This is a genomic window from Rubrobacter marinus, from assembly GCF_011492965.1.
In the GTDB taxonomy this organism is placed as follows: domain Bacteria; phylum Actinomycetota; class Rubrobacteria; order Rubrobacterales; family Rubrobacteraceae; genus Rubrobacter_F; species Rubrobacter_F marinus.
The window spans coordinates 788,260-903,083 of sequence record NZ_CP045121.1; the positions used below are offsets into that span (position 1 = coordinate 788,260).

General features: G+C 69.0%; 103 protein-coding genes, 2 tRNA genes and 7 pseudogenes (2 of these 112 only partly in view). 71 read left to right on the top strand and 41 right to left on the bottom strand.

All coding sequences use genetic code 11. The features are described from left to right. On the bottom strand, window positions 1–1,693 hold the 5' portion of the coding sequence (locus tag GBA65_RS03965) for a PAS domain S-box protein (RefSeq protein WP_166395475.1). The gene continues 1,268 nt to the left of window position 1, outside the view; 1,693 of the gene's 2,961 nt are visible here — the first part of the coding sequence; the start codon lies at window positions 1,691–1,693; its stop codon lies beyond the left edge, outside the window. 531 nt (window positions 1,694–2,224) lie between these two features. Here GBA65_RS03965 and GBA65_RS03970 point away from each other — a divergent pair. The 3 genes from GBA65_RS03970 to GBA65_RS03980 all read left to right on the top strand — a co-directional run bounded on the left by GBA65_RS03970 (window position 2,225) and on the right by GBA65_RS03980 (window position 3,348). Then, on the top strand, window positions 2,225–2,524 hold the full coding sequence (locus GBA65_RS03970) for a hypothetical protein (RefSeq protein ID WP_166395476.1): 300 nt from the start codon (window positions 2,225–2,227) through the stop codon (window positions 2,522–2,524). Between the two features lie 106 nt (window positions 2,525–2,630). Continuing rightward, window positions 2,631–3,080, top strand: a complete 450-nt coding sequence (locus GBA65_RS03975) for a hypothetical protein (protein ID WP_166395477.1) — start codon at window positions 2,631–2,633, stop codon at window positions 3,078–3,080. Window positions 3,081–3,096: 16 nt separating this feature from the next. Beyond that, the gene (locus GBA65_RS03980; protein WP_166395478.1) at window positions 3,097–3,348 is read left to right on the top strand and encodes a PRC-barrel domain-containing protein; all 252 of its coding nucleotides are present in this window, start codon (window positions 3,097–3,099) and stop codon (window positions 3,346–3,348) included. An 89-nt stretch (window positions 3,349–3,437) separates the two neighbouring features. Here GBA65_RS03980 and GBA65_RS26065 read toward each other — a convergent pair whose 3' ends face one another. Together GBA65_RS26065 and GBA65_RS03990 are read right to left on the bottom strand one after the other, a co-directional pair. Further along, window positions 3,438–3,980: a glutathione S-transferase family protein gene (locus tag GBA65_RS26065; RefSeq protein WP_166395479.1), complete on the bottom strand. Its 543-nt coding sequence runs from the start codon at window positions 3,978–3,980 to the stop codon at window positions 3,438–3,440. Between the two features lie 478 nt (window positions 3,981–4,458). Then, entirely contained in the window at window positions 4,459–4,839 is a 381-nt protein-coding gene (locus tag GBA65_RS03990) for an ArsR/SmtB family transcription factor (RefSeq protein ID WP_166395480.1), read from the bottom strand. Between the two features lie 254 nt (window positions 4,840–5,093). Between GBA65_RS03990 and GBA65_RS03995 the strand changes: the two genes are divergently transcribed. Both GBA65_RS03995 and pruA read left to right on the top strand, forming a co-directional pair. Further along, window positions 5,094–6,005 carry a proline dehydrogenase family protein gene (locus tag GBA65_RS03995; RefSeq protein ID WP_228281866.1) on the top strand — a complete coding sequence of 304 codons (912 nt, stop codon included), beginning with the start codon at window positions 5,094–5,096 and terminating at the stop codon, window positions 6,003–6,005. An 84-nt stretch (window positions 6,006–6,089) separates the two neighbouring features. After that, window positions 6,090–7,577, top strand: coding sequence for an L-glutamate gamma-semialdehyde dehydrogenase (gene pruA, locus GBA65_RS04000; RefSeq protein WP_407691060.1), 1,488 nt, complete (start codon window positions 6,090–6,092; stop codon window positions 7,575–7,577). 25 nt (window positions 7,578–7,602) lie between these two features. On the opposite strand, the gene GBA65_RS04005 is transcribed toward pruA, so the two are convergent. From GBA65_RS04005 to GBA65_RS04020, 4 genes are read right to left on the bottom strand one after another with little or no spacing between them, the layout of a single operon-like run. Beyond that, window positions 7,603–8,154, bottom strand: coding sequence for a Uma2 family endonuclease (locus tag GBA65_RS04005; protein WP_166395483.1), 552 nt, complete (start codon window positions 8,152–8,154; stop codon window positions 7,603–7,605). A 1-nt stretch (window position 8,155) separates the two neighbouring features. After that, complete coding sequence (locus GBA65_RS04010) at window positions 8,156–8,671, bottom strand: cyclic nucleotide-binding domain-containing protein (RefSeq protein ID WP_166395484.1); 516 nt, start codon at window positions 8,669–8,671, stop codon at window positions 8,156–8,158. Window positions 8,672–8,691: 20 nt separating this feature from the next. After that, window positions 8,692–9,222, bottom strand: coding sequence for a cyclic nucleotide-binding domain-containing protein (locus tag GBA65_RS04015; protein WP_166395485.1), 531 nt, complete (start codon window positions 9,220–9,222; stop codon window positions 8,692–8,694). 10 nt (window positions 9,223–9,232) lie between these two features. Continuing rightward, a complete protein-coding gene (locus tag GBA65_RS04020) occupies window positions 9,233–10,423 on the bottom strand; it encodes a Glu/Leu/Phe/Val family dehydrogenase (RefSeq protein WP_166398324.1) in 1,191 nt (396 codons plus the stop codon). A 249-nt stretch (window positions 10,424–10,672) separates the two neighbouring features. Here GBA65_RS04020 and GBA65_RS04025 point away from each other — a divergent pair, with 249 nt between their 5' ends. Next, window positions 10,673–10,867, top strand: coding sequence for an SHOCT domain-containing protein (locus GBA65_RS04025; protein ID WP_166395486.1), 195 nt, complete (start codon window positions 10,673–10,675; stop codon window positions 10,865–10,867). A 3-nt stretch (window positions 10,868–10,870) separates the two neighbouring features. Here the strand turns inward: GBA65_RS04025 and GBA65_RS04030 are convergent, their stop codons facing one another. Continuing rightward, window positions 10,871–11,305 (bottom strand): hypothetical protein, encoded by a 435-nt coding sequence (locus tag GBA65_RS04030; RefSeq protein ID WP_166395487.1) that lies wholly within the window; start codon window positions 11,303–11,305, stop codon window positions 10,871–10,873. A 128-nt stretch (window positions 11,306–11,433) separates the two neighbouring features. Between GBA65_RS04030 and GBA65_RS04035 the strand changes: the two genes are divergently transcribed. The 13 genes and pseudogenes from GBA65_RS04035 to GBA65_RS04095 all read left to right on the top strand — a co-directional run bounded on the left by GBA65_RS04035 (window position 11,434) and on the right by GBA65_RS04095 (window position 29,243). Next, a complete protein-coding gene (locus GBA65_RS04035; protein ID WP_407691061.1) occupies window positions 11,434–13,335 on the top strand; it encodes a propionate--CoA ligase in 1,902 nt (633 codons plus the stop codon). Between the two features lie 37 nt (window positions 13,336–13,372). After that, window positions 13,373–15,146, top strand: a pseudogene (locus tag GBA65_RS26070) (S9 family peptidase). Between the two features lie 601 nt (window positions 15,147–15,747). Continuing rightward, window positions 15,748–16,518, top strand: coding sequence for a serine hydrolase (locus GBA65_RS04045; protein ID WP_166395489.1), 771 nt, complete (start codon window positions 15,748–15,750; stop codon window positions 16,516–16,518). Window positions 16,519–16,828: 310 nt separating this feature from the next. Beyond that, window positions 16,829–17,053: pseudogene (locus tag GBA65_RS26075) on the top strand (alkaline phosphatase PhoX); the annotation flags it as partial. A 14-nt stretch (window positions 17,054–17,067) separates the two neighbouring features. After that, entirely contained in the window at window positions 17,068–18,228 is a 1,161-nt protein-coding gene (locus GBA65_RS04050) for an alkaline phosphatase PhoX (protein ID WP_166395490.1), read from the top strand. A gap of 284 nt (window positions 18,229–18,512) precedes the next feature. Beyond that, the gene (locus tag GBA65_RS04055; protein WP_166395491.1) at window positions 18,513–19,682 is read left to right on the top strand and encodes an esterase-like activity of phytase family protein; all 1,170 of its coding nucleotides are present in this window, start codon (window positions 18,513–18,515) and stop codon (window positions 19,680–19,682) included. A gap of 775 nt (window positions 19,683–20,457) precedes the next feature. After that, window positions 20,458–22,004 (top strand): annotated as a pseudogene (locus GBA65_RS04060) (bifunctional metallophosphatase/5'-nucleotidase). Window positions 22,005–22,205: 201 nt separating this feature from the next. After that, a complete protein-coding gene (locus GBA65_RS04070; protein WP_228281662.1) occupies window positions 22,206–23,063 on the top strand; it encodes a glycerophosphodiester phosphodiesterase in 858 nt (285 codons plus the stop codon). Between the two features lie 854 nt (window positions 23,064–23,917). After that, window positions 23,918–24,154, top strand: coding sequence for a hypothetical protein (locus GBA65_RS04075; RefSeq protein ID WP_166395493.1), 237 nt, complete (start codon window positions 23,918–23,920; stop codon window positions 24,152–24,154). Then, window positions 24,076–24,684 carry a hypothetical protein gene (locus GBA65_RS04080; RefSeq protein ID WP_166395494.1) on the top strand — a complete coding sequence of 203 codons (609 nt, stop codon included), beginning with the start codon at window positions 24,076–24,078 and terminating at the stop codon, window positions 24,682–24,684. The genes GBA65_RS04075 and GBA65_RS04080 overlap by 79 nt, the downstream gene beginning before the upstream one ends. A gap of 95 nt (window positions 24,685–24,779) precedes the next feature. Then, window positions 24,780–26,132, top strand: coding sequence for a TrpB-like pyridoxal phosphate-dependent enzyme (locus GBA65_RS04085; protein WP_166395495.1), 1,353 nt, complete (start codon window positions 24,780–24,782; stop codon window positions 26,130–26,132). Window positions 26,133–26,376: 244 nt separating this feature from the next. Continuing rightward, window positions 26,377–28,371 (top strand): alkaline phosphatase D family protein, encoded by a 1,995-nt coding sequence (locus GBA65_RS04090; protein WP_166395496.1) that lies wholly within the window; start codon window positions 26,377–26,379, stop codon window positions 28,369–28,371. 170 nt (window positions 28,372–28,541) lie between these two features. Then, window positions 28,542–29,243 (top strand): hypothetical protein, encoded by a 702-nt coding sequence (locus GBA65_RS04095; protein ID WP_166395497.1) that lies wholly within the window; start codon window positions 28,542–28,544, stop codon window positions 29,241–29,243. 74 nt (window positions 29,244–29,317) lie between these two features. On the opposite strand, the gene GBA65_RS04100 is transcribed toward GBA65_RS04095, so the two are convergent. Then, window positions 29,318–30,709, bottom strand: coding sequence for an FAD-dependent oxidoreductase (locus GBA65_RS04100; protein ID WP_166395498.1), 1,392 nt, complete (start codon window positions 30,707–30,709; stop codon window positions 29,318–29,320). A gap of 170 nt (window positions 30,710–30,879) precedes the next feature. Continuing rightward, on the bottom strand, window positions 30,880–31,515 hold the full coding sequence (locus GBA65_RS04105) for a superoxide dismutase (RefSeq protein ID WP_166395499.1): 636 nt from the start codon (window positions 31,513–31,515) through the stop codon (window positions 30,880–30,882). Window positions 31,516–31,614: 99 nt separating this feature from the next. Here GBA65_RS04105 and GBA65_RS04110 point away from each other — a divergent pair, with 99 nt between their 5' ends. After that, window positions 31,615–33,810 carry a SpoIIE family protein phosphatase gene (locus GBA65_RS04110; RefSeq protein WP_166395500.1) on the top strand — a complete coding sequence of 732 codons (2,196 nt, stop codon included), beginning with the start codon at window positions 31,615–31,617 and terminating at the stop codon, window positions 33,808–33,810. Between the two features lie 12 nt (window positions 33,811–33,822). Here GBA65_RS04110 and GBA65_RS04115 read toward each other — a convergent pair whose 3' ends face one another. Beyond that, window positions 33,823–35,169: an MFS transporter gene (locus GBA65_RS04115; RefSeq protein ID WP_166395501.1), complete on the bottom strand. Its 1,347-nt coding sequence runs from the start codon at window positions 35,167–35,169 to the stop codon at window positions 33,823–33,825. 51 nt (window positions 35,170–35,220) lie between these two features. Here GBA65_RS04115 and GBA65_RS04120 point away from each other — a divergent pair, with 51 nt between their 5' ends. Further along, on the top strand, window positions 35,221–36,627 hold the full coding sequence (locus GBA65_RS04120; protein ID WP_166395502.1) for an amidase: 1,407 nt from the start codon (window positions 35,221–35,223) through the stop codon (window positions 36,625–36,627). 295 nt (window positions 36,628–36,922) lie between these two features. Here GBA65_RS04120 and GBA65_RS04125 read toward each other — a convergent pair whose 3' ends face one another. The 3 genes from GBA65_RS04125 to GBA65_RS24985 are packed head-to-tail and all read right to left on the bottom strand — an operon-like array spanning window position 36,923 to window position 38,672. After that, window positions 36,923–37,918 (bottom strand): CPBP family intramembrane glutamic endopeptidase, encoded by a 996-nt coding sequence (locus tag GBA65_RS04125; protein WP_166395503.1) that lies wholly within the window; start codon window positions 37,916–37,918, stop codon window positions 36,923–36,925. Between the two features lie 53 nt (window positions 37,919–37,971). Beyond that, window positions 37,972–38,379 carry an MBL fold metallo-hydrolase gene (locus GBA65_RS24980; RefSeq protein WP_166395504.1) on the bottom strand — a complete coding sequence of 136 codons (408 nt, stop codon included), beginning with the start codon at window positions 38,377–38,379 and terminating at the stop codon, window positions 37,972–37,974. Beyond that, a complete protein-coding gene (locus GBA65_RS24985) occupies window positions 38,376–38,672 on the bottom strand; it encodes an MBL fold metallo-hydrolase (RefSeq protein ID WP_207956131.1) in 297 nt (98 codons plus the stop codon). The genes GBA65_RS24980 and GBA65_RS24985 overlap by 4 nt, the downstream gene beginning before the upstream one ends. Before the next feature lie 141 nt (window positions 38,673–38,813). On the opposite strand from GBA65_RS24985, the gene GBA65_RS26080 reads away from it, so the two are divergent. From GBA65_RS26080 to gabT, 7 genes are all read left to right on the top strand, one after another. Continuing rightward, window positions 38,814–38,918 carry a hypothetical protein gene (locus GBA65_RS26080; protein ID WP_407691062.1) on the top strand — a complete coding sequence of 35 codons (105 nt, stop codon included), beginning with the start codon at window positions 38,814–38,816 and terminating at the stop codon, window positions 38,916–38,918. 38 nt (window positions 38,919–38,956) lie between these two features. Beyond that, a complete protein-coding gene (ald, locus tag GBA65_RS04140; protein WP_166395506.1) occupies window positions 38,957–40,078 on the top strand; it encodes an alanine dehydrogenase in 1,122 nt (373 codons plus the stop codon). A gap of 90 nt (window positions 40,079–40,168) precedes the next feature. Then, complete coding sequence (locus GBA65_RS04145) at window positions 40,169–41,470, top strand: aspartate aminotransferase family protein (protein WP_407691063.1); 1,302 nt, start codon at window positions 40,169–40,171, stop codon at window positions 41,468–41,470. A 42-nt stretch (window positions 41,471–41,512) separates the two neighbouring features. Next, window positions 41,513–42,922, top strand: coding sequence for an amino acid permease (locus GBA65_RS04150; RefSeq protein ID WP_166395508.1), 1,410 nt, complete (start codon window positions 41,513–41,515; stop codon window positions 42,920–42,922). A gap of 73 nt (window positions 42,923–42,995) precedes the next feature. Further along, window positions 42,996–43,949, top strand: a complete 954-nt coding sequence (gene speB, locus GBA65_RS04155) for an agmatinase (RefSeq protein WP_207956132.1) — start codon at window positions 42,996–42,998, stop codon at window positions 43,947–43,949. Between the two features lie 199 nt (window positions 43,950–44,148). Next, window positions 44,149–45,618, top strand: a complete 1,470-nt coding sequence (locus GBA65_RS04160; protein WP_166395509.1) for an NAD-dependent succinate-semialdehyde dehydrogenase — start codon at window positions 44,149–44,151, stop codon at window positions 45,616–45,618. A gap of 21 nt (window positions 45,619–45,639) precedes the next feature. Next, a complete protein-coding gene (gene gabT / locus GBA65_RS04165; RefSeq protein WP_166395510.1) occupies window positions 45,640–47,028 on the top strand; it encodes a 4-aminobutyrate--2-oxoglutarate transaminase in 1,389 nt (462 codons plus the stop codon). 76 nt (window positions 47,029–47,104) lie between these two features. Here gabT and GBA65_RS04170 read toward each other — a convergent pair whose 3' ends face one another. The 4 genes from GBA65_RS04170 to GBA65_RS04185 all read right to left on the bottom strand — a co-directional run bounded on the left by GBA65_RS04170 (window position 47,105) and on the right by GBA65_RS04185 (window position 48,473). Further along, entirely contained in the window at window positions 47,105–47,593 is a 489-nt protein-coding gene (locus GBA65_RS04170; protein ID WP_166395511.1) for a hypothetical protein, read from the bottom strand. 283 nt (window positions 47,594–47,876) lie between these two features. Further along, on the bottom strand, window positions 47,877–48,071 hold the full coding sequence (locus GBA65_RS04175; protein ID WP_166395512.1) for a hypothetical protein: 195 nt from the start codon (window positions 48,069–48,071) through the stop codon (window positions 47,877–47,879). A gap of 1 nt (window position 48,072) precedes the next feature. After that, complete coding sequence (locus tag GBA65_RS04180) at window positions 48,073–48,243, bottom strand: hypothetical protein (protein WP_166395513.1); 171 nt, start codon at window positions 48,241–48,243, stop codon at window positions 48,073–48,075. A gap of 38 nt (window positions 48,244–48,281) precedes the next feature. Next, a complete protein-coding gene (locus GBA65_RS04185) occupies window positions 48,282–48,473 on the bottom strand; it encodes a hypothetical protein (RefSeq protein WP_166395514.1) in 192 nt (63 codons plus the stop codon). Window positions 48,474–48,703: 230 nt separating this feature from the next. On the opposite strand from GBA65_RS04185, the gene GBA65_RS04190 reads away from it, so the two are divergent. The 6 genes from GBA65_RS04190 to GBA65_RS04215 all read left to right on the top strand — a co-directional run bounded on the left by GBA65_RS04190 (window position 48,704) and on the right by GBA65_RS04215 (window position 54,245). Next, on the top strand, window positions 48,704–49,504 hold the full coding sequence (locus GBA65_RS04190) for a DUF5343 domain-containing protein (RefSeq protein WP_166395515.1): 801 nt from the start codon (window positions 48,704–48,706) through the stop codon (window positions 49,502–49,504). A gap of 51 nt (window positions 49,505–49,555) precedes the next feature. Then, window positions 49,556–49,627: transfer RNA gene (locus GBA65_RS04195), tRNA-Ala, on the top strand. A 103-nt stretch (window positions 49,628–49,730) separates the two neighbouring features. Beyond that, window positions 49,731–50,027 (top strand): hypothetical protein, encoded by a 297-nt coding sequence (locus tag GBA65_RS04200; protein ID WP_166395516.1) that lies wholly within the window; start codon window positions 49,731–49,733, stop codon window positions 50,025–50,027. A 78-nt stretch (window positions 50,028–50,105) separates the two neighbouring features. Continuing rightward, window positions 50,106–50,432: a hypothetical protein gene (locus tag GBA65_RS04205; RefSeq protein WP_166395517.1), complete on the top strand. Its 327-nt coding sequence runs from the start codon at window positions 50,106–50,108 to the stop codon at window positions 50,430–50,432. A 175-nt stretch (window positions 50,433–50,607) separates the two neighbouring features. Then, window positions 50,608–52,254, top strand: coding sequence for a VanW family protein (locus tag GBA65_RS04210; protein WP_166395518.1), 1,647 nt, complete (start codon window positions 50,608–50,610; stop codon window positions 52,252–52,254). Window positions 52,255–53,036: 782 nt separating this feature from the next. Beyond that, window positions 53,037–54,245 (top strand): ATP-dependent nuclease, encoded by a 1,209-nt coding sequence (locus tag GBA65_RS04215; RefSeq protein ID WP_228281870.1) that lies wholly within the window; start codon window positions 53,037–53,039, stop codon window positions 54,243–54,245. A 104-nt stretch (window positions 54,246–54,349) separates the two neighbouring features. Here the strand turns inward: GBA65_RS04215 and GBA65_RS04220 are convergent, their stop codons facing one another. The 4 genes from GBA65_RS04220 to GBA65_RS04235 are packed head-to-tail and all read right to left on the bottom strand — an operon-like array spanning window position 54,350 to window position 58,754. After that, window positions 54,350–55,678 carry an alanine racemase gene (locus GBA65_RS04220; protein ID WP_166395520.1) on the bottom strand — a complete coding sequence of 443 codons (1,329 nt, stop codon included), beginning with the start codon at window positions 55,676–55,678 and terminating at the stop codon, window positions 54,350–54,352. Continuing rightward, window positions 55,659–57,236, bottom strand: coding sequence for an AMP-binding protein (locus GBA65_RS04225; RefSeq protein ID WP_166395521.1), 1,578 nt, complete (start codon window positions 57,234–57,236; stop codon window positions 55,659–55,661). Before GBA65_RS04225 ends, GBA65_RS04220 begins: the two co-directional genes overlap by 20 nt. A 14-nt stretch (window positions 57,237–57,250) precedes the next feature. After that, entirely contained in the window at window positions 57,251–57,502 is a 252-nt protein-coding gene (locus tag GBA65_RS04230) for a phosphopantetheine-binding protein (RefSeq protein ID WP_166395522.1), read from the bottom strand. Between the two features lie 58 nt (window positions 57,503–57,560). After that, window positions 57,561–58,754 carry a GNAT family protein gene (locus tag GBA65_RS04235; RefSeq protein ID WP_166395523.1) on the bottom strand — a complete coding sequence of 398 codons (1,194 nt, stop codon included), beginning with the start codon at window positions 58,752–58,754 and terminating at the stop codon, window positions 57,561–57,563. Window positions 58,755–59,082: 328 nt separating this feature from the next. On the opposite strand from GBA65_RS04235, the gene GBA65_RS04240 reads away from it, so the two are divergent. Together GBA65_RS04240 and GBA65_RS04245 are read left to right on the top strand one after the other, a co-directional pair. After that, on the top strand, window positions 59,083–60,501 hold the full coding sequence (locus GBA65_RS04240) for a VanW family protein (protein ID WP_166395524.1): 1,419 nt from the start codon (window positions 59,083–59,085) through the stop codon (window positions 60,499–60,501). A 61-nt stretch (window positions 60,502–60,562) separates the two neighbouring features. After that, the gene (locus GBA65_RS04245; protein ID WP_166395525.1) at window positions 60,563–62,071 is read left to right on the top strand and encodes a serine hydrolase; all 1,509 of its coding nucleotides are present in this window, start codon (window positions 60,563–60,565) and stop codon (window positions 62,069–62,071) included. A gap of 116 nt (window positions 62,072–62,187) precedes the next feature. On the opposite strand, the gene murJ is transcribed toward GBA65_RS04245, so the two are convergent. The 3 genes from murJ to GBA65_RS04260 are packed head-to-tail and all read right to left on the bottom strand — an operon-like array spanning window position 62,188 to window position 65,492. Next, on the bottom strand, window positions 62,188–63,750 hold the full coding sequence (murJ, locus tag GBA65_RS04250; protein ID WP_166395526.1) for a murein biosynthesis integral membrane protein MurJ: 1,563 nt from the start codon (window positions 63,748–63,750) through the stop codon (window positions 62,188–62,190). Window positions 63,751–63,799: 49 nt separating this feature from the next. Beyond that, window positions 63,800–64,903 carry a peptidase C39 family protein gene (locus GBA65_RS04255; RefSeq protein ID WP_166395527.1) on the bottom strand — a complete coding sequence of 368 codons (1,104 nt, stop codon included), beginning with the start codon at window positions 64,901–64,903 and terminating at the stop codon, window positions 63,800–63,802. 46 nt (window positions 64,904–64,949) lie between these two features. Next, window positions 64,950–65,492, bottom strand: coding sequence for an inorganic diphosphatase (locus GBA65_RS04260; protein WP_166395528.1), 543 nt, complete (start codon window positions 65,490–65,492; stop codon window positions 64,950–64,952). A gap of 563 nt (window positions 65,493–66,055) precedes the next feature. Between GBA65_RS04260 and GBA65_RS04265 the strand changes: the two genes are divergently transcribed. The 6 genes and pseudogenes from GBA65_RS04265 to GBA65_RS04280 all read left to right on the top strand — a co-directional run bounded on the left by GBA65_RS04265 (window position 66,056) and on the right by GBA65_RS04280 (window position 70,185). Next, a complete protein-coding gene (locus tag GBA65_RS04265; RefSeq protein ID WP_228281664.1) occupies window positions 66,056–66,667 on the top strand; it encodes a class E sortase in 612 nt (203 codons plus the stop codon). Window positions 66,668–66,809: 142 nt separating this feature from the next. Further along, a complete protein-coding gene (locus GBA65_RS04270; RefSeq protein ID WP_166395529.1) occupies window positions 66,810–67,784 on the top strand; it encodes an aldo/keto reductase in 975 nt (324 codons plus the stop codon). A gap of 92 nt (window positions 67,785–67,876) precedes the next feature. Continuing rightward, window positions 67,877–68,128: pseudogene (locus tag GBA65_RS26085) on the top strand (FGGY family carbohydrate kinase); the annotation flags it as partial. Between the two features lie 122 nt (window positions 68,129–68,250). Then, window positions 68,251–68,481: pseudogene (locus GBA65_RS26090) on the top strand (FGGY family carbohydrate kinase); the annotation flags it as partial. Window positions 68,482–68,980: 499 nt separating this feature from the next. Further along, window positions 68,981–69,340 (top strand): hypothetical protein, encoded by a 360-nt coding sequence (locus GBA65_RS25765; protein ID WP_323127073.1) that lies wholly within the window; start codon window positions 68,981–68,983, stop codon window positions 69,338–69,340. A gap of 44 nt (window positions 69,341–69,384) precedes the next feature. Beyond that, window positions 69,385–70,185 (top strand): LOG family protein, encoded by an 801-nt coding sequence (locus GBA65_RS04280; protein WP_166395530.1) that lies wholly within the window; start codon window positions 69,385–69,387, stop codon window positions 70,183–70,185. A gap of 19 nt (window positions 70,186–70,204) precedes the next feature. Here GBA65_RS04280 and GBA65_RS04285 read toward each other — a convergent pair whose 3' ends face one another. After that, window positions 70,205–70,483 (bottom strand): hypothetical protein, encoded by a 279-nt coding sequence (locus GBA65_RS04285; RefSeq protein WP_166395531.1) that lies wholly within the window; start codon window positions 70,481–70,483, stop codon window positions 70,205–70,207. A gap of 136 nt (window positions 70,484–70,619) precedes the next feature. Beyond that, window positions 70,620–71,957 carry an NAD-dependent malic enzyme gene (locus GBA65_RS04290; RefSeq protein WP_166395532.1) on the bottom strand — a complete coding sequence of 446 codons (1,338 nt, stop codon included), beginning with the start codon at window positions 71,955–71,957 and terminating at the stop codon, window positions 70,620–70,622. 192 nt (window positions 71,958–72,149) lie between these two features. On the opposite strand from GBA65_RS04290, the gene GBA65_RS04295 reads away from it, so the two are divergent. Beyond that, the gene (locus GBA65_RS04295; RefSeq protein WP_166395533.1) at window positions 72,150–72,353 is read left to right on the top strand and encodes a cold-shock protein; all 204 of its coding nucleotides are present in this window, start codon (window positions 72,150–72,152) and stop codon (window positions 72,351–72,353) included. 124 nt (window positions 72,354–72,477) lie between these two features. Next, window positions 72,478–73,290: a fatty acid desaturase gene (locus GBA65_RS04300; protein ID WP_166395534.1), complete on the top strand. Its 813-nt coding sequence runs from the start codon at window positions 72,478–72,480 to the stop codon at window positions 73,288–73,290. Window positions 73,291–73,353: 63 nt separating this feature from the next. On the opposite strand, the gene GBA65_RS04305 is transcribed toward GBA65_RS04300, so the two are convergent. From GBA65_RS04305 to argJ, 7 genes and pseudogenes are all read right to left on the bottom strand, one after another. After that, on the bottom strand, window positions 73,354–74,508 hold the full coding sequence (locus GBA65_RS04305; protein WP_166395535.1) for an iron-containing alcohol dehydrogenase: 1,155 nt from the start codon (window positions 74,506–74,508) through the stop codon (window positions 73,354–73,356). Window positions 74,509–74,664: 156 nt separating this feature from the next. After that, the gene (locus tag GBA65_RS04310; RefSeq protein WP_207956134.1) at window positions 74,665–75,075 is read right to left on the bottom strand and encodes a PIN domain-containing protein; all 411 of its coding nucleotides are present in this window, start codon (window positions 75,073–75,075) and stop codon (window positions 74,665–74,667) included. Continuing rightward, complete coding sequence (locus tag GBA65_RS04315) at window positions 75,065–75,331, bottom strand: AbrB/MazE/SpoVT family DNA-binding domain-containing protein (RefSeq protein WP_166395536.1); 267 nt, start codon at window positions 75,329–75,331, stop codon at window positions 75,065–75,067. The genes GBA65_RS04310 and GBA65_RS04315 overlap by 11 nt, the downstream gene beginning before the upstream one ends. 287 nt (window positions 75,332–75,618) lie before the next feature. Continuing rightward, the gene (gene argF / locus GBA65_RS26095; protein WP_166398330.1) at window positions 75,619–76,545 is read right to left on the bottom strand and encodes an ornithine carbamoyltransferase; all 927 of its coding nucleotides are present in this window, start codon (window positions 76,543–76,545) and stop codon (window positions 75,619–75,621) included. A 192-nt stretch (window positions 76,546–76,737) separates the two neighbouring features. Continuing rightward, window positions 76,738–77,826, bottom strand: a pseudogene (locus GBA65_RS26100) (aspartate aminotransferase family protein); the annotation flags it as partial. Further along, entirely contained in the window at window positions 77,823–78,605 is a 783-nt protein-coding gene (gene argB, locus GBA65_RS04330; RefSeq protein WP_166395537.1) for an acetylglutamate kinase, read from the bottom strand. The pseudogene GBA65_RS26100 and the gene argB, both read right to left, overlap by 4 nt. Further along, window positions 78,602–79,798, bottom strand: a complete 1,197-nt coding sequence (argJ, locus tag GBA65_RS04335) for a bifunctional glutamate N-acetyltransferase/amino-acid acetyltransferase ArgJ (protein ID WP_228281671.1) — start codon at window positions 79,796–79,798, stop codon at window positions 78,602–78,604. Before argJ ends, argB begins: the two co-directional genes overlap by 4 nt. A 117-nt stretch (window positions 79,799–79,915) precedes the next feature. On the opposite strand from argJ, the gene argC reads away from it, so the two are divergent. The 5 genes from argC to GBA65_RS04365 are packed head-to-tail and all read left to right on the top strand — an operon-like array spanning window position 79,916 to window position 84,231. Continuing rightward, window positions 79,916–80,956 carry an N-acetyl-gamma-glutamyl-phosphate reductase gene (gene argC / locus GBA65_RS04340; protein WP_166395538.1) on the top strand — a complete coding sequence of 347 codons (1,041 nt, stop codon included), beginning with the start codon at window positions 79,916–79,918 and terminating at the stop codon, window positions 80,954–80,956. 14 nt (window positions 80,957–80,970) lie between these two features. Further along, window positions 80,971–81,450 (top strand): arginine repressor, encoded by a 480-nt coding sequence (locus tag GBA65_RS04345; RefSeq protein ID WP_166395539.1) that lies wholly within the window; start codon window positions 80,971–80,973, stop codon window positions 81,448–81,450. A gap of 36 nt (window positions 81,451–81,486) precedes the next feature. Next, window positions 81,487–82,350 carry a GNAT family N-acetyltransferase gene (locus GBA65_RS22765; protein ID WP_207956135.1) on the top strand — a complete coding sequence of 288 codons (864 nt, stop codon included), beginning with the start codon at window positions 81,487–81,489 and terminating at the stop codon, window positions 82,348–82,350. Window positions 82,351–82,381: 31 nt separating this feature from the next. After that, window positions 82,382–83,602, top strand: a complete 1,221-nt coding sequence (locus GBA65_RS04360; RefSeq protein ID WP_228281673.1) for an argininosuccinate synthase — start codon at window positions 82,382–82,384, stop codon at window positions 83,600–83,602. Window positions 83,603–83,640: 38 nt separating this feature from the next. Then, window positions 83,641–84,231 carry an O-acetyl-ADP-ribose deacetylase gene (locus GBA65_RS04365; RefSeq protein WP_166395540.1) on the top strand — a complete coding sequence of 197 codons (591 nt, stop codon included), beginning with the start codon at window positions 83,641–83,643 and terminating at the stop codon, window positions 84,229–84,231. 113 nt (window positions 84,232–84,344) lie between these two features. Here GBA65_RS04365 and GBA65_RS04370 read toward each other — a convergent pair whose 3' ends face one another. Further along, entirely contained in the window at window positions 84,345–85,748 is a 1,404-nt protein-coding gene (locus GBA65_RS04370; protein WP_166395541.1) for a M23 family metallopeptidase, read from the bottom strand. Between the two features lie 735 nt (window positions 85,749–86,483). Between GBA65_RS04370 and GBA65_RS04375 the strand changes: the two genes are divergently transcribed. The 4 genes from GBA65_RS04375 to GBA65_RS04390 all read left to right on the top strand — a co-directional run bounded on the left by GBA65_RS04375 (window position 86,484) and on the right by GBA65_RS04390 (window position 90,131). Then, window positions 86,484–86,909 carry a hypothetical protein gene (locus GBA65_RS04375; RefSeq protein ID WP_166395542.1) on the top strand — a complete coding sequence of 142 codons (426 nt, stop codon included), beginning with the start codon at window positions 86,484–86,486 and terminating at the stop codon, window positions 86,907–86,909. Between the two features lie 63 nt (window positions 86,910–86,972). After that, window positions 86,973–87,698, top strand: coding sequence for a hypothetical protein (locus tag GBA65_RS04380; RefSeq protein WP_207956136.1), 726 nt, complete (start codon window positions 86,973–86,975; stop codon window positions 87,696–87,698). A gap of 82 nt (window positions 87,699–87,780) precedes the next feature. Continuing rightward, window positions 87,781–88,506, top strand: a complete 726-nt coding sequence (locus tag GBA65_RS04385; RefSeq protein WP_166395544.1) for an LPXTG cell wall anchor domain-containing protein — start codon at window positions 87,781–87,783, stop codon at window positions 88,504–88,506. Window positions 88,507–88,724: 218 nt separating this feature from the next. Then, a complete protein-coding gene (locus tag GBA65_RS04390; RefSeq protein ID WP_166395545.1) occupies window positions 88,725–90,131 on the top strand; it encodes a M23 family metallopeptidase in 1,407 nt (468 codons plus the stop codon). 276 nt (window positions 90,132–90,407) lie between these two features. Here the strand turns inward: GBA65_RS04390 and GBA65_RS04395 are convergent, their stop codons facing one another. The 3 genes from GBA65_RS04395 to GBA65_RS04405 form a co-directional block, all read right to left on the bottom strand. Then, on the bottom strand, window positions 90,408–92,606 hold the full coding sequence (locus tag GBA65_RS04395) for a transglutaminase TgpA family protein (protein WP_166395546.1): 2,199 nt from the start codon (window positions 92,604–92,606) through the stop codon (window positions 90,408–90,410). 145 nt (window positions 92,607–92,751) lie between these two features. Beyond that, window positions 92,752–93,759, bottom strand: coding sequence for a DUF58 domain-containing protein (locus tag GBA65_RS04400; protein ID WP_166395547.1), 1,008 nt, complete (start codon window positions 93,757–93,759; stop codon window positions 92,752–92,754). A gap of 23 nt (window positions 93,760–93,782) precedes the next feature. Continuing rightward, on the bottom strand, window positions 93,783–94,736 hold the full coding sequence (locus GBA65_RS04405) for an AAA family ATPase (RefSeq protein WP_228281676.1): 954 nt from the start codon (window positions 94,734–94,736) through the stop codon (window positions 93,783–93,785). A gap of 111 nt (window positions 94,737–94,847) precedes the next feature. On the opposite strand from GBA65_RS04405, the gene tadA reads away from it, so the two are divergent. The 7 genes and pseudogenes from tadA (at window position 94,848) to GBA65_RS04445 (ending at window position 102,352) form a co-directional block, all read left to right on the top strand. Next, window positions 94,848–95,387, top strand: a complete 540-nt coding sequence (gene tadA, locus GBA65_RS04410) for a tRNA adenosine(34) deaminase TadA (RefSeq protein WP_166395548.1) — start codon at window positions 94,848–94,850, stop codon at window positions 95,385–95,387. A 318-nt stretch (window positions 95,388–95,705) separates the two neighbouring features. Further along, window positions 95,706–96,164: a transcriptional regulator NrdR gene (nrdR, locus tag GBA65_RS04415; RefSeq protein ID WP_166395549.1), complete on the top strand. Its 459-nt coding sequence runs from the start codon at window positions 95,706–95,708 to the stop codon at window positions 96,162–96,164. Between the two features lie 138 nt (window positions 96,165–96,302). Beyond that, entirely contained in the window at window positions 96,303–98,579 is a 2,277-nt protein-coding gene (locus tag GBA65_RS04420; RefSeq protein WP_166395550.1) for a vitamin B12-dependent ribonucleotide reductase, read from the top strand. Window positions 98,580–98,734: 155 nt separating this feature from the next. After that, a tRNA-Ser gene (locus GBA65_RS04425) sits at window positions 98,735–98,823 on the top strand. A gap of 239 nt (window positions 98,824–99,062) precedes the next feature. Next, window positions 99,063–100,228 (top strand): annotated as a pseudogene (locus tag GBA65_RS26105) (glycosyltransferase family 87 protein). 45 nt (window positions 100,229–100,273) lie between these two features. Continuing rightward, window positions 100,274–101,182, top strand: a complete 909-nt coding sequence (locus GBA65_RS04440) for a Rieske 2Fe-2S domain-containing protein (protein ID WP_166395553.1) — start codon at window positions 100,274–100,276, stop codon at window positions 101,180–101,182. Between the two features lie 201 nt (window positions 101,183–101,383). Next, the gene (locus tag GBA65_RS04445; protein WP_166395554.1) at window positions 101,384–102,352 is read left to right on the top strand and encodes a TIGR03557 family F420-dependent LLM class oxidoreductase; all 969 of its coding nucleotides are present in this window, start codon (window positions 101,384–101,386) and stop codon (window positions 102,350–102,352) included. A 3-nt stretch (window positions 102,353–102,355) separates the two neighbouring features. On the opposite strand, the gene GBA65_RS04450 is transcribed toward GBA65_RS04445, so the two are convergent. Genes GBA65_RS04450 through GBA65_RS04460 form a run of 3 tightly spaced genes read right to left on the bottom strand, consistent with a single transcriptional unit; the run spans window position 102,356 to window position 104,178 of the window. Then, entirely contained in the window at window positions 102,356–102,970 is a 615-nt protein-coding gene (locus tag GBA65_RS04450) for a tetratricopeptide repeat protein (RefSeq protein WP_166395555.1), read from the bottom strand. Beyond that, window positions 102,967–103,572 (bottom strand): tetratricopeptide repeat protein, encoded by a 606-nt coding sequence (locus GBA65_RS04455; RefSeq protein ID WP_166395556.1) that lies wholly within the window; start codon window positions 103,570–103,572, stop codon window positions 102,967–102,969. Before GBA65_RS04455 ends, GBA65_RS04450 begins: the two co-directional genes overlap by 4 nt. Window positions 103,573–103,584: 12 nt before the next feature. Continuing rightward, window positions 103,585–104,178 (bottom strand): DUF1802 family protein, encoded by a 594-nt coding sequence (locus tag GBA65_RS04460; protein WP_166395557.1) that lies wholly within the window; start codon window positions 104,176–104,178, stop codon window positions 103,585–103,587. An 83-nt stretch (window positions 104,179–104,261) separates the two neighbouring features. Between GBA65_RS04460 and GBA65_RS04465 the strand changes: the two genes are divergently transcribed. From GBA65_RS04465 to GBA65_RS04515, 11 genes are all read left to right on the top strand, one after another. Next, on the top strand, window positions 104,262–105,659 hold the full coding sequence (locus tag GBA65_RS04465; protein WP_166395558.1) for a class II fumarate hydratase: 1,398 nt from the start codon (window positions 104,262–104,264) through the stop codon (window positions 105,657–105,659). A gap of 998 nt (window positions 105,660–106,657) precedes the next feature. Further along, window positions 106,658–106,882 carry a DUF433 domain-containing protein gene (locus GBA65_RS04470; protein ID WP_166395559.1) on the top strand — a complete coding sequence of 75 codons (225 nt, stop codon included), beginning with the start codon at window positions 106,658–106,660 and terminating at the stop codon, window positions 106,880–106,882. After that, the gene (locus GBA65_RS04475) at window positions 106,879–107,232 is read left to right on the top strand and encodes a DUF5615 family PIN-like protein (RefSeq protein ID WP_166395560.1); all 354 of its coding nucleotides are present in this window, start codon (window positions 106,879–106,881) and stop codon (window positions 107,230–107,232) included. Before GBA65_RS04470 ends, GBA65_RS04475 begins: the two co-directional genes overlap by 4 nt. Window positions 107,233–107,443: 211 nt before the next feature. Further along, window positions 107,444–107,845, top strand: coding sequence for a hypothetical protein (locus GBA65_RS04480; RefSeq protein WP_166395561.1), 402 nt, complete (start codon window positions 107,444–107,446; stop codon window positions 107,843–107,845). 4 nt (window positions 107,846–107,849) lie between these two features. Further along, entirely contained in the window at window positions 107,850–110,405 is a 2,556-nt protein-coding gene (locus GBA65_RS04485) for a DUF4132 domain-containing protein (protein WP_207956137.1), read from the top strand. Between the two features lie 68 nt (window positions 110,406–110,473). After that, window positions 110,474–110,866, top strand: a complete 393-nt coding sequence (locus tag GBA65_RS04490) for a DoxX family protein (protein WP_166395562.1) — start codon at window positions 110,474–110,476, stop codon at window positions 110,864–110,866. Between the two features lie 145 nt (window positions 110,867–111,011). After that, window positions 111,012–111,563, top strand: coding sequence for a peptide-methionine (S)-S-oxide reductase MsrA (msrA, locus tag GBA65_RS04495; RefSeq protein ID WP_166395563.1), 552 nt, complete (start codon window positions 111,012–111,014; stop codon window positions 111,561–111,563). Between the two features lie 117 nt (window positions 111,564–111,680). Continuing rightward, window positions 111,681–112,058: a PH domain-containing protein gene (locus GBA65_RS04500; protein WP_166395564.1), complete on the top strand. Its 378-nt coding sequence runs from the start codon at window positions 111,681–111,683 to the stop codon at window positions 112,056–112,058. A gap of 219 nt (window positions 112,059–112,277) precedes the next feature. Then, on the top strand, window positions 112,278–112,973 hold the full coding sequence (locus tag GBA65_RS04505; RefSeq protein WP_207956138.1) for a bacteriorhodopsin: 696 nt from the start codon (window positions 112,278–112,280) through the stop codon (window positions 112,971–112,973). A gap of 134 nt (window positions 112,974–113,107) precedes the next feature. Beyond that, window positions 113,108–114,406, top strand: coding sequence for a lycopene cyclase family protein (locus GBA65_RS04510; RefSeq protein WP_166395566.1), 1,299 nt, complete (start codon window positions 113,108–113,110; stop codon window positions 114,404–114,406). Window positions 114,407–114,412: 6 nt separating this feature from the next. Then, on the top strand, window positions 114,413–114,824 hold the start of the coding sequence (locus GBA65_RS04515) for a Brp/Blh family beta-carotene 15,15'-dioxygenase (RefSeq protein ID WP_207956139.1). 644 nt of this gene lie beyond the right edge of the window; only the first 412 of its 1,056 coding nucleotides appear in the window; the start codon lies at window positions 114,413–114,415; its stop codon lies off the right edge, out of view.

Below are 114,824 nucleotides of genomic sequence, written 5' to 3' on the forward strand. Positions count from 1 at the left end.
CCTCGCGCAGCGCCTCCTCGGCCCGCTTGCGCTCGGTGATGTCCTCGCAGACGACGAGGACGATGCGGCCGCCCCCGGCGGTCCGTACCGCGTTGGCCCGCTCCTCGACCCACAGTACGCTCCCGTCCTTGCGCATCTTGCGCGCCTCCCAGACGCAGAGGGAGTTCGGGTTCTTGAGGCACGCGCTGAGGTTGCGCGTCAGGATCTCCTCGTCGTCCTCGTGGAACAGATCCTGCATCCGTCGTCCCACGAGCTCGTCGGGCTCGTAGCCGAGCTGCTCGGCGCCGAAGCGGTTGACCGAGAGGACCGTGCCACCCTCGTCGAGCGTGAGGTACATGGAGGGGTTGTCCTCGTAGAGCACCCTGTAGCGCTCCTCGTTCTCCCGGACGGACTCGAAGAGGCGGGCGTTGTCCATCGCCACCGCCGCCTGCGCGGCGAGCGCCGTGGCGATGCCCTCCTCGTGTTCCCCGAAGACCCCGGGCTCGGGGTGGCCGAAGAAGAGGCCGCCCAAAACCTCCCCCGAGCGCGAGACGACCGGGACCGCGAGGTAGCTCGCCACGGGGACGCCCTCGGCCGCGCCCCAGAACGCCGGGGCGTCGCCGTAGCCGCCCTCCGCCCGTACGTCGTCCGAGCGCACGACCTCCCCGCTGCTCAGCGCCGGTCCGAAGACCCGGGCGCTGCGCGCCACGTGCAGCTTCGCGAAGGCCTCGCGCGACAGGCCGGAGACGGCGTGGAGCGTGTAAGAATCCCCGCCCCCGACCACGTTCAAGAACGCGCCGAAGGAGGCGCCGGTGAGCCTCGTCGCCTCGTCCGTCACCACCTGCGCCAGCTTCTGCCCGTCAAGCTCGGACGACAGCATCTGGCCGACGCGGTTCAGCTTCTCGAGCGTCTCGGTCTGCTCGCGCAGGGCCTCCTCGGCGAGCCTGCGCTCGGTTATGTCCTCGACCGTGCCCTGGATGCCGACCATGCGCCCGCCCTCGTAGAGGGCGTGGGCGCTCGTGGAGATCCAGACCGCGCCGCCGTCCCTGCGCCGCACCCGGGTCTCGAAACCGGAGACGGAGCCCCGCTCCTCGAGGAGGCGGAGAAGCTCCCGGCGCCCGGCGGGGTCCTCGTAGAGCTGCTCGCCCACGTTCGTGACCGCCTCGATCATCTCTTCCGGGCTCTCGTAGCCGAAGATGCGGGCCATGGCCGGGTTGGCCGCCAGGATGCGCCCGTCCACCGACGTCTGGAAGATGCCCTCGACGGAGCTCTCGAAGATGGAGTGGTACCTCTCCTCGGCCTCGCGCAGCGCGTCCGCCATCTGCTTGCGCTCCGTGACGTCTTCCTGCACCCCGACAAAGAAGATCAGGCGCCCGTCCTCGTCGTGGACGGGGGAGATCGAGAGGTCGTTCCAGAACGGCGTGCCGTCCTCCTTGTAGTTGCGCAGCACCACCCGGCACTCGCGCCCCTCCCTCACGGCGGCGCGCACCGCCTCCAGGTCCGCCTGGTCCGTATCGCCGTTCTGCAGGAACCTGCAGTTTCTGCCGAGGATTTTCCCGGGCGCGTAGCCCGTGACCTTCTCGAAGGCGGGGTTCGCGTAGACGATCGGGTTGTCCGGGAGGTTCGGGTCCGTGACGAGGATGCCATGCCGGCTCGCCGAGGCCGCCAACTCCGCCAGCCGGAGCCCGGGATTTCCGCCGTTCCCGGCTACCAAGGGGAGACCCCCCCGCCCCGAGACGGACCGAGACGCCGGCACAAACCGAAAATCGCTCCTACCGAGACCTCTCCTGACTTCACGAACATCGACCCACTATTAGGTCCTATCGTCACAAAACAAGCATATCACGGGCCGGCCGTCGGGCCAGGTGTCTTTGATCTATATGCATCAGCCAAAGATGGCCCAATCGGTTCATGACGGTCTGGCCTGCCTGCGCAATGATTCGTACCCGGAAAGGGAAAGGAGGACTTGGCATGAAGCTTGCATTGAATGCTTGGTACGAGGCGTGGGATAGAACCGAGGGCGGGGACGTCCGGGCGGATCGTGGGGAGGCGGTGGGGCCTCCCCGGGACGTCCGCGACGGAGCCCTTCGAGAACCCGGGGGTGCGTACGGGAGGGAGCCCGCGGGAGACGCCGGAGCGTCTCCCTACCCCGGGTTCTAGCCCTCGCCGGCGAACGGAGGCGTCGGGGGAGATCGGCTCGCAAGGTATGCGCCGCCGCGAGACTTTTGCGGGAGAGGGAGGCTATATGGTGACCGTGATAGAGCACACCGGGGGACGCTACGATGTGCAAGCTACCGAGTTCGGCAGGTGCTACCGGTGGGTGCCGGACCGCGTCGTGGTCGACTGCGACTGCGGCGAGAGGCCGGTGCTGAGCCGGTCGGAGACCACCTGCGCGGGTTGCGGCGCGGACCACACGAGGGCGCTGCTCGAGGAGCTGGACGCGCGCCGCCGGGAGGACGAGCTCCTGCACCCCTGGCGTTACAACGGAGATTGCGAGGGCGCCGCGATAAGGGAGACGGGGTTCGCAGAGCTCGAGTTCGTTTGAACGACGGGCGCCCAACGAGTAGGACGGGCCCGACCGGTGCCGTCCTGCCCGCGATCACACGGGCGGGGCGGCACGCGCCCCGTCGACGAGATCAGGAGATCACGCTATGGCAGAGTTGGTAGAGGCAAGCACGCAGGTCGCCGTAGGTGGTGCCGGGCTGTTCGGGGCGCCGCATCCGGTGCTTCGACACCACGCGATAGCCCGGAGCGGGAGGCGCGGTCTGGAGCTGTTGCACGTCGCGCTGCCGAGCGGGGCGGAGGTGCTGCCGCTGTTCTCCTCCCCGGAGGCGGCGCGGCGCTTCCTCGCTTCCGAAGACCCGGGCGAGGCCTGGTACGCCAGGGAATGCTACGCGGGCGAGATGGTCTCGCTGCTTCTCGGGCTGTACGCGGGCGTCGACGGCGTGCTGATCGACCCCGCGCACGAGGAGCTCGTCGACGGGTACGTTCCGGAGAGCTTCGTGCACTGGGAGAGCTTCGTGGGCTACCTGCTGGGTGACGGCCGGGCCGCCCTCGGCCAGCGGACGCCCAGCGGGGTCGCCTGCGCCGGGAACCCATAGCCCGGAAGGAGAGGCCTTGTTCCATCTAGCAACGGAACGCGGTAGGCGCGAGGAGCGCGCCGAAGCGACGCGCACCTGCGCGGGGTTCGCGGCCCTCGACCCCCTCGGCCGGAAGATCGGCGAGGTAGAGCAGCTCTTCTCCGACGCCTACGGCGAGCCCAGGCACCTGAAGGTCAAGATCGGCGGGTTCTTCGCGGCGAGGTCCGTCCTGATCCCGCTCCGCCGGGTCGCGATAGACAGGGAGAAGCGCACCCTCGCGCTCCAGTAAGCAGGACGCCGACGGCGACCGAGAGGGGCGGGCCGGGACCGTATTGGTCCCGGCCCGCCCCACGCGTGGAAGGGCGCAGCAGCGGCGCTCTATCCCGCGGCTTTGAAGCTCCGGCGCCCTTCGACCCTCTCCATCCACGCGGCGACGTTCGGGTAGTCGGCGAGGGAGAGGTCCCCCGCCTCGTCGAGCTCGCGCAGCCGGACGAAGTTCCCGGCGTGGGCGATGTCCGCCAGGGAGAAGACGTCCGCCAGGTACTCGCGGCCCGCGAGCCTCTCCTCGAGGCGCGAGAGCGTACCCCTCAGCCCCTCCTTGGCCGCCGAGATCCGCTCCTCCGAGAAGCCGCGCTCGCGGCCCATCGTCGAGATGAAGACCTGCGGGTAGAAGTTGTCGTCGGCCTGGGCCATCCAGATTCTCGCGTAGGCCCTGGTCTTGGGGTCCTCCGGGAGGAGCCTCGGCTCCTCGAAGACCTCGTCCAGGTACTGGTTGACGACGTTCGACTCGTAGAGCGAGTCGCCGTCCACCAGGATCACGGGGACCTTACCGGTCGGGCTCGCCTCCAGAAACTCCTCGCTCTTGTTCTGGAGATCCACCTCGCGCGCCTCGAAATCCGTCCCCTTCTCGTGCAGGACCATCCTGGTCCGCCGGGCGTAGGGTCATCCCCTGGTGCTGTATAGCGTGAGCTTCACGATCTCTCCTCTCCCACAGAAGTCCGGCGCCTCGACGCGCCACGGGCCGGGCCGTCCCTGCAGGCGCACGGGCAACCCTCGCCGATATGCTACCGCAGAGCGCGGGACCGGAGACCATCGGGAACGGCCCGGCGGCCTCCTGGGAGGACCCCGCCACGAGAGATCGAGGCCGGAACTTGTTGCAGATGGCCGCTGTACCGGGCTTCGGCCCGGGGGCGTCGGACTTGCAACCGGCCGTGCCCGACCTTACGCGGCGCTCGTCTCCTCGGGAAGACGGATGCGGGCGCGGGAAGGACGGCGAGGGGCGCGAGCGCCCCCGCGCACGGGTTCGTTCGCAAACGGCCTCGGCCCTGGCGGCGCTCAGGGGAGCGGGCGTCCCGGGACGGCCCCGGGGTAGGGGAGCTTTACCTGCGAGTCGTGGTGGCTACCAGTTCCTCTTTTCGGCGTCGCAGGCCTCCACCTCGTCCATGTTGTCGCGGAGCAGGGCCTCGCCCAGGTTCAGGACCTGGAGCACCCTGTCGTCCGCGATGGAGTAGTAGGCGTTGCGGCCCTCGCGCCTGACCTGCACGTAGCCGCACCAGGAGAGGCAGCGCAGGTGGTCGGAGATGCGCGGCTGCGGCGCGCCTAGCTCGTGTACCAGGTCACCGACCTTTGTCTCGCCACGCCTCGCCAGTAACAACAAGATCGAGAGTCGCGTCGAGTTTGCAAAGCCGTTGAAGAAGCGTGCCAGGAGGCACATCTCTTCGCTCTCCCGGCCGACCTCGATACCGGGGAGAGCTTCTCTTTCGGCAATCTGTTGCTGCATATGTAGCTCCTTTCACGTCCCGCACACTATAACCCGGACGTGTCCCACCGTATATGATGCAAATATACTATTTTTCGTCCTCATGCCCGGTCTCCGCCACCGTTCGGGACAGGGCTCTCGTGCAAAGAGTAGCAAAAATGTCGGGGAAGAGAAGGCTAGGAGTATGCTTGTCCGGGCCGATGGCGATCGAGCGCGTCGGTTAGAATGCCCCGTAAGGGAAGCGAGGGTACGCGGAGGCTTCGAGCTTGGGCATAGTGGACAGGGTGATCGCGAACTCCGTGCCGGCCATACCGCGTCCGGTGGTGCGCAGGATCTCCCGCCGCTACATGGCCGGCGAAGACCTCGAAGAGGCGATCGGCACCGTGCGGGATCTGAACAAGCAGGGTTGCGTCGCCACGCTGGACGTGCTCGGGGAGTCCACGAAGGATCGCGCCGACGCCGCCGGCAAGCTCGAGCAGTACAAGCGGGTGATCGACGCCGTCGTGGAGAACGACCTCGCGAGCGGCGTCTCGGTGAAGCTCACGGGGCTCGGCCTCGACCTCGACGAGGGGCTGTGCAGGAGCAACCTCGAGGAGGTGATCGTCTACGCCGGGGAGAGGGGGCGGTTCGTCCGCGTGGACATGGAGGACTCCTCCTACACGGCGCGCACGATCCGGATCGTGCTGGACATGCACGAGCGGCACGGGAACACCGGCGCCGTGGTCCAGGCCTACCTCCGGAGGAGCCTCGGGGACGTGCGGCTCCTGGCCGAGGCCGGGGTCTCCGTGCGCCTTTGCAAGGGCATCTACGTCGAGCCGCGCGAGGTCGCCTACAAGGGCTTCGACACCGTCCGCCAGAACTTCGTCCTGCTCCTGGAGGAGCTCATGAAGGCGGGCTGCTACGTGGGGGTCGCCACCCACGACGAGTACCTCGTCTGGCACGCCCTGAGGGTCTCGCACGAGCTCGGGATTCCGAAGGGGGGCTACGAGTTCCAGATGCTCCTCGGGGTGGACGAGCAGTTGAGGCGCATACTCGTCGAGGGCGGGCAGAAGGTGCGGGTGTACGTGCCGTTCGGGAAGGACTGGTACGAGTACTCGACGCGCAGGCTCAAGGAGAACCCGAAGATAGCCAGGTACGTCGCCCAGGACGTCGTCGGCGGCGCCCTGGGGCTCATCAAGCGTCGCTAGAAGATCGGGAGGGCAGCCGTGGGACTCATACCCTACGAGAACGAGAAGTATCAGGACTGGTCGGACGAGGGGCCACGGGAGAAGATGCGCGCGGCGCTCGCGGGGGTCGGCGGTGCCCTGGGCCGGAGCTACCCGCTTATCGTCGGCGGCAAGAGGATCGAGACGGACGGGGAGATAGCGTCCCTGGACCCTTCGGACCCGTCGCGGGTGGTCGGGTATGCGGGGAGGGCCACCGAGCGCGAGGCCGACATGGCGCTTCAGACCGCGACCGAGGCGTTCGGTTCGTGGAGCCGGACGACGCCCGAGGCGCGGGCCAGGATCATGCTGAGGGCCGCGGGCATCATGCGCCGCAGGAAGTTCGAGCTTCTGGCCTGGGAGGTCTACGAGGGCGGCAAGCCCTGGTCCGAGGCCGACGCGCAGGTCGCCGAGGCCATCGACTTCCTCGAGTACTACGCCCGGGAGATGCTCCGGCTCAAGGACGGGGTGCCGATCTACGCCGTCCCCGGCGAGGAGAGCCGCTACTTCTACCAGCCGATGGGCGTGGGCGTGGTCATAGCGCCGTGGAACTTCCCGACGGCCATCCTCACCGGCATGGCGAGCGCGGCGCTCGTCGCGGGGAACACCGTCGTGATGAAGCCCAGCGAGTTCACCCCGATCACGGGCGCGCTCGTCGCGGAGATCTTCGAAGAGGCCGGCGTCCCCGACGGCGTGATGGGCTACCTGCCGGGGTACGGCTCCGAGATAGGGGACTACCTCGTCTCCGACGCGCGGACGCGCTTCGTCTCGTTCACCGGCTCGATGAAGACGGGGTTGAGGATCAACGAGCTCGCGGCCAGGCAGGTGGAGAGGCAGCGGTGGATCAAGCGGGTCATCGCCGAGATGGGCGGCAAGGACGCCATGATCGTAGACGACTCCGCCGACCTCGACTCCGCCGCCGCCGACATCGTCAAGAGCGCCTACGGCTACTCGGGCCAGAAGTGCAGCGCCGCGAGCCGCGCCATCCTGCACGCCGACGTCTACGACGAGGTGCTCGGCAAGGTCGTCGAGCGTGCCCGCGGGCTGAAGATCGGGGCCCCCGAGTCCGCGGACGTGAGCGTGGGGCCGGTCATAAGCGAGCCGCAGTTCGAGAAGGTCTCGGGCTACATCGACGTCGGCAAGGACGAGGGCGAGCGCGTCCTCGGCGAGGACCCCGGCGACCCGAAGAACGGCTACTTCGTCCCGCCCACGATCTACGCCGGCGTCGACCCGGGGGCGAAGATAGCGCAGGAGGAGATCTTCGGCCCCGTCCTCTCGGTGATCCGCGCCCGCGACTTCGACGACGCCCTCAAGATCGCCAACGACAACCCCTACGGCCTCACCGGCGGGGTCTACTCCAGAAACCGCGAGCACCTCGAGCGCGCCCGCCACGAGTTCAAGGCCGGCAACGTCTACTTCAACCGCGGCATCACGGGGGCTTTAGTCGGCGTCCAGCCTTTCGGCGGCCTCGGCCTCTCCGGCACCGACTCCAAGGCCGGCGGCCCCGACTACCTGCCGCTGCACATGCTCGCCCGGACGGTCGTCGAGAGGTTCTAGGGACGAGCAGGACGCCCTCCGGGTACTACTCGAAGGCCTCGGCGACGCAGAGCTCGAAGCCGGGCACCACCTCGCCTCCGTCGAGGACATCTGCGGCCGTGAGGGTGCTTATGTCCTTGAGGGATCTGTGGACCACTACGGAGCGGGTGGCGGGGTAGACGACCCACACGAGCCGGGACCCGGCCTCCAGCCACATCTGGACCTTCGCCTGTACCTCGGCGGCGGCATCGTTCGGGGAGACGACCTCGACGGCCAGGTCGGGGGCGAGGTCCCAGTACCCGTCTGGTGGTCCTCCCACGGGCACACGCTCCCGCGCCACGAAAGAGACGTCGGGGGCGCGGACCGTGTCCGGGTTTCGAGAGAGCCGGAACCCGGTCTTCGCGGCCAGCACGATGCCCAGCCGCGAGGTCCTGGCGTGTTGGCTCAGCGGGGCAGCCAGGGCCATTACCACGCTGCCATGCCTCGCGCCCGCCGGTACCATCTCCCTCAACTCCCCTCTTACGAGCTCGCGTCGCTTGCCGTCGTCGGGGAGGCGGAGCAGGTCCTCGGCGGTAGTAACCGTGCTCGTCTCGGCCACCCTAGAAGCTCCAGTCGCGCATGAGCTTGTCGCCGAAGACCTCGAAGTCCCGGTCGGAGGAGGCGTCGTCGAGGCGGGCGACGATCCTCGCGACCGCCTCGTCGGTGTCGGCCATGCGCCCGGCGATGGTGCGCCCGATCTCGTAGGCGACCTTGTGGGCCGCGACGGAGCCGGCGTCGAGCTTCTCGAGGAACGCCGCGCGCGGGAGGCGCCAGCCCGCCGTGTCACTCTTCGCGGTGACGGTCGCCGTGGCCTTCGGGGTGGTCATCAGGCCCATCTCCCCGACGACGGTCGGGGCGCGCATGGTCGCGAGGTGCTGGCGCCGGCCGGGGACCACCTCCTTGTGTACCTCCACCTCGCCGGAGGTCAGGGCGTAGAGGTGCTCCTCCGGGCCGCCCTCCGTGATGAGGTCCTCGCCTTCGGCGAAGCTCGCGGGCTCCAGGAGCGACTCCAGCTCGGAGCGCTCCTCGGGCGTGAGGGATCTGAACAGCGGCAGGGTCTCCAGGGTCGGCTGCACGTTCGCTCTCCTCCCGGGTTCTAGATCGTCCATTCGGTGACCAGCTTGTCGCGGAAGACGTCGAGGTCGGTCTCGCCGCGGCGGTCGAGCTCGCGGATGGCGCCGACGACCTCCTCGTCGAGGCGCGTGAGGCGGCGGGCGAGGAGGCGGGTTATCCGGGTGGCGAGCTTGTAGGCGGCCGGGTTGCCGGCCCGGATCATGGCCCGGAAGGCCTCCCGCGGGATCTTTATGGCCTCGACGGGCCCGCCGGAGCCGGCCCGCACCGTCGCCGAGGCGCCGCTGGAGCCCAGGAGCCCCCTTTCGCCGACGACGGTGCGACCGTCGCCCGCGTCTATCTCGGCGAGCTTTCTGGGGCCGTCGCCGGGGACGCGCTTCGTGACCTCGACGACGCCGGAGGTGAGGACGAAGAGGCTGCTCGGCTCGCCGCCCTCCTCGATGATGGTCTCGCCGGGGGCGAAGACCACGGGCTCCGAGACCCTCACGAACTCCTCGCTCTCCTCCTCGGTGAGGAAGTCGAAGATGCGCGCCGTCTTGATGTCGTTCTGGCTCATGCCCGCTCCCCTAGTAGATGCCCCGTAGGACGGTCGCCTTGCCCACGCTCCCTATCGCCAGCACGAAGGCCGCCGTGCGGAGGTCGAGGCCGCGGCGCTTCGCGAGCTTTCGGACCCTGCGGTACGCCTCCGTGATGGTGGAGTGAAGCTCGGCGTTCGCCTGCTTCTCCTTCCACGAGAAGTTCTGAAGGTTCTGGACCCACTCGAAGTAGCTGACGACCACGCCGCCCGCGTTCGCGAGGATGTCGGGGACCAGGATCACGCCGCGCTCCCTGAGGTGGTCGTCGGCCTCCGGCGTCACGGGGCCGTTCGCCGCCTCGACGATGTAGGAGGCCCGGATCTCCCGCATGTTCTCCCGATTTATGACGTCCCCGACGGCGGCCGGGACGAGGACGTCGCAGGGGAGCGTGAGGAGCTCCTCGCCCGGGAGCGCGTCGCCGCCGGCGTAGCCCTTGACGTCGCCGCCCTTCCGGACGTGCTCCAGGATCTCCCCCACGGGCAGCCCCGCCTCGTCGTAGACGGCGCCGGAGACGTCGGAGACGCCGACGATCTTGGCCCCGAGCCCGTCGAGGAAGCGGGCGGCGTAGGAGCCGACGTTGCCGAGGCCCTGGATGCAGAAGGTGGTCTCGGCGAGGTCCCGGCCCTCGTCCTTCATCAGCTCTTCGATGACGTAGACGACGCCGCGGCCGGTCGCGGACTCGCGGCCCTCGGCGCCGTAGAGGTCGACGGGTTTGCCGGTGACGACGGCGGGGTTGTGGCCGTGGAGCATGGAGTACTGGTCCATGATCCAGGCCATCGTCTGAGCGTTGGTGTTCATGTCCGGCGCCGGGATGTCGGTCTGGGGCCCGATGAAATCGTGGATGCGGTTGACGAAGCGCCGGGTGAGCCGCTCCAGCTCGCCCCGGTTGAGCTCCTTGACGTCCACCGCGATGCCGCCCTTGGCGCCGCCGTAGGGGAGGCGGGTGAGGGCGGTCTTCCAGGTCATGAGGGAGGCGAGGGAGCGTACTTCGTCGAGGTCGACGTCGGGGGCGTAGCGCAAGCCGCCCTTGAACGGGCCGCGGGCGTTGTTGTGCTGGACGCGGTAGCCCTTGAAGACCCGGATCGTGCCGTCGTCGAGCTCCAGCGGTATCTTGACGGAGATGGAGCGGTTCGCGGTGACGAGCAGGGCCTCGATGTTCTGCCCCACGTCCATCACGTCCATCGCCCGACCGAAGAAGCGGTTGGTGTCCTCGAAGCTCACGCGTCCACCGTTCCTCTCGTCATGGGTCCCGACGGGATTATATGCCCGCGCCGGGTGCCACGAAACGGACGGCACGAGTGCCGGCGGGCTCGTTCCTGGCTGTGGGGATGCGTATAGTTGATGCAGACCTGTCATCTCCTCGGGAAAGGAGAACTCTTGTCCCCTTACGTCCCCAGCTTCGCGGAGGTGCTATTCAGCTACGTAATGCCCATGTCTATCTTGGATGTGTTTGTCTTTCTCGCCGTATTCTTCGCGATCCTGCTCTCGGGGAGACGCCTCATGGCGCGGATGAAGCCCGGCTCGGGAGGCCCTTCCGCGGCCATGGGCATCGTGCGGGAGCGCTACGCGTGGGGTGAGCTCTCCCGCCAGGAGTTCGAGCAGATGCGGAGCGTCCTGGAGGGTTAGGGACTAGCTCTCCAGCATCCTCCTGTACCGTTCGGCGCGGGCCTCGAACTCGGGGAGCTTGCGGTCGGCGGAGCGCTGGGAGCCACGGGGCAGCCTGCCGCTCCGGGCGAGGCGGACGTAGGCCTCGGTGACGCGGAGGGCCTCGGCGTAGCGCCGGCGGCTCTCGTGCAGGGCGGCGAGCCGCTCGTAAGGGTGGGCGCCGACGAACTCCTCGGCCACGCTGAGTTCGTACAGGCGGATCGCCGCCTCCACGTCGCCGCGGCCCTCGGCGCGCGCCGCTTGCGTGTTCCGTTCGAGGGCGGCCTCGTAGCCCACGAGGAGGTCTTCCTCCGTCCCTATCTTCTCGGTCTCCTCCGGGGAGAGGACGCGCCGGGGGCCTCCTTCCGGCTCCCGTCCGCGCTCCCCTTCGCCGCCGAAGAGTTTCCGGATCCAACGCATCCCGCACGCTCCCTCCGCGTCTCGCCCCACGTTACAGGGACGGGGGCGGCTACGCTAGAATGCGCCCCAACGGCGTGGGGACGCCGCAAGCTAGAAACTTCGGCGGGGAAGAGGAGGCGACCTTGAGCATCGAGGAGTACAAGGCCTTTCATCGGCGTTCGATCGAGGACCGGGACGGCTTCTGGTCGGAGCAGGCCGGGAGGATCTTCTGGAACAAGCCCTTCGAGACGGTCTGCGACTTCGGCCGGCCGCCCTTCGCCCGCTGGTTTGTCGGCGGGGAGACGAACCTCTGCTACAACGCCATCGACCGCCACCTCGACGAGCGTCAGGACCAGGACGCCATAATCTACGTCTCCACGGAGACGGGCGCCGAGGAGCGCTACACTTACGGGGACCTCTACGCCGAGGTCAACGCCTTCGCCGCGACCCTCCGGGAGCTCGGGGTCGGCAGGGGGGACAGGGTCATCATCTACATGCCGATGATGGTCGAGGCGGTCTTCGCCATGCTGGCCTGCGCGCGCCTCGGGGCTATTCACTCCATGGTCTTCGGCGGCTTCGCCGCCGGCAGCCTCGCCAAGAGGATCGACGACGCGAAGCCGAGGGTGATGGTCACGACCGACGCCGGGATGCGCGGGGGCAACGTGATCCCCTACGGGCCGCTCGTCGACGAGGCTCTGGAGACCGCCGAGCACCCGCCGGAGAGCGTGCTGTTCTGCCGGCGCGGCATCGACGAGGACCTGGAGCTCGTCGATGGCCGCGACCTCGACTACGCAGAGCTGCGCGAGAAGCACGCGGGGGCCGAGGTGCCGGTGCAGTGGGTGGAGTCGAGCGAGCCGAGCTACATCCTGTACACGTCGGGGACGACGGGGACGCCGAAGGGGGTGCAGCGCGACACCGGCGGCTACGCGGTCGCGCTCGCGGCCTCCATGGAGCACGTCTTCGACTCGGCGCCGGGGGAGACGATGTTCACGGCGTCGGACGTCGGGTGGGTGGTCGGGCACTCGTACATCGTCTACGCGCCGCTCCTGTACGGGATGACCTCGATCCTCTACGAGGGGCTCCCGATCCGGCCGGACCCGGCCATCTGGTGGAAGATCGTGGAGGACTACGGCGTCCACACGATGTTCACCTCGCCGACGGCGATCCGGGCCCTGCGCAAGCAGGACCCCGAGTACATGAAGCGCCACGACACGAGCTCCCTGCGCAAGCTCTTCCTCGCCGGCGAGCCGCTGGACGAGCCGACCTCGCGGTGGGCCTCCGAATCCCTCGGCGTCTCCGTGCGCGACAACTACTGGCAGACGGAGACGGGGTGGCCGATCCTGGCCGCGATGATGCCGGGCCTGGAGGACGCGCCGGTGAAGGCGGGCTCTGCGGGCTTCCCGTGCGCGGGCTACGACGTCGAGCTGGTCCACGAGGAGACCGGCGAGCCCGTCGGGCCGAACGAGCGCGGGGTGCTCGTGATCCAGCCGCCCCTGCCGCCGGGCTGCATGTCGACGATCTGGGGGAACGACGAGCGCTTCGTCGAGACGTACTTCTCGGACTTCCCGGAGGAGCTCTACTCGACCTTCGACTGGGCCACGAAGGACGAGGAGGGCTACCACTTCATCATGGGCCGCTCGGACGACGTCATCAATGTCGCCGGGCACCGGCTGGGGACGCGCGAGATCGAGGAGGCGATAAGCGACCACCCCGAGGTCGCCGAGTCCGCCGCCGTGGGCGTGAAGGACGAGGACAAGGGGCAGGTCGTCTTCGCCTACGTCGTCGCGAAGAGCGGCGATAAGTTGGAGACGGAGGACGGGAGATCCGAGCTCGAGGGCTCCATAAAGGAGATCGTGGCGACGAAGGTCGGGGCGATAGCGCGCCCGGCCACCATCCACTTCGTCGATGCCCTGCCGAAGACGAGGAGCGGGAAGATGCTCCGGCGCAGCATCCAGGCCCTCGCCGAGAGCCGCGACCCGGGCGACCTCTCGACGCTGGAGGACCCCGCCGCCCTAGAGAGCTTGCGCTCGGGCACCTCCGGGGAAGGATAGGGGGTTACCCCGTAGGCCGTCGAGAGGAGCGCGTTTCGTGCGGTACGAGTTCGCCCGGTACCTGAAGATAAGGGGGGCCTCGGGTGCTACGTGGTCCCCCGACGGCCGCCGCGTCGCCTTTCTCACGGAGATCACCGGCGTCCCTCAGGTCTGGGAGGTGGCGGCCTCCGCGGGCGGGGCTGGCCGGAGCAGCTTACCTTTCACGGCGAGCGCGTCTCCGGCGCCCACTACTCCCCGGCGGAGAACAGGCTCGTCTACGGGATGGACTCGGGGGCAACGAGCGCTCGCAGCTCTTCCTTCTCGACCCCGCGACCGGCGAGGACCGGGACCTCACGCGCGCCCCGGGCGCCATCCACTACTTCGGCGGCTTCTCCCCGGACGGCTCCCGCATCGCCTACACCGCGACGCGCCGCAACGGCACCGACTTCGACGTCTTCACGCAGGGCCTCGCCCCCGGGGACGAGCCCGAGACGGTCTGGGAGGTCTCCGGCTACCACACGGTGCAGGCCTGGTCGCCGGACGGCTCGTTTCTCGTGGTCTCCCGCCACCACTCGAACCTGAACAACGATCTGTACCGGTTGGACCTCGCGAGCGGCGAGGCGACCCTCCTGACGCCGCACGAGGGCGACGCGCGTTTCTCGGGGCCGAGGTCGCGGCGGGCGGCGGCAGCTTGTTTCTCGCGACGGACCGGGACGGGGACTTTATGAGGCTGGCCCGGCTGGACCTGGGAGTCTGGAGATCGAGCACCTCACCCCCGACGACTGGGACGTGGAGGGCGTCGAGCTCTCGCCGGACGGCCGCTGGCTCGCCGTCTCCCGCAACGTCGAGGGTTCTCGGACTTTCTGCTCTTCAACGGCCGGGGCAGACGCGCCCCCAACCCGAGATACCGCCCGGCATCTTCGGCGGCTTCTCCTTCTCCCCGGACTCTCGCGCGCTCGCCTTCACCCTGACCGGTCCGAACCTTAACCCCGACGTGTGGGTCGTGGACGTCCCCGACGGGGAGCCCAGGCGCCTCACGCGCTCGGCGACGGCGGGCATCCCGGTCGCGACCTTCCGCAGGCCGGAGATCGTGCGCTACCCCTCGTTCGACGGACGCGAGGTGCCCGCGCTCCTGTACGAGCCCGAGGGGACGGCTGGCGCCCCGGTCGTCGTCAACGTGCACGGCGGCCCCGAGAGCCAGTCGCGGCCCTCTTCGCCCCGTGACGCAGTTTCTCCTCTCCCGGGGCTACGCGGTCTTCTCGCCGAACGTGCGCGGCTCGACGGGCTACGGCAAGGCGTACACGCACCTCGACGACGTGCGCCTGAGGATGGACTCCGTCGCCGACCTCGCGCACGCCGCCCACTGGCTGCGCGGGCGCGGGCACGAGCGGGTCGCCGTGATGGGGGGCTCCTACGGCGGGTTCATGGTGCTCGCCGCGCTCACGGAGTACCCTGAGCTCTGGACCGCGGGCGTGGACATCGTGGGGATCGCGAACTTCGTGACGTTTCTGGAGAACACCGGCTCCTACCGCCGCGCGCTGCGCGAGCCCGAGTACGGCTCGCTGGAGAACGACCGCGAGTTTCTGGAGTCCATAAGCCCGATCCACAAGGCCGAGAAGATCTCCGCCCCCCTCATGGTCGTCCACGGCAAGAACGACCCGAGGGTGCCGGTGGGGGAGGCCGAGCAGATCGTGGAGCGGGTGCAGGGGAACGGCGGAACGGTCGAGTACCTCCTCTACGAGGACGAGGGCCACGGCCTCACCAAGCTCGAGAACCGCCTCGACGCCTACCCGAAGATAGCCGCCTTCCTCGACCGCTACCTGGCCCCGTAAGCCCGCAACCGAACGGCCCGAGGCCGCCGCGCTCGCCGTCGAGAGCGCGACCTCCGGCCTCCGCTCGACCCGTACTAGCTCCGGGGACACGAGGGGGTCGCGCGCCCGCCGTGTGTGTCGGATCACATCGCAATTCTTGAAGTTTCATTAAGGGAGGCGGTAAGCTGCGCCCTGGCGTGTGCCCTGAGGGGGGCGGGTTATCTCACGCTGTCGTGGTCGGTTGTCGGAGCATGAGGTATTCGGGAGGCCCCCCTGGGCGTAGAGGCGCGGAAGATAGGCGGAGGATGGCTGGGGCATCGGGCCTCGTGGCGCCGGGGGGCACGCACCGCCGCCGGGGTCGTGTGCCTGCTGCTACTGGCGGCGCCCTCCGCCTCCGGGGCGCCGAAACCGGCGGGTGAGGTCCCCGCGGGCCCTCCGGCTCCCGAGGCCGCGCCCGCCTTCGAGCGGCAGCACGTCGAGCTGCCGTACCCCCGATCGCCCGCGCTCGAGGCGCGGCTCTCCGCCGGGGCGCCGGCCGTCGAGGATGCGCCCCCGAGGCTCCGCGGCCGGAGGTCCCTCCTCCGCCGGAGCCCGGCCCCGACCTGGAGCGGCTGCGCGGGAGTTGGAGGCGTCGGCGGGGCGTTACGCCGGGCGTTACGGGGTGGTCGTCTTCGACCCGGAATCGGGGAGCGGCGTCTCGCTCGGAGGCGGGGAGGCCTTCACCGCGGCGAGCGTCGGGAAGCTGCCCACCCTGATCTCGCTGTACCGGGCGGCGGCCCGGGGGGAGTTGAGCCTGGACGAGAAGATCTCGCTGCTCCCCGGGGACTACCAGAGCTACGGCACCGGCGTGCTGCACAACTTCGCGCCGGGGACGGAGATGACGCTCCGGGAGTGCGCCTACTTTCTCGTCAACAAGAGCGACAACACCGCGTGGGCGATGCTCGACCGCCGCCTCGGGGTGGAGAACATACAGGCCGAGATGAGGGAGATCGGGGCGAGGGGCACGGACTACGACATGGGCGTGACCACCCCCGAGGACGTCTTCCTGATGCTCCAGAAGATAAGCGACCCGGCCTTCACCGACGGGGAGCTCTCGGGGGAGATGATCTCCGCGATGACGGACACCGCCTTCGAGGACCGCATCCCCGCCCCCCTGCCCCCCGACGTGCGCGTGGCGCACAAGATCGGCTCCTACGAGGACAGCTACGGGGACGCCGGGATCGTCTTCTACAAGGACCGCGACGGGACCGAACGCCGCTACTTTATCGTGGTCCTCTCGGGCGGGACGGGCGAAGGCTCCGCGCGAGCCGCGATGCAGGAGATCTCGCGCGTCGCCTACGAGGCCCTCGCCGTCCCCCGCCGGGGGGCGCCCGAGAAGAAGCCGGAGGCCTAGAAGCCCCGCGGGCGCCCGGAGCGTCCCGTCTCGCGCCCCCATCGGGTTGCGCTGATATTTACGCAAAGTTAACCCCGCTGAAACAACGGCGCCCGGCCTGCTTGCTAGCCTTCTCCGTCGGAAGGGCACAAACCCAGGACCGGAGGGCAGCTTGAGCATGCAGGAAGAGTCGAGACAAGTCGTGCGGGGCAGGCCGGGTAGCATAAGCCGCAAGGCATTCTTGGGCATAACGGGGATGAGCGCCGCGGCGGTCATGCTCGGCGGGGGGCCGCTGCAGTCGCTCGGGGCGCGCGCGGCGCTCGGCCAGGAGATGCCCAGCGTCACGGGCTACGGGCCGCTCGTGCCCAAGGGCGACCTCAGGCTGCCGGCGGCGTTCAACTACCAGATAGTCTCCACGCAGGGCGAGCCCCAGCGCGACGGGACCATCACGCCCGGCATCTTCGACGCGATGGGCGCCTTCCCCGACGCCGGGGGCGGGGTCAACCCCCGGGGCGACACCACGATCCTCATCCGCAACCACGAGAACCGCCGCTCGCGCGGCGAGATCCCGTGGTCGTGCCGCCCGCGTTCCGCTACGACGAGGACCCGAGCTACAACGGCGGCTGCACCAAGCTCGTCGTCAGGCGCACCAAGGACGGCAGGAACGCGGACGGCCAGCAGCGCTACAGATACGAGGTCGTCGACAGCTTCAACATCCTCGGCGGCACCGACACCAACTGCGCCGGCGGCGAGATGCCGTTCAAGAAGTGGATCACCTGCGAGGAGGTCGTCAACCGCGGCGCCACCGGCAAGAAGCACGGCTACATCTTCGAGATCGACGCGATGAGCGACGGCCCGGTGGAGGCCGTGCCGATCCCGCAGGCCGGCCGCTTCGTGCACGAGGCCGCCGCGTGGAGAAGCGGCGTCCTCTACCTCACGGAGGACCGCAGGATCAGGGGCGCCGGGGGCTCCTGCTTCTACCGCTACACCCCAGACCAGAGGGTCGGGCAGTCCGGCAACCTCGCCGAGACGACCGGTCCGCTGGAGGCGCTGGCGGTGAAGGGCCGGCCGAGGTTCAACGCGGACGCCTACACCGTCGTCGGCGAGCCGCTCGAGGTCGAGTGGGTGCCGGTCCCCGAGCCCGACCACGACGACGACACGGACAACCGCCGCGACCGGGTGCCCAACTTCACCCCGACCCGCTTCCAGGCGCAGGACAACGGCGCCGCCATCTTCGACCGCGAGGAGGGGATCTGGGTCTCCGGCCAGGGCCAGGGCGCGAAGGTCTACTTCGACTGCACGGAGGGCGGCCCGCAGGAGCTCGGCCAGGTCTGGGAGTACGACCCGGGCCGCGAGACGCTGACGCTGATCTACATCTCGACGGACAGCCAGACGCTCCAGAACCCGGACAACATAACGATCGTGCCGCAGACCCAGGACATCTTCCTCTGCGAGGACGGGCCGGCCGAGCAGTTTATCCGCGGCGTGACGCAGGACGGCGAGATCTACGACTTCGCCCAGACGGTCACCAACGACTCCGAGTTCTGCGGCGCCTGCTTCGACCCGGACGGCCAGACGCTCTACGTCAACCAGCAGGGCGACCGCCTCGGCGAGAACGAGCCGCCCCAGGGCACCCCGCAGACGCGCGCGGTGACCTACGCGATCTACGGCCCGTTCGAGAAGCGCGAGGGGAGCAACAACAAGAACTTCGGCAACGGCCCGAGCAGGTAGGACGAGCCGAAAAAGCAGCATCCGAAGGGCCCGCTCCGGCGGGCCCTTCTATTCGTCCCGGGCCGACGAGCCAGGGTTTTACACGGAGTTCACGCCGGTGTAACCACCGGGCCCCGCCCGGCCGGTAAGCTCCGTACCGGTCGTCCGGAGAAGCCCGGCCCCTGTGGAGGCTTCGGGATGGACGGAGAAGCGGAGGCCCTCACCGAGCCCGCCTTTGCCGCGGCAGGCAAGCCACGCGTGGGCACGGAGAAACAGGCGAGCGATTCGACCACGAGGAGCAGAGCATGATCCCACCGAGGAGAAACCGTCCCCGCACCGCGGCAGTCCCTGCGCTCACGCTGTTCCTGTCCGCTTGCGCCGCCGCCGCGCTCCTCGTCCTGGCGACCTCCGGGATCGTCGGCGCCGCCCCGGCGCGGACCGGGGCGCCGGAGTGCGCCGCCGGGGTGGATTTCCTCGGGTTCTCGGACGCGCTGAACAAGCGAACGTACGAGGGGACGAGCGTTGGGGGGCTCTCCGCGCTGGCCTACGACGGCCGCCGGGGCGGCCTCTACTACAGCCTGGTGGACAACGGGCCGGCCCCAACCTCAGAGGCCCGGTTCTACACGCTCGGGCTCCCGACGAGGGGCGGCGCGCTCGGCACGCCGGAGATCCTGGACGTCACCACCCTGAGGGACGCGAGCGGCCGGGCGTTCACGGCCTCGGACCTCGACGGCGAGGGGCTGGCCCTCGCGCGAGACGGCGACCTGCTCGCCTCCTCCGAGACGGAGCCCTCGATCCGGCGCTTCTCGTCCGGGGGCGAGCTGCTGGAAGAACTGCCCGTACCGCAGAAGTTCCGGGTCGCGCCGGAGGGGCAGGCTCAGCGCAACCAGACCTTCGAGAGCCTCGCCTTGAGCCCGAACGGCCGCAGCCTGTTCACGGCCGTCGAGGGGCCGCTCGTCCCGGACGGGAGGACCGCGGAGGGGGAGGCTCACCTCCGCATCCTGCGCTACGAGGACAGGGGGCCGGGCGGCTTCGCGCCGGCCGGGGAGCTCTACTACCTCGCCGACCCGGGGCTGGGCGTCGTCGAGACCGTGGCGCTCTCGGAGGACGATCTGCTGGTGCTGGAGCGAGGCTTCCAATCCGGCGCGGGCAACACCGTGAGGGTCTACCGCGTCTCGCTCGACGGGGCGGAGGACGTCACCGACGAGCCGAGCCTCGCGGCGCCGGGCCTGGAGCCCCTCGAGAAGGAACTGCTCGTAGACCTCGCCGACTGCCCGTCGAGCGGCGCGACGACGCCGGGCACGCAGCCGAACCCGCTGCTGGACAACTTCGAGAGCTTGGCGCTCGGTCCGCGGCTTCCGGGTGGCAGGCAGTCCCTGCTCCTGCAGAGCGACGACAACTTCAGCGCCGGACAGGTGACGCGCGTCGTCGCGCTGGGCGTCGAGGGCGAGCGTCTCCGGACGGTCGGGAGATGAGGATGGAGACCGTCGATCGGTCTCCGTTCGGGCGGTAGCGGCCAGGCTCGACGAAGGCGTACCGGATCTTCGGCAGGACGCGACGCCGGAAGCGCGCGTTCGAAGGGCTACCGGATCGCGGTTGCGTGGGATCCGACCCGGCCGTACCTGGGGCGGAGTCGGCTGCTTCCCCGATCTCTGCCGGGGGCGGCGGCTCCCCGGGCCCGTAATACCGGGAGGTCGCCCCTGGCGACGGCGCCGTCGCAGGGGCGGAGCCGGCGGGCGACGCGGCCCTTCACCCCGTTTTAATTCACTCTTTACCCACCGGAAACAACGCACGCCGGTGCCGCTGCTAGCCTCCCTCACGTAGACGCCGTCGGCTTGGAGGGAGGTTCTCTTGAGCGTTCTTGGCACGCGGTGCACCGCGGCACGCTCCATCCGCGCGAACCGCGGGAAGAGGGGGGTATCCGGCGCGGAGGACGAGGCCCCTAGCCGGAGCCCGAGGAGACGAGGCAGATCAAGCGCATGAACTTCGAGTCCCGAGGGGCCCGCTACGGCGGGCCCCTCTCTCTTTGTCCGCCCGGAGGCCGCAGCGCCGGCCGCGAGGAGGTTGGAACACGTGGTTGAGAGCTACAGGTGGCACGTCGCCGCGGTCGTGGGCCTCGCCCTCGTCCTGCCGCCTTCCCTGATCCCGGCGGCCGCAGAGCCCGGCGGGGGACGCCACGAGATACCCGACACCGGCCCCGCTCGGGCGCAGGCGTCCGAGCGGGACACGGTCGATCTGCGCATCCTCGGCGTGAACGACCTGCACGGCAACCTGGAGCCGCTTCGGGAGGGGGATCGGGCCGTGGGGGGCGTCGCCTACCTCGACGCCCACCTCGACGGGCAGGAGCGGGCCTACCCGGGGCGCGCCATCCGGGTACACGCCGGCGACATGGTCGGCGCCTCGCCCCTGGTCTCGGGCCGCTACCGCGACGAGCCGACGGTCCGGGCCATGAACGAGATGGGCTTCGACGTCGGCACTTTGGGCAACCACGAGTTCGACGAGGGGGGCGAGGAGATGCTCCGCCTCCTGAACGGCGGAGGGGGCGAAGGCGGCGGGCCCGCGGACGGCCGCTTCCTCGGGGCCGACTTCCCCTACGTCTCGGCGAACGTCCAGTACAGGGGCTCCGGGGAGACCGTCCTGCCGCCGTACGCGGTCGTGGAGCGGGACGGGGTGAGGGTCGGGTTTATCGGGGCTACCACGGAGGACACGCCCCTCGGCCTGATGCCGGAGGCGGCCGAGCCGTTCCGCTTCACGGGCATCGCCGGGGCCGTGAACCGCCAGGCGACGGCGCTCGAGGCGGAGGGCGTCGAGGCGATAATCGTCCTCGCGCACGCGGGCGGGACGCCGGGAGGGGCGGGGGAGGCTCCGCGAGGCGAAATCTTCGAGGAGACCGCCCGGATGAGCGACGAGGTGGACGCGGTGATCTCCGGCCACACCCACAACATCATCGACGCGCGCGTGGGCGGTAAGGTCGTGGTGCAGGCGGGCGAGTACGGGGAAGCGTTCTCGGTCGTGGACCTCAGGATAGACCGCCGCTCGGGCGAGGTCGTGCGCGCCGAGGGGGAGGTGCTCCCGACCCTCAGCGACGCCGTGCGCCCCGACCGCGCCCTGAACGCCCTCGTCGAGCGTTACGGCGAGAGCGTCGCGCCCGTCTCCGACCGGACGGTGGCGAACGCCGCGGGCGGCGTCTCGCGCCGCGCCACCCCGGCCGGGGAGAGCGCGATGGGGGACCTCGTCGCCGACGGCCAGAGGGCCTACGCGGGGGCCGACCTCGCCTTCGTGAACACCCCCGGGCTGCGGGAGGACCTGCCGAGCGGGCCCACGACCTACGGCGAGCTCTTCGCCGTCCACCCCTTCGGCGACGACCTGGTCCGGATCGAGATGACCGGCGACGCGGTCTTGCGCGTTCTGGAGCAGCAGCACGCGGGCGGCAGGAGGCGCATCCTCGGGTGAGCGGCCTGCGCTACGCCGTCGACCCTGGCCGTCCGGAGGGGCGTCGCGTCCTGTGGGCGATGCTGGAGGACGGTCGGCCGATGGACCGGGGAGCGACCTACACCGTCGCGGCCGACGCCTTCCTCGCGGGCGGCGGCGACGGCTTCGCGGCCTTCGGAGAGGGACGAAACCCCGCGTCGCCGGCAAGGTCATCGACGCCCTCGCCGCGCACCTCGGGGCCATGCCGCAGCCCTTCGCCGCGCCCGACCCCCTTCGGGAGCGGCGCATCTCCTCACCCGGGGCTGAGCCCGGAAGATAGCCCCGCGAACGGAACGAGATTTAACGAAGAGTTTTCGGTACGGTAACCTACCGGCCGGGCCTGGCCCTATGCTGCTCGACGGACGAAGACCACCACTCGGGAGCGGAGAGCGAATTGGCACAGGCGAGGCTCGTGACGGTTTTGACGGTTGGGTTGCTGGCGCTGGCGGCTGCCGCGGCGAGCGCCTTTACGGGGCCTCGGCGGCCGGAGCGGCGCCCGCCGGGAAGGGGCGGAGGACGCGCCGGTCTTGAACATAGGGCACCGGGGCGCGTCGGGGTACGCGCCGGAGCACACCATCGCCGCCTACGATCTGGCGAAGAAGATGGGGGCGGACTACGTAGAGCAGGACCTGCAGCTGACGAGGGACGGCGTGCTCGTCTCGCTGCACGACGAGACCCTCGACCGGACAGCGCGGCCTACCGCCGAGTCCGCCCCCGGCGACTGCACCGGCCCCGTGCGGGAGAAGACGCTCGCCCAGATCAAGACCTGCGACGTGGGGAGCTGGTTTAACGAGGCGTACCCGCAGTACGCGAGCGAGGAGTACGTGGGCCTGAGGATACCGACGCTCGAAGAGGTTTTTGGGCGCTACCGCAAGAGCGTCAACTACTACATCGAGACGAAGAGCCCCGAGGCCGCCCCCGGCGTGGAGGAGGAGCTCCTGAGGCTCATGGACGAGTACGGCCTGACGCGTCCCGCCGCCGAGAAATGGCAGGTCCTCATTCAGTCCTTCAGCCCGGCGAGCCTGCAGAAGATACATGCCCTCGACCCCTCGCTCCCCCTGATACAGCTCTACGCCGGCGCCGAGACGAGCCAGACCATACAGCCCCGCCTCGACCTCGCCGCGACGTACGCCGTCGGCATCGGGCCCTCCAAAAACGACGTGGACCGGCCCCTGGTCGAGGCCGCGCACGCCCGCTGCCTGGACCTCCACCCCTACACCGTCAACGAGACGGCGGAGATGGAGGGCCTCATAAACCTCGGCGTGGACGGCATGTTCACGAACTTCCCGGACCGCTTGGAAGCGGTCCTCGGCAAGGACGCCGCGGCCGGAAAGACCGGCGCGAGCCTCGCTTCGCGGGCGAACGCCGCCTGCCGCGAAAGCTAACTCACCCCCGCCTCCCGTCCGTCCGGAGGCACCGTGCGGTCCGCGCCCCTGCCGGGGCGCCTCGCCGGCCATTGCGTCTCCGCCGGCCGCTGCGTCGAGCCGCTCTTCCGGTGTTCCCGGGGGAGCGGTCGGGCGCGTACCGCGGCGTTGAACCCAACGTTTACCGCCCTTTAAGCATGCTTTCACCTAAGCCCGGATAGGCCTTTCTATACTCCGAGCGGTTCGTGAACGGAGGGCGCGGAGGCGCCGTTTCTCCGCTCGACGACGCGTGTTCGCGGAGGGGTTCGTACCCGGAGGGGTGAGTGATGGCGGGTGGCTAGGCCGAGGATAGGTGCGTCGTGGCCCGCGGGCAGCACCGGCGCGGGCCGCGCGTTTCGGGAGGCTTCGCTGGCCCTCGCGCGCTTCTTCTGGATCTCCGCCGTGGCCCTCTCCGTGGCCGCGACCTACGTCAGGAAGAGGGCCGGGGCGTGGCCGTTCGTCGTCGCGGTCTTCGGCGTCTCGCGGCTCGTCTTCTTCGTGGCCGGCGGCCTGGCCGTCGCCCTCCTGCCCGACGCGCAGCCGCCCGACGAGCTCAGGAGCGCGCCGTTCAGGCTGGGTTACTGGGCCAACTGGGACGGGGCCTGGTACGCCGAGATCGCGAACGAGGGCTACTCTGGGCCGCACTCCCCGACGAGCACCGTGTTCTTTCCGCTGTATCCCCTGCTCGTGCGACTGGGGGCCTACGTGCTGCCGGGGGGGACGGAGTCGGCGGGGGTCGCGCTCTCGCTCTTGTGCGGCCTCGCCGGCCTCTTCTTCGTCTACCGGATAGCCGAGGAGATCTACGACGAGCGGGCCGCCAGGGGGCGACGCTCGCGATGGCGTTCTTCCCCACCGCCTTCTTCTTCAACGCCCTGTACACCGAGGCCCTGTTTCTCGCCCTCTCGGCGGGCGCGGTCTGGGCGGCGCTCGTCCGGCGCGACCTCCTGCTCGCGGGCGCCCTGGGGGCCTCGCCGCCGCCACCCGAAACCCCGGGGTGCTGCTGCTCATCCCTTTGGGCTACGAGTGGCTGCGCAACCGCAAGGAGTTCGGGCTCGGCGGGCTCCTCTCCCTGAGCCTCGTGCCGGCGGGCCTCCTGGCCTACGTGGCGTTCTTGTGGGCGCGCTTCGGGGAGCCCTTCGTCTTCGTCAGCGAGCAGACGACGTACTGGGGCCGCGGGCTGACGAACCCCATCGCGACGCTGGACTGGGCCTGGAGGACCGCCGTCTGGGGCGCGGACCACTTTCTGCACCCGGGGAGGCTCTTTCTGGACCCGCTCCCCGAGCACGCCTTCGAGGCCTCCAACGTGGTGAACCTGATCTTTCTGGCGGTCTTTCTGTACCTGGCGGGCGCGGGGCTCCTCGGCCTGCCCCCGGGCCTCTCGGTCTACGCGCTCGTCCTCGTCTTCCAGCCGGTCCTGGCCCCCTCGTCCTACGTCCCGCTCATGAGCATGCCCCGCTTCGTGCTCGCCGCGTTCCCCGTCTTCCTTATCGCCGGTTTCCTCCTCTCGCGCACGAGGGCCGGGCTCGTCGTCTACCTCGTCGCGAGCTCTGCCGCCGGGATCCTCCTCGTCTCCCTCTTCACGACCTACCGCTGGGTGGCGTAGAGCGGCCTTCGGACGCCCGCCGGAGCGGGGGCGGGATCCGGCCCCTCCGAGACTGTAAGCTGACGGCCGACAGCCAGGAGACCGGAGGTTTTGCCATGGAGCCCAGAAAGTTCCCGCTCGACGAGAAGGCCATTCCCGAGAGCTGGTACAACATCGTCCCGGACCTGCCGTTCGGGCTGGAGCCGCCGCTCAACCCGGCGACGAGGGAGCCCGCGGGCCCGGGGGACTTCGCGCCGATCTTCCCGGAGGAGATCATCCGCCAGGAAGTGACGACGGACCGCTACGTCCCGATCCCCGAGGAGGTGCGCGAGACCTACGCCCTGTGGCGTCCGACCCCGCTCTTCCGGGCCCGCCGCCTCGAGAAAGCCCTCGGCACCCCCGCCCACATCTACTACAAGTACGAGGGGACGAGCCCCTCGGGCTCGCACAAGCCGAACACCGCCGTCCCCCAGGCCTTCTACAACAAGCAGGAGGGCGTGAGGCGCCTCACCACCGAGACGGGCGCCGGACAGTGGGGCTCCTCCCTCTCCTTCGCCTGCGGGGCTCTGGGCCTCGAGTGCACGGTCTACATGGTCCGCGTCTCCTACGATCAGAAGCCCTACCGCCGCATCATGATGCAGACCTACGGCGCCACGGTCCACGCGAGCCCGTCCGACCTCACCCAGGCCGGTCGCGACGTCCTGGCCGCGGACCCGGAATCTTCGGGCTCCCTGGGGATCGCCATCAGCGAGGCGGTCGAGGACGCGGTGAAGCACGACGACGCCAAGTACGCCCTCGGGAGCGTCCTCAACCACGTCCTGATGCACCAGACGGTCATCGGCGAGGAGGCGCTGAAGCAGATGGAGCTGGCCGGCGAGTACCCGGACGTGGTGGTCGGCTGCGTCGGCGGCGGCTCGAACTTCGGGGGCGTGGCCTTCCCGTTTATCCGGGAGAACCTGAAGGGCGGCAAGGATACGCGCATCGTCGCCGTCGAGCCCGCCTCCTGCCCCACCCTCACCAAGGGCCGCTACGTCTACGACTTCGGCGACACGGCGGCCACCACGCCGATGATGAAGATGTACACGCTGGGCCACTCCTTCGTGCCGAGCGGCATCCACGCCGGGGGCCTTCGCTACCACGGCGACTCCCCCATAGTCTCGGCGCTCGTCCACGAGGGCCTCGTCGAGGCGCGGGCGTACCCCCAGAACCCGACGTTCGAGGCCGGCGTGATGTTCGCCCGCACGGAAGGCATCCTCCCAGCCCCCGAGGTGACGCACGCCATAAAGGCGACGATAGACCTCGCGCTGGAGGCGAAGGAGGCGGGGGAGGAGAAGGTCATCCTCTTCAACCTCTGCGGCCACGGGCACTTCGACCTCGCCGCCTACGAGGCCTACATGGCCGGCCGGCTCGTCGACCTCGAGTACTCCGAGGAGGAGATCGACCGCGCCGTGGCGCAGATACCGGGCTAGGGAAGCCTACACGCCGGGGGACGCGCGGCCTCCGGCCGGACCTCCGCCCTCGACGAGCCCCGTCGGGGGCGGAGGTCCCGGGTTCGAGCGCCCGGAAGGGCCGGCGCCCGAGGACGGGGCGACGAGGAGCTCATCCCCGCGCCCGGGAAGATTTAACCTCCGCTTTACGACGCGGAAACAACGCGGACCGGCCGCGCCGCTAGTATTTGCCGGTCGCGTGGTGTCGTTGGAGAACGGAGGCGTCTTGAACGAGCGGGCCGAGGGGTTGAAGGATTTCTACGTCAGTCGCCTGGACTTTCTGAAGTACTCGCTCGCGACGGGTGTGGCGGTGTGGGCCGGTACGCTGGCCCCGCGCGGGGTCGGGATCGGCGAGGCGGAGGCGCAGGCCCTCTTCGGGACGAACCGGGTGGACCCCGCGCTCTTCCCGCAGAGCGTGGCCTCCGGAGACCCGGCGCCGAACGGGATCGTGCTGTGGACCCGCGTCCGCAGGGCCGCTACGGCGAGCGGCAGGGTGAGGGTCGGCTACCGGGTCGCCCTCGACGACGGCAGGAGCGACGCCGAGGCGTTCGCCAGGCCCGTGCTGAGCGGGGTGGCCGAGACGAGCGCCGCGCGCGACCACACCCTGAAGGTGCAGCTCCAGAGGGCGGAGCTCAAGCCGTACAGAAAGTACCGCTACCGCTTCTACTACGCCGGCCGCGCGAGCAGGACCGGCCGGTTCAAGACCCTTCCCGCGCCGAACGCGGACGTCGGGAGGCTCTCCTTCGGCTACATCTCCTGCCAGGACTACACCAACGGCTACTACAACGCCCTCTACCACCTCGCCCGGGAGCAGAACCTGGACTTCGTCGTTCACCTCGGGGACTACATGTACGAGACGACGGCCGAGAGCTCCGGGCAGTCGAGCTTCCAGGGCGGCGGACCGCCCGAGCGCAACTTCACCTTCCCGGACGGCGGCCGGGAGTGCCTGACCCTCCAGGATTACCGGTTCGCGTACAAAAAGTACAAGACCGACCGGCACCTGCAAGAGGTGCACGAGAAGTACGCCATGATCATCGTCTGGGACGACCACGAGTTCGCCAACGACGCGTACCAGACCTACGCCCCCGACGAGGGCGGCACCGACGCGACCCCCTCCAACAACCCCCGCAGGCGCGAGGCGGCGAACCGGGCCTGGGCCGAGTTCAACCCGGTGAGGGTCGCCTACGACGCCGCGAAGGACCCGTTGAGCGAGATCGTGATCTACCGCTCCTTCGACTTCGGCAACCTCCTGACGCTCGTGATGACGGACGAGCGTCTCTACCGCGACGGCCCCCCGGCCGGCAACGAGACGACCGACCGCTACGTCACCCCCGGCACGGGGGCCGAGGAGGCGGAGGGGCGGACCATGCTCGGCACCGGGACGCCGGGCGAGAACAACCTGCCCCGCCCCAACCAGCTGAGCTACTTCCTGAACAGGATCACGCGCTCCACCCGGCGGTGGAAGGTCTGGGGGAACGAGGTCACCTTTATGCAGAACAAGGTGGCGAACACCTACCTCGGCGGGGACGGCCTCTTCCCGAGCATCGACCCGGCCACCGCCCCCGAGGGCATCTACATCACCCTGGATCAGTGGGACGGCTACCAGGCGGAGCGCCGCTTCATTACCCGGAGGCTGCGCGACGACCGGACGCTGCCCGGTCCCGCGGGCGTGGAGAACTTCGTCAGCATCACCGGCGACATCCACTCCTACATCGCGGGCTACATCAAGGAGGACTACGACAACCCCGTGAGCCAGGGCGAGAACCGGCCCGTCGGGGTGGAGCTTATCTGCGGCTCCGTAACGTCCTCGAACCTCACCGAGATCGCGACGATGGGCTTCGGCGCGATCCCCTACGCCCCCGACGCCGGCCAGTTCACCGCCGCCGTGACGGCGAGCAACCCGCACATAAAGTACTTCAACTCCAACGACCACGGCTACAACCTGATGGAGGTGACGAAGGACGCCCTCGTGTGCACGATGAAGCGGGTCAGGCTGACCGGCCCCGTCACCCCGGAGAACGACGGCAGCGCCATAAAGGAGCGCGACCCCCGGAGGACCTCGAGCGAGGTTCTGAGGCGCTTCAGGGTCCCGGCCCGGGGCTCGACGTTCGCCGGCCAGCCCGTGACGGGACCCCTCCTCGTCGACGAGACGACCGGCGTACCCGTGCCGATCCCCGCCGATGCCCCCGTCCCCTCCCCCGGGCCCGGAGGCGTGGCCTGAGCGGCGGCCCCGGGGCGAAGGGTACGAGCCCCGCGGCGGCGGGCCGGGAGGTCGACCTCCCGGCCCGCCGCCGCGCGTGTCGGGGAACACAGAGCGCGACCGCTGCGGTTTGGCGCCGTCTTCGGCGGGGAATGGCAACGGCGTCAGTACTTCTCCATAGGGGTTCGTTTATGAATACCGGAAACAATCCGGGTGGCCAGATGGGCAACCTGCCGCAGGACCAGCAGGAGTTTCTCAACCGCTTCCAGCAGCAGGGCCCGGCCGGCCTCTCGCCGCAGGAGGCGCAGGCCCGTTACGGGCAGGTGGCGCCGCAGCTTCCGCCGCAGGTCTTTCAGCAGTCGGCGCAGGACGTCTTCGCGCACATGACGCCCGAGCAGCGGATGCAGCTCGGCCAGCAGCTCGTGCAGTCCGCGCGCCAGCAGGGGATGAGCTTCCCGGACGCCAACGGCGACGGCATCGACGACCGCATGCAGGACCCGGCGTACCTGGCCCAGACGACGACGCGGGTGCAGCAGGAGCAGCCGGGCCTCCTGGGCGGCCTGCTCGGCGGCCTGGCCGGCGGCGGCGGCGGCAGCAGGCCTTCGGGGGGCATGGGACACGCCCCCGCGAGCGGCGGCGGGGGCATGCTGAGCAGCCCGGTCGCCAAGGGGGTCATGGGCGGCATCGCGGCCTACGGCCTCTCGCGCATGCTCGGCGGCGGAGGCCACCACCACGGCGGCGGCTTCTTCGGAGGCGCCCCCATGATGATGGGCGGCATGGGCGGCGGCTTCTTCGGCGGGGGCATGGGCGACGAGATGTACGAGGAGGGCTACGAGGAGGCCGTCGAGGACATGGGCGGCGAGGACTTCGGTGGCGGGGACTTCGGGGAGTAGCGAGCCGCCCGTAGCCCTCGCGGCTACCGCAGGCTTCCAGCGGGGAGGGCCGGCTTCGTCGCCGGACCTCCCCGCTACTCCGTGGCTCGGAGGCCCTCGCGCCGGTCGAACTCGTTGGAGAGCACGCTCGCGGCCTGGATGACCGGGCTCAGGGCGGGGCCGAACGGCGGGGCGTAGGCGAGGTCGAGGTTGACGAGGTCGGGGTAGGAGAGCCTGCCCCAGATCGCGGTGGCGCAGATGTCCACGAGCTTGTCGGCCGTCTCGCCGACGGCCTCGGCGCCGACGAGCCGGCCCGTCTCTCCGGCCGCGATCAGCTTCAAGAGGCCCTTCTGGCCGCCCGGGTAGTAGGAGGCCGTGCTCACGGTCGTCACCTGCGCCGTGACGGGGGAGAGGCCCGCGTCCTCGGCCTCCTCCTCGGAGAGGCCCGTGCCCGCCACGGCGAGGTCGAAGACCTTGAAGATGCCGGTCCCCAGGACGCCGGGGAACTCCAGCCCCCCGCCGTCCCCGGTCCCCAGCGCGGCGTTCGTGCCGGCGACCCGGCCCATCTGGTTCGCGGTGTCGCCCAGGGGGACCCAGGTCGGCCCGCCCGTGACGAGATCCGTCGACTCGACGCAGTCCCCGGCGGCCCAGACGTCCGGCAGGGAGGTCTTGAGACGGCTGTTCACCCGGATGGCGCCGGTCTCCCCGATCTCGGCCCCCGCGGCCTTCGCCAGGGCGACCTCCGGCCGGATCCCGACGCCCAGGATCGCGATCTCGGCCTCGACCTCCCGCCCCCCGAAGCGCACCGCCCGGAGCCGCCCCTCGTCTTCGTCGCCCACGAACGCCTCGACCGGCGCCCCCGTGAAGACCCGCACGCCCTTCTCCTTCACGTGAGCCTCGATCGTCTCGCCGACCTCGGGGCCGAACGCGCGCGCGAGGCCGTCCGCGGCCTCGACGAGGGAGACCTGCATGCCAAGCGCCGTCAGGTTCTCCGCGACCTCCAGGCCTATGTAACCGCCCCCGACCACGACGGCCTTCTCCGGCGAGTGCTCCCTTATGTGGCGCGCGATGGCATCCGTGTCGGTGAGGAAGCGCAGGGGGAAGACGCCGTCGAGGTCGGCGCCGTCGACCGGGGGGACGACGGACTTCGCGCCCGTGCAGACGATCAGGCGGTCGTAGGAGTCCTCGAAGGTCTCGCCGGTCCCCAGGTTTCGGACGACGAGCCTCTTCTCCTCCGGGTCTATCTCCTCGACGCGGTGCCCGGCGAGGGTCCGGATGCCCTTCTCGGAGAACTCCTCGGGGGTCCGGGCGACGAGGTCCTCGCGGCGCTCGACCACGCCCGAGATGAGGTACGGCAGCCCGCACTCGGAGATGGAGACGTCCGGCTCCTCCCCGTAGATCGTCACCTCGAGGTCGGGGTCGAGCCTCCGCGCCCGCGAGGCCGCCTTCGTCCCCGCCGCCACCCCGCCGATCACGACCAGACGCATCCCTACCCGCCCTCCGTTAGCTCCCGTACCGTCTCAACGCCCGGAGTCTACCGCCGGGGGCGGGGCCGCGTGGGGTTGGGGTTCACGGTTTCGGGGCCTATCCCGGGACGCCAAAGGGCCCCCGCCCTGATGGGACGGGGGCCCTCGTAGAAGCTCGTGTCGGCTTGCCCTTAGGCGGCCTTGGCGGCCTGGAAGCGGCGCTCGGCCTCGTCCCAGTTCACGACGTTCCACCAGGCCTGGATGTAGGCGGGACGCTTGTACTGGTAGTTCAGGTAGTAGGCGTGCTCCCAGACGTCTAGCCCGATGATCGGGATCTGGCCGCTCATCAGGGGGCTGTCCTGGTTGGCGGTCTGCTCGATGGAGAGCCCGCCGCCGCCCGGGGTGGTGACGAGCCAGACCCAGCCGGAGCCGAAGAGTGCGCCGGGGGCACCGGCCGCGTTGAACTGCTCCTGGAAGGCGTCGAAGGAGCCGAAGGACGAGTTTATGGCCTCGGCCAGATCGCCGGTCGGCTCGCCGCCGCCGCCCTGACCGGCCGGGGCGAGAATCCGCCAGAACATCGCGTGGTTGGAGTGGCCGCCGCCGTTGTTGACGACCGCGCGGCGGATGTCGTCGGGGACGTTGTTTATGTTGGCGAGAAGCTGGTCCACGTCACCGGGGTCCGCCTCCGGATGCTTCTCCAGCGCGGTGTTCAGGTTCGTGATGTAGGTGTTGTGGTGGTTGTCGTGGTGGTAGTGCATCGTCGCCTCGTCGATGTGCGGCTCCAGCGCGTTGTAATCGTATGGGAGCGGCGGAAGTTCGTAAGCCACGGTGGTTTCTCCTCTCGCTAGACTACAAGTCTGCAATATACCCAGGAGCCCGCAAATCTAACGGTAGGCTCCCGGCGTCGAGGCTGTAGAATGGTCCGGATGCGGCAGTACGAGTTTTTCGAGAGGCCCGGGCTCGAGGAGGCCCTGGGCGAGGCCCGGGCCCGCGAGGCGAGGCGCCTCGTGGACCGGGCCGTCCGCTCCAGCGCCAGCGGAATCGTCATCACCGACGCCCGGCGTCCGGGGAACCCCATCGTCTACGTCAACCCGGCCTTCGAGTTCACGACCGGCTACGGGGCGGCGGAGGCGCTCGGCCGGAACTGCCGCTTCCTGCAGGCCGACGACCGCGACCAGCCGGCCCTCGGCGAGCTCCGGGCGGCGATCCGGGAGGGGCGCGAGTGCCGGGTCGTGCTGCGCAACTACAAAAAGGACGGCACGCTCTTCTACAACGAGCTCTCCGTCTCGCCGGTGCGCGACGAGGGGGGCCGGATCGTGAACTTCGTCGGGGTGCAGGACGACGTCACGGGGCGCAAGCGCGTCGAGGAGGAACTCGCGAAGAGCGAGGAGCGGCTGCGCCTGGCCACCGAGGCGACGGGGCTCGGGACGTGGGACTACGACCTCGTGGCCGGAGACCTGCGGTGGGACGAGCGGTGCAAGGCCATCTTCGGTCTCCCCCCGGACGAAGACGTGGACTACGACGCGTTTCTGGCGATGCTCCACCCCGAAGACCGCGAGCGGGTGGACCGGGTGGTCGGCGAGGCCCTCGACCCCGAGGGCGGCGGGGCCTTCGAGACCCAGTACAGGACCGTGCTGCCGGACGGGACCGAGCGCTGGGGGCTTGCCCGGGGCCGGACGGTCTTCCGGGAGGGGCGCGCGGTCCGCTTCGTGGGGACGGTGCTCGATATTACCGAGCGCAAGCGGGCCGAGGCGGAGCGCGAGCGCCTGCTCGCCCGGGAGCAGACCGCGAGGGAGGAGGCCGAGGCCACCAGAAAGCGCCTCGCCCTGCAGGCGCGGGCGGGGACGGTGCTCTCGGCCTCCCTCGACTACGAGGCCACCCTGGCCCGCGTGGCGCGCCTGACCATCCCCGAGTTCGCGGATTTCTGCATGGTGGACGTGCTCGGGGAGGACGGCTCGCTGCGCCAGCTCGCCTACGCCCACGCCGACCCGGCCGAGGAGGGCGTGCTCGGCGAGCTAGCGCGCTACCGCGAGCACGACGCCGAGGGGCTCGAGGATGCGCGCCGCGTCTCCGCGTCGGTGCTCCGCTCGGGGGAGGCCGTGCTGCTCTTCGAGGCCGAGATGCTGACCGGCGCGTTCCGCAACGAGGAGCACCGCGCCCTCGTCCGCCGCCTCCACCCGCGCTCGTGCATCTGCGCCCCGCTCGTCGCCCGGGGCCGGACCCTCGGGACGATCACCTTTGCCCGCAACAAGCCCGGCTCCCGGTACGACCCCGAGGACCTCTCGCTCGCCGAGAGCTTGACGGCCCGCTGCGCCTCCGCCATCGACAACGCCCGCCTCTACGCCTACCAGACCAGGGTCGCCCGCGCGCTCCAGGGGAGCCTCCTGCCGTCCTACCTCCCGGAGGTGCCCGGCTTCGAGGTCGGCCTCCACTACCTGCCCGCCGGCGAGGCGAACATCGGCGGGGACTTCTACGACCTCTTCGAGGCGGGCGAGCGCTCGGAGGGGCGGCCCGGCCCGGACGGGGAGCGCCCTCCCTCCTCCTGGGGCGTCGCCGTGGGCGACGTCAGCGGCAAGGGACCGGATGCCGCGGCCGTCCTGGCCCTCGCCCGCTACACGATCCGGGCCGCCGCGATGCACCGCACCCGCCCGGCCTCCATCCTCGCCGACCTCAACGAGGCCATGCTGCGTCACGGGCGCGAGCGCGAGGCCAGAAAGTTCTGCACCGTCGCCTACGCCCGGGTCGAGCCCGACGGACGGGGGGCCAGGGTCTCGGTCTCCCGCGGCGGGCACCCCGCGCCCATGCTGCTCAGGGCGGACGGGGCGGTCCGACCCGTCGGCTACGCCGGCCGCGCCATGGGCGTCTTCGCCGACCCCAGGCTCACCGAGCAGGAGGCCCGGCTGGAGCCCGGCGACGCCCTCGTGCTCTTCACCGACGGGGTCACCGAGGCCCGAGCCCCCGACGGGACGTTCTTCGGGGAGGAGCGCTTCGCGGATCTTCTCCGATCCTCCGCCGGCCTCGACGCCACGGCCCTCACCGCCCACCTGGGCGACGCCGTCTGCGGCTTCCAGAACTACGACCTCAACGACGACGTCGCCATCCTGGTCCTGCGCGCCGTCTAGACTTCCCGGGGGCTACCCGGGCTCCGCCCCCTCGCCTCGCGCGCGACGCCGCCGCCTGACGACCGACAGCCTCCACAGCCCGAGGGCGGCGAGTGCTGCGGCGGCGAGCTGCGCCGTCCAGATGGCCGCGGGCAGCCGCGCGTCGAGGAGGGCGCCGGCGACCACGGGGCTCAGGCCGTAGGAGGCGCCGAAGCAGCAGCCGAAGAGGGCGAGGTAGGTGCCGCGCCGCGCCTCCGGGGCGAGCTCGGCGGCGAGGGAGGCCCCGGCGACCTCCAGGATCATCTCCCCCAGCGTGAAGAACCCGGCGAAGGCGAGCAGGACGCCCCAGAAGCCGTCCGCGAGGAGCAGCGTCGCCGAGGAGGCCGCGAAGAGCGCCGCCCCCGCCCCGAGCGCCGCGACCTTGGAGCGCCCGTCGAGCAGGGCCGAGACCGGCAGCTGCAGCAGCACCACCGCGAGCCCGTTCCCGGCGAGAAAGTACCCGACCTGGGCGTCGGTCAGGCCGAGAAAGTTCTTGGAGTAGACCGGCAGCGCCTGCCAGTCCTGCGTGAAGACGTAGTACAGCAGGAACCCCACGCCGAGCAGGACCAGGAACGGCCCGTCCGCGAACGCCGCCCGCAGCCCCGGGGCGCGGAGGGCTCGGGGCGCGCCGGACCGACCCTTGACGCGGCCGGGCAGCGACTCGCCGAGCGCGAGCGCCATGGCGCAGAGGACCACGAGCGTGAGGGCCGAGGCCCCGACGAACATCGCCCGGTACGCCCCCGGCGAGGCCCCGGCCGAGGCGGCGATGGCGCCTGCGGCAAGCGGCCCGAGGGCCCAGCCGACGTTCCCCCCGACCCTCACGAGGCCGTAGGCGCGCGCCCTCACGCGTTCAGGGGTGACGTCGGCGACCGTGGCGTTGCGGGCGGCGTCGAACATGCTCGCCCCCGCGAGCCCGGCGAGCACGCAGATGGCGAGGTAGCCCCAGAAGCCCCCGACGAACGCGAAGGCGAGAAACGTCGTCGCGTTCCCGAGGAGGGCGAGCAGGACGAGGGGCTTGCGGCCGTAGCGGTCGGACAAAGGGCCCGAGATCAGCCCCGAGGCCACGCTCGTCGCGGCGAGCGTGCCGAGGCCCACCCCGATCAGGGAGAGCGGGATGCCGACGATGTTGTGGAAGTAGATCGTGGAGAACGGGAAGTAGAGCCCCTGCCCGAACCGGAAGACGAGCATCGCCGCGAGCAGGAGCCACACCCGCCGGTCGAACGCCGGCAGGATCTCCCGCCACGCCCGCCGGCCGGGGCCGTCCCTCGCCGTCTCCCCCTCGTGTTTCTCCACCCCGCAATCATAGACGCCGCCGGGGCTCGACCCGGGGAAACCGGACACGCCCCGGGCCGGTCGTTCTGTTTTACTGTCCGCGTCTTCGGGAGGAGGGGCGTGATCGGAAGGGGCGGGAGGGATCTGGGGGGGCTGCCGGGGACCCTGGCGGGCCTCGCGGGGGAGTTGAGGGAGGGGGCGGTCTCGCCCGTGGAGGCGACCGAGGCCGCGCTCGGGCTCATCGAGGAGCGGGACGGGGAGCTGAACTCCTTTATCACCGTGACCCCCGAGCGGGCGATGGAGGTCGCGCGGAGGGCGGAGCGGGAGATCCGGGCGGGCCGCTACAGGGGACCCCTGCACGGCGTGCCGCTCGGGCTGAAGGACCTCATCCCCACGGCGGGGGTGCGCACCACGATGGGCTCGGCCTTCTTCGAGGGGCACGTCCCGGGCTACGACGCCGCCGTCGTGGAGAAGCTCGAGGAGGCCGGGGCGGTCCTGGTGGGCAAGAACAACACCCACGAGTTCGCCTACGGCACGACCGGGGACCGCTCCCGCTTCGGGCCCGTGCGCAACCCTCACGACACCTCGAGGATCTCCGGTGGCTCCTCCTCGGGCTCGGGGGCCGCGGTGGCGGTGGGCCTCGTCTACGGCGCTCTGGGGACGGACACGGGTGGTTCGATCCGCATCCCCGCCGCCTTGTGCGGGGTGGTCGGGATGAAGCCGACCTTCGGGAGGGTGAGCAAGCGCGGCGTCTTCCCCCTCGCCTGGACCCTCGACCACGTCGGCCCCCTGACGCGGACCGTGAGGGACAACGCCCTCCTTCTCAGCGCCCTGGCCGGGCACGACCCCGAAGACCCGTACTCCGTGCGCAGGGCCCCCGAGGACTTCGCCCGCGACCTCGGGCGCGGGGTCCGCGGGGGCGTGGTCGGCGTCCCCTCCGGCTTCTACTTCGATGGTCTCGACGGCGAGGTCGCGGAGAGGGTGGCGGAGGCGATCGGGGCGCTGCGCGGGCTCGGGGTACGGACGCGCCCCGTCGCGGTGCCGCTCCTCCGAGAGACCCTCGACGCCCAGCGGCTCGTCCTCGCCGCCGAGGCCTACGCCGTGCACGCGCAGCGCCTGCGGTCGGAGCCGGAGAGGTTCGACGAGGAGGTCCGCGAGCGGGTCGCCGCCGGCGAGGCGCTGCTCGCCCACGAGTACGCCGTGGCGCAGCGCACGAAGCTCGCGTCGCTGCGGGTCTTCGACCGGGCGCTGGAGGGGGTGGACGTCCTGCTCGCGCCGACGGTGCCGCTCCCGGCGACGGAGATCGGGCAGCGGGAGGTCCGCATCGCCGGGCGCGAGGAGCCCGTGCGGGCGTCGCTGAACCGCTTCACCGGGCCCACGAACCTCAACGGCCTGCCGAGCCTCTCCGTCCCCTGCGGGCGCACCGCCTCCGGCCTCCCCGTGGGCCTCCAGATGGTGGGCCGCCCCTTCGATGAGGCGACCCTCTACCGCTACGCCCACGCCCTCGAGCAGGCGGCCGGGGTGTAGGACAGCTAGGAGGAACAACGCCCTCGCGCCGAGCGCGAGCGGACCTTCGGGCAGCGTATCGCTACCGAAAGCGTCTCCCGGTCGTGGCGCTTAGCGAGTACGCTGGTCGTTCGTCCCTGGAAGTCGCCGCAGAAGGAGGAGTCTTCGGCCGAGCCCGTTTTCCGGTGCGTGATGACGGCGCTGGCTGAGGGTGAGTTGCCGAAGGGCCCGGGGATCACGAGCACGACCGACGGGCAGAACGGCAACCACGCAGGAATTCACGCCCGCGTCCGGCGGGGGACCGCATGGGGCGCGTCTAGGAGACCGCGTGCTTCCGGACCGGCGGCTCGGCGATGGAGGTCTGGAGGGTCGCCTTGCCGGAGCGCAGGCGCACCCAGAGCACGATGAGGAGGCTCCCGGCCACGGACGCCACGATGTCCACGAGGCCGGCCTCCGGGCCGAAGGGGCCGCCGGTCAGGAAGGTCGGGCCGCCCTGGCTTATCTCGATAAAGCTGGCGCCTATGTCGTCCATGCCGCTCACCGGGAAGCCGAAGACGTTGCCCTGAAAGAAGTTCCAGGTGATGTGCAGGCCGATGGGGATGGCGAGCCTGCCGGTCAGGACGTAGCCGACGCCGAGGAGGAGGCCCGCGAAGGCGATGTTGATCGTGCTCACGAGCGAGCTGCCGGGGTTCGCCAGGTGGGCGAGGCCGAAGACGGAGGACGAGAGTACCCAGGCCAGCAGGATCGCCCCGCGAGGTCCGATGCCGGGGTAGTCGAGCCCCTCGGCCATGTTCTTGAGCTGGTAGCCGCGGGAGACCAGCTCCTCCCCGAACCCGACGCAGAGGAACAGGACGAGGGGCGCGAGGATCGCCAGGGGGAACGACGAGGTCCCCCCGCCCGTGGCGAACGTCCCGGTGATCCGAACCCAGCCTGCCGCCAGCTCCACGAGGAAGATGCTCGTCATCAGGACCGCGCCGAGGAGGAGCCCGAAACCGAGGTCGATCCACCATTCGCGGCTCAGCCCGAGCCCGAAGCCCGAGAAGGGACGCCGGTCCAGGAAGCGTCCCGCCAGCCACACGCTCACGAGCGCCGCCACCAGGCTCAGGAGGCCGCCCAGGACCAGGGCGAGGGGCGAGGAGCCGAGCCCTATCCCCCCGCCCGGCGGCTCCGACGATCCCCCGGAGGCCAGCGCGAGGACCGCGAGCGCCAGGACGCCGAAGGCCAGCTGCACGGCGAAGTACACGAAGACCTGGAAGAGCAGGCGCCAGGGCGCCCGCGGCCTGCGCTCGTGCTCGTTGACAAAAAACCCCAAGGCATCCCTCGTTTCGAAACGCTACGGCGTCGGAGAGTTTATCCCGCCGCCCCTCAGTAGTCGCAGCGGGCGACGGACTCCCGGATCTTGCGGCGGGCCCCGGCGATGAGGGGCTTGCCGTGGGTCATGACCACCGTGTCGAAGTCCTCGCCGAGCAGCCTCTCCGCCGAGCGCCTCGCGGCCTTGGGGTCCGTGCAGAGCGCCTTGATGCCCCCGACCGTCGGTCGGCTGCTCGTCAGGGCGCCGAAGGCGTCGCCGGTGAAGAGCAGCCCGTCCTCGTCGCGCAGCAGCGAGGTGTGGTCGCTCGTGTGCCCCGGGGTCGAGACGACGCGGAAGCCCGCCACCGTCTCCCCCTCGCCCACCGTCCTGTCGACGGGGGAGGTCGGCAGCTCCTGGTTGCGGAAGAGGAAAGCGAAGAAGGGGTTGCTCGCCGGGTCCTTCGGGCGCCGGCCGGAGATCACCTCCGCCTCCCCCCGGAGGAGATCACCTCCGCCCCGGGCGCCCACCCCCTGACCCCGCGCAGGCCGCCGATATGGTCCGGATGGTGGTGGGTGAGGTAGATGCGCCTCAGGTCGCCGGGGGCTCCGCCCAGGGAGGCCAGCGCCTCTCGTATGCGGCCCGCGCTCGAGCCGACGCCGGCATCCACCAGCGTCCAGCCGTCGTCGCCCTCGATCAGCAGTACGGAAACGGCGTTCGACAGGCCTATCGCGTCCACCCGGTATGCGCCGGGCCCGATCCGCTCTGGTCTGGCCACGTGGCCTCCTTTTTCGTCGGATAGACCGTAGGTGTACCACCCCGGGCTCCGGGGCGACCCGGGTACCGTCCGCGCCCCCTTCCTGGCGTACATAGCGGACCGTGCTCCTCACGGCCACCCGCGCCCTTCCGGCGCGTCGCCATCGTCACGGCGGTCGGCGGGGGGACGCTGCGCGACGTCCCGCTCGACCGCCGGGCGTCCTGGATCGACCGGCGCCCCGACACGGGCGTCGTGGGCCTGTTGTAAGCTACGCTTGGTCCAAAGGCGGCGCGGAAGGGGTGCGTATGTCCAGGGTTATCGGTGTGCCCAGGGAGATCAAAGACCTCGAAGGCCGCGTCTCGGTGCAGCCCGACGGCGCGGCCGAGCTCGTCCACCACGGCCACGAGGTCCTCGTCGAGCGGGGCGCGGGCCGAAACGCCGGCTTCTCCGACGGGGAGTACGAGGGGGCGGGTGCCAGGATGACCGACGGACCCGACGAGGTCTTCGAGAGGGCCGGCCTGATCGTGAAGGTCAAGGAGCCGGTGCCTTCGGAGTACGACCGCTTCCGCGAGGGGCAGGAGCTCTTCACCTACCTGCACCTCGCCGCCGACAAGGGGCTCACCGAGTTCCTCGTCGAGCGCAGGATCGACGCTATCGCCTACGAGACGGTCGAGATGCCCGACGGCTCGCTGCCGCTCCTGACCCCCATGAGCGAGGTCGCCGGCAGGATGGCTACACAGGCGGCGGCGCACTGCCTGGAGAGCCCGAGCGGCGGGGCGGGGCTGCTGCTCGGGGGCGTCCCCGGCACCCCGGCGGCGAAGGTCACGATCATCGGCGGGGGCATCGTTGGCACGGAGGCGGCGAAGATAGCGGTGGGGATGCGCGCGATCGTGCGCGTCCTGGACATCAACCCGAAAAGGCTGGCCTACCTCTCGGACATCTTCGAAGGCCGGGTGGACCTGGTGATCCCCAACAGGGCGAGGACGGCCTCCTACGTCGCAGAGTCCGACGTCGTCGTCGGCGCGGTGCTGGTCCACGGGGCGAAGGCCCCGAAGCTGGTGAGCCGCGAGATGGTCGCCTCGATGAGGGACGGCTCCGTGGTCGTGGACGTGGCGATAGACCAGGGGGGTTGCATCGAGACGAGCAGGCCGACGACGCACTCGGAGCCTACGTACGTGGAGGAGGGGGTGGTGCACTACTGCGTGGCGAACATCCCCGGGGCGGTGGCGCGCACCTCGACGCTGGCCCTGACGAGCGTCACGCTGCCGTACCTCCTGAAGATCGCCGATCGGGGCGTGGAAGGAGCCGCGAGGAGCGACGAGGCGCTGGCGAAGGGCCTCAGCACGCTCCGGGGCAGCCTGGTCTCGGAGCCGGTCGCCGAGGCGCACGGGCTGCCGCACGAGGACTACCGCAAGGTCTTGGGTTAGACGAGAGATAGGAGAGCCGTGGATACGCAGAAGGGGACGAGCGCCGCCGAGGGTTGGGCGGAGAAGGATCGCAGGTACGTCTGGCACGCGATGAGCCGGGTCAACCCGGGGAGCGGGCAGGCCTCGCCGACGATGATGGTCGAGGAGGGATCGGGGGCCTGGATCTCCGACGCCGAGGGAAACCGCTACCTCGACGGGATGAGCGGGCTGTGGTGCGTGAACGTCGGCTACGGCCGCGAGGAGCTCGCGAAGGCCGCCTACGACCAGCTCGTAAAGCTCCCGTACTACCCCCTGACCATGAGCCACAGGCCCGCCGTCGAGCTCGCCGAAAAGCTCAACGAGTGGCTCGACGACGAGTACGTCATCTACTACTCCAACTCCGGCTCCGAGGCGAACGAGGTGGCCTTCAAGGTCGCCCGCCAGTTCCACGACCAGAACGGCGAGCCGGGGCGCCACAAGTTCGTCTCCCGCTACCGCGCCTACCACGGCAACACCATGGGCTCCCTGGCCGCGACCGGACAGGCCCAGCGCAAGTTCCGCTACGAGCCGCTGGCGCCCGGCTTCCTGCACGTCCCGCCGCCTGACCGCTACCGCTGCGCGTACTGCTCCGACCGTCCCGCTTGCAACCTCGAGTGCGCGAGGGAGATAGAGCGCACGATCCAGTGGGAGCTCCCCGAGACCGTCGCGGGCGTGATCATGGAGCCGATGATTACCGGCGGCGGCATCCTCATTCCGCCCGACGGCTACGTCGAGGAGGTCGCCCGGATCTGCGAGAGGACCGGGGCGCTGCTCATCGTCGACGAGGTGATCTGCGGCTTCGGCAGGACGGGCAAGAAGTTCGGCCACCAGCACTACGGCATCAAGCCGGACATCGTCACCATGGCGAAGGGCATCACGAGCGCCTACCTGCCGCTCTCCGCGACCGCCGTGAAGCGCGACCTCTTCGAGAGGTTCATGGACGCCGAGGAGTACGCCCACTTCCGCCACGTCAACACCTTCGGCGGTAACCCGACCGCCTGCGCCGTCGCGATCCGGAACCTCCAGATCATGGAGGACGAGGATCTCCCCGAGCGCGCGGCGGCGATGGGGCAGAAGCTCATGGAAGGGCTCTCCGAGCTCCGGGACCATCCGAACGTCGGCCAGCTCCGGGGCAAGGGCCTCCTCGCCGGCATCGAGCTCGTCGAGGACAAGGAGACGAAGGCCCCGGCCGCGGCCGACAAGGTGGCGAAGGTAATCTCCGGGTGCAAGGAACGGGGCTTGATCGTCGGCAAGAACGGCGACACCGTCGCCGGGTTCAACAACGTCGTGACCCTCGCGCCGCCGCTGGTCGTCACCGACGAGGACCTCGAGTTTATCGTCCAGACGATCAGGGAGAGCGTGAACGGCCTGTAAGGAGCGACGGGGAGCCTCCCGGCGGAGGGGGAAGGAGCGGGCATGGCGGTAGACGAGGCGCGGCGGGGCGAGGAGGCCCGGTTACAGCCGGGGCTGAAGCAGCGGCACATGACCATGATCTCGCTCGGCGGGGTCATCGGGGCGGGGCTCTTCGTCGGGAGCGGGGCGATCCTGAACGCGGCCGGGCCGGCGGCGGTCCTGACATACGCCCTGACCGGGCTCCTCGTGGTCCTGATCATGCGGATGCTCGGGGAGATGGCCGTCGCGCGGCCCTCCGTCGGGTCGTTCTCGGACTACGCCCGGATCTCCTTGGGCAACTGGGCCGGCTTCACCATCGGGTGGCTGTACTGGTACTTCTGGGTGATCGTGGTCGGGGTCGAGGCGGTGGCGGGGGCCGGGATCATCGCGCAGTACCTGCCGGGGGTGCCGCTGTGGGCGATCGCGCTCGGCGTCATCGTGCTGCTCACCCTGACCAACCTCTACTCCGTGGGCTCCTTCGGGGAGTTCGAGTTCTGGTTCGCCTCCATAAAGGTCGTCGCCATCATCGTCTTCATCTTCCTCGGCGGCCTGTACGTCTTCGGGCTGTGGCCCTCCGAGACGCCCGGCCTCTCGAACCTCTACGCCAACGGCGGGTTCGCGCCCGCCGGGGGGCTGGCGGTCTTCTCCGGCATCACCACCGTGATCTTTGCCTTCGTCGGGGCGGAGATCGTGACGATCGCGGCGGCCGAGTCGGCCGAGCCGGAGCGGGGCGTGGCCCGGGCGGTGAACGCGGTCGTCTACCGCGTCCTGCTCTTCTACGTGCTCTCGGTCTTTCTCGTCGCGGCGATCGTGCCTTGGAACAGCTCCTTCACCTCCGGCAACGTCGAGAGCCCGTTCGCGGTCGCGCTCGAGACGATGGGCATCCCCGGGGCCGCGACGGTGATGAACTTCGTGATCCTGACCGCGCTCCTGAGCGTCCTGAACTCGAGCCTCTACACCTCCAGCCGGATGCTCTTCGCCCTCACCCGCCACGGCGACGCCCCGCGCTTCTTCACCAACACCACGGCGCGCGGCGTCCCGATGTGGGCGATCCTCGCGGGCACGATCATCGGCTACGTCTCCGTCCTCGCCGCGTACTTTTTCCCGGCGCAGGTCTTCACGTTCCTGCTGAACTCCTCGGGGGCGGTCGCGCTCTTCGTCTACCTCCTGATCGCCGTCTCCGAGCTCAGGATGCGCCGCCGCCTCGAGCGCGAGGACCCGGAGCGCCTGCAGCTCAAGATGTGGCTCTACCCGTGGCTGACGTACCTCTCGATCGCCGCCATCCTGGCGGTCCTCGTCTCGATGGCCTTTACCGAAGACGGGCGGCCCCAGCTTCTCGCGACCATCGTAAGCGTCGTCCTCTTCCTCGGCGCCTACGGGCTGCGCAGCCGCTACGGCCGCGTCAGGAGCCGGAGCGCCGAGCCCGCGAGGTAGGAGGGGAGGAAACCCGTACACTGACCGGCGCAGACGCCGCCGGCCCTCCGGCTGCCCCGAGAGAGGAGAATGATTGACCAGGTACGAACCCGCCGACTCCTTCGAGACCCCGCGCTTCAGCGGCGTGCGCACCTTCATGCGCCTCCCGAACAACGGGGACCTCGCCAACGCCGACGCCGCGATCGTCGGCGCGCCGTTCGATACCGGCGCGAGCTTCCGGGTGGGGGCCCGCTTCGGCCCCGAGGGCATCCGGAGCCTCTCGCACCTCCTCCGGCCCTACAACCCCTCGCAGGGGCTCCAGATCTTCGAGCACCTCTCCGTCATCGACTACGGCGACGTCCCCGTGGTCCCGGGCTTTATCGAGGAGAGCTACGGGAGCATCGAGGCCGGGCTCGCCCCGATCCACGAGGCGGGCGTCGTGCCCGTGGTGCTGGGCGGCGACCACTCCATCGCCCTCCCGGAGCTCCGCGCCGCCGCGGCGGTCCACGGCCCCGTGGCGCTCGTGCAGTTCGACTCCCACGCCGACACCTGGGACGCCTACTTCGGCAAAAAGTACAACCACGGCACCGTCTTCCGCCGCGCCGTCGAGGAGGGCCTCCTCGACCCCGCGCGCTCCATCCAGGTCGGGATGCGCGGCTCGCTCTACGAGCCCGGCGACCTCGAAGCCTCCCGCGACCTCGGCTTCGACCTCGTCACCACCGACGGGGTACGAGAGCTCGGGGTACCAGAGACGGTCTCCCGCATAAGGGAGCGCGCCGGGGACGGGCCGGTCTACGTCTCGTTCGACGTGGACTTCGTCGACCCGGCCTACGCCCCCGGCACCGGGACGCCCGAGGTCGGCGGCTTCACGAGCCGGGAGGCGCAGGTGTTCTTGCGCGAGCTCTCGGGCGTGGACCTCGTCGGGGGCGACGTCGTCGAGGTCTACCCCACGTACGACGGGCCGGGAGGGGTGACCTCGCTGCTGGCCGCCAACGTCGCCTACGAGATGCTGTCGCTCGTCGCGGTGAGGAAGAGGGACGCCCGGTAGCGCGCTCGACCACGCCGCGGTCGCCGTCGCGGTGGGGCGCTGGTGTTCGTCTACGGGCTCCTGGCGAACGCCCCGGTCGCGGGGGGACGCTGACGAGTGCCGTCGTCTTCGTCGTGGTGAGCCCGCTGACGTGTCCTTCGGAGGCCGGGGCGGCGTACAATCCCCAGAGAAGCTTGGGGATCGAGGGTTTGGAGGAGAGATGATCGAGACGAACCTTGCTGAGAAGCTCTTCGTGGGCGGCGAGTGGGTCGGGGAGGCCTCGAACGGCGAGACCTTCGACGTCCTGAACCCCGCCACCGGCGAGGCCATCGCCACCCTGCCCGACGGCGGACGCGAGGAGATGCAGAAGGCCATAGACGCCGCGGCGGCCGCCCAGGAGGAGTGGGGGAAGACCACCGCCCAGTACCGCGCCGGCATCCTGCGCGGGGCCGTCGCCATGATGCACGAGCGCAAGGAGCACCTCGCGCGCGTGATGACGCTGGAGCAGGGGAAGCCCCTGGCCGAGTCGAGGGGCGAGATCGGCTACGCCGCCTCGTTCCTGGAGTGGTTCGCCGAGGAGGGGCGACGGATCTACGGGCAGACGATCCCGGCCGCCTTCCCCGGCAAGCGCATCATGGTCCTCAAGCGCCCGGTCGGGGTGACGGCGGCGATCACGCCGTGGAACTTCCCGAGCGCCATGATCACGCGCAAGCTCGGCCCCGCGCTCGCGGCCGGCTGCACGATGGTCATAAAGCCCTCCGAGCTCACCCCGCTCTCCGCGCTCGAGCTCGCGAGGATCTTCGAGGAGGCCGGGCTGCCCGCGGGCGTCCTCTCCGTCGTCTGCGGCATGGACCCCGCCTCCCTTACCGCCGCGATCATGGAGGACGTCCGCGTCCGCAAGCTCTCCTTCACCGGCTCGACGGAGGTCGGCAAGCTCCTGATGCGCCAGGCCGCCGACACGGTGAAGCGCCTCAGCCTCGAGCTCGGCGGCCACGCCCCGTTCGTCGTCTTCGAGGACGCCGACCTCGACGCGGCGGTGGAGGGCGCCGTGGCCTCGAAGATGCGCAACATGGGCCAGACCTGCGTCGCTGCGAACCGCATCTACGTCCAGAGCGGCGTCGTCGACGAGTTCACGCGGAGGCTCGCCGCCCGGCTCGGCGAGATGAAGGTGGGGGACGGGTTCGAGGAGGGGGTCGAGGTCGGGCCCCTGATCGAGCCGAAAGCCCTCGAGAAGGTCGAGCGCCACGTCGCCGACGCGAGGGAGAAGGGCGCCACGGTCCTCCTCGGCGGCGAGAGGCCAAACGGGGCCTCCGGCACGAACGGCGGCGGCACCTTCTACAAGCCGACCATCCTCACGGGCGCGGACGACTCGATGCTCGTGGCGAACGAGGAGACGTTCGGACCCGTAGCGGCGATCCTGCCGTTCGAGACGGAGGAGGAGGTGGTCGGCCGGGCGAACGACACGGACTACGGCCTCGCCGCCTACTACTACACCCGCGACATCGGCCGGGTGATGCGCCTCGCCGAGAGCCTCGAGTACGGCATCCTCGGGGCGAACGACGGGATGCCCTCCACCGCCCAGGCCCCGTTCGGCGGCGTGAAGGAGTCGGGCTTCGGGCGCGAGGGCGGCCCGCAGGGCATAGACGAGTACGTGGACGTAAAGTACGTCTCTCTGGGCGGCATAAACTAGGGAGCTAGGAGGCACGAGCGTATGCTAGGTTCGAGCAGGATAAAGACGGAGATACCCGGGCCCAGGAGCAGGGCCCTGATGGAGCGGCGAAGGGGCGCGGTCTCGGCGGGCGTCCTGAGCGGGACCCCGATCTTCGTCGAGGAGGCGCACGGCGCCCTCCTGACGGACGTCGACGGGAACACGTTTATCGACTTCGCGGGCGGCATCGGCGTGATGAACGTCGGCCACACGTCCCCGCGCGTCATAGAAAGGGTCAAGGCGCAGGCCGAAGCGCTCACGCACACATGCTTCGCGGTGAACGCCTACGAGCCCTACGTCGAGCTCGCCGAGAAGCTCAACGCCCTCGTCCCCGGCGACGGGGAGAAGCGCTCGATGTTCGTCAACTCGGGGGCCGAGGCGGTGGAGAACGCCGTCAAGACCGCTCGCCACTACACGGGGCGCGACGCCGTCCTCGTCTTCGAGAACGCCTTCCACGGGCGCACCCTCCTGACGGCGTCGATGACGAGCAAGATCGACCCTTACAAGAAGGGCTTCGGGCCGTTCGCCCCGGAGATCTACCGGGTCCCCGCCCCCTACGCCTACCGCTGCCCGGCCTACCAGGACTGCTCCGGCGGCTGCCGCGGCACCTGCCTGGACTTCGTAGACCGGGCGTTTATCGGCCTCGTCGACCCGAAGAACCTCGCCGCGATAGTCGTCGAGCCGATCAGCGGCGAGGGCGGCTTTATCCCGTTCCCGGACTTCTACCTCAGGCGCCTGCGCGAGCTCTGCGACGAGCACGGCATCGTCCTGATCGTGGACGAGGTCCAGTCCGGCTTCGGCCGCACGGGCAAGATGTTCGCCATCGAGCACTCCCCCGGCGTCATCCCGGACATCGTGACGACCGCCAAGAGCATGGCCGGCGGCCTGCCCCTGGGCGGCGTGACCGGGAAGGCCGAGATCATGGACGCCGTCCACCCCGGCGGCCTCGGCACGACCTTCGGCGGCAACCCGCTCGCCGTCTCGGCCGCCCTCGGCGTCCTCGAGACCTTCGAGGAGGAGAACCTCCTCGGAAAGGCCGAGAAGCTCGGCGAGCGCGTCACCGCCGCGATGGAGGAGATTAGGGGCAGGCACGAGACCGTCGGCGACGTCCGCGGCCTTGGCGCCATGAACGCGATGGAGCTCGTCTCCGACCGCGAGAGTAGGAAGCCCGACAAGGCCCGCACCGCCAAGGTGGTCGAGAACGCCCTCAAGGAGGGCCTCATGCTCATGACCGCGGGTCAGTACGGGAACGTCATCCGGACCCTCATGCCCCTCGTCATCTCCGACGAGGAGCTCGAGGAGGGCCTCGCCATCCTCGACCGCGCCATGACCGCCTCCGAGGAGACCGCCGAAGGCCCCCGCCAGGAGAAGCGCGGCGTCGGCACCACCTGAGGCAGACCAAACCCGAGAACGGAGAAGGAGGGCCGGGGCGAAAACCCCGGCCCTCCCTCGTTAGACCCGGTCTGGTTTACCGGTCGCTCTGGATCCTCTGCTCGATCTGCGCCAGAAGCCCCTTGCGGTTCTTGTGCTCCATCTCGTAGGCCCGAACCTTCTTGAGCTCGTCCAGCGAGAGCCCGTCCAGCTTCTCTATAACCTGCGCGCTCGAGAGCCGGGCGTAGCCCGGAATCGGGAAAGGTACGTCCACCGGCGCCGCGACCGCCTCACGCGCCGCTACGTTGCCGGCACCACCGACGGACCGCACCGGCGAGAGCACGAGCCCCCAGTAAGCGCGCATCGCGCCCTCCGTAAGCCGCTGCAACACCTCGCGCTGCTCCTCGGCCTGCTCGAAAAGCTCCTGCGCCAGCGCAAGGTTCGCCTCGGTCTGACGCCTGGCCTCCTGCACGCCCACCTCGAAGAAGCGCTGGAAGAACCCCAGGTTCCTCTCCTGGTAGCCTATCGTCTGCTCGCCGAGCTGCCGATAGGACTCCGCGGTCTCACCCGCCAGAGCCTGGATCATACGATTAGCGTCATAAATACCGTTCATTGCAACTCCTTGCCGACTTCTAACTGCTATATGCAGTATACACATATATGATGAATTATAAACATGGGCAGGGGCCTTGCACCTAAAGTCGCTCTAAGGACGTACTTTTGGTGCAGGCGGCGGTTCTGCACCAAAAGTCCCGGTAGGTGTTCGGGGCACGGAAAAGGGCGGGGAAGGCCCCCCGCCCTACCGTTCCAGCCGCGCCGTGACTCACCATAACTCGACTCGCCAGATCGCGCCTTGCCTAACCGTAATTCTAACGCACCCCGACCGCCCTAGAGCCGCAGTTGGGGCTCGTCGCGCCGGTGTCGGCTTCGGGCACCCAGCCAACCGGACCGGGAACGTCGGACAGAACGATCTCCGCATGCCACGCCGGGGCCACGAACTGATGCCCGCAGTTGTTGCAGTTCAGGTTCGCCCGCCTCTTCTCCCTCTTGGGCGTCCTTGGCATCTTACGAGGACTCTTCTTCCTGCTGGCGTTTCTTCTCCCACCGAGCCTTAGCCGCCCTGCGCGCCGACTCCGACCTCTCTTCGGGCGTCATCTTCGCGGCGCGGGCGGGACCGCCCTTCTTGCCGCCTCGCCTGCCGAGTTCCACCGCCGCCGGGTTCTTCTCCTCGCTCATGTAGCAATCTTATCGTGAGCGGTCGGGCATCACAACGTCTAATCCCCCGACGTCCCCTCGATGGCCTTTAGCGAGGGCCGCGCCTCCATTTCGGCGTGCTTCCTTACAGCCTCTCGGTACTTTCTTTCGGCCTCTTCAGCGGTGTCACCGTGGACTGCCCAGCCTCTGCCAAGGGCGGCCCAGCCGTTCTTGACGCGCCGTATGTCCAACGTAGCTTGCTCGGCTTCCATCGCAACTCTCCTTTCGTCGCGAATAGTCTCTCATTTTTGCCTGCAAAAAACAACTTTTTTCGCTGGTCGAGGTGTCCGCTCGTCCGTGTGTGCCGCGTCCCGCCGTTCATGTGCCGTCGTACGACCAGCTTCTGCCGTGCCTTCACAAGAAAATGTCCGTCTACGCCTTGCGCACGGCACATGGACCATGTAAGCTCTGCACACGTGGACGAACAGAGAGGATGACGGGCATGGAAGAGGCGAATCAGCGTATGCCGTACGCCCCGGCGTCGGGGGTCTTGACGGTGGTAAGGCGCTACCGGGAGCGCGGCCTGCCGCTCCCCATGAACAACAAGGCTCTGCAGCAGGTCGGTGTCTCGGAAGGCAACGCGCCGCGCACGCTTCAGGCGCTCAAGATTCTCGGGCTGATCGACGAAGAGGGGGGCGTGACGGACGCCTTCAAGCGGGTGCAACGGGCCAACACCGCCGAGTACCCCGCCACCTTAGCGGAGATCGTTCGCAGCGCCTACCACACGATCTTCACCATCGTCGATCCTGCTCAAGACGATCTCACCGCCGTCAACGACGCTTTCCGGTGGTATGAGCCTTCGGGCCAACGGCAAAGGATGGTGAAGCTGTTCCTGAGCCTCTGCGACGAAGCGGGCCTGATACCCGAAGAGAACCGCGAGGCCCTTCAGATGACCCAGCAGCAGGGCACCCGCCGTCGGCAGCCGCCGCGCCGATCCTCGGGTCAGCAGCGGGCGCAGAAGAACCCGCAGCCCAAGAAGGCCAGCACGCCGCCCGATCCGACTCCCGCCGATGAGGAGCTACCGCGCCGGGAAGCCGAAAGCGGTACGCCGGATTACCGCCCCATTACCGTGCTGATCCAGCAACTCCCGAAGGGCGGGAGATGGACGAAGAGGCGGCGGGACCTGTGGGTACGGGCGATGGTCGCCACCGTCGATCTAGCGGTGGAGATCGAGGAACCGGAAGAGGTACTCGATGGGGAGGTGATGCCGGAAGACGACCAGCTGGAGTTGGAATCGTACTAAGAGATCGACGGGGCGGCCCACTGCCAAGTAGAAACCGCCCCGTCTCCCCAAGGCCCCGTGACACGAATGGCTAGGTACTCTCTCGCACAGAGTTTTATGCCGGTTCGAATCCGGCCGAGGCCTCTTGTTTCATTGTACATCATTCCCGCCCGTCCCCCGCAATATTTCCTGCAAAACTATACTTTTTCTTCGTTGTTATGCGTGACAGATCACGTATACTTACTCTATGATAGAGAGCCGGGATTGGACCGCCTACAACGCAGCGCAGAGCGAGGAAAAGGCGCGCTTTTCGGTCCTCTTAGCCGATCTTTGCAAGGGCGTTCCCGAACCCGAGCAGGTCATGGGCCGTCCCCGGCTACCGCTCTCGGATATGGTCTTCGCCGCCGCGTTCAAGGTCTACGTCGTCTTCTCTTCCAGGCGCTTCACCACCGACCTGTACGAAGCCTACGCGGATAGGCACATCGGGAGCACCCCACATTCCAACTCCGTCTGCCGCTACCTCTTCGATTTGCGACTCGCCTGATCTACTGCTTCGCGGGGCTCATAAGCAATGATGTATGCTCGTCGTGCTTCTGCGGTTCGAGAAAGGCTGGTCTGGTTCGTGTTCGAGTATTTGCAGGGGGACGAGGGTTACGTGTTGCTCGGGAGGATGGAGGGGAACGTGCCCGGCTACCTCTCTTATAGCGCGGACGAGGGGGAGGTGGTCTGCGTGTTCCGCGGGGCCGCGGAGGCGGAGGAGTTCTACATGCACTGGCGCGCCAGGATCCCGGGTGAGGGATGGGGTGCGGTGCGGCCTTCGACGGAGGATCTGATCCGGGTGCTCGAGAACTTCGACCTCGTCTCCGTCAGCCCCAAGCCCAACCCGGGCGTCACCGAGTACCTCTACACGGTCGAGGACTTCGTCCGCACCTTGCGCGAGCCGCGTTAGGGGGCGCCTTTCTTCTCCAACAGGAGTCTTTAACCACAAGATTTATGGGATAGACTTGGCGGGCAATCCACGTGTGGGGGGACGATTGGAAACCTACAAATCTTCTAGAAAGACCGTCCCCGGCGGGGGGTTACCTCGCGGATCTTCGAGGGGACGGCGTAGGATACCCATCATCGTGGCCCTCCTCTGCGCCGTGCTCGCCGGGGCCGTCGCCCTGGACTACTGGAGCAACTCCGGCAGGATCTACAACGGCGTCTCCGTCGCGGGCGTGGACGTCGGCGGCAGGACCGCCGGCGAGGCCGAGGCGATGGTCGAGGAGCGGATCGCCGAGAACGGCGACCGCATCCGGCTGAACGGGCCGGGGGACCTCGCGCTCAGCGCCCCCGAGCTCGGCGTCTCCTATGACGTCCCCGCCACCGTGGATCGGGCCTACGAGGTCGGGCGCGGCGGCAACGTCTTCGAGCGTCTGACGAGCCGGCTGCAGGCCGCTTACGGCTCCGCCGAGATCCCACCCGAGGTGACCTACGACCCCGAGCGCGTCGACGCCTCGGCCGAGGCCGTGGCGCAGCGGGTCGACCAGCAGCCCCGCGAGGCGACCGTCGCCGTGGAGGGGACCGAGGTCGTGGTCGAGGAGTCGCAGGAGGGCTACGGGCTGGACGTTCCGGCCACCGCCCAGAACGTCCGGGCCGCCGTCGAGGGGGCCAGCGGGGAGGCCGAGATGGTCGCCGGTACCATCGAGCCGACGATCGGCACGCCCGCCGCCGAGGCGGCCGCGGAGACGGCCCGGGAGGTGATGTCCGGGGACGTCTCGCTCACCGCCGGGGAAGAGGCCTGGACCCTGACGCCCGCCGAGATCGGCGGGGCGCTCGACTTCGCGCCGGAGGGCGCGGAGATCTCCGTGACCCTCGACCGGGAGAGCCTCCGCGAGGCCGCCTCGGAGCCCGTAGAGGCGCTGACCGTCGAGCCGCGCGAGGCGGGCTACGAGCTGAACGGCGACCAGATCGTCGTGACCGAGAGCCAGACCGGGAGGGCGGTCGACGAGGAGACGCTCTTCGCGGACCTCGAGGCCGGGCTCTTCGAGGGCAGGCGCGAGTACGAGGTCCCCGTCGTCACCGACGAGCCCGAGCTCACGACCGCCCGGGCCGAGGAGCTCAAGCCGACCGAGCTCTTGAGCCGGTACCGCACCGACTACTCGATCGTCGAGGACGACGGGCAGCGCAAGGAGAACCTGGAGATTGCCTCCAACGCCGTGAACGGCAGGTTCGTGGCGCCCGGCGAGACCTTTTCGATGAACGAGAACATCTCCGGGCTCGACTACAACGCCACGAAGGTAATCATCGACGGCAAGGAGACCAAGGCCGACGGCGGCGGGCTCTGCCAGGTCACCTCGACCCTGTACATGGCCGTCAACTACGCGGGGCTCGACGTCACCGAGCGCCACCCGCACATCTCGCAGCTCCCGTACATAAGGCCCGGCCTCGACGCCACGGTGTGGTTCGGCGACGAGAACGGCGTCCCGCTGGACATGAAGTTCGAGAACACCTCCGACGGGTACGTGCTCATCCGCGAGTACGTCGCCGACGACGGCTTCATCTACGCCGAGGTCTACGGCAAGCCGAGCGACACGCAGGTCGAGATGAGCTCCAGGCCGACGTACATGGAAGCGGACCGCTCGAAGTGGAACACCTACCAGAAGGTGACCAAGGACGGAGAGGTGATCTACGACGGCCTCCTCCACAAGGACACCTACGACCCCCTCGTGGACGAGAAGGGCAAGACCATCCCACCGCCCGACGTCTACGTCCCGCCCGTTAAGCAGTAAAGTGGCCGGAACTTCTTAGTTAGGGAATGCTGCAGCAAAGTGCAGCATAGCGACAGCCGACTAGCCTTCTAAAAGTCCGAATAGCAAGGCGACGAAAGCATTGAAACGAGGTGTTACAGGATCGGCCTGAGCCGCCCAACCAAGGGCGCCGCGAGACTCCCTTGTCAGTCAGAGGCTGGTCTCAGGAAACAGCTAGTTGAATCTTTAAAGAGGACTTATACTGCATGTACCGATACAGTTTGGAAGCACTGACCCTTGAAACCGGTTTCACTTTCAAACCCGGCAAGCTTACTGTAGTTGTTGGGCCAAACAACTCTGGTAAGAGCAGACTACTTCGCGACGTGAAACAATTGTGCACTAGTCAGACCCCAGATACTGTCGTAGTTAGAGAGGCGAAGTACACTCGTCCCCCTAATCCCGCTCAACTACACGAAGCATACAACATTGAGCCCCACTTCGATCCGTCTACCGGACAGGTAACCCTTCGGACTCTGGACGCGGACATGTCCGGCTTGGCCCAGTGGGCTCTGCACGCTGGCTCCCCTGCTGGTTGGAAGGCTGCTTATGAACAGTTCGTACAGGGAACTCTAGACGGTTGGGATCAGCATGGCCACACTGCCTTTGCTCAGTACTTCGGAAACTATTTCGTAACCAGACTTACTACAGAGTCGCGTTTACTCCTAACTAGGGAGGGGCCGAGCGGCGATCCTAACGCTGGCGCGCATAACTTGCTACGGGCTTTCTACGATGCAGGTAAGGACGCGGAGGAGAAGTTGAGCGTAATGGTGGAGCGCGCTTTTAAGGAGACGCGCATCAAGCTCGATTACTCAAATCTGTCGACCCTGTGCTTGCGGGTTGGCAAGAATTTTGCGGGGGTCAGTGACGATCCGCGCGATGCGCGGCCGTTGCTCGGGGCCTTCGACAAATTGGAGGAGCAGGGAGACGGCATGCGAAGCTTCGTTACAACCGCTTTGTCGTTGCTGGTGGGCTCCAAACCTGTGTTACTCCTCGACGAGCCGGAAGCCTTTTTGCATCCTCCACAAGCCTTCCAACTGGGAGCGATAATTGCGGAGCAGACTAACAATCAAAGGCAGCTGATCGTTGCAACCCACAGTGTCGATCTGCTTAGAGGCATTCTGAGCAGGACCACGGATGTGGACTTGATCAGGTTGTCTCGCGGCGTCGGTGGTATGCGAGTGAACAGGCTCGGTTCGGAAGAGGTTAAGGAGATTACCAACCATCCCCTTTTGAGTTCGACTCGCGTCTTGGACGGCTTGTTCTACAAAGGCGTTGTTGTTGTAGAGGCCGATAGCGACAGTGCTTTCTACCAACGCGTCGCGCGGATGAAGCGGCCGGGAGACGAAATCCACTACACCCACGCGCATAACAAACAAACTTTGTACAAGGTGGTCGGACCGTACAAGAGGATGGGTGTAGAAGTCGCTGCAGTGCCGGATTTTGACATCCTAAAGGAACAGAGTGAATTACGAAGCCTGCTGGGAGCAGCGACTGATGACGATACGTCTGAGGTGCTCGACGCCCAGAAGTGCATCAAGAATGAGATCGAGAGCCATCCTGTCACTGAGCAGTTGAAGCAACTCCGCGCTCAACTGGACAAGCTTGCTAACAAGCCCTCTGTTAATACGGAAGAGACAGAGGCAAAGGCGCTTAACGACCTTAAGCGAAACGTCAAGGCTGCGGTTAAAGACTCCAGCTTGTGGACTCGCTTTAAGCAGGAAGGGAGGGAGGCGTTGTCGGAAGAGGGAACTCGCTACTTCGATCTTGTGAACGAGTTTTGTAAGATGCGAGGTGTCTTTATGGTCCCAGTTGGGGAGCTGGAATCGTGGATGGTACCGTATGGCTTGGAAAGGATGAGCAAGAATCATTGGATTGTACGAGCACTAGAACTTTTGGGCGACATTGACCTGCCTGACGATTCCGATCTTGCTGAGTTCGTGACAGAAGTACACGATTACTTATTGGAGTCGTAGGCTGGGTACATGTAGCAACAACGAGGAAGTATGAACCACTAATAGGTGGCTTCAAGGAGGAAGGGGGGAGGTGCCTACGCACCTTCCCCCTTCCTTGCCGAAAGCTAGACCAGCGCCTCCTGGCCCTTGAGGACGTCCTCGGGCTTGCCGACGGGGCGTAGGAGCCGCGCCTCGCCCTGCCATATGAGGATCTCGGCCGGGTTCGGGTGGCTCAAGAAACCGAGGTTGCTCGCGCTGAAGCCGTAGGCCCCGCTGTAGAAGACGCCGACGAGGTCGCCGGGCTCGGGGTCTGCGAGCGGGATGTTCGTCCCGAACATGTCCAATGGCGTGCAGCAGGGGCCGGCGAGCGCGACGGGCTCGCCCTCGCCGGGGGAGCGGGAGAGGTTCAGGATCGGGTACGCCTTCCTGAAGACCTGGCCCATGTTCCCGGTCGCGGTGAGGTGGTGGTTCATCCCGCCGTCGGTGGTCACGAAGGTCTTGCCCTTCATGTCCTTGACGTCGATCACCTTCGTAACGTACAGCCCCGCGTCGGCGACGAGGTAGCGGCCGAGCTCGAAGACGAACCGGCACCCTTCGAGGCGCGGGTCCGTGCGGTAGTGGGCGAGAAGCTCCTGGAACCCCGCGCCGAAGCGCTCCAGGTCGAACTCCTCGAGCTTCTCGAAGTACGGGACCCCGAAGCCGCCGCCGAAGTCGACCATCTCGAGCGGCCGTCCGGCGAGGTCGGCCGTCTTCAGGGCGAGCTCGAAGATGTTGCGGCAGTGCTCTATAAGCGGGTCGACCTCGAAGACCTGGGTCGCCGTGTAGACGTGGATGCCGCGGAGCGTCATGTGCTCGGGGTGGGCGAGGGTGCGGCGGACCGCCTCCTCGAGGTCGGCCTCGTCCAGGCCGAACTGCCCGACCGTGCCGCCCATGCGCATCCCGGAACCCATAAGCTGCTGGGCCGGGTTTATGCGCAGGCCGACGCCGATGTTCTTGTCGTGGCGCTCGGCGACCGCCGCCAGGCGGTTGATCTCGTTCACCGACTCGACGTTGACCGCGAAGATCCCCTCGCGCACCGCCATCTCGAGCTCCTCGTCGGTCTTGGCCGGGCCGGCGAAGACGATGTCCTCGGGCTCGAACCCGGCGGTCCTCGCGACCACGAGCTCGCCGGAGGAGGCGACCTCCGCCCCGGTGAGGTGCTCCCGCGCGATCACCTGCGTCACGGCGAGGTTCGGGTTCGCCTTGACGGAGTACGTCACCTCGACGTCGCCGCCGAGGGCCTCCCGGACGCGCCGGACCCGGTCCACGATCATCTCGCCGTGGTACAGGTAGAACGGGGTGCCGTGCTCGGCGGCGATGTCCGAGACCTTGACGCCGCCGGGGGCGAGCACGCCGTCCTTCCAGCCGCCGAAGCGCTCGGCCAGGTCGTGGGCCTTATCTATCTGCGTACGCATTGCTTATCCCCTTGCGGTCGATCTTGCCGGAGGCCGTCTTCGGGAGCTCGTCCTGGATCAGGATCTCCCTGGGCACCATGTACGGCGGCGCGTTGTTCACGGCGTACTGCCGGATCTCCTGCACGGGATCGGAGCCGTCCGCGTCGCCCTTGAGGGAGACCACCGCGACGACGTCGTGCCCGACGTCGGGGTTGGGCACCCCGAAGGCGCACGCCTCGTGCACGCGGCCCGAGCTTATGAGGAGGTTCTCTATCTCCTCGGGGCTCATCCGGTAGCCCTGCGACTTTATCATCGCGTCCTCGCGCCCGACGAAGTACAGGAAGCCCTCCTCGTCGCGCCGGACCTGATCCCCGGAGTACACGACCCTCTCGACGTCGAGAAGCTCCGGCGGGGCGAGCGGGTTCGGCCGGTACGCCTTCGCCGTCGCCTCGGGCTTGCCCCAGTAGCCCATCGCGACCGTCGGGCCGCGATGCACGAGCTCCCCGACCTCGCCGGGGGCGCACTCCTCGCCCTCCTTGTTTATGACCATGATCTGGGTGTCCGGGATCGCCTTGCCGATGCACTCGGTGCCGCGCCCGATCTCCTCGGGCGGCAGGTACGTCGAGCGGAACGCCTCGGTGAGGCCGTACATAAGCACGATCTTGGTCCCGTTCGGCTCCAACAGCCGCCTCAGCTCGTCGAGGTTGGACTGCGGAATACGTCCGCCGGTGTTGGAGATGTAGCGCAGGTGCTCCAGCGGCTGCTCCTGGATGGACTTCGAGCCGCGCAAGAGGAGCGCCCACAGCGGCGGGACCCCCGCCACGCCCGTGATCTCGTGGCGGCGCAGCCCCTTCAACAGGTCGCCCGGCAGCCTCGAACGCAGGAGCGCGAGCGTCGCGCCGACGCGCAGCGAGGTCGTGAACTGGTTGAGCCCGGCGTCGAAGTTGAGCGGGAGGGCCGAGAGGATGCGATCCTCGCTCGTGTTCTCCAGGTACGTCGAGACGATCTGGGAGCCCGCCACGAAGTTGCGGTGGCTCGTGGAGACGCCCTTCGGCATCCCGGTCGAGCCGGAGGTGTACAGGATCGTGGCGAGGTCCACCTCGGAGACGCCCGTCTCCTCGGGCTCGCCGCCCCCGGAGAGGACCTCCGCTAGGTCCGTGATCTCGCCGTAGATCCCCTGGGTCTCCGGCTTCTCGCCCTTGTAGAACGCCCGCTCGACGGTCTTCGGCTCGAGCTCGCCGAGCTTGGGGGAGTCCCCGACCATGACGCGGATGTCGCTGTCCCCGGCGATGTAGCCGACCTGCTGCGCCTTGAGCATGGGGTTGATGTTGACGAAGGCGGCGCCGGCGCGCGAGGCGGCCATCATCGCGACGATCGCCTCCCACGACTTCTCCATCAGGATGCCGACCCGATCGCCCTTGCGGACGCCGGCGTCTTGAAGCGCCGCGGCGAGGGCGCCGCTCTCGCGCATCATGTCCTCGTATGTGTGCTCGCTCGTGCCGTCCACGATCGCGACCTTCGAGGGGTCGCGCTCGACGGAGTTGAAGAGCAGGTCGTGTAGCGTGAACTCTGGACGCATAATCTTCTAGGCTTCTAGGCGGACTTGCTCGTCACCAGGTCGGCGATGGTGCGGACGGAGGCGAAGTTCTCCTCGTCCAGCTCCTCGTCCTCGACCGTGACGCCGAAGCGGTCCTCCAGAAACATCACGAGCTCGACGGTCTGCAGCGACGTCAGGACGCCGTTCTCTATAAGCTGCTCGTCGTCGGAGACCTCGCGGTTCCCGGTTACGTTCTCCTGGAGCCACTCGCGGATAGCGGCGGCGGCGTTCTCGGTGCTTACTGCCATGGTGTTGCCTCCTTGTTCCATCTTACCGGCCGCGCAGGGTCTTCCCGCGCCAGCCGTACTACCTTACCCAGAAAGTGGCCTCGCCGTCGCCGACGCTGTACGACCAGTTCTCGATGTTGCGGGCGGTCTCGTGGAGCCCCTCGTCCTCCATCTTGACGAGCAGGGTGTTGCTCCGGTCGTTGCGCGGGAAGAACCCCAGGCGCCACAGGTCCGCCATCCGCGGCGAGGTCGGCGAGTCGGAGAAGCGGTACCTGATGATGTGCGTCCCCTGCCGCCTGAACTCGCGGACGGCCTCCTTGAGGAGCGCCCGCGTCGCGTCGTGGCGGCCCGGCCTCGCCGTCAGGTCGAGTATATAGCCGTCCTCGCCCTCCCTCGTCACCCGCAGCACGGCGTAGCCGAGGAGCCTCGCGCCCTCCCTCGCCGCCAGGACGGTGACGGGGTACTGCGGCGAGCTCGGACCGTAGCGCCAGTTCAGAAACTCCGCGTCCTTCTCGGGGATGCAGGGGACGACCGCGGCGATCTCCTCGAAGAGCTCGTCGAACGAGGGGTCGAAGGCGCCCCCGAGCCGCGACACCTTGACGCCGCTCCCCATCCCGCTCCCGAGCGCCCCGTCCACCACCTCGAGCCCCCGGTTCAGGAGGCCCTTGACGGGGGCGGGGATGGGGGCGCGGGGGCGTACGGGCGGCGGTTCGGGCTCCCCTTCAGCGGTCGCGGCCCCGGGCTCCTCGAACCCCCTGTAGTGGCCGCGGCTCCCGGCGCCGTTGCGCGAGAGGAGCCGGCGCGCGTCGTCGAGGGTCGGCGAGGGGAGGCGCGAGACGTCGAGGAGCTTCGCCGCGTACTGCATCTTCCCGGCCTCGACCGCCCCGAGGCGGGTCTCCACGGCGATCACCGTCGGCACCATGTCGCAGGCCACGCAGTTCTCCACGGTGCGGAAGAACTTGCGCATGATCGAGAGGGCCTGGAAGCCGTACTGCGGCATCACCTGGTAGTCGGCCGGCGTGTGGGCGAGGACCCTCCGGCCGTTGATCCTGTAAAACTGCGGCGTCGCGGCGAGGTGACCCACGATCTCGTCCCCCGCGGCGACGACCCAGCGGTGCAGCTCGTCCGCCGCCGGGTGCGTCCCGAGCCAGTTCCACACGGACTCGTGCCACTCCGCGTAGTGGGCTTCGGGGTAGTGCGGATATATAAGGGTGCGCAGCTTGTTGACCCCGGCGAGGTCGGCGGGCTCCATGGGTCTGACGACGGCCTTCACGGTCAGAGCACGACCGTCTTCGCGGCCCCGGGGCCCGTCGTGCTGGCTCGTTCCACCGGCCCCTTCCCTGCTTGTTCTCCGGTCGAAACGCGCAAAACTCTCTTCCCTCCGTGCGACCCGCTGCTTGCGATCAGATCCAAAGCTCAGAGTGTAAAGGAGCGATGGAGCAAAGTCCAAGACGGGTCCCGGGCCCCAAATGCGGGTTTTGCTGGTATACGATCGGGCCTAGGGCTTGAAGGTTGGGCCCCTCGAATACATAATTGCTCCCGGCTGCCCGCGGTTTTCCGAGGCGGGCATCGCCGGCTGATACCGCAGGAGGGGCGGACCTTTGAAAGAACTGGACAAGATGACAGGCCCTTACGGGCCCCGCAGACATCGTCGCGACACCCCGAAGGCCAACAAGGAGCGGCGCGCCGTCTGGAGGCGCCGACGCCTGGCCGCGCTCGCGGTTACGGTGGGCGCCCTGCTCGTCGGGGGCCTCGCCTTCGACTACGGGGTCGTCCACGGCGACACGATCCGGCGCGGCGTCCACTCCGGCGAGGTGGACCTCGGCGGCATGACGAGGGGCGAGGCCGCCGAGGCCCTCTCCCAACACGTCTCCGGGAAGCTCGGGGAGATCGACGTCGGCGACGGCGCCGCCCTCTTCACCGGCGAGGAGCTCGGGGTGCAGGTCGACGCCGACTCCGCCGTGGGCGAGGCCTACGCCGTCGGCCGGCGGGGCGGCGTCTTCCAGCGCCTCTCGGACTTCGCGGGCTCCTACCTCGGCGACGGCGTCGCCGTGACGGCCGTCGCCACCTACGACGAGGCCGCCGCCCGCAAGGCCATCGAGGGCCTCGCGGGCGAGCTCGACGTCGAGCCCAAGGACGCCGCTCCCGTCGTGACGGAGACCGGCGACGTGGAGGTCGAGGACGCGGTCGAGGGCCGCTCCGTTGACGTGGACGCCACGCTGGAGAACCTGGGCCGCTCCCTTGAGGGCCTCAGCGGCGACGTGGCGCTCGCGGAGGAGCGCACGGAGCCCTCGGTCTCCACCGAGGAGGCGCGGGCGAGCGCCCCGACCGTGCTCCTCGGCGAGTACAAGACGGACTACGCCTGGGACCCGGACGAGGGCCGCCAGGCCAACCTCAGGATGGCGTCCGAGGCCGTGGACAACACCATGCTCGCGCCCGGCGAGGAGTTCTCCTTCACCGAACAGGCCGGGAGCCTAGACTACGAGGCCGCCAAGGTCTTCTCGGGCGGCGGCGTCTCCTCCGAGGAGGGCGGCGGGCTCTGCCAGGTCTCCTCGACCCTGTTTATGGCCGCAAACTACGCGGGGCTCGAGATCACCGAACGCCACCAGCACTACGCCGAGCTGCCGTACATCACCCCGGGCTTCGACGCGACGGTCTGGTTCGGCGAGTGGCAGCCCCTGGACATGAAGTTCAAGAACACGACCGACGGCAACATCCTCGTGCGCGAGTTCGTCGACGAGGACGGCTACCTCACCGCCCAGATTCTCGGCCAGGAAGAGACCGGCCGCAAGGTCGTCATGAGCGCCGAGAAGGTCAAGCAGAGCCCGACCGAGGGGATCGAGTGGGTGACCTACAAGAAGGTGACGGACGAGAACGGCGAGGTCCTCTCCGACGGCGTCATCGCCGAGAGCACCTACAGCTTCAACCCGCCCGTCCCCGAGGACATGAAGCACGAGACCAACGAGCCGCGCACCTCAGGCTGGCTCGACCCGTCCAACACCACGGGCTGGGCGGACTGATCGCAGCGTCCGGGGGGGAGGGGGAGCGCCCCTCTCGCCCCGGCGGGGGAGGGGAAGGTCGATGAGGCGCTCCCGGCAGTTCACCATGAAGCGGCGCCGGAGCCCCTGGCGCCGCTACGGCGTCCCCGTGGCGGTCCTCGCAGCTGCCGCGTGCGCCGCCTTCGTCCTCTTCGCCTCCCCCGGCGACTCCCCGAGCATAGGGGAGTACCTCTCCAGCGCGCGCTCCGACGGGGCGCCGCCCGAGGCGGCGGTCGCGCGCCCCTCGGAGGCGGGGGAAGCGGAGGCCGCCGCGCCCGCGGAGGAGGCGCCCGTCCGGGTACCCGTCTCCGAGCAGAGGGAGGCCTCGCCGGAGGCCGCTGCCTACCGGGTCGTGGCCTCGGAGATCCCCGGCGCGAAGCCGGAGGACGTGGAGGGCGTCTACAAGAGCACGAAGGACCCGTCGTGGGCCTCGGTCCGCGTGGATTGCCCGGGCGGGGAGGGGACCTACTTCGTCTTCGCGAAGCAGGGCGGCGACGGGAAGTGGACGGTCGAGCGGTCCATCCGCGCCGACGAGCCCGAGTACCCGGAGAACGAGAACGTCCTGCTGGCCGGGGTCCCCGAGGACCTCGTGAAGTCCGTCTACCCGGAGAACCTGGCCCTCGAGGGGGGCGCGGAGGGCCTGCTCGTCGAGCCCGTCAAGCCCGGCCCGGTCCCCGAGGTCGAGCCGGCGTCCTTCTCCGCACCGGAGCCCGTCACCGAGGGCGTGGACGAGGGGGAGCAGGCCCGGGTCGACGAGGGGCTGGAGCCCATCCGCCGGGCGGTGGAGGGGTACGAGAAGGACCACGCCGGCATCGCCGGCGCTTACGTCGTGGACCCCGGGGGCGGCCTCGGCTACGGGGTGCGCGCGGACGAGCCTTTCTTCGGGGCCTCCGTTATGAAGGTGCCGGTCATGGTCGCCGTCTACCGCAGGATCGACGAGGGCGAGCTCGCCCTGAGCGACATGTTCGAGACGGAGGAGGGGGACTGGGCCGCGGGCGCGGGCTGGCTCCAGTGGGAGGAGCCCGGGGAGGTGCCCCACACCGTCGAGGACTACCTGTACATGATGATGACGCAGAGCGACAACGTCGCGACCAATGCCCTCATCCGCAAGGTCGGCGGTCTGGAGTACGTCAACGAGGTCGCAAAGGATCTGGGGGCCAAAAACACCGTGCTCCGCCAGAAGGTCACGAGCGAGCGGGCCATCGTCACGGGCCTGGACAACCAGACCACCCCGCGCGACATGGCGACGATGCTCGCGGAGGTCGCCACCGGCGACGCCGCGAGCGAGATCAGCTGCGAGGACATGCTCGACCTCATGTACCAGAACGTCACCGACCGCTGGCTGGAGGCCGGCCTCCCCGACGACGTCTACGCCGCCAACAAGACCGGCTGGCTCTACAAGGTCTACGACGACGCCGGAGTCGTCCAGGAGGGCGAACACCCATACGTCGTCGCGATCTTCTCCAAGCACGGCCCCGACGACGTGGAGGCCGGCAAGGAGCTTATCAAGGACGTCTCCGAATCCGCCTGGAAGGCCCAGAGCCACAAGTAGCCGACGGCCCGTAGGTCCCTTCGCAGTCGTCGTCCCCGGGCCCGCTCGGTCCTAACCGCCGGATCGGTGCTCGCATCTCTGCTCTTACGGGTGGCCGAGGGCCAGCGGCTCGGGCCTTACGCCCGGGCGAAGCGGCGCTTGATGAGCGCTATCGCCGGGCTCAGCTCCTCGGCCTTCAGCCAGTAGGCCACGGCGAGGTAGGCGGCGAGCGAGGCGCCCCCGACGGCGGCGAGGATGGCGAGGCGCTCGGGCGCGCCGGAGCCCGTCCCGAGCAGGGCCGTCCCCCCGTAGGCCACGGCGTACATGACGGCGCCTGCGGCGAGGGCCTTGGCGAGGGAGAGGAGGAGGCGCCTGCCCTCCAGGCGCTTCGTCTCGCGGCGCATGGCCCACAAGCCCAGCAGGGCGAGGACCGTGTAGACCGCCGAGAGGGCGAGGGCGATGCCGACCACCTCGAAGAGCCGCGAGAGCCCGTACGCCGTGGCCGCGTAGAAGGCGAAGATGACGACGTTCAGGGCCGCCGGGGTCTTCGTGTTCTGGCGCGCGTAGAACGCCCGGACGAGCAGGAAGTAGGCCGAGTAGCCGAGGAGGCCCACCGAGTAGGCGACGAGCAGGGCGGCGACGAGGCGCGTCTCCCTCGCGTCGAAGGCGCCGCGCTCGTAGAGCAGGCCCACGATCGGGACGGAGAGCGAGATCAGGCCGACCGCCGACGGGACGGTGACGAAGGCCGCCGTCCTGAGCCCGAAGGAGAGGCTGGAGCGGTAGCCCTCAAGGTCGCCGCGGGCGTGCTTCTCGGAGAGGTCCGGCATCAGCGCGGTCGCTATGGCGACGACGAAGATGCCGTAGGGCAGCGAGAAGATCGTGAACGCGTAGCCGAGGTCGGCGGCGCCCCCGAACCCCGTGGCGAGGTAGGTGCCGAACGCCTGAAAGCCCACCGACGCCGCGACGAGGACGAGCATGGGCCCCGCGAGGCGGACGGTCGGCGCCAGCGCCGGGTGCCTGAGCCGCGGACGCGGCTTGTAGCCGAGCTCGAGCATCGTGGGGACGAGCGCCAGCGCCATCACGGCGACGCCGACGGTGACGCCGATCGCCAGCGTCCACTCGGCCGCGCCGCGGTTCGCGTCGACGAGGAGCCAGTAGGCGACGAAGGAGGCGATGATCAGGAGGTTGTTCAGGACGGGGGCGAAGGTCGGCAGGAAGAAGCGCCGGTGGGCCTGCAGCACGCCCGTCGCTATGGTGTTCAGGCCGTAGAAGAGCATCTGGAGGGCGAAGATCCTGAAAAAGAACGTCGCGAGGTCCCTGGCGCCCGCCGCCTCCTCGGGGGTGAGGTTCTGCGCCCCCCAGTCGGTCGCGAGCGAGACGAGCGGCCGGGCGAAGACGATGCCGAGCCCGGCCGCCACGACCATCAGCGGGACCACGAAGGTGAAGAGGGTGTCCGTGAGGCGCTTCGCGTCGTCCTCGCCGTGGTTGGTGATCCTCTCGACGAGCACCGGGATGAAGATGGAGTACAGGATGCCGCCGAGGAAGAGCTCGTAGATGAGGGTGGGCAGGAGCGCGGCCACGGTGTAGGCGTCGGCGACGTACCCGGCGCCCAGCACGGCCGCCTGCGCCATGATGCGTGCGTAACCCGTCACGCGCGAGAGTACGGTCGCCGCCGAGATCGAGAGCACTGCCCTCAACATGCCTGTCATGGAGCGATGGTACAGCAGGGGTTCTGGAACTAAAAGTCCGTTAAACGGTATCGAAACGGCGCATCCCCTGCGGGGCCGCGCGGAACCCGGATGCTCGGGGCACGGACCAGCCCGGCGGGTGCACGAGGTAGGCGATGCCGCCGGAGGAGCCCCTGTTCCGAAGCCAGGCGCGCGAGAGCTCCCCGCGCTCGTAGACCCTCGCGACGCCCGCGTCCCTAGGTGCTGCCGGGTCGTTGACGATCACGTCGCCCGAGGGGGCGAAGCCCCGGATCACGAGCAGGTGCCCGTCGCTCCGGGCGAGCGGCGCCCCCGAGAGCTCCTGCCCGACCACCCCGTTGTCCCAGGCCACGCTCACGACGAGCGGCACCCCCGCGGCCACCCAGCCCCCGGCCTCGGCGAGGGAGCGGAGGCGCCCCACCCGGGCCTCGAGGCCTAATGCCGCGGCGTAGGCGGTGTTGAAGGGCCAGTTGCCCCACCCCCGGTAGGCACGGTCGTAGACCCCGTCCGCCACCTCCGGGACCGGCCTGTCGAGGGCGCGCTCGCCGGTCTCCTGCGCCCAGTAGGCCATGACCATCGAGAGGGAGGTCGGGCTGCACCAGGCCTCGCCGCCGTGCGGGAAGAGCATCTGAGAGCGGGCCGGGACGGGCAGGTCCCTGCCGCGCGCCTCCGGTGCGGGCTCGGGGTCCCCCGGGTCCTCGCCGTGGCGCGAGGAGTCCGAGACGAGGACCGAGACCTCCCTCACGGTCGGCAGGAGGCCGGGGGTAGAGGAGACGAGGTCGAGGTCGAAGCGGTAGGCGTCGGCGTGGGTCCCCGGCGCCGTGCCCCGCACGGTGTCGACCTCCACCCGCCAGGCGGCCGGGGCTGCGGCTTCCTCGCTCCTCGCGCTGCTGCGGCGCACGGCCTCCGTGCCGCTCGCCCACACGCCCAGGTCGAGGGCGGGGCTCCAGCGTCCGTCCGACCGGACGGCGAACCTGAGGTGGATCCAGGTCCCCGCCGGCGTCGTCGCGCTCCACGAGGGTACCAGGGTGTCGAACGGGAACGGGGTCTCGTAGACGGGGGACCGGAAGGTGGAGACGCGGGGATGGGCGATGGAGACGCGCGTCGTCGCCCCGGGGCTCGGGAGGCCGAACGGCCCCTCGTGCACCCTGAGGTCTATATACGGTTCGCTCGTCGTTCGGGCCTCCCGGCGCTCAGGAACCGCCCCCGGAGAACTTCTCCCCGTAGAGGTTCATCGCGTGCTTCACGGCCTCGACGGCCGCCTCGGGGCCGGCGACCTCTCCGACCTCGACCACCTTGCCTTCGAGGCTCTTGTACTCGGCGAAGAACCGGCTCATCTCGCGGAAGCGGTGCTCCACGAGCTCCCCGAAGTGCTCGTAGACCCCGTACTGCGGGTCGTCGGCGTGGACGCAGATCACGTTCTCGTCCCCTTCCCCGTCGTCCGTCATCGGGAGGAGGCCGATGGGCCGGACCTTGAGGATGCTCAACGGCTGGACGGGCTCCTGCATGAGGACCAGGACGTCCAGAGGGTCGCCGTCGTCGGCCAGCGTGCGCGGGATGAAGCCGTAGTTCTCCGGGTAGACGACGGAGGAGTAGAGGATGCGGTCCACGAGCAGGAGCCCCGTCTCCTTGTCCATCTCGTACTTCACCTTGGAGCCCTTGGAGATCTCGACGACCACGTTGAACGCGTCGGGGGCCTCGGACCCTATGGAGACGTCGTGCCAGGGATGCGTCATCTGTCGCTCTCCGTTCTTGTAGTTCGCCTGGAGGAGACCGTGTGTTCGCTCCTCGGGGGCCGAGCGGCCCGACGAGCCGGGCGCGTAGCCCGCGTGCACGGGCGGGCCGGTCCCCGGGCGTGAGTGCCATCATGCGCGTGCCCGCTAGAGCACCGCGCCCGCAGCGGGCCGCTCTCGACGCCCCCGCTCATGCCCGTCCTTCCCATCTCCCCGATAACCCCCGGAATACTACAAGCGTCGCAGAACACGGGCAACGAGTCCCCTCCAAGTACGGATCGGGCGCTCCCCAGGCGCCCCTGGGAGGGGATGGAGGCCGGGATCTCGCGCCGTCCGCGGCCCACGACGGCGGTCCCTCGGCCCCGGATAGCCGCGGTCTGGTGGCTCGTCCGGAGGGCTGATCCGGGACGGACATCTGGGGCGCATCCTCCTTTCGGTTTGCGAGAATCGTATGCTCGTTGGATGCATTCGGAAAAAACTTTGCTACAGTATGCGCCGTGAAGCCCGGCGGCCCCATCGACCGTTGCATGGCCGCTGCCGTTCCGAAATAACAGAGAAGCGGAGAGGTGACGGACGTGCTTGTGAGGAAGATGGTACTGGTGCTGGCGACGATCGCGCTCGTGGCGTTCGTGGCGTCGTGCGGCGGGGGTTCGGGGGACTCGGCCAACGCCCCGGCCGCCCCCCAGGAGCCCGAAGAGCGCGCCGAGCCCGCCGCCCCGGCCGGCGACGAGACGCAAGCCGAGGTGCCCGAGGACAAGACGCTCAGGCTCACCATCCCCAAGATGGCCCGCATCGAGGACGACGTCATCCCCACCACCGCCGGAGACGACGAGGCCGCCCTCAAGGACCACGCCGCCATACACCTCGAGGGGACCGGCTACCCGTGGGAGGAGGAGGCCAACGTCTACGTGGCCGGCCACCGCCTGGGCTACCCCAACACCGACTCGTTCCTGGCGTTCTGGGACCTCGACGCGCTGGAGAACGGGGACAGGATCAGGGTAAAGGACGCCAACGGCAAGGAGTACGTCTACGAGGTGTTCAAGGAGTTCGACGTGGCGCCCACCGACCTGTACGTGCTGGACCCGGTGGCGGGCAAGAACGTGCTGACGCTGCAGACGTGCACCTTGCCGGACTACTCGAGGCGGCTCATCGTCCAGGCCGAGCTCAAGCAGGGCTAGCCCGCAAGGAAGCACGACGGCAAGCGAGGGGGCGGTCCTGAGGGGCCGCCCCCCTCGTCGTCCTGGGTCCCCGTCGGGGGGTGCGCGGGACGCTGTAGTATGCTGGCTGGCGTAGTCGGCGCGACGTTCTGGGAGGTCTCGTATGCAATATCGCAGGTTCGGCCGGACGGGCTGGTCCGTCGGCGAGGTCGGCTACGGGATGTGGGGGATGGGCGGCCAGTGGGACGCGGTCGACGACGAGGAGTCCCTGCGCTCGCTGGAGAGATCCGTCGAGCTCGGCGTCAACTTCTTCGACACCGCCTGGGCCTACGGCGACGGCCGCTCCGAGCGGTTGCTCGGCGAGCTCGTCGCCCGCCACGGGGACCGCAGGATCTACGCGGCCACCAAGATCCCGCCGAAGGACCGCGAGTGGCCCTCGAAGCGCGGCTCGAAGCTCGACGACGTCTTCCCGCCGGAGTACATAAGGGAGTACGTCGAGAGGAGCCTCCAGAACCTCGGCCTCGACAGCATCGACCTGATGCAGTTCCACGTCTGGGAGGACGCCTGGGCCCACGACGAGCGCTGGCAGGAGGCGACGCAGGGCCTCAAGGACGAGGGCCTCGTCCGCGCCTGGGGCCTCAGCCTCAACCGCTGGGAGCCGTGGAACGGCCTGGAGACCCTGAGGACCGGCCTCGTGGACTCGGTTCAGGTGATCTACAACATCTTCGACCAGGCGCCGGAGGACAGGCTCTTCCCCCTGTGCGAGGAGCTCGGCGTCGCCGTCGTAGCGCGCGTCCCGTTCGACGAGGGCACCCTGACCGGCACCCTCACGAAGGACTCCACGTTCCCCGAGGGGGACTGGCGGGGCACCTACTTCGTCCCCGAGAACCTCCACTCGTCCGTCGAGCACGCCGAAGCCCTCGAGCCGCTCGTCCCCGAGGGCATGACGATGCCCGAGATGGCGCTGCGCTTCATCCTCTCCAACCCGGCCGTCTCCACGGTGATCCCCGGCATGCGCAAGCTCCGCAACGTCGAGTCGAACGTCGGCGCGAGCGACGGGAGGGGCCTCCCGTCCGACCTCCTCGCCAGGCTGAAGGAGCACCGCTGGGACCGCCAGCCCACCGAGTGGTCGCAGTAGGGCCCCCGACGACGGGCCGTCCACGAGATGAGGGTGGCTCGACGCGAGCGGCGGGCGTCGGGCTCCCTCCCGAGGCGTAAGACGGCGGCGCGATGCTACTGGTAGGACTCGACCTCGGGACCGGCTCCGCGAAGGCCGTGCTCGTCGACGAGGGCGGGGCCGTTCTGGGCGAGGGGGCCGCGACCTACGCCGTGCGCTCGCCGCGCCCCGGCTGGGCGGAGACCGACCCCGGGGATTGGTGGAGGGCCTGCGCGGCCGCGGTCCGGGCCGCGGTGGGGAGAGGGGCGGTGAGGTTGGGGGGCTGGGGCTCTCCGGGCAGATGCACGGGTGGTCCTCTCGGACGCCGGGGGGAGCCCCTGCGGCCCGCCGTCCTGTGGGCCGACGCCCGGTCCGTGGAGGAGCTGGGGGCCTACGAGGCCCTGGACCCGGAGCTTCTCCGCCCCTCGCGAACCCGACGGCGGCCGGGATGGCGGGCCCGAGCCTCGTCTGGCTGCGGGGGAACGAGCCCCGATCGTACCGGGCGGCGCGGTGGGCGCTGCAGCCGAAGGACTGGCTGCGGCTCCGGCTCACCGGGGAGGCCGCCGCCGAGCCGTCCGACGCCTCCGCCACGCTGCTCTACGATCCGGAGGCGGACGGCTGGGCGTGGCCGGTCGTCGAGGCCCTGGGCCTGCGGGGGGAGACCCTGGCCCCGCTCGTCCCGTCGGGGTCGGTCGCGGGGGGTCTTACGGGGGAGGCCGCGGAGGCCCTGGGCCTCCCCGGGGCCTCCCCGTCGCCGCCGGGGCCGCGGACACCGCCGCCGCCGCCCTGGGGACCGGGCTCCTGGGGAGGGGGCCGCGCAGCTCACGGTCGGGACGGGCGGGCAGGTCGTGGCCCCGCGCGAGCTCCCGTCCCCCGACAGGAGCCGCCGGACCCACCTCTTTCGCGCCGCCCACGAGGACCCGTCCGGGCGCTTCTACGCGATGGCGGCGGTGCAGAACGCGGGGCTGGCGCTCGAGTGGGTGCTCGGCGTGCTCGGGTGGGCTGGGAGGAGGCATACCGCGAGGCCTTCGCCGTCCCCGCCGGGGCCGGGGGCGTCCTCTTCCTGCCGTACCTCAGCGGGGAGCGGACGCCGCACTTCGACCCCGGGCTCGCGGGGCGTGGGTCGGGCTGGGGCTCGGTCACGGGCGCGGGCACCTCCTGCGGGCGGCCTTCGAGGGGTGGCTTTCGCGCTGCGCGAGGGGCTCTCGGCGCTCGAGGGGGCGGGGGTGCGGGCGCCCGAGCCGAGGCTCGCCGGCGGCGGCACCTCGCGCGAGCCCTGGCGGCGCCTGCTCGCCGACGTGCTCGCGCGAACGCTCCTGGTCCTCCCCCCGAGCGTCGCGGGCGTCGCGTCGGCGCGCGGCGCGGCGCTCCTGGCCGGCATCGCCGTGGGCGCCTACCGCTCGGCGAGGGAGACGCTCGCCCTCGCGCCCGAGCCCGTCGGCACCGTCGTCCCCGAGGACGACTCCCCGTACGAGGAGGCGTACACCCGCTACCGGGAGCTCTACGGACGGATCGGGACGGGCCGAAGCCGCCCGTAGGGCTCCGGGGGTAGGCCTGGACGGAGATCGGGTAGAGAAGCCACATGACAACCGGGGAGCCGAAGGAGAACAGGGTGGTGCGTGCGCGCCGCAAGGCGCGCCGAACGGAAGACGAGCGGCTGTTGCAGGCGGCGTTCACGCAGACAGATCCCTGGCGCGTGCTCAGGATCATGGGGGAGTTCGTCGAGGGCTTCGAGGAGCTCGCCGAGCTCGGGCCCGCCGTCACGATCTTCGGCTCGGCGCGCGTCGGTCCCAAGGATGCGGCGTACGCAAAGGCCGTCGAGGTGGGGCGGCTGCTCGGCGAGGCCGGGTTCACGATCGTCACGGGCGGGGGGCCGGGGATCATGGAGGCCGGCAACCGCGGGGCGCGGGAGGTGGGGGCGCCCTCCGTCGGGCTGAACATAGAGCTGCCGTTCGAGCAGAACGTCAACCCCTACGTGGACATCTCCGTCGACTTCCGCTACTTTTTCGTCCGCAAGATGATGCTCGTCAAGTACTCCCAGGCGTTCATCATCTTTCCGGGGGGCTTCGGCACCCTCGACGAGCTCTTCGAGGCCCTCACCCTCATCCAGACCGGCAAGGTCCGGAACTTCCCCGTCGTCCTGTTCGGCTCGGAGTACTGGCAGGGCCTGCTCGACTGGCTCGCCGGCCCGATGCTCTCGGAGGGCAAGATCTCCGCGGCCGACCTCGAGCTCGTGGTGACGACCGACTCTCCCGCCGAGGTGCGGGACAGGATCCTCGCCTCCACCGACGGAGAGAGCCCGGAGGCGGGCTACGAGGAGCGCTCCCGCGAGGCGACGCGCGAAGCCCTCGGGAGGGAAGACCGCCGGCCCCGCACCGAGTAGGGCCCCGACCGTTCGGGCCCTAGCCGCCGGGGGGCAGGTACTCCCCGGGGTCTACCCTCTCGTAGAGCCTCTCGAACCCCTCCCCGGGCATCACGCCCCCGGCCGCCGAGGGCTCGCCGAGGGAGGACGGGACGCTCCGCAGCTCGTAGCCGCCCTCGGCGGTGCGCCTCGCCCAGTACAGGCCGTGCCAGCCCCGCGCCCTCGTCGCCTCCGCGTTCCTGTGGCGGTACAACTCGAAGCCCTCCCCCGGCGAAGAGGTGTCTGGCCCGTCGCCCTTGCCGCCCCCCGAAACGTTCACCGCGGCCCCTCTCCCCAGGTTGCCGGCTGCGTGCCTCGCGCGAAGCGACCCGGCTCGCCGCGCGAGGCGGCGCGGGACGGATGGGGCTCTCTCGCGGTCACGCTGCGGTCGCGTCTCCCGAGCGGCGGTCCGATGGCTACAGCCCCGCCGGGGCGCGGTCGAGGTGGGCGACGCCGCTCGCTACCGCCGCGTCCCTCACGGCGGTGGCGACGCGTTCGTGGACGTTCGGGTCGAGGGCGTCGGGGACGAGGTCGGCGTCGGCGGTCAGGTCGGCGATGGCGTCGGCGGCGGCCAGCTTCATGGGGAGGTTGATCTCCCCTGCCCCGGCGAGGAGCGCTCCGCGGAAGATGCCCGGGTAGCCGAGGACGTTGTTCACGCTCGTCCCGTCGGCGGCGAACGCCGCTCCCGCCGCGACGGCCGCCTCGGGGTCGATCTCCGGGTAGGGGTTCGTCAGGGCGAGGATCACCTGCCCCTTGCGGACGGTCTCCGGCTTTATGAGGCCCGCGCGCCCGGTCGTCGCGACGACCACGTCGGCCTCCTTCATCACCGTCTCCATGTCCGTCGTGACCTCTATGCCCTTCGCCCGGGCGCGCTCGTGCGAGAGCGGGTTCGGGTCCGAGGCGACCACGCGCTTCGCCTTCCCGTCGACCATGAGGGACGCGATCCCGAAGCCCGCGGCCCCCAGCCCGATCTGGCCGACCACCGCGTCTTCCAGGGAGAAGCCCGCGTGGCGGCAGGCGACGATGGCGGCGGCGAGCGTCACGACGGCGGTGCCGTGGACGTCGTCGTGCATCACGGGCTGGGGGAGCGCCTCGATGAGCCGGCGCTCGATCTCGAAGCACTCGGGGGCGGAGATGTCCTCGAGGTGGATGCCGCCGAAGCCCGAGGCGATGCGCTTCACCGTCTCGACGAACTCGTCCACGTCCTTCGTGTCTATGAGGATCGGCATCGCCGAGACGTTGGCGAGCTGGTGGTAGAAGACCGCCTTGCCCTCCATCACCGGCATGGAGGGGACGGGGCCGATGTCCCCGAGCCCGAGGACGCGGGTGCCGTTCGTGCAGATGGCGACGCTGCGGCCGATCATGGTCAGATGGCTCGCGAGAGAGGGGTCCTCGGAGATCGCCATCGAGGCCCGGGCGACGCCGGGGGTGTAGACGTCGCGCATGTCCTGCACCGTCCTGACGGGCTGGGTGGAGGCGACGACAAGCTTGCCGCCCTCGTGGCGCAGCAGGGCCCGGTCCTGCGCCCAGAGCACGCGCACCCCGTCGAGCTCGTCCAGCCCCTTCGCGACGCTCTGGCCGTGCTCGCGGTCCCGGACCTCCACCGTGAGCTCGCGGATCGAGGCTTCGCGGCCGACGTTGATGGTGGTGACGTCGCCGATGAGGCCCTCGCCCTCGGCGATCCTGCCGGCCACCCTGGCGAGCTGTCCCGGGCGGTGCGGCACCTGTATGCGGTAGGTGAAGTCGAGCGCCAAAGCGAACCTCCTGTGGGCTGTGCGCCGAATCTTATACCCGAAAGTCCGGCCCGTACATTGCGTGGGAGGGGACCTCTGGTATACTCGTTCGGCAATCGGAGGTGGGTTACAGTAGATGGAGCGTCGCCCGGCGGTTTCGGAGCGGCTTTTTGTTTGATGGAGCCCATGAACAAGGAAGGTGGGTTCCAGTCAATGGCCCAAGGAACGGTTAAGTGGTTCAACGACGAGAAGGGCTACGGCTTCATCTCCCCGGACGACGGCGGCGAGGACCTCTTCGTCCACTACTCGGGGATAGCCGGCAGCGGCTTCCGCTCGCTGGAGGAGGGGACGAAGGTCTCCTACGAGGCGACGCGCGGCAAGAAGGGCATGCAGGCGGAGAACGTCGTCCCCGAGTAGCGGGACGATAACTCGCCTAACGAAGGGGGCCGGGGTTGTTTTACCCCGGCCCCCTTTCCATTAGGGAGACCGTGGGGAAGTCCTTGCCGGTCGACGCCGGCGTAACCCGCAAGAGGAGGCGCGTTTGAACAAGTACTTGAAGGCCGCAGGGGTAGGGTTCGGGCTCTCGCAGGCGGCGACCCTGATCACCACCGTTTACCTGCACAGGACCCTGTCGCACAAGTCCATCGAGTTGAGCCCGGCGGCGACGATGTTCATGCGCTTCGGCACGTGGATGCTCACGAGCATCTCGCCGCGCGAGTGGGTCGCCGTACACCGCAAGCACCACAACTTCAGCGACGAGCACGGCGATCCGCACAGCCCGCACATCGAGGGGTACTGGAAGATCATGCTCGCCAACGTCTACTACTACCGGCGCGAGGCGAACAACGACGACACGATGGAGAAGTACGCCGCCGACCTCCCGTTCGACAAGTTGGATCACGCGCTCCTGAGGCGCGGGACGCTCGGCTTCTCGCTCACCGGGGTCCTTCTGGCCTGGATCATGGGCACCAGGGCGGGGCTCGTGGCGTGGTCCACCCTCGCGGTCGTGTACCTGCTCTTGAACGCCGCCATAAACGGCGCCGGCCACACCTTCGGCGAGAAGAGCTTCGAGAACGACGCGACGAACCTCAAGCTCCTCGCGCTCATAACCTTCGGCGAGGGCCTGCACAACAACCACCACGCCCGCCCCGCCGCCCCGAGGTTCTCGGCCTTCAAGGGCGAGATCGACCCGGCCTGGCCGGTGATCCGGGCGATGGAGAAGCTCGGCCTCGCCAGGGTCCTCACCAAGGTCGACGAGGGCTGGGAGAACCACCGCCGCCGCCTCCCCGAGCCGACGAAGATCAGGCCCGGCGCCGGCATCGAGGTCGCCGCGATGAACTCCTCCAGGGACTAACCGCCCGAGGAAACAGCGGCGCCGAGAAGCCCCTCCCTCCGCTTCCGGAGGGAGGGGCTTTTTCTACTCGGCGAGCGCGGCCTCGTAGATCCCGACGAGGTCCTCTCGCTCGAGGTCTATGGGGCTCGCGGTCAGGCCGCGCGCCCCCGAGGCGAGCGCGTCGTCCACGAACCCTTCGACGTGGCCCTCGTCCATGCCGAGCCCCCGCAGCTTTATCTCCAGCCCGCACCTCTCCATGAAGCCGCGGAAGGCGTCGGCGGCGAGCTCGGGCCGCGCCCCCTCCCCGAGCCAGGAGGCCACCTCGGCGCACCGCTCGGGGGCGCCGGCGCACACCTTCTCCAGGACCGCCGGTTGCAGGGCCGCGAGCCCCTCGCCGTGATGCGCGTCGAGGCGGGCGGAGACGGGGTGCTCCAGGGCGTGCGTCACAAGGCTCGACGAGAGCGAGAGCGCCTGACCCGCGAGCGATGCCCCGACGAGCGTCGCGCCGCGCGCCTCCGCGTCGCCCTCCCCGAGCCTCGGCAGGGCCCCGACGAGCAGGCTCGCGGCCGAGCGGGCGAGGGCGTCGGAGAGGAGGTTGCTCTTGCGGGTGAGGTAGGCCTCGATCGCGTGGCAGAGAGCGTCCACGCCGCTGGCGAGCGCGAACCTTCTTGGGGCCGTCGCCGTCAGATCGGGATCTAGAACGGAGACGCGCGGCACGCACACCGGGCCGCGCAGGGAGCCCTTCAGCCCGGTCTCCTCGTCCGTCAGCACCGAAGTGTCGTTCGCCTCGCTCCCCGTACCGGCGATCGTCGGCACGCACACGATGGGCGGCGCCTCCCGGAGGTCGCCCGGCGACTCCTCCTTGCGCAGAAAGCGGCCGATCGAGGGCCCGTGCCCGGCGACGAGCGCCGCAGCCTTCGCGACGTCCATCACAGACCCGCCGCCGAGACCCAGGACGACGTCGCAGCCGCCGTCGCGCATCGCTTGGCCAGCCCGGTCCGCCTCCGAGGACTTCGGGTTCCCCGAGACCCCCTCGAAGACCTCGTGCCCCACGCCCGCCTCATCGAGGGTCCCGAGCACCCGGTCGAGTACCCCCGAGCGCCGGACGCTCCCGCCCCCTATGACGACGAGCACCTTCTCCCCGAGCGGGGCTACCAGCGCCCCGATCTTCTCGACCTCACCCGGCCCGTAGACGAGTCGGGAGGGCAGCGCGGCATCGAACGACGAGAGGAAGTTCAACCTGTCTCCTTCGGACGGATTCTCCTACCCCGCCACGATAGCCGAACTCGTGCCACGCGGCACGGCCATCGTCAACGAAGCCGAAGGAGCCGCCCGGGTGATCAGGGCCCTGGAGTGGGCGCGCAGTGCTATCCGGGGTGTTCGGTCGGCGGACGTTCAGGTCGGCTCGTGCCAGGGGGCGCCGAGCTTCCGGAAGTCCGCATCGAACGAAGCAACGCTTTCGCCGCGTGAGAGAGCGGTCTCGGCGAGTAGGGCGTCGGCGAAGTCCACGTTCTTCTCCGACATGAGCTCGAGCGCCCTGACCACGACGCCCACCCCTTCGACCCTGAGCCCGTGTTGCGTGAGCAACGGCACGAGCACCCCGACGACTTCCGCGCTCGTGCGCCCGTAGAAGGACTGGAGCACCCAGACCGTCTCGGCTACCACGACCGGGTGTATCCTCAGCGTCAACCCGTCTCTGCGCGCTCTCCCCAGCAGCCGTTCGGCCCTGTCTGCCATCTCCGGCGGCTCTCCTGTGAGGAACCTTATCAAGACGTTTGCGTCTACCCACAGAACGTCACCCTCCAACGGGCCCCTCTCCCGCTACCTCCCGTGCCACGTGCGCTCGGGCGGCTCTGCGCTCGGCCTCTTTGCCGGGATAGGCGCGTCCGGCGGGCAAGCTGCCCTTCAACTTCCTTAGCGGGGTGCGCTTCTCCACCCTGAGTCGAACGGCGCCCTCGTCCAATTCGAAGACCAGCCCGTCGCCCGGCTCCAGCCCCAATTGCTCCCGAACCTCCTTCGGGACCGTGAGCTGACCCTTACTGGTCATAATCGCCTTACGCATTTCGCTCTCCTTACCTCATACTTGTATGCTAGCACGGTAACGCGGTGGGGCGGCTCGTCCTGGTCCGTGCCGGAGCAAAGGTCTTGCGAAACAGTAGCCCCTCTACCCTTGATCGCGGCCATGATCTGCCCGGACCGGGAGCGACGAGACGTACTTCGTGGTCGCTTGGGGTCCGAGGAGAACGCGGCAGGGATGAAGCGCTTCGAGAAGGGACATACGGTCACGGCCTCTGGAATCTAAGAGGCCCTCGTAGATTGGGAAGACACCGAACAGCTTGAGCTCGGCGCTTAGCCCATCAGCAGGTACAGGAGCGCCTTCTGGGCGTGCATCCTGTTCTCGGCCTGGTCGAAGACGCGGCTCCTCGGCCCGTCTATGACGCCGGCCGTCACCTCCTCGCCCCTGTGGGCGGGGAGGCAGTGGAGGAAGATGGCGTCGCTCGCCGCGCGGGCCATGAGACCCTCGTTCACCTGGTACGGGGCGAACTCCTCCTTGCGCTCCTCGGCCTCGGCCTCCTGGCCCATGCTCGCCCAGACGTCCGTGTAGACGACCCGGGAGCCCTCGACGGCCTCCTCGGGGTCCTCCGTGAGGGCCGTCGGGGTGCCGAGAGAGGAGGCGAGTTCCATGACCTTCTCGTCGGGGGCGTGGCCTTTGGGGTGGGCGATGGTGAGCTCGGCGCCGGTGAGGGCGCAGCCGATGGCGAGGGAGTGGGCGACGTTGTTGCCGTCGCCGACGTAGGCGACCTTCGTGCCCTCGATCTCCCCGACCTCCTCGCGGATCGTCAGGAGGTCGGCGAGGGCCTGGCAGGGGTGGTGGAGGTCGGAGAGGCCGTTGATTACGGGGACGTCGGCGGCGCGCGCGAGCTCGGCGAGGTCGTCGTGGTCGAAGGTCCGGACCATGATGGCGTCGATGTAGCGGGCGAGGACGCGTCCGGTGTCGGACGGGGTCTCGCGCTTCCCTATCTGGATCTCCTCGGGGCTTATGTGCAGGGCGTGGCCGCCGAGCTGGTACATGCCGACCTCGAACGAGACGCGGGTCCTGTTGGAGGGCTTCTGGAAGACCATCGCGAGCGTCTTACCGAAGAGCGCCCTGAACGGGATGCGGCTCTTGCGCAGGGACTTGAGCCGGACCGCCTGATCCAGGATCAGCCGCACCTCCTCCGGGCCGAACTCCGCCAGCGTCAGGCAGTCGCGCCCGGCGAGGGGCGAGGGATCCAGGGGGCTGTCCTGCTGCGTCGGGTACAAGGCCCGCCCTCTAGGCCACGGCCGGCTGCGGCCGGGCGGCGGACGCCCCGGCGGAGGGGAGGGCCGAGGTCCCGGCGACCGTGGTCCCCCGCCGACGGCGGCACCGACGGCGCCGCGCAGAGCATCGAGGGCCTGGCGGATCTCGCAGCGCGTCACGGTGAGGGGCGGCGCGAGCCTGACCGTCGTCCCCCCGACCACGTTGACGAGCACCCCGGCCTCGACGCACCGCTCGAAGACCTCCTTCGCAAGGGCGGCGTCGCCGAGGTCGAGCCCGAGCAAGAGCCCCGCGCCGCGAACCTCCGCGCCCGGCACCGCGCCCGCGAGGGTGGCGAGGGCGTTCTTCAGGATGTTGCCCTTGAACCGCACCTCCTCCAGAAAGGCGGGGTCGTCGACGACCTCGAGCACGGCCTTCACCGCCGCCATCGCGAGCGGGTTGCCGCCGAAGGTCGAGCCGTGGTCGCCGGGGGAGAGCGCCGCGCACTCCTCCTTCGCGAGGATGGCCCCCACGGGGAAGCCGCCTCCTAGTCCCTTCGCGCTCGTGAGCACGTCCGGGACGACCGGCGTCCCCTGGTAGGCGTACAGGTGACCGGTCCGCCCCGCCCCGGTCTGGACCTCGTCGAAGACGAGGAGGGCGGCGTGCTCGTCGCAGAGCTCGCGCAGCCCTTCGAGGAAGCCCTCGGGCGCCTCGTGTATGCCGCCCTCGCCCTGCACGGGCTCTACGAGCACCGCGGCGGTCCGCGGCCCCACGGCCTCCCGCGCCGCGTCGAGGTCGCCGAAGGGGGCGTGGACGAAGCCGGGGAGCATCGGGCCGAAGCCGGTCTTGTAGGCCTCCTGGGCCGTGGCGGTCAGGCCGCCGTAGGTGCGGCCGTGGAACGATTTGGTGAAAGTCACGACCTCGTGCTTGTCGGGGCCGTGCGTCTCGTGCGCGTGCTTGCGGGCGAGCTTTATGGCGCCCTCGACGGCCTCGGCGCCGGAGTTGCAGAAGAAGACCCGATCGAAGGCCGTGGAGCGGGTGAGCATCCCGGCGACCTCGGCCTGCAAGGGCTCCTCGTAGAGGTTGGAGCAGTGCATCAGCTCCCCCGCCTGGTCCTGGATCGCCCCTACGAGCGCCGGGTGGGCGTGGCCCAGGGAGTTTGTCGCGATGCCCGCTATAAAGTCCAGGTAGCGAGTGCCGCTCTCGTCGAAGAGCCAGGACCCGCGTCCGCTCTTCGGGGCGATGTTCATCCGCTTGTAGGTCTCCATAAGCACGTTCATGCGACGACTCCTTCCGAGATCAAAGTTCCTATGGGCTCCCCGGCTACAGCGCCCGCGAGCGTGCCCTGTCTGTTGCCGTTGACGATCCTGGCCTCGACGCCCCCGCGCGCGGCCTCGGCCGCCGCCCGGAGCTTCGGGACCATCCCCCCGACCGCGAGCCCCTTCTCGACGTACCCCTCGCACTCCTCGGGGGCGAGCGCGGGGACGGCCTCCCCGTCGGCGAGCAGCCCGTCCACGTCCGTCAGAAAGAACAGGTGCCCCGCCCCGAGGCCCACGGCGAGCGCCGCCGCGGCCGAGTCGGCGTTGACGTTGTAGGCCCCCTCGGGCCCGAGCCCGACCGGAGCTACCACCGGCACGAACCCCCCGGCCCACATCGCCTCCACGAGGCTCCCGTCGACCTTTGTTACGCTCCCGACGCGCCCGAGGTTCGGGATGGGCGCGACGCGCAAGGTCGGGCCGTCGGTCCCCGAGATGCCGGCCGCCGGCACCCCGAGGGCGTAGAGTTCGCGGACGAGCCCCTTGTTGACCTCGCCCGCGAAGACCATCTCCGCGACGGCCATCGCCCTCTCGTCCGTCACCCTGAGGCCCTCGCGAAACTCCGTCGGGATGCCGAGGGCGTCGAGCATCCGGGTGAGCTGCTTGCCGCCGCCGTGCACGAGCGCGACGGGGACGCCGCCCGTGAGCAGGCCCGGCAGGTCCTCGAGCGCCCCCCCCGCCAGCGCTCCGCCCCCGATCTTGACGACGACCGGCCTCGTCGAGGGCTTCATCGCCGCGCTCACGAGCGGTAACTTCCGTTGATCTTGACGTACTCGTACGTCAGGTCGCAGCCCCAGGCCTCCGCCGAGGCTTCCCCCTCCGACATCCGCGCCGTGATGGTGATCTCGTCGGCGGCGAGGGCGGCGTTCGCCTCCGCCGCGTCGTGCGGGGCGGGGGCCCCGCCCCCAAAGACCTTCACCGGACCGAAGAAGAGCTCGACCCCGTCCGGGTCGAAGCCCTCGCCGGAGTAGCCCATCGCCGTGAGGACCCGCCCCCAGTTCGCGTCCTCGCCGTGGGCCGCCGCCTTGACGAGGCTGCTCCCGACGACCGATCTGGCGAGCCTCGCCGCCGACTCCTCGCTCCTCGCCCCCTCGACGACGACCTCGACGAGCTTCGTCGCGCCCTCGCCGTCGCGCGCGATCTCCTTCGCCAGCTCCCGCATCACCCGTTCGAGGGCCGCCGCGAACGCCTCGTAGCCCGGGGAGTCCCGCGTGATCTTCTCGTTGCCGGCGGCGCCGTTGGCGAGGAGGAGGACCATGTCGTTGGGGGAGGTGTCGCCGTCCACGGTGACGCGGTTGAAGGTCCGCTCCGTGGCCCGGCTCAGGACCTCCCGGAGGCACCCCTCCTCGACCGCCGCGTCGGTGGTGACGAAGGCGAGCATGGTCGCCATGTTCGGGTGGATCATGCCGCTCCCCTTGGCCGTCCCCCCGACGGTAACCGTCGCCCCGCCGACCTCGGCCGTCGCCGCGGCCTCCTTGGTGCGCGTGTCGGTCGTCAGTATGGCCTCGGCGAACGCCTTACCGTCCGGGCCCAGGTCCGCGGCGGCGCTCTTGATCCCGGCCTCGATGCGGTCCATGGGCAAGTGCTCCCCGATGACCCCGGTCGAGGCTACCGCCACTTCGTCCGCCCCGATCCCGAGCTCCCTCGCGGCGAGCGCCTGCATCCGGCGCGCGTCCTCCAAACCCCTCCGGCCCGTCGCCGCGTTGGCGATGCCGCTGTTCGCGACGACCGCCCGCACGACACCTCCGCCCTCGACGGCCTCCCGCGTCACGAGCAGCGGGGCCGCCTTCAAGACGTTCGTGGTGCACACGAAAGCCGCCGTGCCGCCCGCCGTCTCGGAGAACAGGAGGCCGAGATCCCGCCTCCCCTCGTACCGCGCCCCGCATGCGACCCCCGCCGCCACGAACCCCTTCGCCGCGGCGGCCCCGCCCTCCACGGCGCTTATTCCGATTTCTGTATTTTTATTCATCATCGGACAGCATTGTCGCAGGCGCGCACGAGGGGGTCAAGCGTTTTATGCAGAAACTTGAATAAATATCCGAGGGGTGATGTAATGGCGCGCATGGGCTTGAAGGTAGCGGTTTACGGTGGCAGCGGGTACACGGGCGGGGAGCTTCTGAGGCTCCTCTCGGGGCACCCGGAGGTCGGTGGGATAGAGGTATCTTCGCGCCAGCACGCGGGGAAGGTCGTGGGGGACGTCTACCCCGAGCTCGCGGTGCGCGAGACGTTCGTGGAGGCGGGTGAGATCGACGGCTCCTCGCTGGACGTGGCGTTCGTCGCCTACCCGCACATGGAGAGCGCGGGGCTGGTGAAGGAGTTGCTCGCGGCCGGGACGAGGCTCGTCGTGGACCTTTCGGCGGACTTCCGGCTGCCGGACGTGGCGATGTACGAGGAGTGGTACGGGCCGCACCCCGCGCCGGAGCTCCTAGAGGAGGCCCACTACGGGCTGCCGGAGGTCTTCGGGTCGCCGGAGGGCGGGCGGCTCGTGGCGAACCCGGGATGTTACCCGACGGCGGCGATCCTCGCCCTCGCGCCGGTGGTGAAGCGGATCGCGGTCTCCTCCGTCTCCGTGAACGCCCTCTCCGGGGTGAGCGGGGCCGGGGCGAAGCCGACGCAGAAGTCGCACTTCGTGAGCGCGAACGAGAACGTCTCGCCGTACGGGGTCAGCGGCGGGGCGCCGCGCCACCGCCACACCCCGGAGATAGAGACCATGCTCAGGCGCTTCGCGCCGGGGACGCCGAACGTCACGTTCGTGCCGCACCTGCTGCCCATCTCGCGCGGGGAGCTCGAGACGATCTACGTGGACCTCCCGGAGGGGGCGGAGCTGCCCGGGGCCGGGGACGTCCTCGGGTGGTTCGCGGAGGACTACGACGGCTGGGCGTTCGTCGAGGGGCGCCCGGAGGTGCCACAGATCTCGCACGTCGTCGGGACGAACCGGGCGCGGCTCTCCGTGGCGGTGGACGAGAGGGCCGGGAGGCTAGTGCTCTTCTCGGCGCTGGACAACCTCTTGAAGGGGGCGTCTGGGGCGGCCGTCCAGAACATGAACCTGGCCCTCGGGTACGCGGAGACGGCCGGGCTGGAGTACCTGAGATAGCCGTGGAGGGCGAGATGGGAAAGACGCAAGAAGGGGTAGACAAGGGCACCCGCCAGAACCTCATCCTCAGGCTCATCTCCGAGCAGCCTCTAGGGACCCAGGGGGACGTCGTCGAGGCGCTCGCGGGGGTCGGGGTGGAGGTCGCGCAGGGCACGGTGAGCCGCGACCTCGCCGAGCTCGGGGTCTTGAAGGTCGGCGGCCGCTACCTCGCGCTCCCCCACGAGTCGAACATGGCCGGCATCGAGGTGCTGCCGAGCTTCGTGCTGCGCGTGACCGCCGCCCAGAACACCGTCGTCGTCCACACCCGCGACGGGACCGCGGGCGCAGTCGCGAACGTCCTGGATCGGGTGAAGGGGCTCAAGATCGTGGGTACCGTCGCGGGCCTCGACACGGTCTTCGCGGTCTCGCCCGACAACGCGGCGGCCGAGGAGGTCGCCGGCCTGATCGCCGACGTCTGCCGCGCTCGTACCCGCCCCGCGGGCACCATCGAGTAGTTGGTCGGAGCGAGCGGAACAGCGGCGCCCTGCCGCGTGAGGCCCGGTAACCCCGAAGACCTGGGGTTTCTGCGCGAGATGCTCTACGAGGCCTCCGGCCACAGCGACATCTCGGACCCCGCCATCTCCCTCTACCTCGAAGGCTGGGGACGGCCCGGAGACGCCGCCGTGGTCGCCCTCGACCCCGAGAGCGGCCGGAGGATAGGGGCCGCCTGGTACCGTCTGATGACCCCGGAGAGACCCGGATACGGCTTCGTCGACGCCTCGACGCCGGAGATAGCGATGGGGGTGGTCCCCGACCGTCGCGGGAGGGGCGTCGGCGGCGCCCTGCTCCCCGCCATCATGGACGCGGCCAGGGCCGAGGGGTTCGACGCCGTCAGCTTGAGCGTGCGGCGGAACAACACGGCGGCCGTGCGGCTCTACGAAAAGAACGGCTTCGTCAGGGTCGCGGAGATCGGCTTCGCGCATCCCTCGTGGGCGATGAGGGCCGAGTTGTCGCGCACGGGAGAACGGGAGCAGGCGCGTTCTCTCGAGCTGAAGAAGCTCGACGGGCGCGTGGCGGTGTGCCGGCTGGATCCCGCCTCCGGCGTCCCGGGTTGGGCGACGGGGTCGGGCCTCTTCTCCGTGACCCGTACTCCCGACGAGCTCTCGGTCGTCTGCCCGGAGGAGAACGTGCCCGCCGGCGTGAAGCACGAAGGCGGCTGGCGCGTCCTCCGGCTGGAGGGTCCGTTCCCTTTCTCGGCGGTGGGCGTCCTGGCGTCGGTCGCGGCGCCCCTGGCCGAAGCCGGGGTGAGCATCTTCGCCCTCTCGACCTACGACACCGACTACGTGCTCGTGCGTGAAGAGGTTCTGGATCACGCCGCGTCCGTTCTGCGCGAGCGGGGGCACGAGGTTCTATGAGTTCCGTACCATCGAAGAATCCGGAGGAGACATGCTAGAAGGCAAAAAGGTAGTGCTCGCGTACTCCGGGGGGCTCGACACCTCCGTGTGCCTGAAGTGGTTCGAGCGGCAGGGGGCGGAGCCGTACGCCCTTTACCTGGACCTCGGGCAGGGCGAGCCGGCCGTGGACGTGAAGGCCAAGGCGCTGAAGATCGGGGCGGCCGACGCGTTCGTGCGGGACGCGAAGAAGGAGTTCGCCGAGGAGTACGTCGGACCCGCCATAAAGGCGAACGCCCTCTACGGGGGCAAGTATCCCCTCTTCACGGCGCTCGGGCGTCCGCTCATCGCGAAGAAGATGGTCGAGGTGGCGCGCGAGGTCGGGGCGACGCACATCGCGCACGGCTCGACGGGGAAGGGGAACGATCAGGTGCGCTTCGACGTAACCACCGCCTCCATCGCCCCGGACCTTACCGTCGTGGCCCCGGTGCGCGACTGGAACATGAGCCGCCCGGAGGAGATGGCCTACGCCGAGGAGCACGGCATCCCCGTCCCGTCACCAGGGAATCCCCTACAGCGTCGACGAGAACCTCTTCGGCCGCTCCATCGAGGCCGGCCCCTCGAAGACCCGACCACGAGCCCACCCGGACGTCTACGAGATGACCACCTCTCCGGAAGAGGCCCGAACGAGCCCCGGTACGTGACGATCGGCTTCGAGGAGGGCCTGCCGGTCAGCCTCGACGGGGACGCCCTCCCGCTCGCCGAGCTGATCGCGGAGCTCAACGTCGTCGCCGGGACCCACGGGGTCGGGAGGCTCGACATGATCGAGGACAGGCTCGTCGGCATAAAGAGCCGCGAGATCTACGAGTGCCCCGCCGCCCTGACCCTCGTCCAGGCCCACAAGGAGCTCGAGACGATGACCCTCACGAAGGACGTCCTCCGCTTCAAGGCGACCGTCGAGCAGCGCTACGCCGAGCTCACCTACGAGGGCCTCTGGTTCACCCCCCTCAAGACCGCCCTCGACGCCTTCGTCGCCGAGACCCAGGGGACCGTCACCGGCAGCGTCCGGCTCAAGCTCTACAAGGGTTCCTCGACCGTCGTCGGGCGCACAGCCCCCCACGCCCTGTACAACAAGGAGCTCGCCACCTACGACCCCAACAGCACCTTCGACGAGGCCGCCGCCGCCGGCTTCATCGCCCTGTGGGGCCTCCCGGCCCGCCAGTGGGCCGGCGTCAACGGCGGCATCGAGGTCAAGGAGAGCCCGGCCGCGAAGTAGCCGCGCGACGGGAGCGTAGGGTGCGAGGAGATCACGACGTGAATGCGAGGCACGGTCTCCCCCGTCTCCGGCCCCGGGGGCTCGGGCATGAGGGCCGAGTTCGGGGCGCCGTCCTGGAGCTGGTCCAGGGGGACATCACGGATCAAGAGACGGACGCCATCGTGAACGCGGCCAACGCGAGGCTGGCCGGCGGGGGAGGGGTGGACGGCGCGATCCACCGCGCCGGGGGCCCGCGGATCATGGAGGAGTGCCGGAGGCTCGGCGGCTGCCCTACGGGCGAGGCTCGCATCACCACCGGGGGCGAACTCAAAGCCCGCCACGTCATCCACGCCGTCGGACCCGTGTACCGGGGCGGCGCCTCCGGCGAGGAGCACCTGCTCGCGAGCGCCTACCGCAACAGCCTTCGCCTCGCCGCCGAGCACGGCCTCGAGAGCGTCGCCTTCCCCTCGCTCTCCACCGGCGCCTACGGCTACCCGGTACAAGATGCCGCGGAAGTCGCGCTGCAAGCCATCGTGGAGTTTCTAGAGAACGAAAGGCACGGGCTGGAGCTCGTCCGCTTCGTCCTCTTCGACCGCCGCACGATGGAGGCGTTCGAGGAGGCGTTCGAGCGGGTGCTTCCGAGGCATTGAACGAGCTCGCCGGAGGTGAGAACGCACGACGCCTCCGGTTCCGATCTCGACGAGGACCGGCCCCGAACGGGACCGGTCCTCTTGCTGGGCGTTGCCGCCCGAGGGCATCGCCCTCAGTTGCTGACCCTGTACCCCTCGCCGCACACTATCCCCTCGCGGCAGGTCGCCTGATAGTCCGGCTTGACCGCGCCGAAGTAGTAGACGTTGTAGTAGGGGTTGGGGTCCACGGGTTGGCCTATCTTCTTCGCCGCGGTGCCGGTGAAGCGGTGGTAGAGGACCTGTAGCCCCTTTCCGCCATATGGGGAGCCGTCCGAGAGGAAGTAGGGGTAGCGGTAGAAGGCCTGGTGCAGGTGCGGCTCGCCCACGGGGATGCTCGGGTCGCCCGAGTCGCCCGCGAAACCTATGATGCTCGTGTTGGTCACCCTCGCGCCCCTGTAGATGCCCCGGGCAAGCCCGTTGAGATGCGCGGACATGCTCACGTACTTGCCGTTGTCGGAGCGGATGACGACGAAGATGCCGTAGTTTTTGTGGCTGTTGTTTCGACCGGCGAAGGTCACCGTACCGCTCGCGAAGGGCGAGAAGAGCACGTCCCCCTTCCTCAAGGGGTAGTCGATGGCGAACTTGTCGTTCGTGTAGTACGTCGAGGAACATCGACCGTAGCCGAGGTTGCCGTGCGTGTACTGTCCCCAGTAGTTCGGTATACCCAACCGGGTCCAGCCGGTCCCGTTGGCATAAGCGCCATGCTGCGTCTGGACAGAGAAGGTGCTCCTCGCCCTCCAGCAGCCCTCACCGATCATGTACTCCTCGTAGACCGGGGTAGGTTGCGCCGTTGCCGCCAGGTTGCGTACAGGCTCGGAAGACCCCTCCTGCGCCGTCTTTCGGCTCGCGGCCTCGTCCGTCGCCTCGCGCGCCTTCAGCTCTCGCTCGACGAGCGGCTTGTCACCCTGCTGCTGGAAGGTCTGGGCTCTGTCGCCGTCCGGCAGCCCCCGCAAGGAGCGGGTCGAGCGTGACGGGGGGGCGAACTCGAGCCCCGCGAGCAACTCCTTGCCCTCGGCGTCCAGCTTCTCCTCGTACAGGTTGATCTGGTACACCCTGTTCTGGACCGGGACGTAGACCTCGATAGATGGCGTGCTGCCCGGGATCGGGCCGACCGCTACTCCCTTGTACTTCTTCTTGCCAACCGTTACGTACTGGCGCTTGACAGGGACGTCGGAGAGCTCGTCGAGCCTGTCCCGGACGGCGGACTTTATCTGGCCCGGCTTCATGTCGTAAGCCAGCGCCACGCGCACCACCGGCGTCCCGCCGTGCTCCGTCGTAGCTTTCTCTTCGGGCTGCCACAACGTGTAACCCTGAGTATCATCGATGGTGTAGCGCTCGCGCTCGAGCCGCAACTCGGCGGGGTGCGAGATCGAGGCGCCGATCTCGTCGCCCAACGTCTTCTTGATGCGCGTAGCGTTCGGATCCCGCTCCGCCTCCACGCCTGCACCGGGCATCTCCGCCCCAATGACCACCGCCATACAAACCGCCAACAAGAGCAATGCCTTGGTGCGCAATTTTCCCCCTCCGGAAAGTTGAGCTCTCTATACAACTGTTATCGGCCGGGAACTCGAGAAACTCAAACGACCCCTGCCGTCTCGCGAGACCCGCCGGCGGACTAGCCCCCGGTTCTGCGGGATCTTCACCCGGATCCCGCCCCGAAGCTCGCCGAACACCCCCTGCACGCAACGGCGGTCAAAGGCGCGATACGCCACAGCATGACAGCCTTGTTGCTTGAGGATCTTAACAAAGATGAACCCAGATCGAAAGGGTCCGCGAACCCGCTAAGCCCCAAAAGTAGTGTCCCACCCTGCCTGGTGCCCGCATCTAGTGTGTTGCGGGGGCGACCGTGCTCGACGCTCGGTTCTGCTCCTCCTGCCCCACGTCCCCCGAATCCTTCTGACGGTAAGACCACCGACCGGCCCTCCCGCGAGGGCCGAGATGCGACGGGCCGGGGGACACGGTGGCTGCTCACGCGCGGCCCCTGGAGCGTAGACGCGCGCTCCGCGCCCTGCCCCGACTTATTCATCCTTTGAGCACGACGTAACTTTCGTGGCGCAGAAACAGAATGCTGTTGTCGCAAGAAAACCCCGTCGGGCTCCGAGGTCGGTGCTCCCGGCGAGATGGCCTCCAGACCCGAAGGAGGAGAAGGGAGGGTGTTTGGAGACGGACAGGCGCGACCACAGCGACGGCGAACGAGAGAAGGGAGAGAGGACTTGAGCGGCGTGGTTCATTGCAGGGCGGTGCGGTTTCTAGCGGTTCTCGCGTTATGCGCGGGCCTGCTGGTCGGCGCTCAGAGCGAGGCGAAGGCCGACTACCAGTTCGGCAGCGGCGCGTCGACGGGAGGGGGACACGGGGGGCCGGACTCGAACAAGTACGTCCCGGAGTACAACGGCCTCGTGGGCACCTGCTACGACGGCCAGGTCGGCCTCGACAGGTACTACTACGACTACCAGGCCTGGTACGGGCCCCTGGTCCATTACATCTACTACGACACCTGCGACATGAACCGTCTCGGCGCCACCTCCGCCGGCTGGTCCAGGGTGTACGCGCACGAACGCGCGCACTCCAGGGGGTTCGCGCACTACGAGGGGGCACCCTCCTACAACGCCTCCTACTACCCCAAGGTCGACGTTTACTAGACGTCCGATGGACCACGCGGACCGAACCGAGAGGGCGTGGCGACCGTCGTGCCCGGAGGAGGAATGATGAAACGATTGCTGCTGATGTTCGCGCTCGGCGCGATGGCCGTGGCGGCGCTCGCGCCGGCGGCCCTGGCCCAGCAACACGGCGCCGAAGAAGACGTGTTCGACTGCGCCGACTTCGCGACGCGGACGGGGGCGCAGGCCCTGCTCGGGCCGGAGGACGACTCCAAGCTCGACGACGACGGCGACGGCAAGGCCTGCGAGATCGGGCCGGACGGGAAGGCCGAAGACGGGACAAAACTGGCCGCCAAGACCGGCGGGGACCTCGACTGCATAGACTTCCCGTCCCAGGAAGCGGCCCAGGCCAAGCTCAAGGCCAAGCCGTCCGACCCCGACGGGCTGGACCTCGACAACAGCGGTGTTGCCTGCCAGATCGTCCCCGTCCCCTACGAGGACGGCGCCAGCGACCGGACGCCCGTCGCCGCCGCGAAGTCGAAGGCCAAGCTCGACTGCGCCGACTTCGAGTACCAGCAGGAGGCGCAGATGATCCTGCTGCGCGACGAGGCCGACCCGAACGGGCTGGACGAGGACGGGAACGGCCTCGCCTGCGAGGAGGAGCTGGAGAGCTTCGCCGCCAACGAGGAGGTAGTCGAGGCGGCGCGCGCCTCTACCCACTCCGACGGCGGTCTCGACCCCTGGTTGCTCCTCGTCCTCGCGGGCGGTCTCGCGGGCCCCGGCGCGGTTGGCGTAGCCGCGTGGCGCCGCCGCGGGACTTCCGAGGGCTGAGCCTACCCCCACAAGCCGAACACGCGCCGCTCCCGCCGGGATCTTCTCGGCGGGAGCGGCCAAGAACCCGGAAGGGAGAACCATGAGAAGACTAGCGCTCCTGTTCGCGCTCTGCGCGGCGGCCATCCTGGCGCTCGCGCCGGCGGCCCTGGCCCAACAGGGGACCGACCTGGACTGTTCGCAGCTCGGGGCTCCAGGATCCAGCCCCGAGGAGGCGCAGGCCGAGGCCCGGGCCATCCTCGACGCCGACCCGGCGGACCCCAACGGCCTGGACCCCGACGGCGACGGCGTCGCCTGCGAGTTCGAGGCGTCATCGAGCGGCGAGGTCGCCTTCGAAGACGGGACGGGCTCCGTAACCGACGTCGCCGCCGCACCGGCCCCGCGAGACGACGATCCGGACTGCGAGGACTTCGGTTCCCGGGCCGAGGCCCAGGCCGCCCTCGACGCCGGCGCGAGCGACCTGGACGCGGACGGCGACGGCGTCGCCTGCAACGAGCTGTTCGTCGAGGAGCCCCCGCTCTCCGTGGAGGAGCCGCCCGAGCAGTACCGGGACGAGGCGTCGCCGTACCCCGGCGTCGAGGTGGCCCCCGTCACGCCGCCGCCGGGCGCCGACAGCCCCGTCTTCCAGCCGGCGGAGCCGGACGTCGCAGAAACCGCGTCTCCCGCCTCGCCGGCGCCGCTACCGGCCGCTACCCCGAAGCAGTTACCGGCCACGGGTGGAGCCCCGCTGTCCCCTGCCCCGGCGGCCGGTGCGCTCCTGATTGGCCTCGGCGTCCTCGCGACCGCCGCTCGGAGGCGCCAAGCGTAACCTGGAGCTCTTGCTCCGCCGGACGGGGGATTGGGCTTCTCCTGCTCCCCCGTCTTTACTCAGAGTCTTCTGCGGGATGCGTCGACCCCTGGATCTTCGGGTTCGTGCCGCCTGAACCCGGTCCCGACTGCTGCGGGCTGCGCCGTCCTTTATGAGGGGTACGGCGCGGGGTCTCAGAAGGACACTAAAACATGCAGGCGCAAAAAGGAGTAACGCGAATGAACACGAGAGGTAGGGCCCGGACCCCGGGCCGGTACGCCTGCGCGATGCTCGCCGCCGCGCTGATGGCGCTGCTGATGATAGGGGCGGCTTCCCGCGAGGCCGCCGGAGAGCCCGGCGGAACCGAGCGCGCCCGAGACGCCGCGGTCGGGGCGTCGGTGTCGCACCCAGCGGGGTGGCACGTCGAGCACGAGCGCTACTCCTATGATGGGACCTACGGCTACACCCTTTGGCGTCCTGACTCCGGGGCGGAGGAAGATCACGGCGGCACGCCCGCGGCTCGCGTCGCCCGGGTCTACGACGTCGGGGCCGGTGGGGTAGACGAGAGGGTGCGGGCGAGGATCTCCGCCCACCCGGATCTGAAGATCGAGCGCAAGGACGTCGCGGTCGGGGAGGAGGGGCTTCGGGGCGTCGCTCTCGGTCCGATCCCGGGGAGCACCCCGTCCGTGGAGGTGTACGCCGAGGAGAACGGCTCGGTCTACCAGATCAACCTGTACGGCGAGACCCTGAACGCCGAGGACGAGAAGCTGCTCTCGAGCCTGAGGTTCGAGAGGCCTTCGAAGTCGATCGACTCGCTCGGCCTGAAGGACGGGAAGAAGGCCGAGTCCCATTATGGCAGGGGCAACCCGGAGCCCTCGAAGAGGGAGCTCGAGGCGCGCCGGGCCGCCGCGGCGGGGACGACGGACGCCCCCTCGGCCTCGACGTTCGGGGCCGCGGCGCTCGCCGCGTCGTCGGTACCGGTGTACGGCGAGTCCCAGATCGAGGAGGGCTGCTGGAGGTCGGCGAGCACCTTCTTCTACCAGACCCAGCACGGCTACGGGGCCAACAGGAGCGCCAACGGCATCGCCACCGGTTTCACCGTGCTCGGCCGTCCCAACTACTGGGGGCAGTACACCCATGGCTCCCTCGGCTACGGCCGATGCGCCTCCACCTACTACACCAACGACAAGTTCGCCATCGACTACCCCCTCGACCGGGGCGACTACGTCTTCTCGCCCTTCTCCGGTGGGACCGTCACGTTCGCGGGTCGCAACACGTCGCACGCAAACTACGGCATCTTCGTCGTCATCAGGTCCTCGAACGGCAAGTACGTGAGCATGTCCGCCCACCTCGACAGCCTCGCCGCCGGTATCCGCCCGGGCGCCGCGGTCACCGCAGACACCGTGATCGGCTACGCCGGGGACACGGGGGACCCGAGCATCCCCGTGGGCGAGCCGCACCTGCATCAGGCCTTCTACCGCTACCCCGGCTTCAAGACCGACGGCTCGCCCTACGGCGGCCAGGGCCTGCAGGCGATCTACCACCACTACGTGGGCACCGCCGCGGGGACCGGACCCGGCGTCTACCAGTTCGGCTGGTCAAAGACCTCGACGCAGCTGACCCAGGGGGATCGCATCAGCAACTAGACGCTGGACGGGGGAGGGCGCCGCAAGAGAGGCCAACGATCTCGGCGCCACGACCTGGACGAGCAGCGCAGAGCCCCGCGACGCCGCTGAAGGCGTGGCGGGGCTCTGCGCCTTCCGAGGAAGGCGGGATGCTCTTGCGCTCCCGCTCTCCTCCCCGCTCCTGGTTTGGGAGATCTCGCCGTCCGGAGACGGTCGCCGCGTAGAAGCTCTCGTTTGGCGGCGAGCCTTGGTCGTTCCGTCCGGTCGGGCGCCACGGACCGTACGACGGCGTGGGGCTCAGACCTTGCTCGCCTCCCTGAGCTTCTCGGCGGCCTTCAGCGCCGTGGGCTCCAGGCGGTCGAACTCTTCGACGAGCTCCGCGGGGACGGCGTTGCGGAAGCGGGCGTGGAGGTAGATCTCCCCCAGCCGCGCCACCCCCGGCTCCCCGGAGGCTTCGGCCGCCCTCCTGGCGTACTCCTCGGGCGTCTCGTGTCCCTCGCGGACGATGCCCGCCTCCTCGAAGGCCGCGGAGATCGCCCCGTAGCGGCTGTACAGCCGGGCGTCCGAGACTTTTACCGAGCGCCTCGGGGCCGGCTTGCGGAGCTTTTTCTTGAGGAAGCGGCGCCCGTAGACGGCGGCGACGGAGGCGCCGCCGAGCAGGAGGCCCGCGACGACGATGCTGGCCGGGTCGAGGCCCGCCACGCCCCGGATGAGGGAGCCCGCGGGCCTGAGGACGGGGCCGAGCGCCTCGCCGGCCTTGGCGGCGACGAAGGAGAGGGCCTTGCTCCCCTGGAGGTTGCCCTGCTCGTGGTACTCCCACGGCGTCGAGTCGAAGCCGGGGGTGGGGTCGAACGTGGACCAGCCGTGGCCGGGGAAGTACACCTCGACCCAGGCGTGGGCGTCGGAGGCCTTCACCTCGTAGAGGCCCGTGAACGGGTTGTACTCGCCCGAGACGTAGCCCGTCGCTATGCGGGCGGGGATGCCCAGGGAACGCGCCATGACCGCGAGAGACGAGCTGAACTGCTCGCAGTAGCCGCGCCTCTCCTCGAAGAGAAAGTACTCGACGGCGTCCATGTTCTCGCGCTGAGGCGGGATCGAGAGGTCGTATGGGTAGTTGTTCTTCAGGTGCTCGTTCATGGCGACCACCGCGTCGTAGGGGTTGGAGGCGTCCTGCGTGAGCTCGCGGGCGAGCTCGCGGGTGCGCTCCCCGCCGCTCGCCGGGAGCCCGAGGTAGCGGTCCGTGACGAATCCCGGGTAGTTCGTTCCGGCCGCGCGGAGCTCGTCCGGGGAGGCGTTCGGGACCTGCGAGATCACGGAGTACGTCGAGCCCTCGGGGATCTCGTAGGGGGCGCGCAGGGAGTTGTACGGGTCCACCTTGATTCCGCTCGCCGGGAAGTACAGCGTCTCGGGCTGGAAGGCGCCGAAGATGACGTTGGAGGAGTCCTTCTCCACGTAGAAGACCTGGGCGACCTGCCTCGACTGGCCCTGCCTGGGCTCGGTGTTTTGGGCGGCGAAGAGGTCGTAGCGCGGGCCTTCGGAGCGGAGCGTCTCCAGGGAGCCCTCGTCGTCGCCCGTGGAGATCTCCCACCCCTTCCCGTTGTACTCGTCGAAGACCACCCCCCGGTACGGCGTCGGCTCCTGGCTCTTGACCTTCATGACGACCTCGTCCGAGAGCCTCCCGCGCGAGCGTAGGTCCATGTACGGGTTGAAGCCGTGGTACGAGTCGGGGGCTATGGCCTGCGGCGGCCCCGCGAACGGATCCCCTGCCTGGTCGTAGCTCGAGTTCTGCACGCCCCCCGAGAAGTCCGCCTGGACCTGCTGGAAGAAGCTCGTGGGCATCATCGTGAGGTTCATCCCCTGCTTCTGCGGCAGGAGGGAGAAGCACAGGAAACCGACCGCGACGATCGCGAGCGTGCCGGGCAGCACGATCCCCCTCAGCAACCCCCGGCTCGGGGCCGCCGGTAGCCCCGCCCTCTCGCGCGCCTCGGAGAGGTGCATCTGGGTCAGGGCCCCCGAGGCGCAGAAGAGAAACGCCACTATAAAGAGCCCGTACCACAGGCTCGTCGAGAGCACGGCGCCGACGGCTATGAGGATCAGGCCGCTAAGGAGCGAGTACGTGACGTCTTTTCTGGCCGGGAGGTCGAAGGCGTGGATGACCTGTATCCACAAAAAGAGCCGCGCGAGCGGCACCCGCGTGTCGTAGAGCGAGCTGAGGGCCTCCCTGAAGAAGACGGCCAGAAGCGCCAGCGCGAAGACGGCCAGCATCGCTTTTATGACGTAGTTCTTCTCGCGCCTGCGGTTGTACGAGACGGCGAAGGCGACGATCGTGAGCAGCGGGACGAGCACCCCGGTCGCGGGGCCGAAGTACCCGCTGGTCAGCACGGCGACCTCTCCGACGAGGACCGCCGCCAGCACCCAAGCCCGGAGCTCGACCGAGTCCTCGGGCTTGCGCTTCGGGGCCCGAGGCAGCTTGAAGTTCGGTAGCTCCAACTTCACGAGATCCTCCACGGTTCCTCGACGTCCCTGCCGAGCCTCGTGACATGGCGGCCCCCCGCCTCGGTCGCCCTCGCGAACGCGTCCTCCTCATCCGGCGTCATCCAGGGGCCTCCCTCGCCGGCTAGCTCGTGGCACGAGACCAGGACTACGGTCTGCGCCTCGGAGACGTCGGGCGGCTCGGAGGGGCGCGGCCTGCCCCCGCGGTCCTCTTCACGGACGGGCGCACCTCGACGCTCGCCCCCTCGGGGTCCGGGGCCTGCTCGCGTCGAGGCCGGCGCACCACGTCAGGACCTTGTCGGGGTCGGGGTCTTCCGGGAACGGGAGCCGCTGGGGCCGGCGTCCGCGCGAACCTCCCTGCCCTCGCGCAGCCCGTAGAGGAGGAGGGAGGCCCCGGCCGAGACGACGGCCTCGCGCGCCTCCCTCGGGGCCCTCGGGTCGAGGTGCATCGCGACGACGAGGGGGGATGGGTCTCCTCGGCGAGCTCGAGGACCGCGAGCTTCCCCGCCGCGAGCCCGCGGGCGCTCTTCTTCCAGGCGATCAGGCGCGCCGGGTCCCCGGTGCGGTACTCGCGGATGCCCCAGAACTCGCCCCCTAAGCCCCGGCGGAGCGTCGGGGCCTCGCTCTGGTCCTTGCGCTCGGCGTCCAGGGAGGACGACGGCGGGAGCCCCGCGACCGCCCAGGTCCTCGGGTACACCACGATGCTCGACGCGACCCGCGACTTGCGGCGGGCGAAGAACATCCCGAACGGCGCCCCGGACTCGACCGTCGCCTCGCCCCCGGTGTAGATGCCCCGGCGCGGGGTGACCCGGTAGCGGACCACCTCCGTCCCCCCGCGCGCGAGGCGCACGGCCACGCCGCGTCCCACGTCACCGGCGAAGCCGTCCACGACCTCCAGGAGGTGCCGGGCGAGTCGGCCGGTGTTCTTCAGCTCCAGCGAGCACTCGAAGGGCTCGCCCGCGGTGGCGACCACCGGGGCCCTTCGGGAGACCTCTATGCCGCGGACGTTCCACAGGGGGACGAGCGCGGAGACGGCGACGACGGCGGCGATCGTCGCCGAGACCACGTAGAGCCAGCCGGCCCCGGCGGTCGTCGCGATCAGGTAGAGCACGACGCCGAGGACGGCGGCGAAGATCGGCTTGCGCAGCCTCTTCATAAGACGGTTCCCGGAGCCCCGGGCTACGCCGGCGAGGGGACGGATTCGAGGGCCTCGGCGACCACGGCCTCGGCGCTCGCGCCGGAGGAGCCGCCGCGGACGGAGATCCTGTGCGGCAGCGCGTCCGGGGCAAGCTCCTTGACGTCCTCGGGCCCGACGAAGTCCCGACCCTTCGTCGCCGCCCGCGCCTGGGCCGCCCGGATGAGGGCGATGGTCCCGCGCGGCGAGACCCCAAGAGAGACCGCCGGGTGGTTGCGGGTCGCCCCGGCGAGCGCGACCGCGTAGCCCAGGACCTCCTCGTGGACCTGGACCTTGCGCACGATCTCCCGGGCCACCGCCACCTCCCTTACGCTGACGACCGGGCGGATCTCGTCCAGCGGCCTCCGCTCGACCTGCGCCCGCACGATGCCGAGCTCGGCCCTGCGCTCCGGGTAGCCCATCGTCGTGGCGACCATGAAGCGGTCGAGCTGCCCCTCGGGCAGGGGATACGTCCCGTGGAACTGGTGCGGGTTCTGCGTCGCGACGACGAAGAACGGCTCGGGCAGCTCGCGCGTCTCGCCCTCCACCGTCACCTGCCCCTCGGCCATCGCCTCCAGGAGCGCGCTCTGGGTGCGGGGGGTGGCGCGGTTGATCTCGTCGGCCAGCAACACCGGCGCGAAGACGGGCCCCGCGAGCCACTTGAAGACGGCCTCCCTGGGGTCGTAGACGCTGGTCCCGGTGATGTCGCTGGGTAGCAGGTCCGGGGTGAACTGTATGCGCGAGAAGTCCGCCGCTATGGAGGACGATATGGCGCGAGCGAGCGTCGTCTTGCCCACCCCGGGGATGTCCGTCAGCAGCACGTGGCCCCCGGCGAGAAGCGAGATCAGACAGAGGTCCACGACCCTGTCCTTCCCGACCACGACCCCGCGGATGGAACCGCGCAACCGGCTAAATATCTCCCGCACCTCCACGAGGCTCTCCACCCGGCTACCCTGCACGATCCCTCCAATAAGCCTGGAACACGAGACGACGCACGCCCCGAAAACACCAACCCGGGCGCCCGCGGCGGCGCGCCCTCCGCGCCGCGACGTTGGGCTATTATCGGACCCATGCCCCAAAACCTTAAACCGGGGGAGTCGAGAGACCCCACCCCCCACGAGACCGACCTGGCGATGATGCGCCTCGCCCTGAAAGAGGCGCGCCTCGCCGCCGGGAAGGGGGAGGTCCCCGTCGGCGCCGTCGTGGCCCGTGGGACCGAGGTCGTCTCCTCCGCCCACAACGAGCGTGAGACCACGAATGACCCGACCGCCCACGCGGAGCTCCTCGCCCTCCGCCGCGCCGCCCTCTCCCTCGACGGCTGGCGCCTCACGGGCTGCACCCTCTACGCGACCCTCGAGCCCTGCCCGATGTGCGCCGGCGCCCTCCACGCCTCCCGCATCGGCCGGCTCGTCTTCGCCGCCCCCGACCCCAAGGCAGGAGCCGCCGGCACCCTCTACGACCTCCCCTCCGACGCCCGCCTCAACCACGTCTACCCCGTCGAGCGCGGCCTCCTCGAAGACGAGGCCGCCTCCCTCCTCCGCACCTTCTTCAAAGAGCGCCGCGCCCGCCGCAGACGGCCCCCGGAGGCGAACGCAGAGCCCGAGCAGTAGTAAACTTGAAGTACAGGTTTAGTCAGACAAGAATTTCATTCTTACGGTGAACGGGTAGTAGAGGCTTTGGTCTCGACCTGACAATGAAGGTGCGTGATTTGCTGGAAATTCCGCTTTTCGCCGCCCTTGCGAAAAAAATTCTGAAAAAGTTTGCCGTGGCGTCGCCGGCGCGAACATCCCATAGGAATCGGCTTCCCGGCCGATAATGGTCACATTAACCTCTTGTTAACGGTTATGTAGCCCCTGTTGCGGTCCGAAAATCTGGTGTGCTACTTTGCCGCGGTACCAGATGTAGTGTTGAGGTTGTGGGGGTCTGAGGTGCAGTGTCCGTACTGTGACAACGAGGATACGAGGGTCATAGACTCGCGGCTCTCCGAGGGGAAGGACGCGATCCGTAGGCGGCGTGAGTGCCTCTCTTGCGAGAAGCGGTTCACCACCTACGAGCGTCGGGAGCCCTTGCGGTTGATGGTCATAAAGAGGGACGGCTCGCGGGAGGGTTTCGACAGGCTGAAGCTCCAGGCCGGGCTCGCCAAGGCTTGCGCCAAGCGGCAGGTCTCCGAGGAGGAGATCGAGTTCATGGTCGACGAGATCGAGGCCGACCTTCGGGAGAGGCGCCGCCACGAGGTTACGTCCAGGCGCCTCGGCGACATGGCGCTGGCGCGTCTCAGAAAGACTGATATGGTTTCGTACCTCCGGTTCGCCTCCGTGTACCGGCAGTACACCGACGTGGATCAGTTCCGGAGCGAGCTCGTCAGGCTCGCCGGCTCCGGCAGGTAGCACCAGACCGGGGGGAGACCCCCGCGGCGTCCGGGGTGAGGGCGCGCGTTTGTTACACATCTCGGGTCCCAACAGAGCGTTGGGATTCGTGTTGGGGCCAGTAGAATTAAGAGAGAAATAAGGGAGGAAAAAAGAGGGATGGAGATAGGGCGAGATAGGCAGGCTCGGGACGAGGTCTTCGAGCTCTCGGAGAACGCGGTCGCGGTCCTCAAGAAGCGCTACCTGAAGAAGAACGAGGCGGGCGAGGCGATCGAGGAGCCCATCGACATGTTCCGGCGCGTGGCGTCGAACATCGCCGAGGGCGAGTTCCGGTTCAGGGAGGGCGAGGAGGCCAAGAGGCTCTACGAGGGGTCGAAGGAGAAGTTCCTCCGGATGATGCTCTCGCGGAAGTTCATGCCGAACTCGCCGACCCTGATGAACGCCGGTCGCGAGCTGCAGCAGCTCTCGGCGTGCTTCGTCCTGCCGGTCGAGGACTCTATAGACGGGATCTACGACACCCTCAAGCACCAGGCCGTCATCCACAAGTCCGGCGGCGGCACGGGCTTCGGCTTCTCCCGCCTGCGCCCGAAGAACGACCTCGTGAAGAGCACGATGGGCGTCTCCTCGGGTCCGGTCTCTTTCATGGCCGTCTTCGACGCGTCGACCGAGCACATAAAGCAGGGCGGCACGCGCCGCGGGGCGAACATGGGCATCCTCAGGGTCGACCACCCGGACATCGAAGAGTTTATCGAGTGCAAGCGCGAGAACGACAAGGTCAACAACTTCAACATCTCCGTCGCGATCACCGACGCCTTCATGGAGGCCGTCGAGGGCGACACGGACTTCGATCTGGTCAACCCGCGTGACGGCGAGGTCATGAGGACCGTCCGGGCGCGCGACCTGTTCGAGAAGATCGTTGCGGGGGCGTGGCTCAACGGCGAGCCGGGGGTCGTGTTTATAGACAGGATCAACGGCGACAACCCAACGCCGCAGTTCCCCATAGAGTCGACGAACCCGTGCTCGGAGGCGCACCTGCCCCCCTACGACTCGTGCAACCTCGGGAGCATCAACCTCGAGCGCTTCTTCGTCGAGGGCGAGAGGCCCGGCGAGGGGACGGTCGACTGGGACGAGCTTCGGGAGACGATCCACACGGCGGTCCGCTTTCTGGACAACGTGATCGAGATGAACAGCTACCCGCTCGCCGAGATCGACGAGATGAGCCGCGGCAACCGCCGCATCGGGCTCGGGGTGATGGGCTTCGCCGACGTCCTCATCAAGCTCGGCATCACCTACGACTCCGAGGAGGGCCTCGCCTTCGCGGAGAAGATGATGAAGTTCGTCGACGACGAGGCGTGGGAGGCGAGCCGCTCGCTCGCCGAGGAGCGCGGCGTGATGCCCCACTTCGAGGGCTCCCGCCACGAGGCCCGGGGCGACCGGGTGCGCAACGCGACCGTCACCACGATCGCGCCGACCGGGACCATCTCCATCATCGCGGGCTGCTCGGGCGGCATCGAGCCGTTGTTCGCCGTGGCGTTCATGCGCCGCCAGGCGGACATGGAGCTTCCCGACGTGAACCCCGAGTTCGTGAGGCTCGCGAAGGCTCGCGGCTTCTACTCCGAGGACCTGATGAAGAAGGTCGCCGAGCACGGCAGCGTGCGCGACATCCCCGAGGTCCCCGAGGACGTCCGGAGCACCTGGGTCACGTCCCACGACATAAGCTCCGAGTGGCACGTGAAGATGCAGGCCTCGTTCCAGAAGCACACCTCGATGGGGATCTCCAAGACCATCAACCTCCCCAACGACGCGACCACGCAGGACGTCGAGGACGCCTACCGCCAGGCCTTCGCCACGGGCTGCAAGGGGATCGCGGTCTACCGCGACGGCTCGCGCGACGCCCAGGTCCTCTCGACCGGCAAGACGCGGGTCGGGGTGCAGCCGGGGACCGAGGTCGAGGTCAAGCACGTCTCGCTCGCCGAGGCGCGCAACGGCAGGCCCAGGACCCTCTCCGGCGTCACGAAGAAGATACAGACCGGCCACGGCCCGCTCTACGTCTCGATGAACGACGACGAGTTCGGACCGCGCGAGTGCTTCGTCATCCTCGGCAAGCCCGGCGGCACCGCGGCGGCCTTCTCCGACGCCCTCGGGCGCATGATCTCGCTGGCCATGACCCACGGCGCCCAGCCTGCCGAGATCGTCAACCAGCTCCGCGGCATCCAGGACGGCCACCCGGCCGGCTTCGGCCCGAACGCCGTCCTCTCCGTCCCTGACGGCGTGGCCAAGGCGATGGCCGAGCACTACCTGATCGAGGATGGTGCTGCCGCCGCGAAGGAGCGCGAGCTGCCGATCATCGGGGCCTGCCCGGAGTGCTCCGGCGGCCTCACCATGCAGGAGGGCTGCGTCGTCTGCCACTCCTGCGGCTACTCCAAGTGCAGCTAGACGCGGCATAGTAGAGCTTTCCGGGGCGGGCCTTACGGGGTCCGCCCCTTTTTCGTACCCCTAGCCGAGCGGCCCCGAGACTTCCCCTCCTGCGTCCCGCGTTCGTGGCGGCCCGGGGTTTGGAGAGATAGGGGGGAGGCGTTATACTCTCGCGCGGAGAGGTGGCAGAGCGGTTGAATGCGGCGGTCTCGAAAACCGTTATGTCGGTAACCCCGGCATCGGGGGTTCGAACCCCCCCTCTCCGCCCCCGGCGATGTCCCCCTTTCCCTGTCACGGGTTCGTTTCTATTCGGCACCTATATCGTGTAGGCTCCGGCTGTGTTTTCTCCGCGCAGGGTTCGTGAGATAGGGAACGGTCGCCTTGGCCCTTAGGGGGCTTTCGTCTGTGCTGTTCTACGCGCTGGCCGCCGTCGTCCTGGTCGCGTCGGCGGTTGTGGACTACTTCTACCTCGGCATGACGCTTGAGAGGATCTACACGCCCCTCATGCCGATCCACGCGGACTTCGACACGTTCTGGCTCTCCTCCAGGGCGCTCCTCGAAGGGCGGGACGTGTACGAGACGGGAGCCGAGCTCGTGAACCTCAACCCGCCGTTGTGGGTCCTGCTCGTCGCGCCGTTCGCTCTCCTGGAGCCCCTATCGGCCTTCCGCCTCTTCGCGGCGCTCACGGCCGTGCTCATGGCGGCGTCCCTCCTGTGGATGGCGGCCGAGTTGAGGCCGTGGAGGGCGAACCCGCTCGTGGGCTCCCTCGTGCTCGTGGCGCTGCTCGTCTCCTCGCCGCACCTCGCGACGCTCGCGCTCGGTCAGATGTACCCGATCCTGTGCCTGGGGCTCGTGGCGGCGTGGGCGCTGGACCGGCGGGGCCGTCCCCTCGCCTCGGGGGCGGCGCTCGGGCTCGTGGTCGCGCTCAAGCCGTCGCTCGCGCCGGTGCTTCTGTGGCCCGTCGTAAGGCGGCGGTGGGGCGCTTGCGTGGCGGCCGTCGTCTCGGGGCCGCGGCGACGCTCGTCGGGGTGGTCGTCCTCGGGCCGGGGGCGACGCTGCGGTGGATAGACCTCCTGAGGGACGAGCCCCTGAGCCCGTACTGGGACAACGCCTCGCTGCCCGCGGCGGCGGCCCGGCTCTTCACGGAGCACGAGTTCGGCCGACCGCTCGCGGAGCTGCCGTGGGCGGTCGGGCTCTTCGGCTTCGTCGGACTGGTCCTCGTCCTCGTGACCGCCTACGCCGTGCGGCGGGACCCGGAGGCCGGGCTCTGGGCGATCGTCGCGGCCGCGCTCCTCGCCTCGCCCATCGCCTGGAACAACTACCTCCTCCTGCTCGCGCCGGGCGTGCTGCTCCTCCTGGCCCGCGGCCGGACGGCCGTCGCGGTGCTGCTCGTCGCCCTCCAGCTTCTGCCGCCGCAGTGGCCCCTGCTCTGGCAGGAGGGTGCCCCCCTCGGGGAGACCGTCGGCCCCGTGATCTCGACGCTCGCGCTCACGTCTTACCTCTACGTCCTCCTCGCGCACTGGCTCGCCTTTCTGACGCACCACAGGGCCGCCGAGACGAGCGGTGTCCCGAAAGCCGGGGCGCCTTCGAGACGGCGCGGGGGTAGAAGAGCCGGCCGCATCACGCCCGCCCGCAGGACGCTGGCGCATCGTTGCGCCGGGAGCGGGTAGTAAAGCCGGAAGAAGGGCTGGTGTACACCCGCGGAGAGGAGCGGCATGGGATCCACGCCAAGCGAGCGCATCATAGACAAGCTGCCGTGGTTGGACGACGTCGCCGAGAAGGTGCAGCCGAAGGTGCAGGAGATCGTCCACAAGGGCGACCCCACGCTGCGCAACATCCTGGACGGGGTCTGGTTCGGGAGCCCCCTGCACCCGGTGCTCCAAACCCTGCCCATAGGCTCGTGGACCGCCGTTATGGCGCTCGACGCGGTGGACGTCGTCACCGGCTCGAAGACCGCGCGCAACGGGGCGGACAGCGCCCTCGCGGTCGGGGTGGCCGGGGGCTACGTTACGGCCGCGGTCGGGTTCTCGGACTGGCGCTACCTCTCCGGCGGCTCGCGCAGGATGGGCATGGCCCACGCCCTCCTCAACAGCGCGGGGCTGCTGCTCAACACGGCCTCCCTCCTGCTGAGGGCGACGGGCCGCAGAAACCTGGGGCGCGCGGCCTTTCTGGCGGGCTACAGCCTCAACGGGATGGGCGCCCACCTCGGCGGCGAGCTCTCCTACCACTACGGGCTCAGGGTCAACCGCGACGTCTTCGAGCCGGCCGGCCCCGACGAGTTCGTCGGGGTCCTCGACGAGGGCGAACTCCCCGCACCAAGCGAGGACGGCGGGATGCGCAAGGTCTCCGTCGACGGGACGGAGGTCCTTCTGGCGCGCGCCTCGGATGGCGAGATCTGCGCGATCTCCAACATCTGCAGCCACTTCGCCGGACCCCTGGCCGAGGGGATGCGCGAGGGCGATACCGTCGTCTGCCCCTGGCACCGCTCCCGCTTCGACCTCAAGACCGGAGAGCCCATCGACGGCCCGGCCGTCTTCCCCCAATCCACCTACGAAACGCGCGTGCGCGGCGGCAAGATAGAGCTGCGCGCCTCCGAGGACAACGCGCAGAAGAAGGTCAGGTAGCCCGACAGGGTAGTCCGGCTCCCGGGAGCCGCGAGGCTTGGTGCCACGCGCCCCTGGATGTGTAGGGCCTGCGCCCGCGTGGTAACAACCAGAAGTCGTGTGTAAGAGGCGGCCCCGCGCCGCGACCGGTCGCGCGAACTCCGAGCCAGATCGCCGGTCGTGCGGCCGGTTTGGCTTTGGCGTCGTTAGAGGAGGAGCCCAGTGAAGGTCGGATACAAGCTAATCGCGGAGGCCTATTCGCCCCAGGAATTGGTCCGTCAGGCCGTGCGGGCCGAGGAGGCCGGGTTCGACTTCGTCGAGATCAGCGACCACTTCCACCCCTGGTTCGACAGCCAGGGCCACTCCGGCTTCGCCTGGTCGATCCTCGCCGCGGCGGCGGCGAAGACGGAGCGCATCGAGCTCGCCACCGGCGTCACCTGCCCATTTGTCCGCTACCATCCGGCCGTGATCGCGCAGGCCGCGGCCACGACCGCGCTCCTCTCGGAGGGTCGCTTCACCCTGGGCGTCGGGGCCGGCGAGCGGCTCAACGAGCACGTCGTCGGCCTCGGCTGGCCGGCGGTGAGGGAGCGCCACGAGATGTTCCGCGAGGCCCTGGAGATCATCAAGCTGCTGTGGACGGGCGGCTACCACTCCTACGACGGCAGGTACATCACGCTGGAGGACGCGAGGGTCTTCGACCTGCCCGAGACGCCGCCCCGGATCGCGGTGGCGAGCGGCGGGCCGGTTTCGGCGCGGATCGCCGCCGAGTTCGGCGACGCGCTCTTCGTTACGGAGCCGAGGACGGATATCACGGAGGCTTACGCCGCGGCCGGCGGGGACGGCCCGAGGTACGCCGAGATCCCGCTCTCCTGGGCCCCCGACGAGGCCGAAGCCGCGCGGTCGGCGCGCGAGCAGTTCCGGTTCGGCCTCACCGGGTGGAAGGTCCAGGCCGAGCTGCCCAACCCAGTCAACTTCGAGGCCGCGACGGCGTTCATCACGGAGGACGACATGCGCGGGGTGTTCGGGATCGGCCCCGACCCCTCCGTCCACCTCGCCACCGCGCAGGGTTTCGTGGACGCCGGCTACGACCACCTCGCCCTGATCAACGCGGGCCCCGACCCCGACGGCTTCTTCGATTTCTTCGCCTCGGAGATCGCGGAGCCGATGCGGGCGCTGAAGCCCTCCGGCTGAGCCCTAGCCCTTCTCCAGGCTCTCCAGCGCCTCCTGGGCGGCCTGCTTGAGGCGGCGGTTGGAGTCCGATCGAAAGACGGCCTGGAGGTCGCCGCGGGCGCGCTCCCGCTCGCCGAGGGCCACGAGGGCGGAGGCGCGGTTGTAGTGGGCGATGCCGAGCCTGGGGTCGAGCCTCACGGCGGCTTCGGTGGCTTCGAGGGCGCCCTCGGGGTCGCCGGAGGCGTCGAGGGAGGCGCCGAGGGCCGAGTAGTAGCGGGGGAGGGGGCGGCGGGAGACGAGCTCCTCGTAGGCCCTGGCGGCCTTGTCGTACTCGGCGCGGCGGAAGAAGGTGCTCGCCCGGCGCTCGTCCGAGGCGACGGCGCGGGCCATAAGCAGGGTGAGCAGGGCGGTGCCGGCGAGGTAGGTCAGGAGGACGAGGAGGGCGTTGCCCTCGATCGTGTAGCGCATGACGAACGGGAGGCCGAGGGCCAGGGCGCCGGCGGTGATCAGGGGCAGGAGGCGGGCCAGAAACTCGCCGTAGGCCCCCACGCGCAGGAGGTCGCGGTGCTGGCGGCCGACAAAGAAGACGAAGCCCAGGAGGATCACCATCGCCGCGAGCGTCGGGTAGAAGAAGCTCATCCCTTCTGCAGCTCCCGGAGGGCGTTGTTCGCCGCGTTCTTGAAGCGGCGGGGGAGGTCGGCTTCGAGGGCCTTCTTGAGGTCCTTGATCGCGCGGCTCCGCCGCCCGGTGTTCCGCAGGATCAGGGCGCGGTTGTAGTACGCGAGGCCGTACTGGGGGTCGAGCTCGACGGCTCTGGACGACGCCTCCAGCGCCTCCTCCTCGTGCCCGCCCGCCCCGAGCGCCGCCCCGAGAAAGGCCCAGTGCCGGGCGAGGGGGCGCCCCTCGGCGAGCTTGCGGTAGAGTGATGCGGCCTCGTCGTAGTTCCCCTGACGGAAGGCCCGGGAGGCCCGCCGCTCCCCGGCCGGCTCGGAGACGAACCGGGAGAGCAGCAGGATCACCCCGAAGCCTATCGCCCAGAAGATCGGGATCGAGCCGCTGCGGCCCTGCACGAGCGGGAGGCTCGCCGCCATGAGCGTGATCGCCGCGAACGGCAACGACCTCCTCGCGAGCTCGCCCCACGCCCCGGCCCGCACGAGGTCCTTGTTGAACCCGAAGACTACCCGCCACGCCACGACGACGAGCAGGACGGTGAGGATGACGGGGATGGCGGCGGTGCCCACGACGCTACCTCTCTAGGGGCCTACCGGCGCGGGCCGGATGCCGCGGAGGACCTCGAGGGCGGGCCGCGCGAGGCCCTGGAAAGCCTCGTCGTCGAGGGCGGGGCGGGAGCCGGCGGTCGAGACGCTCTCCTCCAGCTCGATCCAGCTCTTGCACCCGCCGTAAGACGGGCTGTACGGGAGCTCGACCGGCTCCTCCAGCAGGTGCACCCTGAGGACGAGCACCGTCAGCGGCTTCTTCGGGCGCCACTTCAGGCGGCTCTCGGCGTACTCGGGCGTCCAGATGTGGTACGGGTCCAGGGCGTCGAGCTCGTCGGGTTCGGAGATCTCGTGCGCCGCCTCGACCTCGGCGAAGGAGGTGAAGAGGACGGGCCCGTCGTCCTTTCGCTGGGGGATGGAGGCGAGCAGGTCGTGGTAGAGCGGCTTGAGCTGCTCGGGCTTCTGATGCTCGTAGCCCCCGAAGAAGAGGAAGCGGGTCTTCGGGACGGCGAAGGCCTTCTCGCGGATGCCGCCCTTGCGGACGACGAGGGCCGTCTCGCCGCGTTCCAGCGCCTTCACCGCGACCGCCCACTCCTTCAGCGCGTGCCTCAAAGAGCCTTGAGAATCCATCCGATCACCTCTCGTATAATGCCGCCTTATCGGGCAGATTATATGACGCGACCGCACACGCTTCGAAGAGGAGGACGTTTACCATGACGCAGCACGAGACGGCGCACCGCGTAGAGCGCGACTCGATGGGCGAGGTCGAGGTCCCCCGCGACGCCCTCTTCGGCGCCCAGACGAGAAGGGCGCTCGACAACTTCCCCATAAGCGACCTCCGCTTCCCCCGCCGCTTTATAGAAGCATTGGGGGCCATCAAGCTCGAAGCGGCGAACGTCAACCACGAGCTCGGCGGGCTGGACGAGAGCGTCAGAGACGCGATCGTGCAGGCGGCCGAGGAGGTGGTGGACGGGAGGCTCGACGGGCAGTTCGTCCTCGACGTCTTCCAGACAGGCTCCGGCACCTCGACGAACATGAACGCCAACGAGGTCATCTCCAACCGCGCCATCCAGATTCTGGGCGGCGAGCTCGGCTCCAAGAGCCCCGTCCACCCCAACGACCACGTCAACCGCGGCCAGTCCTCCAACGACGTCATCCCGACCGCGATCCACCTCTCCGCCCAGATCTCCATACAGCGCGACCTCCTCCCCGCCCTCGAGAAGCTCCGCGCCGCCCTCGACGAGAAGGCCAACGAGTTCGACGGCGTCGTCAAGACCGGCAGGACCCATCTCCAGGACGCGACCCCGATCCGCCTCGGCCAGGAGTTCCGCGGCTACGCCGGGCAGATCGAACGCGGCATCGAGCGCGTCAAGAAGGCCCAGGGCGACCTTGCGGAAGTGGCTTTGGGCGGCACGGCCGTCGGCACCGGCGTCAACACCCACCCCGAGTTCGCCGGCAAGGTCACCCAGCGCCTGGCGGCTCGCTTCGGCGTCGAGGTTCGCGAGACGGAGAACCACTTCCAGGCCCAGAGCGCGCTGGACGGGACCGTCTTCGCGAGCGGTGCCCTCAAGACCGTGGCGGTCAGCATGCTAAAAGTAGCCAACGACGTCCGCTTCCTCGGCAGCGGCCCCCGCGCCTCCTACGCCGAGATCGCCCTCCCCGAGGTGCAGCCCGGAAGCTCCATCATGCCCGGCAAGGTAAACCCCGTCATCGCCGAGAGCGCCGCGATGGTGAGCGCCCAGGTCATCGGCAACGACGCGACGATCGCGCTCGCGGGCGGGAGCGGCAACTTCGAGCTCAACGTCATGATGCCGGTCATCGCCCACAACCTCCTCCAGTCCATCGCCCTCCTCGCCACGACCGCCGACAATTTCACCGACCAGCTCGTCGCCGGCCTCGAAGCCACCGAGCGCGGCCCGGAACTGGTAGAGAACGGCCTCATGCTCGCCACCGCCCTCGCCCCCGAGGTCGGCTACGACAAGGCCGCCGACCTCGCCAAGAAGGCCTACAAGGAGAACAAGACCATCCGCGAGGTCGCACGCGAGGAGACCGACCTCTCCGAGGACGACCTCGACCGCCTCCTCGACGCCAAGCAGATGACGGGAGCGTAAAAGAGTTCTTAAGAAACGGAGTTACGGTCCATTGGCTGCTTCTCTTATTCCAATAGATGTCAGGGAATGGCTCTTTGAGGTCTTCGCAGATTGCAACAAACGAGTTGCTAGCAAGATGACTCGTATACCTACCGTTCACGAAACGTCTTTGGACCTTTCGATGATTGAGCATCTCTCACAAGTAGCCGTGCCTGTGAGACTTCCTTCAGATTGGACGGTCCGACTAGACACGCACTATCTAGGGGGCGCTCGGCATTGGGGAACGTGGGAGATAGCAGATATAGGCATTCTGTTTTTGCTTCGTCGCGCCGGAGAAGTTATTCGGAGTAAGGTAGCAGTCTTACAATCCAAACGTCTTTATCCTGTAGAGCAGGATTATGAAGAAGATGAACCGATAGATTATTATCGAGGATTCGGTAGACTATGGGAGCCCAGAGAATCGTTTCTGCGAGTAACCTCTGAGCGTGAGTTCCATTTCAAACAAAGATCTCGTTACAAAGCTTTGGTCGTTAGCGACCATCAATACGTAGCTATACAAGAGTATGAGAATCGGCACGGAATTCCTGTCTACTACTTGCTATACCATCCGCTTCGAATCCCGTCTGTTCGCAAGCTTCCGCTCAGTGGCGGACGCAGCGTTAGAGGCAAGTGCAAAGTTGGTTGCCGGATCGTTCCAGCCCAAGCCCTACGCGATGCTTTAAGCACACGAGAGAGAGCTTACACACCTAGCTACGGAGACCTAAAGTTTCTTCTTCCTCCCCCCTTTGATGAGCGCCAGTATGAGGTGGGTTGGCCGCTGGAGACGTTCGTAGCTGACTTGTTGATTCAGTGTGAGGAAGGCTATGTTGCTAGTGGACCATATGATGAGGGAATTAATGCCGTGTTCACTGAGCGGAATGCTCCTATCTCAGCAGCTATTTCAGTCACCATTGATGCGCCTGAAACCTTCGGCTGAGGAAGTAGGTGCTGACGCCATGCACCTTTAGGAGGAAAGCAACATGGCCGAATTGATGAATCGTATCACAGCGGACCCGGAGCAGTGCGGTGGGCGTCCCTGCATCCGCGGGAAGCGGATTCGGGTCAGTGACGTGTTGGATCTCTTGGCGAACGGCCTCTCACCCATGGAGATCGTTGAAGAGGTGCCCGATCTCGAACTCGAAGATGTTGGCGCGAGCTTGAGGTTTGCAAGCCGACGCTTGAATCATCCCCTCGTCGCTGCTTGATCGTTTGGATAGACGCTCAGCTCTCCCCGTACTTGGCGCGGTGGCTCTCCTCCGAATTCGGCGTCGAAGCGAAGCCGGTTCGGGAACTTGGCCTACGCGATGCCAAAGATCGTGAGATCTTCCTGGAGGCACGGGAGGCAGGAACTGTAGTGCTAACGAAAGATAGCGACTTCGTGCTGCTGCTCGAACAGCTTGGCTCGCCACCACAAGTTCTGTGGCTTGACGCCGGCAACACCTTGAACGCGCGCCTCAGAGAAGTCCTGGCGCAGACCTTCCCCGCCGTGCGAGACTTGCTCCTTCGTGGTGAACCCTTGGTCGAAATTTCAGAGGCGGAAAGCACGAATGCTTGATGCTTTCGACGAGCAAAAGCTTTGGTTCGTAGCCGTAAGACAAGCACCGCTTTGTCTGGTCTAGCAGGTGCATAACGAATGCGAACCCCTTGTGTACCGGCGGACGAGGAGGGGCTCCTCTGACGCTGACTTGCCGCTTGTTGGGGCAGTACCTGTCTCGTAGCCTTACCCACAGGAGCCCCATTTCCTCGACCCCAAATAGAGGTGAGCGATGAGTGCGACGCTGACGGTGCGAGACGAGACGACGTTTGCTTTCGGCGGGGAGGAGCGAGTGTTTACGCTCGATTTTTCGGCCGAGCGGGTGACGGTGCGAGACCTGATCCGCGTCCGCGTCCGCGGGGAGGTGGAGGAGTATAACGCCCGTCGCGGCGAGCTCTTCCGCGGCCTCGTGCAGCCGACCGACACGGAGAGGGTGTTGAACGGCTTCAGGGTGCGCGAGGGGCGCAGGATCGACGCTGAGGAGCAGGTCGAGCGGGCGATAGAGGCGTTCGGGCGCAACGGGTTCTTGTTGCTGGTCGACGACCTCCAGGTGGACGACCTGGAGGAGACCATCGAGGTCGGGCCGGGGACCACGGTGACGTTTCTGAAGCTCGTCCCGCTCGTTGGGGGCTGAGGGGTTGTTCTTCTGGAGGAAGAAGGCGCGCGCGGCGGACCCCTACGAAGCGCTCGTGCACGAGATCGTCGAGGAGCAACGGAAGTCGGGGACGTACTGGTTCAACTTCGAACCGAAGAACGTGCCCGCGGGGCAGCGCGTCCTCTCCCTGAGCCCCGAGGACCAGAAGGGTTTCGTGCTGGCCGCGACGGCCTGGATCGAGGAGAACCGGGGTGGCAACGACTTCGCGCGCTGGGCGGTGGTCCACCGCACGATGACGGCGGTGCTGCGAAGGCGGCTCCCCTTCGACCACGCCGACCTGATGGCCCTCCTGGCCTGGTCGCTGCGGCAGCCCCTCCACTATTTCTACGTCGCTCCGCAGTTGATCAAGGCCGTCGAGGGCTACACGAAGGAACACGAGTTGACGCCGGAGCTTCGGGAGAGGATCGGGGAGCTCGCACAGCACCTGGTCTCCGGCTACACCACCGCCGATACGCGCCGGTGGGCGAAGAAGCTGAGGGAGCTCGCGGGGCTCCGCTCGGGGACCGTCCCGCTCGTGGCGGGCGAGGCGTGGTCGGACGTCGCTATCCACGACGTGGAGACGGAGGATGACGAGGGGCGACGGACGGCCTGGGTCGAGCTGCTCGGCCTCTGCGCGGGGGCCAGCGGAGCGAAGCCGTCGGCGAGGTGGAGGAAGGATGTGGAGCGGCACCTGGAGGGGATCGGCTTCGGGCCGTTCAAGGAGGCCGTGCTGCGGTGGTTCCCGCTCGTGGAGAGGCCGCGGACACGGCCCATCGAGGAGTGGTCGGAGTGGGCCCCGGACCCGAACCTCCTGATCGAAGACTCCAACGCCGACGTCCTGAAGGGCCTCGCGTGGGCGTGCGGCCTGCAGGAGGACGCGGAGCTCTCGCGCGCCCTCACGGCGCTGGCCTTGTCAGCGTACAAGAAGGTGCCGCAGGTCGGGGCGCGCTGCGTCCGGGTGGGGAACGCCTGCGTCTGGGCGCTGGGGAACATGCCCGGGATGGGTCCCATCGGGCAGCTCGCGCTGCTCAAGGTGCGGGTGAAGGCCGGGACGGCGCAGAAGGGGGTCGAGAAGGCCCTCGCGGCGGCGGCCGCGAGGCTCGGGCTGCCGGAGGACGAGATCGAGGAGATGTCCGTTCCTTCCTACGGGATGACGGAGGTTGGGCTGCGGCGCGAGGCTCTCGGCGGCTTCACCGCCGAGCTGGCCGTGACCGGGACGAGCTCGGTCGAGATTCGGTGGACGCGCCCGGACGGGAAGGCGCAGAAGTCGGTGCCGAAGGCGGTGAAGGAGGAGCACGCTCAGGGCCTCGGGGAGCTGAAGGGGGCGTCGAAGGACGTCCAGAAGATGCTCACCGTCCAGCGCGACAGGATCGAGAACCTCTACCTCGAAGCGAAGGTCTGGCCCTACGGCGTCTGGCGGGAGCGCTACCTCGACCACCCCCTCGTCGGCACGCTGGCGCGCCGTCTGATCTGGCGCTTCACGGACGGCGACAGGACGGTGGCGGGTGTGTGGTACGGGGGCCGCATGGTAGATCGGACCGGGCGCGTCCTCTCCTGGCTCGGCGACTCCACGCGGGTCGAGCTCTGGCACCCGATAGGGGAGACGCCGGATGAGGTGATGGCCTGGCGCGACTGGCTGGCGGAGCTCGAGATACGCCAGCCCTTCAAGCAGGCCCACCGCGAGGTCTACCTGCTCACCGACGCGGAGCGTAACACCCGGGTCTACTCGAACCGCTTCGCCGCCCACGTCCTCAAGCAGCACCAGTTTAACGCCCTGTGCTCGGCGCGCGGCTGGAAGAACAGCCTCAGGCTGATGGTCGACGACGAGTACCCGCCCGCGACGCGCCACCTCCCGGCCCACGGCCTGCGGGCGGAGCTCTGGGTGGAAGGCCTCGGCGAGGACTACGGGACCGACACGACCGAAGCGGGCACCTACCTGTACGTCGCGACGGATCAGGTCCGCTTCTACGGGTCAGACGCAAGAGAGAACTACGCCCACGCGGGCGGCGGCGGATACGGACCCGTGGTGTACGGCGCGGCCGCCGCTGCCGAGCCGCTGGCGCTAGAGGAGGTGCCACCCCTGGTCTTCTCGGAGGCGATGCGCGACGCCGACCTGTTCGTCGGCGTCGCGAGCGTCGGCAACGACCCCAACTGGTCGGACGGCGGGCCGGAGGGGCGCTACAGGGACTACTGGACGAGCTACTCCTTCGGGGAGCTCTCGGCGACGGCGAGGACGCGCGCGCAGGTGCTGGAGAAGCTCGTGCCGCGGCTCAAGATAGGAGACAGGTGCCGCCTCGAGGAGCGTTTCCTCGTCGTCCGGGGCGACGTCCGGACGTACAGGATTCACCTGGGCAGCGGCAACATCCTGATGGAGCCGAACGACCAGTACCTGTGCATCGTGCCCGCGAGCGGCTCCGCCTTCGGTGGCAACGGGAACGTCTTCCTGCCGTTCGAGGGCGACCGCACCCTGGCGGTCGTGCTGAGCAAGGCGTTCCTGCTGGCCTCCGACCGGGACATAAAGGACCCGACGATCCTGAGCCAGATCCACGGCACACGGTAGGAGAGCGACCCGCACGCGGCCCTGCGGTACGCTACGCGGACGATCCGCAACCGAAGCCGGGGAGAGGCATGGCAGGGAACGGCACAGATACGGGCATCTCGCTCTCCCGCGCGTTGCTGGGCGCCCTCTTCGTGGGAGCCGGCGCGCTGCACTTCTACGCCCCCGGCGCCTACGAGAGGATAATGCCGCCGTACCTGCCGCTGCACCGCGAGCTGGTCCTTCTCAGCGGCGCCCTGGAGATCCTGGGCGGCCTCGGGATGCTCACCGAACGGACGCGCCCCGCAGCAGGAGTCGGACTCGTCCTGCTGCTCCTCGCGGTCTGGCCGGCGAACCTCCAGATGCTGCTCGACGCCCGCGCTGCCGACAAGCCCTCGTGGTGGCTGGCGCTCCTGTGGGCGCGTCTGCCGCTCCAACTCCTGCTCATGGCCTGGGTCTGGCGTGCCTCTCGCCCTCGCGCCTGACCCCTCCCTGGCGTAGGCTGTCCACGGGCGGGGAGCGGAAGCACGGCGCGCGGGAGCCCGCTACGCAGAGGGCTATTCTCCTTCGTCCGGGAAGCTGTGCAGTATAATAAGCATACCGATATTCAGATAAAAGGAGAGGGCTTGTATGGCCGACGACGCGAGGCGTAGCGAGGTTGCGACGCTCGGGGGCGGTTGCTTCTGGTGCGTGGAGGCGGTCTTCGAGGAGACGAAGGGCGTCCTGAAGGTCGAGTCGGGGTATTCGGGCGGGTCCGTGGCCCATCCGACGTACCGGCAGGTGTGCTCGGAGACGACGGGGCACGCGGAGGTCGTGCAGGTGACGTTCGATCCGGCGGTGATCTCGTACCGCGACGTCCTTGGGGTGTTCTTCGCCACGCACGACCCGACGACGCTGAACCGCCAGGGGGCGGACGTGGGGACGCGGTATCGCTCGGCGGTCTTCTACCACGACGAGGAGCAGAGGCGCGTCGCCGAGGAGGTCATCGCGGAGATCGAGGCCGAAGGGGTGTGGGACGACCCGATCGTGACGGAGGTCGTGCCGTTCGACGAGTTCTACCGGGCCGAGGAGTACCACCAGGGGTACTTCCGGAACAACGCCCGGCAGCCGTACTGCCAGGTTGTTATAGCGCCGAAGGTGGCGAAGTACCGCAAGCAGCACCTCGACAAGCTCAGGGCGTAGCGCGTCTAGTCCTGAAGAATAGCGCCCCGCGGCGGCCTTGGTGAGGCGGTCGCGGGGCCGTGTCGTGCGCGTGGCCTGCCGCGGGGTCAAGGTGGGGACTTACTCTACGGAGGCCGGATGGGGCTGTTTGATGGGTTGCTCGGGCATGCTTCGGAGATAGACGTCTCGAAGGTCGGGGACGACTTCCGGCAGGTTCTGGCGCCCGGCGAGCGGGTCGAGAAGGCTTACCAGTTGATCCGGGATCTCTTCGTCTTCACGAACAAGCGCCTGATTCTGGTGGACAGGCAGGGCCTGACGGGGAAGAAGGTCGAGTACCACTCGCTGCCCTACAAGAACGTCACCCACCTCAGCGTAGAGACGGCGGGCCACCTCGATCTCGACGCCGAGCTGAAGATCTGGATCTCCGGGAGCCCCATGCTGGTCCAGGAGCAGTTCAACAGGAACCCGAACATCTACGAGGTCCAGAGCGTCCTCGCCGGCTACGTGCTCGGCTAGGCGAAGAACAGCGGAGGGAGCGCGACGCCGGCGCCGACCACCGTCGAGGCCTGTCGGCCCGCCACGACCGTGCTCTAGATGCGCGCGAGGGACCAAGACGCCGCTCCCCGGGGTAAAGGTAAGAAGTCTTACTTATCGAAGGCGGGCGCGGGAGTAGGATGCTTTCAACAGAACCTCTAAGGGAAAGGGAGGGACAGAGAAGGCATGGATACCGTATTCTTGTCTATCGGAGCGTTGGGCATGCTTGTGGGCGCGGTGTCTTTCGCGTACCTCGGTACGCAAGCTCCGCAGGGCACCCGACATTTCTACGCGATAACCTTTGTAATAGCGCTGATCGCATTTCTCTCCTACCTGGTGATGGCGACGGGCGGGGGGGCCACGCTGGTCGGAGACCGGGTCTTCTACTACGCCAGGTACGTGGATTGGGTCTTCACCACGCCGCTGCTGCTCCTCGATCTCGCGCTCCTGGCGCTGGCGCGTCCCGGCCGGAACGTCGGGCTGATCGTCGGCATCATCGTCCTGGATCTCTTTATGATACTTACGGGGCTGTGGGCCGGCGCGACCGAGGGCGCCGGGCGCTACTTCCTCTGGTTTATCAGCACGGCCGCCATGGTCGCCCTCCTCTACCTCGTGGTAACCCGGCTCTTCGCCGCCGCGCGCACCCAGTCGCCCGGGGTGCAGCAGGTCTTCAGGACCCTGGCGATCCTGACGGTGGTCCTGTGGTCCCTGTACCCCATCGTGTGGCTGCTCGGTACAGAGGGCTTCGGCACCGTGGGCATCACCACCGAGGTCGCCCTCTTCCTGGTCCTGGACCTCTCGGCGAAGATAGGCTTCGGCTTCCTCCTCCTGACCAACCGGCAGGCCCTGGGCGAGATCTCCAGCGGCGGTGCGGCGAGGCCCGCCAGGGTCAGCTGAGCCCTACGGTCTAGCCGCAAAACCAGGAATCGCTTCCAGGCCGCGCCGGTGTCCTATAGAGGGTACCGGCGCGGCACGTCGTGACCGCGCGAGCACGCCCGTTCGGCCGCCGACGATCCGGAGAGGGAGATGCAATGACGCCGATCGCGAGCGGAGGGACGGGGATAGCAGCGGCGCCGCGTCCCGCGCGCCCGGCGCGAGAGAGGGGCAGCCCCGTCGCCCTGCCCGCGGCCCTCGACCGGCCCGTGCGCGACGACTACGAGTTCGTGATCCTCGGCGCGGGATGCTCCGGTCTGAGCCTGTGCCACTACCTGCTGGAGGAGGGGGTGGACGCCCCTATCCTGATACTCGACCGCAAGACCTCCTTCGAGGACGACCGCACCTGGTGCTTCTGGGACGTCGAGCCCACCCCCTTCACCCACCTCGCTCGCGGGGAGTGGAGCTCCTGGTCCTTCGCCTCGGAGGCGGGCTCGGTGACCCAGACGACGAGCCGCTACCCCTACAAGTACCTCGCCGGCCGGGACTTCTACGAGCACGTCCTCGACCGCCTCGCCGGGAGTCCGAACGTCACGGTTCGCCTCGGCGAGGGGGTGGGCGGGTACGCGGAGGAGAGCGGAGGGGTCGGCGTCGAGACCTCCGCGGGCAGGGTTCTCGCCCGTCGCGTCTTCGACGGCCGCGGCCTCCCCCCCGGCTCCGCCGCGTTCGAGGAGGCTCGGCGGCGCTCCGTGTGGGTGCCGCAGGAGTTTCTCGGGCGTCGCATCAGGACGCGTCGGGACGTCTTCGATCCCGGCCGCTGCACGCTGATGGACTTCTCCGTAGACCAGTCACGGGGCTTGCGCTTCGCGTACGTGCTCCCGACGGGGGAGAGGGAGGCCCTCGTCGAGAACGTCTACCTCTCGGAGACGGGTACCTCCCGGCAAGGGCACCGGTCGGAGATAGGGGCGTACCTCGAAGGCTCCTACGGTCTCGGCCCCGGGGAGTACGAGGTGATGGGGGAGGAGAGGGGCTACATCCCGATGACGGACCACCGGTTCCCCCGCAGGCTCGGGGAGAGGGTCCACAGCATCGGCATGCTGGGCGGCGAGACGCGCCCCTCGACGGGGTACGCCTTTCTGCGCATCCAGCGCTACTGCCGGGAGCTCGCCCGCGCCGTCTCGGCGGGGTTCGAGGAGCCGCCCGCGAGGGTGCATCCCCGGCGCCTGGACCTGCTCGACGGGATCTTCTTGCGTTTCGTGCGGGAGCGTCCAAAGGAGTGTCCGGAGGTCTACCGGAGGATGTTCGCGGGCGTACCTCCCGACGCCCTCGTGCGTTTCCTGACCGAGAGGAGCACGCCGCTCGACGAGGCTCGTCTCGTCCGGGCGCTACCGAAGAGGCCGTTCCTCGCGCTCGCCGTCGAGGCTCTGCTCGAAAACGCCAGAGGCAGGAGAACGTGACGAAGTTTGGGTGACGTCCGTGTCGTGGGGGTTTCGGAGGCCGCGCGGCGGACCGTGCGGCGCAGGGTGCTGTGGCCCTCCTGGGGCCTGATCTCGGTCGCAGCGCTCCTCTTCGCCGCCGGCCTCGAGGTGCCGGGGTGGGCCGAGTACGCGCCGTTCGCCCTGAGCTTCGTCCTCTTCGGCCTGCCGCACGGCGCCCTGGATCACCTCGCGGTCCCGCGCCTCCTGGGCCGTGAGCCCTGGCCGTGGCCCGTGCTGGCGGTGGGCCTGCTCTACCTCGTCCTCGGCGGCCTCTACCTGGCCCTGTGGTTCGTCTCCCCGGTCGCCGCTTTCGCGTTTTTCATTTCTCTTACGTGGTTTCACTGGGGCGGGGGCGACCTGCACGCCCTCGTCGCGTTCGTCCCCGAGGGGCTCGCCT

Coding starts and splice junctions, on each gene's coding strand:
- GBA65_RS03970 (WP_166395476.1), top strand. CDS start 2,225: ATGGTGACCGTGATAGAGCACACCGGGGGACGCTACGATGTGCAAGCT.
- GBA65_RS03975 (WP_166395477.1), top strand. CDS start 2,631: ATGGCAGAGTTGGTAGAGGCAAGCACGCAGGTCGCCGTAGGTGGTGCC.
- GBA65_RS26065 (WP_166395479.1), bottom strand. CDS start 3,980: ATGGTCCTGCACGAGAAGGGGACGGATTTCGAGGCGCGCGAGGTGGAT.
- GBA65_RS03990 (WP_166395480.1), bottom strand. CDS start 4,839: ATGCAGCAACAGATTGCCGAAAGAGAAGCTCTCCCCGGTATCGAGGTC.
- pruA (WP_407691060.1), top strand. CDS start 6,090: ATGCGCGCGGCGCTCGCGGGGGTCGGCGGTGCCCTGGGCCGGAGCTAC.
- GBA65_RS04015 (WP_166395485.1), bottom strand. CDS start 9,222: ATGAGCCAGAACGACATCAAGACGGCGCGCATCTTCGACTTCCTCACC.
- GBA65_RS04020 (WP_166398324.1), bottom strand. CDS start 10,423: ATGGACGTGATGGACGTGGGGCAGAACATCGAGGCCCTGCTCGTCACC.
- GBA65_RS04025 (WP_166395486.1), top strand. CDS start 10,673: ATGTCTATCTTGGATGTGTTTGTCTTTCTCGCCGTATTCTTCGCGATC.
- GBA65_RS04030 (WP_166395487.1), bottom strand. CDS start 11,305: ATGCGTTGGATCCGGAAACTCTTCGGCGGCGAAGGGGAGCGCGGACGG.
- GBA65_RS04055 (WP_166395491.1), top strand. CDS start 18,513: ATGATCCCACCGAGGAGAAACCGTCCCCGCACCGCGGCAGTCCCTGCG.
- GBA65_RS04075 (WP_166395493.1), top strand. CDS start 23,918: ATGGCGTTCTTCCCCACCGCCTTCTTCTTCAACGCCCTGTACACCGAG.
- GBA65_RS04085 (WP_166395495.1), top strand. CDS start 24,780: ATGGAGCCCAGAAAGTTCCCGCTCGACGAGAAGGCCATTCCCGAGAGC.
- GBA65_RS04095 (WP_166395497.1), top strand. CDS start 28,542: ATGAATACCGGAAACAATCCGGGTGGCCAGATGGGCAACCTGCCGCAG.
- GBA65_RS04100 (WP_166395498.1), bottom strand. CDS start 30,709: ATGCGTCTGGTCGTGATCGGCGGGGTGGCGGCGGGGACGAAGGCGGCC.
- GBA65_RS04110 (WP_166395500.1), top strand. CDS start 31,615: ATGCGGCAGTACGAGTTTTTCGAGAGGCCCGGGCTCGAGGAGGCCCTG.
- ald (WP_166395506.1), top strand. CDS start 38,957: ATGTCCAGGGTTATCGGTGTGCCCAGGGAGATCAAAGACCTCGAAGGC.
- GBA65_RS04145 (WP_407691063.1), top strand. CDS start 40,169: ATGAGCCGGGTCAACCCGGGGAGCGGGCAGGCCTCGCCGACGATGATG.
- GBA65_RS04150 (WP_166395508.1), top strand. CDS start 41,513: ATGGCGGTAGACGAGGCGCGGCGGGGCGAGGAGGCCCGGTTACAGCCG.
- GBA65_RS04160 (WP_166395509.1), top strand. CDS start 44,149: ATGATCGAGACGAACCTTGCTGAGAAGCTCTTCGTGGGCGGCGAGTGG.
- gabT (WP_166395510.1), top strand. CDS start 45,640: ATGCTAGGTTCGAGCAGGATAAAGACGGAGATACCCGGGCCCAGGAGC.
- GBA65_RS04170 (WP_166395511.1), bottom strand. CDS start 47,593: ATGATCCAGGCTCTGGCGGGTGAGACCGCGGAGTCCTATCGGCAGCTC.
- GBA65_RS04175 (WP_166395512.1), bottom strand. CDS start 48,071: ATGCCAAGGACGCCCAAGAGGGAGAAGAGGCGGGCGAACCTGAACTGC.
- GBA65_RS04180 (WP_166395513.1), bottom strand. CDS start 48,243: ATGAGCGAGGAGAAGAACCCGGCGGCGGTGGAACTCGGCAGGCGAGGC.
- GBA65_RS04185 (WP_166395514.1), bottom strand. CDS start 48,473: ATGGAAGCCGAGCAAGCTACGTTGGACATACGGCGCGTCAAGAACGGC.
- GBA65_RS04190 (WP_166395515.1), top strand. CDS start 48,704: ATGGAAGAGGCGAATCAGCGTATGCCGTACGCCCCGGCGTCGGGGGTC.
- GBA65_RS04200 (WP_166395516.1), top strand. CDS start 49,731: ATGATAGAGAGCCGGGATTGGACCGCCTACAACGCAGCGCAGAGCGAG.
- GBA65_RS04215 (WP_228281870.1), top strand. CDS start 53,037: ATGGTGGAGCGCGCTTTTAAGGAGACGCGCATCAAGCTCGATTACTCA.
- GBA65_RS04220 (WP_166395520.1), bottom strand. CDS start 55,678: ATGCGTACGCAGATAGATAAGGCCCACGACCTGGCCGAGCGCTTCGGC.
- GBA65_RS04225 (WP_166395521.1), bottom strand. CDS start 57,236: ATGCGTCCAGAGTTCACGCTACACGACCTGCTCTTCAACTCCGTCGAG.
- GBA65_RS04230 (WP_166395522.1), bottom strand. CDS start 57,502: ATGGCAGTAAGCACCGAGAACGCCGCCGCCGCTATCCGCGAGTGGCTC.
- GBA65_RS04245 (WP_166395525.1), top strand. CDS start 60,563: ATGAGGCGCTCCCGGCAGTTCACCATGAAGCGGCGCCGGAGCCCCTGG.
- murJ (WP_166395526.1), bottom strand. CDS start 63,750: ATGTTGAGGGCAGTGCTCTCGATCTCGGCGGCGACCGTACTCTCGCGC.
- GBA65_RS04260 (WP_166395528.1), bottom strand. CDS start 65,492: ATGACGCATCCCTGGCACGACGTCTCCATAGGGTCCGAGGCCCCCGAC.
- GBA65_RS04270 (WP_166395529.1), top strand. CDS start 66,810: ATGCAATATCGCAGGTTCGGCCGGACGGGCTGGTCCGTCGGCGAGGTC.
- GBA65_RS04280 (WP_166395530.1), top strand. CDS start 69,385: ATGACAACCGGGGAGCCGAAGGAGAACAGGGTGGTGCGTGCGCGCCGC.
- GBA65_RS04295 (WP_166395533.1), top strand. CDS start 72,150: ATGGCCCAAGGAACGGTTAAGTGGTTCAACGACGAGAAGGGCTACGGC.
- GBA65_RS04315 (WP_166395536.1), bottom strand. CDS start 75,331: ATGCGTAAGGCGATTATGACCAGTAAGGGTCAGCTCACGGTCCCGAAG.
- argC (WP_166395538.1), top strand. CDS start 79,916: ATGGCGCGCATGGGCTTGAAGGTAGCGGTTTACGGTGGCAGCGGGTAC.
- GBA65_RS04345 (WP_166395539.1), top strand. CDS start 80,971: ATGGGAAAGACGCAAGAAGGGGTAGACAAGGGCACCCGCCAGAACCTC.
- GBA65_RS04360 (WP_228281673.1), top strand. CDS start 82,382: ATGCTAGAAGGCAAAAAGGTAGTGCTCGCGTACTCCGGGGGGCTCGAC.
- GBA65_RS04370 (WP_166395541.1), bottom strand. CDS start 85,748: ATGGCGGTGGTCATTGGGGCGGAGATGCCCGGTGCAGGCGTGGAGGCG.
- GBA65_RS04380 (WP_207956136.1), top strand. CDS start 86,973: ATGATGAAACGATTGCTGCTGATGTTCGCGCTCGGCGCGATGGCCGTG.
- GBA65_RS04385 (WP_166395544.1), top strand. CDS start 87,781: ATGAGAAGACTAGCGCTCCTGTTCGCGCTCTGCGCGGCGGCCATCCTG.
- GBA65_RS04390 (WP_166395545.1), top strand. CDS start 88,725: ATGAACACGAGAGGTAGGGCCCGGACCCCGGGCCGGTACGCCTGCGCG.
- GBA65_RS04400 (WP_166395547.1), bottom strand. CDS start 93,759: ATGAAGAGGCTGCGCAAGCCGATCTTCGCCGCCGTCCTCGGCGTCGTG.
- tadA (WP_166395548.1), top strand. CDS start 94,848: ATGCCCCAAAACCTTAAACCGGGGGAGTCGAGAGACCCCACCCCCCAC.
- GBA65_RS04420 (WP_166395550.1), top strand. CDS start 96,303: ATGGAGATAGGGCGAGATAGGCAGGCTCGGGACGAGGTCTTCGAGCTC.
- GBA65_RS04440 (WP_166395553.1), top strand. CDS start 100,274: ATGGGATCCACGCCAAGCGAGCGCATCATAGACAAGCTGCCGTGGTTG.
- GBA65_RS04450 (WP_166395555.1), bottom strand. CDS start 102,970: ATGAGCTTCTTCTACCCGACGCTCGCGGCGATGGTGATCCTCCTGGGC.
- GBA65_RS04460 (WP_166395557.1), bottom strand. CDS start 104,178: ATGGATTCTCAAGGCTCTTTGAGGCACGCGCTGAAGGAGTGGGCGGTC.
- GBA65_RS04465 (WP_166395558.1), top strand. CDS start 104,262: ATGACGCAGCACGAGACGGCGCACCGCGTAGAGCGCGACTCGATGGGC.
- GBA65_RS04470 (WP_166395559.1), top strand. CDS start 106,658: ATGGCCGAATTGATGAATCGTATCACAGCGGACCCGGAGCAGTGCGGT.
- GBA65_RS04480 (WP_166395561.1), top strand. CDS start 107,444: ATGAGTGCGACGCTGACGGTGCGAGACGAGACGACGTTTGCTTTCGGC.
- GBA65_RS04490 (WP_166395562.1), top strand. CDS start 110,474: ATGGCAGGGAACGGCACAGATACGGGCATCTCGCTCTCCCGCGCGTTG.
- msrA (WP_166395563.1), top strand. CDS start 111,012: ATGGCCGACGACGCGAGGCGTAGCGAGGTTGCGACGCTCGGGGGCGGT.
- GBA65_RS04500 (WP_166395564.1), top strand. CDS start 111,681: ATGGGGCTGTTTGATGGGTTGCTCGGGCATGCTTCGGAGATAGACGTC.
- GBA65_RS04510 (WP_166395566.1), top strand. CDS start 113,108: ATGACGCCGATCGCGAGCGGAGGGACGGGGATAGCAGCGGCGCCGCGT.